Source organism: Streptomyces sp. F63 (genome assembly GCF_018070345.1).
Taxonomy (GTDB): domain Bacteria; phylum Actinomycetota; class Actinomycetes; order Streptomycetales; family Streptomycetaceae; genus Streptomyces.
Map to the genome: position 1 here is coordinate 346,030 of NZ_JAGPXX010000002.1, position 112,632 is coordinate 458,661.

The 112,632-nt window shown below is 72.9% G+C and carries 97 protein-coding genes, 3 tRNA genes and 6 pseudogenes (2 of these 106 cut by a window edge); 56 read left to right on the forward strand and 50 right to left on the reverse strand.

Features of this window, described 5'->3' with window-relative positions:
- Both KBZ10_RS03505 and KBZ10_RS03510 read left to right on the forward strand, forming a co-directional pair.
- A protein-coding gene (locus KBZ10_RS03505) for a carbohydrate ABC transporter permease (protein WP_210985967.1) crosses the window boundary here: on the forward strand, positions 1-842 show its 3' portion. 130 nt of this gene lie to the left of the window's left edge; the window shows 842 of its 972 coding nt (coding positions 131-972); its start codon lies beyond the left edge, outside the window; its stop codon occupies positions 840-842.
- Positions 843-969: 127 nt separating this feature from the next.
- The gene (locus tag KBZ10_RS03510) at positions 970-2,493 is read left to right on the forward strand and encodes a GH1 family beta-glucosidase (protein WP_210985968.1); all 1,524 of its coding nucleotides are present in this window, start codon (positions 970-972) and stop codon (positions 2,491-2,493) included.
- A gap of 745 nt (positions 2,494-3,238) precedes the next feature.
- Here KBZ10_RS03510 and KBZ10_RS03515 read toward each other — a convergent pair.
- Together KBZ10_RS03515 and KBZ10_RS03520 are read right to left on the reverse strand one after the other, a co-directional pair.
- Positions 3,239-4,777, reverse strand: coding sequence for a HAMP domain-containing sensor histidine kinase (locus KBZ10_RS03515; protein ID WP_210985969.1), 1,539 nt, complete (start codon positions 4,775-4,777; stop codon positions 3,239-3,241).
- A gap of 119 nt (positions 4,778-4,896) precedes the next feature.
- The gene (locus KBZ10_RS03520) at positions 4,897-5,583 is read right to left on the reverse strand and encodes a response regulator transcription factor (protein ID WP_210985970.1); all 687 of its coding nucleotides are present in this window, start codon (positions 5,581-5,583) and stop codon (positions 4,897-4,899) included.
- A gap of 87 nt (positions 5,584-5,670) precedes the next feature.
- On the opposite strand from KBZ10_RS03520, the gene KBZ10_RS03525 reads away from it, so the two are divergent.
- Positions 5,671-6,261, forward strand: coding sequence for a hypothetical protein (locus KBZ10_RS03525; RefSeq protein ID WP_374223296.1), 591 nt, complete (start codon positions 5,671-5,673; stop codon positions 6,259-6,261).
- 25 nt (positions 6,262-6,286) lie between these two features.
- On the opposite strand, the gene KBZ10_RS03530 is transcribed toward KBZ10_RS03525, so the two are convergent.
- Positions 6,287-7,180, reverse strand: a complete 894-nt coding sequence (locus KBZ10_RS03530; protein ID WP_210985972.1) for a spermidine synthase — start codon at positions 7,178-7,180, stop codon at positions 6,287-6,289.
- A gap of 86 nt (positions 7,181-7,266) precedes the next feature.
- On the opposite strand from KBZ10_RS03530, the gene KBZ10_RS03535 reads away from it, so the two are divergent.
- Positions 7,267-8,172, forward strand: a complete 906-nt coding sequence (locus KBZ10_RS03535) for a transposase (protein ID WP_307847171.1) — start codon at positions 7,267-7,269, stop codon at positions 8,170-8,172.
- On the opposite strand, the gene KBZ10_RS03540 is transcribed toward KBZ10_RS03535, so the two are convergent.
- Entirely contained in the window at positions 8,096-8,605 is a 510-nt protein-coding gene (locus KBZ10_RS03540; RefSeq protein WP_374223299.1) for a hypothetical protein, read from the reverse strand. The two genes, KBZ10_RS03535 and KBZ10_RS03540, sit on opposite strands and share 77 nt — an antisense overlap.
- A gap of 281 nt (positions 8,606-8,886) precedes the next feature.
- Between KBZ10_RS03540 and KBZ10_RS03545 the strand changes: the two genes are divergently transcribed.
- The 9 genes from KBZ10_RS03545 to KBZ10_RS03585 all read left to right on the forward strand — a co-directional run bounded on the left by KBZ10_RS03545 (position 8,887) and on the right by KBZ10_RS03585 (position 20,505).
- Positions 8,887-10,344 (forward strand): hypothetical protein, encoded by a 1,458-nt coding sequence (locus KBZ10_RS03545; protein WP_210985973.1) that lies wholly within the window; start codon positions 8,887-8,889, stop codon positions 10,342-10,344.
- Between the two features lie 850 nt (positions 10,345-11,194).
- Entirely contained in the window at positions 11,195-12,403 is a 1,209-nt protein-coding gene (locus KBZ10_RS03550; RefSeq protein WP_210985974.1) for a hypothetical protein, read from the forward strand.
- 239 nt (positions 12,404-12,642) lie between these two features.
- Complete coding sequence (locus KBZ10_RS03555) at positions 12,643-13,683, forward strand: phosphatase PAP2 family protein (protein WP_210985975.1); 1,041 nt, start codon at positions 12,643-12,645, stop codon at positions 13,681-13,683.
- 312 nt (positions 13,684-13,995) lie between these two features.
- Positions 13,996-15,351 (forward strand): hypothetical protein, encoded by a 1,356-nt coding sequence (locus KBZ10_RS03560; protein WP_210986082.1) that lies wholly within the window; start codon positions 13,996-13,998, stop codon positions 15,349-15,351.
- Positions 15,342-17,048, forward strand: coding sequence for a hypothetical protein (locus KBZ10_RS03565; RefSeq protein WP_247701726.1), 1,707 nt, complete (start codon positions 15,342-15,344; stop codon positions 17,046-17,048). Before KBZ10_RS03560 ends, KBZ10_RS03565 begins: the two co-directional genes overlap by 10 nt.
- A 328-nt stretch (positions 17,049-17,376) precedes the next feature.
- The gene (locus KBZ10_RS03570) at positions 17,377-18,657 is read left to right on the forward strand and encodes an AAA domain-containing protein (protein WP_307847180.1); all 1,281 of its coding nucleotides are present in this window, start codon (positions 17,377-17,379) and stop codon (positions 18,655-18,657) included.
- Positions 18,658-18,761: 104 nt separating this feature from the next.
- Positions 18,762-19,136, forward strand: a complete 375-nt coding sequence (locus KBZ10_RS03575) for a hypothetical protein (protein ID WP_210985977.1) — start codon at positions 18,762-18,764, stop codon at positions 19,134-19,136.
- 465 nt (positions 19,137-19,601) lie between these two features.
- Positions 19,602-20,366 (forward strand): bifunctional DNA primase/polymerase, encoded by a 765-nt coding sequence (locus KBZ10_RS29110; RefSeq protein WP_247701727.1) that lies wholly within the window; start codon positions 19,602-19,604, stop codon positions 20,364-20,366.
- Positions 20,367-20,431: 65 nt separating this feature from the next.
- A tRNA-Lys gene (locus tag KBZ10_RS03585) sits at positions 20,432-20,505 on the forward strand.
- Between the two features lie 170 nt (positions 20,506-20,675).
- On the opposite strand, the gene KBZ10_RS03590 is transcribed toward KBZ10_RS03585, so the two are convergent.
- Positions 20,676-21,986, reverse strand: coding sequence for a M6 family metalloprotease domain-containing protein (locus KBZ10_RS03590; protein WP_374223297.1), 1,311 nt, complete (start codon positions 21,984-21,986; stop codon positions 20,676-20,678).
- Positions 21,987-22,825: 839 nt separating this feature from the next.
- On the opposite strand from KBZ10_RS03590, the pseudogene KBZ10_RS03595 reads away from it, so the two are divergent.
- A pseudogene (locus KBZ10_RS03595) lies at positions 22,826-24,541 on the forward strand (putative bifunctional diguanylate cyclase/phosphodiesterase); the annotation flags it as partial.
- 124 nt (positions 24,542-24,665) lie between these two features.
- On the opposite strand, the gene KBZ10_RS03600 reads toward KBZ10_RS03595, so the two are convergent.
- On the reverse strand, positions 24,666-26,000 hold the full coding sequence (locus KBZ10_RS03600) for a PLP-dependent aminotransferase family protein (protein WP_210985978.1): 1,335 nt from the start codon (positions 25,998-26,000) through the stop codon (positions 24,666-24,668).
- A 142-nt stretch (positions 26,001-26,142) separates the two neighbouring features.
- On the opposite strand from KBZ10_RS03600, the gene KBZ10_RS03605 reads away from it, so the two are divergent.
- Together KBZ10_RS03605 and KBZ10_RS03610 are read left to right on the forward strand one after the other, a co-directional pair.
- Positions 26,143-26,919, forward strand: coding sequence for a crotonase/enoyl-CoA hydratase family protein (locus tag KBZ10_RS03605; protein WP_210985979.1), 777 nt, complete (start codon positions 26,143-26,145; stop codon positions 26,917-26,919).
- 190 nt (positions 26,920-27,109) lie between these two features.
- Entirely contained in the window at positions 27,110-27,820 is a 711-nt protein-coding gene (locus KBZ10_RS03610) for a DUF6629 family protein (RefSeq protein WP_210985980.1), read from the forward strand.
- A gap of 31 nt (positions 27,821-27,851) precedes the next feature.
- Here KBZ10_RS03610 and KBZ10_RS03615 read toward each other — a convergent pair whose 3' ends face one another.
- The 5 genes from KBZ10_RS03615 to KBZ10_RS03635 all read right to left on the reverse strand — a co-directional run bounded on the left by KBZ10_RS03615 (position 27,852) and on the right by KBZ10_RS03635 (position 35,753).
- Complete coding sequence (locus KBZ10_RS03615; protein WP_210985981.1) at positions 27,852-30,038, reverse strand: alpha-galactosidase; 2,187 nt, start codon at positions 30,036-30,038, stop codon at positions 27,852-27,854.
- Between the two features lie 265 nt (positions 30,039-30,303).
- Positions 30,304-32,355, reverse strand: a complete 2,052-nt coding sequence (locus KBZ10_RS03620) for a beta-galactosidase (RefSeq protein ID WP_210985982.1) — start codon at positions 32,353-32,355, stop codon at positions 30,304-30,306.
- On the reverse strand, positions 32,352-33,266 hold the full coding sequence (locus KBZ10_RS03625) for a carbohydrate ABC transporter permease (RefSeq protein WP_210985983.1): 915 nt from the start codon (positions 33,264-33,266) through the stop codon (positions 32,352-32,354). Before KBZ10_RS03625 ends, KBZ10_RS03620 begins: the two co-directional genes overlap by 4 nt.
- Complete coding sequence (locus KBZ10_RS03630; protein ID WP_247701729.1) at positions 33,263-34,216, reverse strand: carbohydrate ABC transporter permease; 954 nt, start codon at positions 34,214-34,216, stop codon at positions 33,263-33,265. The genes KBZ10_RS03625 and KBZ10_RS03630 overlap by 4 nt, the downstream gene beginning before the upstream one ends.
- A gap of 169 nt (positions 34,217-34,385) precedes the next feature.
- Positions 34,386-35,753, reverse strand: a complete 1,368-nt coding sequence (locus KBZ10_RS03635; RefSeq protein WP_247701730.1) for an ABC transporter substrate-binding protein — start codon at positions 35,751-35,753, stop codon at positions 34,386-34,388.
- Positions 35,754-36,547: 794 nt separating this feature from the next.
- On the opposite strand from KBZ10_RS03635, the pseudogene KBZ10_RS03640 reads away from it, so the two are divergent.
- Positions 36,548-37,074, forward strand: a pseudogene (locus KBZ10_RS03640) (GNAT family N-acetyltransferase).
- A 92-nt stretch (positions 37,075-37,166) separates the two neighbouring features.
- Here the strand turns inward: KBZ10_RS03640 and KBZ10_RS03645 are convergent.
- The 3 genes and pseudogenes from KBZ10_RS03645 to KBZ10_RS03655 all read right to left on the reverse strand — a co-directional run.
- Positions 37,167-37,322 (reverse strand): annotated as a pseudogene (locus KBZ10_RS03645) (DUF397 domain-containing protein); the annotation flags it as partial.
- A gap of 117 nt (positions 37,323-37,439) precedes the next feature.
- Positions 37,440-37,634: a DUF397 domain-containing protein gene (locus tag KBZ10_RS29115; RefSeq protein WP_210985984.1), complete on the reverse strand. Its 195-nt coding sequence runs from the start codon at positions 37,632-37,634 to the stop codon at positions 37,440-37,442.
- A gap of 11 nt (positions 37,635-37,645) precedes the next feature.
- On the reverse strand, positions 37,646-38,497 hold the full coding sequence (locus KBZ10_RS03655) for a helix-turn-helix transcriptional regulator (protein ID WP_210985985.1): 852 nt from the start codon (positions 38,495-38,497) through the stop codon (positions 37,646-37,648).
- 237 nt (positions 38,498-38,734) lie between these two features.
- Between KBZ10_RS03655 and KBZ10_RS03660 the strand changes: the two genes are divergently transcribed.
- Positions 38,735-39,268 carry an ATP-binding protein gene (locus KBZ10_RS03660; RefSeq protein WP_247701731.1) on the forward strand — a complete coding sequence of 178 codons (534 nt, stop codon included), beginning with the start codon at positions 38,735-38,737 and terminating at the stop codon, positions 39,266-39,268.
- A gap of 95 nt (positions 39,269-39,363) precedes the next feature.
- A complete protein-coding gene (locus KBZ10_RS03665; RefSeq protein WP_210985986.1) occupies positions 39,364-39,906 on the forward strand; it encodes a DUF1707 domain-containing protein in 543 nt (180 codons plus the stop codon).
- A gap of 74 nt (positions 39,907-39,980) precedes the next feature.
- Here KBZ10_RS03665 and KBZ10_RS03670 read toward each other — a convergent pair whose 3' ends face one another.
- On the reverse strand, positions 39,981-40,568 hold the full coding sequence (locus KBZ10_RS03670; protein ID WP_210985987.1) for a hypothetical protein: 588 nt from the start codon (positions 40,566-40,568) through the stop codon (positions 39,981-39,983).
- Between the two features lie 111 nt (positions 40,569-40,679).
- The gene (locus KBZ10_RS03675; RefSeq protein WP_247701801.1) at positions 40,680-40,922 is read right to left on the reverse strand and encodes a hypothetical protein; all 243 of its coding nucleotides are present in this window, start codon (positions 40,920-40,922) and stop codon (positions 40,680-40,682) included.
- A gap of 5 nt (positions 40,923-40,927) precedes the next feature.
- Here KBZ10_RS03675 and KBZ10_RS03680 point away from each other — a divergent pair.
- Positions 40,928-41,404 (forward strand): annotated as a pseudogene (locus KBZ10_RS03680) (dihydrofolate reductase family protein); the annotation flags it as partial.
- Positions 41,405-41,509: 105 nt separating this feature from the next.
- On the opposite strand, the gene KBZ10_RS03685 reads toward KBZ10_RS03680, so the two are convergent.
- The 5 genes from KBZ10_RS03685 to KBZ10_RS03705 form a co-directional block, all read right to left on the reverse strand.
- Positions 41,510-41,797 carry a hypothetical protein gene (locus tag KBZ10_RS03685; protein WP_210985989.1) on the reverse strand — a complete coding sequence of 96 codons (288 nt, stop codon included), beginning with the start codon at positions 41,795-41,797 and terminating at the stop codon, positions 41,510-41,512.
- Between the two features lie 16 nt (positions 41,798-41,813).
- Positions 41,814-46,790, reverse strand: a complete 4,977-nt coding sequence (locus tag KBZ10_RS03690) for a putative T7SS-secreted protein (protein WP_210985990.1) — start codon at positions 46,788-46,790, stop codon at positions 41,814-41,816.
- Positions 46,790-47,476: a hypothetical protein gene (locus KBZ10_RS03695; RefSeq protein WP_210985991.1), complete on the reverse strand. Its 687-nt coding sequence runs from the start codon at positions 47,474-47,476 to the stop codon at positions 46,790-46,792. The genes KBZ10_RS03690 and KBZ10_RS03695 overlap by 1 nt, the downstream gene beginning before the upstream one ends.
- Positions 47,473-47,958 carry a hypothetical protein gene (locus KBZ10_RS03700; RefSeq protein WP_247701732.1) on the reverse strand — a complete coding sequence of 162 codons (486 nt, stop codon included), beginning with the start codon at positions 47,956-47,958 and terminating at the stop codon, positions 47,473-47,475. The genes KBZ10_RS03695 and KBZ10_RS03700 overlap by 4 nt, the downstream gene beginning before the upstream one ends.
- 177 nt (positions 47,959-48,135) lie before the next feature.
- A complete protein-coding gene (locus KBZ10_RS03705; RefSeq protein ID WP_210985992.1) occupies positions 48,136-49,242 on the reverse strand; it encodes an LLM class flavin-dependent oxidoreductase in 1,107 nt (368 codons plus the stop codon).
- A 307-nt stretch (positions 49,243-49,549) separates the two neighbouring features.
- On the opposite strand from KBZ10_RS03705, the gene KBZ10_RS03710 reads away from it, so the two are divergent.
- Both KBZ10_RS03710 and KBZ10_RS03715 read left to right on the forward strand, forming a co-directional pair.
- Positions 49,550-50,305: a hypothetical protein gene (locus tag KBZ10_RS03710; RefSeq protein WP_210985993.1), complete on the forward strand. Its 756-nt coding sequence runs from the start codon at positions 49,550-49,552 to the stop codon at positions 50,303-50,305.
- Between the two features lie 2 nt (positions 50,306-50,307).
- Positions 50,308-50,892 carry a hypothetical protein gene (locus KBZ10_RS03715; RefSeq protein WP_210985994.1) on the forward strand — a complete coding sequence of 195 codons (585 nt, stop codon included), beginning with the start codon at positions 50,308-50,310 and terminating at the stop codon, positions 50,890-50,892.
- A 148-nt stretch (positions 50,893-51,040) separates the two neighbouring features.
- On the opposite strand, the gene KBZ10_RS03720 is transcribed toward KBZ10_RS03715, so the two are convergent.
- Both KBZ10_RS03720 and KBZ10_RS03725 read right to left on the reverse strand, forming a co-directional pair.
- Positions 51,041-51,856, reverse strand: coding sequence for a decarboxylase (locus KBZ10_RS03720; RefSeq protein ID WP_210986088.1), 816 nt, complete (start codon positions 51,854-51,856; stop codon positions 51,041-51,043).
- A gap of 297 nt (positions 51,857-52,153) precedes the next feature.
- Positions 52,154-53,245, reverse strand: a complete 1,092-nt coding sequence (locus tag KBZ10_RS03725; protein ID WP_210985995.1) for an aspartate/glutamate racemase family protein — start codon at positions 53,243-53,245, stop codon at positions 52,154-52,156.
- 244 nt (positions 53,246-53,489) lie between these two features.
- On the opposite strand from KBZ10_RS03725, the gene KBZ10_RS03730 reads away from it, so the two are divergent.
- On the forward strand, positions 53,490-54,458 hold the full coding sequence (locus KBZ10_RS03730; protein WP_210985996.1) for a D-2-hydroxyacid dehydrogenase: 969 nt from the start codon (positions 53,490-53,492) through the stop codon (positions 54,456-54,458).
- A 28-nt stretch (positions 54,459-54,486) separates the two neighbouring features.
- Positions 54,487-55,911, forward strand: a complete 1,425-nt coding sequence (locus KBZ10_RS03735) for an amidase (RefSeq protein WP_210985997.1) — start codon at positions 54,487-54,489, stop codon at positions 55,909-55,911.
- A gap of 132 nt (positions 55,912-56,043) precedes the next feature.
- On the opposite strand, the gene KBZ10_RS03740 is transcribed toward KBZ10_RS03735, so the two are convergent.
- Positions 56,044-56,568 carry a DUF3830 family protein gene (locus tag KBZ10_RS03740; RefSeq protein ID WP_210985998.1) on the reverse strand — a complete coding sequence of 175 codons (525 nt, stop codon included), beginning with the start codon at positions 56,566-56,568 and terminating at the stop codon, positions 56,044-56,046.
- A gap of 166 nt (positions 56,569-56,734) precedes the next feature.
- On the opposite strand from KBZ10_RS03740, the gene ehuB reads away from it, so the two are divergent.
- The 6 genes from ehuB (at position 56,735) to KBZ10_RS03770 (ending at position 61,105) form a co-directional block, all read left to right on the forward strand.
- Positions 56,735-57,634, forward strand: a complete 900-nt coding sequence (gene ehuB, locus KBZ10_RS03745) for an ectoine/hydroxyectoine ABC transporter substrate-binding protein EhuB (RefSeq protein ID WP_210985999.1) — start codon at positions 56,735-56,737, stop codon at positions 57,632-57,634.
- Positions 57,631-58,377: an ectoine/hydroxyectoine ABC transporter permease subunit EhuC gene (gene ehuC / locus KBZ10_RS03750; RefSeq protein WP_210986000.1), complete on the forward strand. Its 747-nt coding sequence runs from the start codon at positions 57,631-57,633 to the stop codon at positions 58,375-58,377. Before ehuB ends, ehuC begins: the two co-directional genes overlap by 4 nt.
- Positions 58,377-59,027: an ectoine/hydroxyectoine ABC transporter permease subunit EhuD gene (gene ehuD / locus KBZ10_RS03755; RefSeq protein ID WP_210986001.1), complete on the forward strand. Its 651-nt coding sequence runs from the start codon at positions 58,377-58,379 to the stop codon at positions 59,025-59,027. The genes ehuC and ehuD overlap by 1 nt, the downstream gene beginning before the upstream one ends.
- A complete protein-coding gene (ehuA, locus tag KBZ10_RS03760) occupies positions 59,017-59,829 on the forward strand; it encodes an ectoine/hydroxyectoine ABC transporter ATP-binding protein EhuA (RefSeq protein ID WP_210986002.1) in 813 nt (270 codons plus the stop codon). Before ehuD ends, ehuA begins: the two co-directional genes overlap by 11 nt.
- Positions 59,830-60,147: 318 nt before the next feature.
- A complete protein-coding gene (locus KBZ10_RS03765; RefSeq protein ID WP_210986003.1) occupies positions 60,148-60,903 on the forward strand; it encodes an IclR family transcriptional regulator in 756 nt (251 codons plus the stop codon).
- A gap of 128 nt (positions 60,904-61,031) precedes the next feature.
- Positions 61,032-61,105 (forward strand) — tRNA-Lys (locus KBZ10_RS03770).
- A 119-nt stretch (positions 61,106-61,224) separates the two neighbouring features.
- Here the strand turns inward: KBZ10_RS03770 and KBZ10_RS03775 are convergent.
- The 3 genes from KBZ10_RS03775 to KBZ10_RS03785 form a co-directional block, all read right to left on the reverse strand.
- Positions 61,225-61,818, reverse strand: coding sequence for a lytic polysaccharide monooxygenase (locus KBZ10_RS03775; protein WP_210986004.1), 594 nt, complete (start codon positions 61,816-61,818; stop codon positions 61,225-61,227).
- A gap of 310 nt (positions 61,819-62,128) precedes the next feature.
- A complete protein-coding gene (locus KBZ10_RS03780) occupies positions 62,129-62,779 on the reverse strand; it encodes a nucleoside/nucleotide kinase family protein (RefSeq protein ID WP_210986005.1) in 651 nt (216 codons plus the stop codon).
- Between the two features lie 556 nt (positions 62,780-63,335).
- Positions 63,336-64,460, reverse strand: a complete 1,125-nt coding sequence (locus KBZ10_RS03785; RefSeq protein ID WP_210986006.1) for a winged helix DNA-binding domain-containing protein — start codon at positions 64,458-64,460, stop codon at positions 63,336-63,338.
- 560 nt (positions 64,461-65,020) lie between these two features.
- Between KBZ10_RS03785 and KBZ10_RS03790 the strand changes: the two genes are divergently transcribed.
- Positions 65,021-65,094, forward strand: a tRNA-Lys gene (locus tag KBZ10_RS03790).
- 327 nt (positions 65,095-65,421) lie between these two features.
- Here the strand turns inward: KBZ10_RS03790 and KBZ10_RS03795 are convergent.
- The 4 genes from KBZ10_RS03795 to KBZ10_RS03810 all read right to left on the reverse strand — a co-directional run bounded on the left by KBZ10_RS03795 (position 65,422) and on the right by KBZ10_RS03810 (position 69,558).
- Entirely contained in the window at positions 65,422-66,456 is a 1,035-nt protein-coding gene (locus tag KBZ10_RS03795; RefSeq protein ID WP_210986007.1) for a glycoside hydrolase family 6 protein, read from the reverse strand.
- Between the two features lie 194 nt (positions 66,457-66,650).
- Positions 66,651-67,190, reverse strand: coding sequence for a hypothetical protein (locus KBZ10_RS03800; protein ID WP_210986008.1), 540 nt, complete (start codon positions 67,188-67,190; stop codon positions 66,651-66,653).
- Positions 67,191-67,291: 101 nt separating this feature from the next.
- Complete coding sequence (locus KBZ10_RS03805; RefSeq protein ID WP_210986009.1) at positions 67,292-68,071, reverse strand: HAD-IIA family hydrolase; 780 nt, start codon at positions 68,069-68,071, stop codon at positions 67,292-67,294.
- Between the two features lie 467 nt (positions 68,072-68,538).
- The gene (locus KBZ10_RS03810; protein ID WP_210986010.1) at positions 68,539-69,558 is read right to left on the reverse strand and encodes a hypothetical protein; all 1,020 of its coding nucleotides are present in this window, start codon (positions 69,556-69,558) and stop codon (positions 68,539-68,541) included.
- A 520-nt stretch (positions 69,559-70,078) separates the two neighbouring features.
- Between KBZ10_RS03810 and KBZ10_RS03815 the strand changes: the two genes are divergently transcribed.
- From KBZ10_RS03815 to KBZ10_RS03850, 8 genes are all read left to right on the forward strand, one after another.
- Positions 70,079-70,462 carry a YciI family protein gene (locus KBZ10_RS03815; protein ID WP_247701793.1) on the forward strand — a complete coding sequence of 128 codons (384 nt, stop codon included), beginning with the start codon at positions 70,079-70,081 and terminating at the stop codon, positions 70,460-70,462.
- Positions 70,463-70,605: 143 nt separating this feature from the next.
- Positions 70,606-71,841, forward strand: coding sequence for a Gfo/Idh/MocA family oxidoreductase (locus tag KBZ10_RS03820; RefSeq protein ID WP_210986011.1), 1,236 nt, complete (start codon positions 70,606-70,608; stop codon positions 71,839-71,841).
- 17 nt (positions 71,842-71,858) lie between these two features.
- On the forward strand, positions 71,859-72,446 hold the full coding sequence (locus KBZ10_RS03825; protein WP_210986012.1) for a heme-degrading domain-containing protein: 588 nt from the start codon (positions 71,859-71,861) through the stop codon (positions 72,444-72,446).
- A 125-nt stretch (positions 72,447-72,571) separates the two neighbouring features.
- Positions 72,572-73,333, forward strand: a complete 762-nt coding sequence (locus KBZ10_RS03830; RefSeq protein WP_210986013.1) for a GNAT family N-acetyltransferase — start codon at positions 72,572-72,574, stop codon at positions 73,331-73,333.
- Positions 73,334-73,545: 212 nt separating this feature from the next.
- Entirely contained in the window at positions 73,546-74,799 is a 1,254-nt protein-coding gene (locus KBZ10_RS03835) for a YncE family protein (protein ID WP_210986014.1), read from the forward strand.
- 275 nt (positions 74,800-75,074) lie between these two features.
- The gene (locus KBZ10_RS03840; protein WP_247701733.1) at positions 75,075-75,716 is read left to right on the forward strand and encodes a hypothetical protein; all 642 of its coding nucleotides are present in this window, start codon (positions 75,075-75,077) and stop codon (positions 75,714-75,716) included.
- A 316-nt stretch (positions 75,717-76,032) separates the two neighbouring features.
- Positions 76,033-76,557, forward strand: coding sequence for a SigE family RNA polymerase sigma factor (locus KBZ10_RS03845; RefSeq protein ID WP_210986015.1), 525 nt, complete (start codon positions 76,033-76,035; stop codon positions 76,555-76,557).
- A complete protein-coding gene (locus tag KBZ10_RS03850) occupies positions 76,554-77,384 on the forward strand; it encodes a hypothetical protein (protein WP_210986016.1) in 831 nt (276 codons plus the stop codon). Before KBZ10_RS03845 ends, KBZ10_RS03850 begins: the two co-directional genes overlap by 4 nt.
- Positions 77,385-77,561: 177 nt before the next feature.
- Here the strand turns inward: KBZ10_RS03850 and KBZ10_RS03855 are convergent, their stop codons facing one another.
- The 6 genes from KBZ10_RS03855 to KBZ10_RS03880 all read right to left on the reverse strand — a co-directional run bounded on the left by KBZ10_RS03855 (position 77,562) and on the right by KBZ10_RS03880 (position 82,943).
- A complete protein-coding gene (locus KBZ10_RS03855; protein WP_210986017.1) occupies positions 77,562-78,119 on the reverse strand; it encodes a GNAT family N-acetyltransferase in 558 nt (185 codons plus the stop codon).
- Positions 78,120-78,137: 18 nt separating this feature from the next.
- Positions 78,138-78,821 (reverse strand): hypothetical protein, encoded by a 684-nt coding sequence (locus tag KBZ10_RS03860; RefSeq protein ID WP_210986018.1) that lies wholly within the window; start codon positions 78,819-78,821, stop codon positions 78,138-78,140.
- Positions 78,812-81,094 carry a DUF6571 family protein gene (locus KBZ10_RS03865; RefSeq protein WP_210986019.1) on the reverse strand — a complete coding sequence of 761 codons (2,283 nt, stop codon included), beginning with the start codon at positions 81,092-81,094 and terminating at the stop codon, positions 78,812-78,814. The genes KBZ10_RS03860 and KBZ10_RS03865 overlap by 10 nt, the downstream gene beginning before the upstream one ends.
- A gap of 12 nt (positions 81,095-81,106) precedes the next feature.
- Positions 81,107-81,556, reverse strand: a complete 450-nt coding sequence (locus KBZ10_RS03870; protein WP_210986020.1) for a hypothetical protein — start codon at positions 81,554-81,556, stop codon at positions 81,107-81,109.
- A 138-nt stretch (positions 81,557-81,694) separates the two neighbouring features.
- Positions 81,695-82,492, reverse strand: a complete 798-nt coding sequence (locus tag KBZ10_RS03875; protein WP_210986021.1) for a membrane protein insertase YidC — start codon at positions 82,490-82,492, stop codon at positions 81,695-81,697.
- Positions 82,493-82,616: 124 nt separating this feature from the next.
- A complete protein-coding gene (locus KBZ10_RS03880; protein WP_210986022.1) occupies positions 82,617-82,943 on the reverse strand; it encodes a DUF6412 domain-containing protein in 327 nt (108 codons plus the stop codon).
- A gap of 423 nt (positions 82,944-83,366) precedes the next feature.
- On the opposite strand from KBZ10_RS03880, the gene KBZ10_RS03885 reads away from it, so the two are divergent.
- The gene (locus KBZ10_RS03885) at positions 83,367-83,660 is read left to right on the forward strand and encodes a hypothetical protein (RefSeq protein WP_210986023.1); all 294 of its coding nucleotides are present in this window, start codon (positions 83,367-83,369) and stop codon (positions 83,658-83,660) included.
- Positions 83,661-84,055: 395 nt separating this feature from the next.
- On the opposite strand, the gene KBZ10_RS03890 is transcribed toward KBZ10_RS03885, so the two are convergent.
- The 4 genes and pseudogenes from KBZ10_RS03890 to KBZ10_RS29120 all read right to left on the reverse strand — a co-directional run.
- Entirely contained in the window at positions 84,056-84,814 is a 759-nt protein-coding gene (locus tag KBZ10_RS03890) for a 5-formyltetrahydrofolate cyclo-ligase (protein ID WP_210986024.1), read from the reverse strand.
- 32 nt (positions 84,815-84,846) lie between these two features.
- A complete protein-coding gene (locus tag KBZ10_RS03895) occupies positions 84,847-85,284 on the reverse strand; it encodes a hypothetical protein (RefSeq protein ID WP_210986025.1) in 438 nt (145 codons plus the stop codon).
- A gap of 83 nt (positions 85,285-85,367) precedes the next feature.
- Entirely contained in the window at positions 85,368-85,853 is a 486-nt protein-coding gene (locus KBZ10_RS03900; RefSeq protein WP_247701802.1) for a hypothetical protein, read from the reverse strand.
- A 42-nt stretch (positions 85,854-85,895) separates the two neighbouring features.
- A pseudogene (locus KBZ10_RS29120) lies at positions 85,896-86,030 on the reverse strand (helix-turn-helix transcriptional regulator); the annotation flags it as partial.
- Between the two features lie 202 nt (positions 86,031-86,232).
- Here KBZ10_RS29120 and KBZ10_RS03905 point away from each other — a divergent pair.
- The 3 genes from KBZ10_RS03905 to KBZ10_RS03915 all read left to right on the forward strand — a co-directional run bounded on the left by KBZ10_RS03905 (position 86,233) and on the right by KBZ10_RS03915 (position 90,311).
- Positions 86,233-86,766 (forward strand): ATP-binding protein, encoded by a 534-nt coding sequence (locus tag KBZ10_RS03905; RefSeq protein ID WP_247701734.1) that lies wholly within the window; start codon positions 86,233-86,235, stop codon positions 86,764-86,766.
- A 69-nt stretch (positions 86,767-86,835) separates the two neighbouring features.
- Positions 86,836-89,976 (forward strand): DUF3427 domain-containing protein, encoded by a 3,141-nt coding sequence (locus KBZ10_RS03910; RefSeq protein ID WP_307847175.1) that lies wholly within the window; start codon positions 86,836-86,838, stop codon positions 89,974-89,976.
- Positions 89,977-90,071: 95 nt separating this feature from the next.
- Positions 90,072-90,311: a hypothetical protein gene (locus KBZ10_RS03915; RefSeq protein WP_210986028.1), complete on the forward strand. Its 240-nt coding sequence runs from the start codon at positions 90,072-90,074 to the stop codon at positions 90,309-90,311.
- A 126-nt stretch (positions 90,312-90,437) separates the two neighbouring features.
- Here KBZ10_RS03915 and KBZ10_RS03920 read toward each other — a convergent pair whose 3' ends face one another.
- Positions 90,438-91,175, reverse strand: a complete 738-nt coding sequence (locus KBZ10_RS03920; protein WP_210986029.1) for an ATP-binding protein — start codon at positions 91,173-91,175, stop codon at positions 90,438-90,440.
- Between the two features lie 261 nt (positions 91,176-91,436).
- Here KBZ10_RS03920 and KBZ10_RS03925 point away from each other — a divergent pair, with 261 nt between their 5' ends.
- The 3 genes from KBZ10_RS03925 to KBZ10_RS03935 all read left to right on the forward strand — a co-directional run bounded on the left by KBZ10_RS03925 (position 91,437) and on the right by KBZ10_RS03935 (position 92,747).
- Entirely contained in the window at positions 91,437-92,240 is an 804-nt protein-coding gene (locus tag KBZ10_RS03925; RefSeq protein WP_374223300.1) for a helix-turn-helix domain-containing protein, read from the forward strand.
- Complete coding sequence (locus tag KBZ10_RS03930) at positions 92,240-92,452, forward strand: DUF397 domain-containing protein (protein ID WP_210986031.1); 213 nt, start codon at positions 92,240-92,242, stop codon at positions 92,450-92,452. The genes KBZ10_RS03925 and KBZ10_RS03930 overlap by 1 nt, the downstream gene beginning before the upstream one ends.
- Before the next feature lie 94 nt (positions 92,453-92,546).
- Complete coding sequence (locus tag KBZ10_RS03935; RefSeq protein ID WP_210986032.1) at positions 92,547-92,747, forward strand: DUF397 domain-containing protein; 201 nt, start codon at positions 92,547-92,549, stop codon at positions 92,745-92,747.
- Between the two features lie 54 nt (positions 92,748-92,801).
- Here KBZ10_RS03935 and KBZ10_RS03940 read toward each other — a convergent pair whose 3' ends face one another.
- Complete coding sequence (locus KBZ10_RS03940) at positions 92,802-93,293, reverse strand: hypothetical protein (protein ID WP_210986033.1); 492 nt, start codon at positions 93,291-93,293, stop codon at positions 92,802-92,804.
- Between the two features lie 243 nt (positions 93,294-93,536).
- Between KBZ10_RS03940 and KBZ10_RS03945 the strand changes: the two genes are divergently transcribed.
- The 5 genes from KBZ10_RS03945 to KBZ10_RS03965 all read left to right on the forward strand — a co-directional run bounded on the left by KBZ10_RS03945 (position 93,537) and on the right by KBZ10_RS03965 (position 96,161).
- Positions 93,537-93,731 carry a hypothetical protein gene (locus KBZ10_RS03945; protein WP_210986092.1) on the forward strand — a complete coding sequence of 65 codons (195 nt, stop codon included), beginning with the start codon at positions 93,537-93,539 and terminating at the stop codon, positions 93,729-93,731.
- On the forward strand, positions 93,712-94,236 hold the full coding sequence (locus KBZ10_RS03950; RefSeq protein ID WP_210986034.1) for a DUF6879 family protein: 525 nt from the start codon (positions 93,712-93,714) through the stop codon (positions 94,234-94,236). Before KBZ10_RS03945 ends, KBZ10_RS03950 begins: the two co-directional genes overlap by 20 nt.
- The gene (locus KBZ10_RS03955; RefSeq protein ID WP_210986035.1) at positions 94,233-95,063 is read left to right on the forward strand and encodes a helix-turn-helix transcriptional regulator; all 831 of its coding nucleotides are present in this window, start codon (positions 94,233-94,235) and stop codon (positions 95,061-95,063) included. Before KBZ10_RS03950 ends, KBZ10_RS03955 begins: the two co-directional genes overlap by 4 nt.
- Before the next feature lie 114 nt (positions 95,064-95,177).
- Positions 95,178-95,426 carry a DUF397 domain-containing protein gene (locus KBZ10_RS03960; RefSeq protein ID WP_210986093.1) on the forward strand — a complete coding sequence of 83 codons (249 nt, stop codon included), beginning with the start codon at positions 95,178-95,180 and terminating at the stop codon, positions 95,424-95,426.
- A 171-nt stretch (positions 95,427-95,597) separates the two neighbouring features.
- Positions 95,598-96,161: a hypothetical protein gene (locus KBZ10_RS03965; RefSeq protein WP_307847176.1), complete on the forward strand. Its 564-nt coding sequence runs from the start codon at positions 95,598-95,600 to the stop codon at positions 96,159-96,161.
- Between the two features lie 45 nt (positions 96,162-96,206).
- Here KBZ10_RS03965 and KBZ10_RS03970 read toward each other — a convergent pair whose 3' ends face one another.
- From KBZ10_RS03970 to KBZ10_RS03990, 5 genes and pseudogenes are all read right to left on the reverse strand, one after another.
- The gene (locus KBZ10_RS03970; protein ID WP_247701735.1) at positions 96,207-96,995 is read right to left on the reverse strand and encodes a hypothetical protein; all 789 of its coding nucleotides are present in this window, start codon (positions 96,993-96,995) and stop codon (positions 96,207-96,209) included.
- A gap of 480 nt (positions 96,996-97,475) precedes the next feature.
- Positions 97,476-98,486 (reverse strand): annotated as a pseudogene (locus tag KBZ10_RS03975) (endo-1,4-beta-xylanase); the annotation flags it as partial.
- A 135-nt stretch (positions 98,487-98,621) separates the two neighbouring features.
- Positions 98,622-100,253: a glycoside hydrolase 43 family protein gene (locus KBZ10_RS03980; protein ID WP_210986037.1), complete on the reverse strand. Its 1,632-nt coding sequence runs from the start codon at positions 100,251-100,253 to the stop codon at positions 98,622-98,624.
- 1,266 nt (positions 100,254-101,519) lie between these two features.
- Positions 101,520-102,101, reverse strand: coding sequence for a hypothetical protein (locus KBZ10_RS03985; RefSeq protein ID WP_247701736.1), 582 nt, complete (start codon positions 102,099-102,101; stop codon positions 101,520-101,522).
- Between the two features lie 334 nt (positions 102,102-102,435).
- Positions 102,436-103,023, reverse strand: a complete 588-nt coding sequence (locus tag KBZ10_RS03990) for a TIGR03086 family metal-binding protein (protein ID WP_210986038.1) — start codon at positions 103,021-103,023, stop codon at positions 102,436-102,438.
- 77 nt (positions 103,024-103,100) lie between these two features.
- Between KBZ10_RS03990 and KBZ10_RS03995 the strand changes: the two genes are divergently transcribed.
- The 3 genes from KBZ10_RS03995 to KBZ10_RS04005 all read left to right on the forward strand — a co-directional run bounded on the left by KBZ10_RS03995 (position 103,101) and on the right by KBZ10_RS04005 (position 105,098).
- A complete protein-coding gene (locus tag KBZ10_RS03995; RefSeq protein ID WP_210986039.1) occupies positions 103,101-104,057 on the forward strand; it encodes a helix-turn-helix domain-containing protein in 957 nt (318 codons plus the stop codon).
- 330 nt (positions 104,058-104,387) lie between these two features.
- Entirely contained in the window at positions 104,388-104,660 is a 273-nt protein-coding gene (locus tag KBZ10_RS04000) for a hypothetical protein (RefSeq protein WP_210986040.1), read from the forward strand.
- A gap of 135 nt (positions 104,661-104,795) precedes the next feature.
- Positions 104,796-105,098, forward strand: coding sequence for a hypothetical protein (locus KBZ10_RS04005; RefSeq protein WP_210986041.1), 303 nt, complete (start codon positions 104,796-104,798; stop codon positions 105,096-105,098).
- 65 nt (positions 105,099-105,163) lie between these two features.
- Here the strand turns inward: KBZ10_RS04005 and KBZ10_RS04010 are convergent, their stop codons facing one another.
- Positions 105,164-105,991 carry a pentapeptide repeat-containing protein gene (locus tag KBZ10_RS04010; RefSeq protein WP_247701798.1) on the reverse strand — a complete coding sequence of 276 codons (828 nt, stop codon included), beginning with the start codon at positions 105,989-105,991 and terminating at the stop codon, positions 105,164-105,166.
- Between the two features lie 541 nt (positions 105,992-106,532).
- Here KBZ10_RS04010 and KBZ10_RS04015 point away from each other — a divergent pair.
- The gene (locus KBZ10_RS04015) at positions 106,533-109,436 is read left to right on the forward strand and encodes a TIR domain-containing protein (protein WP_247701737.1); all 2,904 of its coding nucleotides are present in this window, start codon (positions 106,533-106,535) and stop codon (positions 109,434-109,436) included.
- Positions 109,437-109,457: 21 nt separating this feature from the next.
- Here the strand turns inward: KBZ10_RS04015 and KBZ10_RS04020 are convergent, their stop codons facing one another.
- The gene (locus KBZ10_RS04020; RefSeq protein ID WP_247701738.1) at positions 109,458-111,026 is read right to left on the reverse strand and encodes a DUF445 family protein; all 1,569 of its coding nucleotides are present in this window, start codon (positions 111,024-111,026) and stop codon (positions 109,458-109,460) included.
- A 468-nt stretch (positions 111,027-111,494) separates the two neighbouring features.
- Between KBZ10_RS04020 and KBZ10_RS04025 the strand changes: the two genes are divergently transcribed.
- Positions 111,495-112,632 carry the 5' portion of a PA14 domain-containing protein gene (locus KBZ10_RS04025; protein ID WP_210986043.1) on the forward strand. 938 nt of this gene lie beyond the right edge of the window, so only the first 1,138 of its 2,076 coding nucleotides appear in the window; its start codon is at positions 111,495-111,497; the stop codon falls past the right edge of the window.

Consider the following 112,632-nt stretch of genomic DNA (forward strand, 5'->3'; position numbering starts at 1 on the left):
CCGGGAGGGCCGGCCGGGCCGGCGGCCAGTCCTACGGCGGCCGGATCAGCTACGCCGTGCTGATCCTCTTCACCGCGGGCTCGCTCTTCCCGCTGGTGTGGACGGCCGTCGCCGCCTCCCGCGACAACACCCGGCTCTCGCAGACCCCGCCGCCCTTCTGGTTCGGCTCCGATCTGCTGCCCAATCTGCAGACCGCCTGGACCGACGCCCACATGGGGCTGGCGCTGCTCAACACGGCCGTGGTGGCCGGGACCATCACGGTGGGGACCGTCCTCTTCTGCACCATCGCCGGCTTCGCCTTCGCCAAGCTGCGGTTCCGCTTCCGCGAGGTGCTGCTGATGCTGGTGATCGGCACGATGATGATCCCGCCGCAGCTCAGTGTGGTGCCGCTGTTCATGACCATCGCCGAGCTGGAGTGGACCAACCAGCTCCAGTCCGTCATCCTGCCGACGCTGGTGAGCGCCTTCGGGGTGTTCTTCATGCGCCAGTACCTCGTCGAGGCGCTGCCGAGCGAGATCATCGAGGCGGCGCGGGTGGACGGCGCGAGCAGCCTGCGGGTGGTGTGGCACGTGGTGTTCCCGGCGGCCCGGCCGGCGATGGCCGTCCTCGCCATGCTGACCTTCGTCCAGGCGTGGAACGACTTCTTCTGGCCGATCATCGCGCTCACCCAGGACAACCCCACGGTGCAGGTCGCCCTGACCGGCCTCGGCCGCGGCTACATCCCCGACCAGTCGGTGATCATGGCGGGCGCGCTGCTGGGGACACTGCCCCTGCTGCTGGCGTTCACCTTCTTCGGCAAGCAGATAGTCGGTGGCATCATGCAGGGCGCCGTCAAGGGCTGATGCCCTCTCCCGGCGCCGCCCGGCCGGCCCGGCCCGGCAGGGCCGCCGCGTGCCTCGCCGCCCAACTCGCCCTTTCCTCCGCCCTCTTCCACTGCTCCGCCCGAACGGCCCTGATGGGAGCGATTCCATGACCGATGTGCCCGACGTCCACGACATCTCCGAGACCCCGCGCGTACCGCCCTCCGGGGAGCTCCGCTTTCCGCCCGGCTTCCTCTGGGGCACCGCCACCGCCGCCTATCAGATCGAGGGCGCCGTCCGGGAGGACGGCCGCACCCCCTCCATCTGGGACACCTTCTCCCACACCCCCGGCCGGACCGCCGCCGGGGACACGGGGGACACCGCCACCGACCACTACCACCGGTGGCGCGAGGACGTGGCCCTGATGAAGGACCTCGGCTACCGCGCCTACCGCTTCTCCGTCGCCTGGCCGCGGGTCCAGCCCACCGGCCGCGGCCCCGCCGTACAGCGCGGTTTGGACTTCTACCGCGCCCTCGTGGACGAGCTGCTGGCGGCCGGCATCCAGCCAATGGCGACCCTCTACCACTGGGACCTGCCGCAGGAGCTGGAGGACGCGGGCGGCTGGCCCGCGCGCGACACCGCGTACCGCTACGCCGAGTACGCGCGGCTCGTCGGCGAGGCACTCGGCGACCGCGTGCAGCTCTGGGCCACCCTCAACGAGCCCTGGTGCAGCGCCTTCCTCGGCTACGGCTCCGGGGTGCACGCCCCGGGGCGGACCGAGCCGGCCGCCGCGCTGCGCGCCGCCCACCACCTCAACCTCGCCCACGGCCTGGGCGCCACGGCCCTGCGCTCCGTCCTGCCCGGCCAGGGGAAGATCACCGTCAGCCTCAACGCGGGCGTGGTGCGGCCGCTGACCGGCTCCCCCGCCGACGAGGACGCCCAGCGACGGATCGACGCCCTCGCCACCCGCGTCTTCAGCGACCCCATGCTGCACGGCTCCTACCCGGAGAGCCTGCTCGCGGACACGGCGGGGATCACCGACTGGTCCTTCGTACGCGACGGCGACCTGGCCACCGCCAAGCACCCCCTCGACGCGCTGGGCCTGAACTACTACGCGCCCACCGTGGTATCGGCCGCCGACGGCACGGACGGCCCGCGCCGGGACGGCCACGGAAGGAGCGACCACTCCCCCTGGACCGGCGCCGAGGACGTGGCCTTCCACCAGCCGCCCGGCGAACTCACCGCCATGGACTGGTCCGTGGACCCGACCGGGCTCCACGAGCTGCTGATGCGCTTCACCCGCGAGGCGCCCGGGCTACCGCTGCTGATCACCGAGAACGGCGCCGCGTTCGAGGACCGGCCCGGCCCCGGCGGCCGGGTGCACGACCCGGAGCGGATCGCCTATCTGCACGGCCATCTCACCGCCGTGCACCGGGCGATGACCGACGGCGCCGATGTGCGCGGCTACTTCCTCTGGTCGCTGCTGGACAACTTCGAATGGTCCTTCGGCTACGCCAAGCGCTTCGGCCTGATCCGCGTCGACTACGACACCCTGGCCCGTATCCCGAAGACCAGCGCGCACTGGTACTCCCGGCTGGCCCGGACGAACGTCCTGCCGGATCCGGCGGCGGGCGCGAACCCCGATCCGGATCCGGTGGCGGGCGCGGGCGGCGGACCGGTTCCGGCCGCCTGAGGGTTGTCCCGTAATCCCCGGCGGGCGCGTCGACGCCGGCTACGGCACTCCCCCAGCCTCCGGCCGGGGGTGTGCCCCCACGCCGCGTGGTCGGAACGTCCGCAGCCATCCAGTATGCGGCCCCCTCCGTCTTGCGATGCACCGCATCCGACGCCGCGCGCTGCTCCACCGCGGATTACGGGACAACCCTCGGCCGGACCGGCGGACCGGCCCTTCCCGGGGAAAGCGGGAAGGGCCGGACGCGGTCGCGCCCCGGCCGGGCTGGGGGCTGCCGGCCGGGGCGCACCTGTGGGGGGGGCGGCGAACGGGCGGCGGGTTCCGGACCCCGGCTCGTCCTGCCGTCAGGCCCCACACCGCCGCGCGCTGCACGTCCCGTCCCTGCCACCGCTGCCACGCGGAGGCGGGTACGCGGAGTACGGCAGCCAACCGGAATCCGGCGAACCCCCTTATTTCTTCAGGCAGTTCGGCATTCATCGCTGCCTTGAGACGGGAATCGACCGCGCTTGACCCGCGGCCCCGGAGAACCGTGCCGCGTCCTCCGGCGCGCCCCGCCGTTTCCCCCGCACCCCGGCCGGGCCGTCCGTGCCCCCGGCCCGGCGCGCCCCGCCGTGCCACGGGCCCCGTCCGCCTCCGGAGCCCACCGCACTCACTGGCCCCGCGCCCTGGTCCCCGGCGCCGACGGCGCGGGGCCGGCACGCCCGGCGCCCGCCGCGGCCGCCTCACACGGCCGCCTCACACGGCTGCCTCACACGGGCGTACCCGGCTCCCCGTTCGGCTCCCCCGTCGTCCGCCCCTGCCGCTCCCGCCGCTCCCGCCGCCCCCACCGTCCGCGCCGCATCAGCCGGTCCACGCGGCGGCCTCCGGAGCGCCGCCGCCCGCCGTCCAGGACGAGCCACATCCGTACCTCCGCGCCGCCGAGCACGGAGCGGCCGACACGCACGTCGCCGCCCGTGGACTCCGCGACCCGGCGCACGATGTCCAGTCCCAGCCCGGTCGAGCCGCGCCTCCCGTCGCCGTGCCCCCGGCGCAGTGCCGTCCCGGGGTCGGCGATGCCCGGCCCGGCGTCCGAGACCAGCACGATCACCGCGCCGTCGGCATGGTGGACGTCCACCGCGAAGTCCGTGCCCTCGGGGGTGTGCCGGAAGACGTTGCCGAGCAGGGCGTCGAGGGCCGCGGCCAGTTCGGGGCGGGCCACGGGCACCCGCGCGGCCCGCTCGACGCCGGCGAGCCCCGCGGTGCGGCCCTCGTCCTCGGCGAGCGCCGACCAGAAGGCCATCCGGTCCCGGATCACCTCGGACGCGTCGCAGCCGCCGCCCCCGTCCGCCGCCGCGGGGCTCTCCGGGGCGGCCGGCGGGGGCCGCTGTTCGCGGGCGGTCCGGATGATCTGGTCGACCTCGGACTCCAGTTGGGCGACGGCCGCCCGGGTCTGGTCGGCGGCGGGACCGTCGCCGAGCGAGGCGGCGTTGAGGCGCAGCACGGTGAGGGGAGTGCGCAGCCGGTGCGAGAGGTCGGCGGCCAGCTCCCGCTCGTTGGCGAGCAGCCGGACGACCTGGTCCGCCATGGAGTTGAACGCGGCGGCGGCGGACCGGAGTTCGGCCGGCCCCGCGACGGGGACGCGGGTGCCGAGCCGTCCGGCGCCGAGATCCTGCGCGGCTCCCGCGAGTTGTCCGGCCGGACGGACCATCCGGGTGCCGAGCCGGTCCGCGACGGCCACCGAGCCCAGCACGAGCGCCAGCCCTACCCCGCCGAGCACCAGCCAGGCGGTGTGCACCCCGGCCGTGACCTCCTCGTCGGGGACGAACACCTCGACGACGGCGGTCTTCCCGGCTCCGACGGCGGTGGGCTGGAGCAGGGCGAAACCGCCCGGCACGGCGGTGACGGAGCCCCGGCCGCGCCGCACCGCGGCGGCCAGGTCCCGGCCGGACGCGCGGCTCCGCCCGATCTCCGCGGCCTCGGACCCGGCCCCGTGGCCCTGCCCCGCCGCGCTCCGCGCCTCGCTTCCCGCCTCGGCTCCCGTCTCGGCTCCCGCGTCGTTCCCGGCGGGCGGCACATGGACGGCGATCCGGCCGTCCGCCCCGGAATCCGTGCTGGCAACGGCCCGTTCGAGCTCCGCGCGGTCGGTGGTGATGGCCAGGGCGGGCCCGATGGCGGCGGCCTGCCGCTCGGCGTTGGCGAAGGCCCGGTCCCGCGCCATCTCCCCCACCACGAGGCCGAGCGGTACCGCGAACGCGACGACGACCATGGCGGTGACCGCCAGGCTGACCTTGACCAGCGCCCATCTCATGCCGGCCGCCCGGCCGCCGCCACCGCCGCCACCGCCGCCACCGCGGCCCGCCGTCCCCGCCGTCCCCGCCGTCCCCGCCGTCCGGGCCACCGCCGTTCCCGGCGCTTCGCCGGCCGGGCTCACCGGGGCGGCTCCAGCTTGACGCCGACCCCGCGCAGCGTGTGCAGATAGCGGGGCGCGGCCGCGGTCTCCCCCAGCTTCCGGCGCAGCCAGGAGAGGTGGACGTCGATGGTCTGGTCGTCGCCGTAGGACTGCTGCCACACCTCGGCCAGCAGCTCCCGCCGGGACACCACCACCCCGGGCCGCCCGGCGAGGAAGGCCAGCAGATCGAACTCGCGGCGAGTCAGATCGAGGACTGCGCCGTCCAGTTCGGCCCGGCGGCGCAGCGGATCGACGCACAGCCCGCCGACGCGCAGCACGCGCGCGTGCGGCTCGCCTCCGGCCGCCCGCGAGCGGCGCAGCACGGCCGCCATCCGGGCGGACAGGTGCTCGACGGAGAACGGCTTGGTCAGATAGTCGTCGGCGCCGTCGTTGAGCAGCCGGACGATCTCCGCCTCGTCGTCCCGCGCGGTGGCGATGATCACGGGAACGTCGGTGATGCCGCGCAGCATCTTCAGGGCCTCCGCCCCGTCGAGGTCCGGCAGCCCCAGATCGAGGATGACGACGTCGAACCCGATCTGGGCCACCTCGCGGAGCGCCTCCAGGGCCGTGCCGACGCTGCGTACGCTGTGCGAGGCGTCGGACAGGTGCCGGATGAGGGCGGAGCGTACGAACTGGTCGTCCTCGACCACGAGCACACGTGCCATGGGCGGCACCGTACGCCATGCGGGGCGGTCCGTCCCCCGGTGGCGGGCGGTCGCCAACGTCCGCCCGGCTGAGGGAGGATGGGCTCGATGGTACGAGGACTGGCGCAGTGCGCGGCCTGGCTCCTGGCGACGGGGGCCGCCGCCACCCTGTCGTGGTGGGGTGTCCACACCGCGCTCACCGGCACGGTCTACGACCGACCGCGGGCCCTGCCGGTCGGCGCCGGCGCGGCGGCGGACGGGGAGGCCGGTGCGGAGGGCGGCGCGAGAGGCCGCGCGGAGGACGGCGCCTCCGCGTCCCGCGGTCCCGGGCCGCCGGCCGCGCCGGATGCGGCCTCGTCCGCTCCCCCGGAACGGTCGCCGGAGCCGTCCGGCAGCGGGCGGAAGCCGGGCGGCGGAACGCCCGGGACGCCGGCGGAGCCGCCCGGGAACCCCTCCTCGCCCTCCGGAGGCGATGGCGGCGAGGTGAAGAGCTACCCGGTGGCGGGCGGGCGGGTCGTCCTCGACCTCGGTGAGCGTTCGGCGAGCCTGGTGTCCGCCACCCCGGACGCGGGCTGGGAGATGCAGGTGTGGGAGCAGACCGAGTGGATCCGGGTGAACTTCACCTCGGGCGCGCGGACGACCTCCGTGTTCTGTACCTGGAACGGCCATCCGCCGAAGGTGCAGGTCGTCGACGGCTGACGGCCGCCCGCGGCCCGGCCGGCCGTCAGCCGAACGTACCCGGCGGCGGGGCCGGTGAGGGCTGGGCCGCGGTGTCGGGGACGGGGGCCGCGCCCCCGGTGAAATCGTCCAGGGCACGCCCGTGTTCGACCCGGCCCGGATGCGGGTCGCCGGCCACCCGGCGGGTCAACTCCGCTGCGGGCAGCGGGCCGTCGGCGGCCAGCAGCACGGCGTTCCCGAACCGCCTGCCGCGCAGCACGGCCGGGTCGGCGGCGAGACACAGCTCGGGGAAGACCGCGCGGACGGTGGCGATCCGCGCCCGCAGGTGCGCGAGCGGCGGGCCGTCGGTGACGTTCACGGCGTACCAGCCGCCGGGGCACAGCGCGCGCCGCACCTCGGCGGTGAACTCGGTGCTGGTCAGGTGCGCGGGGGTCCTGGCGCCGCCGAACACGTCGGCGATGACGAGGTCGGCCCAGCCGTCGGGGATTCTCGCCAGCCCGGCACGGGCGTCGCCGGTGCGCACCCGGATCCGCCACCCGCTGTCCAGCGGCAGCACGCGCCGCACGAACGCGATGAGGCCGGCGTCGAGTTCGACGATCTGCTGGGTGGAGCGGGGCCGGGTCGCCGCCACATAGCGGGCGAGGGTGAAGGCGCCGCCGCCGAGGTGCAGGACGCGCAGGGGACGGCCGGGCGGCGCGGCCAGATCGGCGATGTGGCCGAGGCGGCGCTGGTAGGCGAAGTCGAGATGCGCCGGGTCGTCCAGGTCCACATGGGACTGCGGCGCTCCGTCGACGGTGAGGGTCCAGGCCCGGGGACGTTCGCGGTCCGGGACGAGTTCGGCGAGGCCGCCGTCCACGCGTTCGACGGTGGGCCCGGACGGCCGCGGCCGCCCGCGGCCGCCGTCGCCGCCCGTACGGCCCTTGGCCCTGCTTTTCGCCATCAGACCTTCTTTCGAGGGGACCACCGGCTTCAGCCGGTGCCTGTGACGAGGTGCCCGCCGAGCCGCTGCCGCCCACGGGCAGCAGGGTGGGTATCGACCTGGGCACGGTCCACTTCCTCACCGACTCCAGCGGCCGCCATGTCGGGAACCCCGGGTTCCTGCACGTCTCGGCCGGGGAGATGGCCGCAGCGCAGCGGCACTTGGCGACGTTTCCCAAGCGCGCGCGGCGTCGTACGAAGAAGCATTGTGCCGCGGCCCGCAAGGTCGCCGGGCTGCACGCGAAGATCCGGCGCCGGCGTCTGGATCATCACCACAAAGCCGCACTCGCTCTCGTGCGCGAGCATGATGTGATCGGGCACGAGCGGCTGAACACCGCGGGCATGACGAGGGCGCCCGCACCCCGGCCCGACCCCGACCGCGATGCTGCGTTCCCGGCGAACGGCGCCGCGGCGAAGGCCGGGCTGAACCGCAGCATTCTCGACGCGGGTTGGGGGCAGTTCCTGCGGATCCTGGCGGACAAGGCTGAAAGCGCCGGCCGCCGTGTGATCCCGGTGGACGCCCGCAACACTCCCCCTGGCTTCGCCGGGGGTACCCCCACCCGCACCTGCCCACCCGGCATCGGCGGGTGCGGGCACGGGGCGAAGGAGAACCGCGTCACCCAGGCGAAGTTCACGTGCGTCAACTGCGGCCTGGCCGCGAACGCCGACCACGTCGGCGCGCTCAACGTCAAACACAGGGCCGGGCTGGTCCTCTGCGCCGGTGCCTGGCCACCGACACAGGAAGCCCGCGACATCAGTCGTGGGTGGAGTCACGGGAGCAGTATCCGTCGGCGGGTTCACCGGCGCCGCCACCGGGGTCCCCGGCCACCGGGGCGGGCGCCGCGGCGGAGGGCGCACCGGGGTGCGCCCCGCCGTCTCAACGGCAGCGGTCGACGGCCGCGATCACCCGGCCGGCCTCGCCGAGCGCCGCCCGCAGCGCGGCCGGGTCGGTGACGTCGGCGGCCGCCTCCGGCGGCACCAGCCAGCCCGTACCGGCCACGGGCGGGGCGTCGGCACCCGTGGCCGGCCGGGGGTCGGGGGCGGGGGTGCGGGTACAGGAGCTGCCCGGGAGGTCCCAGCGGTCGGCGGTGCCCGCCGGGACCAGGAAACCGATGGTGTCGCAGCCCCCGTCGTGCAGGACGGGCCCGACACCGCCGTCCCCGGCGGCGCCACCGCCCGCCGGCCGGCCCGCGCCGCCGCGGCGCAGGATGTCCACCGCCTCCAGCCCTTCCCGGGCCGGCACGGTGACGAGATCGCAGCGGCCGAACCCGCGTGCGGAAGCGTTTCCGTGGCCGTACTGTCCGCGCTCCTTGGCCGCACCCCGGTCCGCTCCGCGGCCGCGACCGGCCGCCGTCCGTGAGCCCTTGGTGTCCACGCCGGACTTCAACAAGAGAAACCCTCCTCCGAAGGGAGCCGAACGCTCCGTGTCCACCGGGGACAACGACCGGGGGATGTCAATGGCTACGGCGGCACACCGCCGGAAAGGATGGCGGTTCATGGCGGATCGCGGGCGGGATATCCGTTTTGTCATCAAACAGTGTGTAACAAGTCCGCTACAAGGAGTACGGTCTGCTGCCATCAGCGGCGGTACCGGTATCCGGCCACCGCCGGCAGGAGCCCGCCCCGACCGGGGCACAGCACCGCGCACCGCCGGGGAGAGTGCTCGCCATGGCGTCACCGTCACCGTCCTCCGGGAACCGTCCCGCGCCGGAGCCGAACACCGCGTTCCGCGCCCTGCGCGGTGCGCGCTCCCCGGGCGAGTTCGCCGCGGCGGTGCGCCGCGCGGCGCGCGAGATCGGCGAGCAGGTCTCGTGTGACGCGCGCTACATCGGAAGGGTCGAATCCGGTGAGATCCGCTGCCCCAACTACGCGTATGAACGGGTGTTCCGGCACATGTTCCCGGGGCACTCGCTCCAGGACATGGGATTCCAGCCCCGGGAATCGGTGCGCGGCCGCAGAACCCGCTCCCTTCCCGGCCGGGCCGCGGACGCTCCGCGGGGCGCGTTCCCGGCCCCGGGTCCGCTCCCCGTTCCGCCCGCGTGTTCCCTTCCGGAGCGGTCCGCGGACCCGTTCGCGGGCCGGCCGCCGGGACTGCTCGCGGACGCGGCAGGAATCCTCCGTCCACCAGCCGACACCCCCGAGGAGAGCGACGTGTTGCGTCGCGCGTTCATGACCGGTGGCACCGCCGCCGTGGCGACCGCCGCCCTGGGACCGGCAGCCGCCGCCTCCCCCCGCCGCCGCGCCGGTGCCTCCGACGCCGAGGCGGTCGAGGAATCCGTCCGCCACATCCGCCTGCTGGACGACCGGCACGGCGGAGACGACCTCTACCGGCGCGCCACCCGGCCCCTGCAGGACGCCTACGCCCTGCTCGACGCCGGGGCGCCGCGCCAGTCGGTCCGCGACCGGCTGCACGTGGGCGCCGGTGAACTCGCCATCTCCGTGGGCTGGCTGGCCCACGACTCCGGACGGCTCGACGACGCCCGTTCCCACTACGCCGAGGCGCTCGCCACCGCCCGGGTCTCCGGCGACCCCGGGCTGGAGGCGCACGCCTTCTGCAACACCGCGTTCCTCGCCCGCGACGCGGGCCGGCCGCGGGAAGCCGTACGGGCCGCCCAGGCCGCGCAGCAGGCGGCCCGCCATCTCCCGTCCCACCGGCTGCTGTCGCTGCTCGCCCTCCGCGAGGCGGGCGGCTGGGCCGGGCTCCGCGACCGCACCGCCTGCGAACAGGCCCTGCTGCGCGCCCGGCTGCTCTTCGCCCGCGGCCCCTCGGACGCCGACCCGGAGTGGATGTCCTTCTTCGGTGAGGCCGAGCTGGAGGGGCTGGAGTCGCAGTGCTGGTCGGCCCTGGGCGACTGGCCGCGCGCCGCCCGGCACGCACGGCGCGCGGTCCGGCTCCAGCAGTCCCATTTCGTCCGGAACCGGGCGCTGTTCACCGCCCAGCTCGCCGGCGATCTGGCACGCGGCGGGGAGATCGAGGAGGCGGCCGGGGCCGGCCGGGAGGTGATCACCCTGCTGCGGCAGGTGCGGTCCGCGCGGATCCGGTCGATGCTCGACCGGACGGCGCGGGAGCTGGCGCCGTACCGGCGGTCGGCGCCGGTGGCCGACTTCCTGGTCCTCCACGGCTAGTGCCGCAAAGGGCGGTGTTCGCCCCGTCGCGCCCGGCACTCCCCCAAGCTCTCCGAGCAGGGGGGACCCCACGCGCCGCACCGGCCGGAGAGCCCCGTACGGTCCGGTGCGAGGACTTCCCTCCGCCCGAGCGGACCGAGCCTGCCGTGCGGGACCTCGGCCGGATCGGTCGTCCGTGTGACCGGGGCCTCTTTCGGGTGCCGGGGCGGCCGTTCGCGCTCCGGGGTGGCGGGCCTCCGCGTTCCGCGCCACCACGGCAACCCCTGTTGACGCCGCCCCGTCCTTCCGGCCCGTCCGGCGCGAAACGGCGCCGCGGCGGGGGAGTTCAGAGCCCGGGGAGGGAGGGCGAGCGCCGCGCGGCCGGCTCGGGGGCCCGGGGCGCACGCCCGTGGAGAACGTCCGGCGCGAACGGCGCGGTGCGCTCGGCGGAGCGCGCCTTGCCCGAGCAGTGCGCTGCTCACGCCGCTGTTGAACGCCCGCCGCGGGCCTTACGGTCGATGACCTCAACCGGTGCTCCCGGGACGCGGCCGGCGCGGACGACGAGGACCGGGCAGCACCCTCCGGAGCGGTGAGGCGGAGGCCGCTCCCGCCGATCGCCGGTGACCGGGCCCGCCGCCTCCGGCCGGAGGACCGCGGGCCGGGAGTCCACCGGGCGGCCGGAAGCCCACGCGGCCTCCCCCGCCCGCCGGTCCGCCGGCGCCGGCCGGACCCGCCGCCCGGCGGGCTTGGCCGCTCCACCCCGCGAGCGGCGACCCCATCGCAGCCCGCCGGCCTTCCGCGCCGCCCCCGCCCCGTGCTCCGCGGCCCGCGCCCGGCCGCCGTCCGCCCCTCTTCCCCAGCCGGAGGCCCCATGCCCGTCCCCGTCCCCACCGCCGAGGAGTTCTCCCGGCTCTCCGCCCGCGTGACCGCCGTCGAGCGGCCGTGGGAACTCGTCGTCACCGAAGGCTTCAACAGCGACGCGGTGGACGCCGCCATGGCCAGGGCGCTGAGCGACCGCCGCGGCTCCGCGGCGCAGTACGCGGTCGTCCTGCCGCCGGGCGAGTACCACCTCACCCGGCCGGTGATTCCCGCTTCCACCACCGGCCGGCTGGAGGGCCTCTCCCTCCGCGGCTACGGCAGGCGGACCACGTTCGTCAACTGGGAGGCGAGCGGCCGGACGCTGATCTCGGCCGTGAAGCTGCTGCGCTTCTTCACCGTCTCCGGCATGACGGTCCGCTCGGCGAACGCGGCCAACGGTTTCGCCGACCTCTGGTCGACCTCGCCGGGCTCGTTCAACGAGGGCTGGACCGTCTCCGACATGGAGTTCCAGGGCCCCTGGACCCGGGTCTTCGGCCTGGACGGCGACAGCACCGCGAACCTCAACTCCGAGATGCTCTTCGACGGCGTCTTCACCTCCACCGATTCCGCCTTCAGCGACGCGTTCCTCCGCTCCGGGGGCATCAGCGGCACCCACAACCAGCAGAACCAGTTCGTCAATTACTGGGTGCGGGACTGCTGCCTCACGCTCTCCAGCGGCACCGTCTTCCGCTTCGACCGGGGCGGCAGCATCCGCGTCGCGCGGGGCTCGTGGTCGGCGGCGTCCGCCGCCTCCGGTCCGATCACCTGGTTCTCGATGCCGCTCACCAACCCGAACAACCGGGCGGCGACCCAGCTCAGTGTGCGGGACGTCCGATTCGAGCCGAAGGCCGCCAACCACCTGGTCATCGACTGCCGCTGGGCCGGCGGCTCCGTCACGTTCGAGGACTGCTCGGACCTCGCCTCGGCCCAGAACAACGCCGCCCGCTCGTGGAACCTCCACCGTTACCACGGCACGGACTTCTGGGGCTCGGGGGGCTCGATGCCGACCGTCCGCTACCGGCAGCACCAGGCCGTCGGCCACCACCTCTACAGCGGCCCGGCGGTCACCCGCGGCAACGTCGTCTACGACGGGTGCTACTTCTGGCGGGGCACGGGCGGGCAGACCACCACCGCGACGGAGGCGCTCCGCTGGACCGGGGGCGCCCCTCGCTACCGGTTCACCGACTGCGACAACGTCCCCAACGCCACCAACATCCCGTGAACGCCGGCCTCGCGCGACGCCTCGGCGTGCGCGGCCGTGAGCGCGGGCGGAGCACGGGCAACCCGAAGATCCGCCGCCGCGTCCTCCCGCTCGCCCAGGCCGTGACGCGGGGCCGTACCGCCGGTGAACCCCGGGCGACCGCGCGTCTCCGGGCGCCGGGCCGGTGCGCGGACCGACCGCCGCGCGCTGTACGGCCGCGGGCTCGCGGCCCGCCGGAACACACGGGGGGATCTGTCCGGATGCCAGCAACCGTCTCGACCGCCGGAGCACCGATACCGACACCGCACCACGAGCACGGACGGCTGCGCTGGTGGGCGGAGCTGCCCCTGATCGTGCTGGTGTATCTGGCGTATTCGGCCGGCCGGCTGCTGGTCCGCGGGGACGTCGGCACGGCCGTCGGCCACGGGCTGGCCATCCTCCGGTTCGAGCAGGCGTTCCACCTCGACGCGGAGCGTCCGCTGAACCGCTGGTTCACCGGGTTCCCGGCGCTCGGCGTGCCGGCCGCCTTCTTCTACGCCTCACTGCACTACCTCGTCACCCCGGCCGTCCTGGTGTGGCTCTGGATCCGCCGGCCCGCGCGGTACCGGGCGGCGCGCACCTGGCTGCTGCTGTCCACGGTGATCGGCCTGGCCGGCTTCAGCCTGTACCCCACCTGCCCGCCACGGCTGCTGGAGGCCGGGCACGGCTTCGTGGACGGCATGGCCCGGTACGCGTCGTACGGCTGGTGGGGCGGCGAGGCCAGCGCACCGCGCGGCCTGGGCGGGCTGACCAACCAGTACGCGGCCATGCCGAGCCTGCACGTCGGCTGGGCCCTGTGGTGCGGAGTGGTCCTCTGGCGGTACCGCCGGACCCTGTGGACGAGAGTCCTCGCCGTCGGCTATCCGCTGCTGACGACGGTCGTCGTCATGGGCACCGCCAACCACTACTTCCTGGACGCCGCCGCCGGCGCCGGGGTGATGGGCCTCGGGCTGACGGCCGTCCGCCCGGCCCTGCGCCTGGCGGACCGGGCACGCGAGCGGATCCGTGCCCGGCACGCGGCGAGCCCCGCGCCGGGCACGGTGGCGCAGGCCGTACCGGACGCGCCGGCGGCCGGGCGGTCCCCGGGAGCGGCGACCGATGCCGGCACGGCCGCCGTGGAAACGGCCGCCGAGGGCACGGCCGCCCAGGGCACTCCGGCCGGGCCGCCCGCCCGGCCCGGTCCCGCAGCCGCGGCACCCGGCGCCGCAGGCGCACCCCGCTCCGTCCCGGCCGCCCCTCCCGCCTTCCACCGGAGCCCGTGACTCCGCACCGGCGGCCCCCGGGAACGGCCGTGGTGAGCGTGGTGTGCGACCGGGGACACCGACCGGGCGCCGGGGACGGACCGGTCACGGTAACGGGCCGGGCACGGGACGCCGGACGGGTGCCGGACCCGCGCCGGGCGAGGGCACGGCGCGGGCGCGCGGCACAGGGGGCCACCGCGGTTGTCGGTGGGGGATGCGAGACTTCGGCGGGTGAACGGTTCCTTCCACCGCCACGACGCGACGGCCGCCCCGGCGGCGCCGCCGGGGCCCGCGCCGCCGCCGGCCGCGGCACTCCGGCAGCGGCTCGCCGAGCTGCGCGGACCGGACGCCGCGCCCCGTCCGCTGGACGCCCGCGCCCTGGCCGCGCTGGCCGCCAATCCGGGCTGCCGCCGCCGGGCGCTGCTCGACGGGGCCGGAGTCGACAAGTCGGCCCTCGCCAGGGCCCTCGGGTCCCCGGCCGGCTTCGGCCGCTCGGAGTTCGCCTTCGTCCGGGGCAACGTCTTCGAGGCGCGGGTCCGGGCCGACGACGGCGCGGAGCTGATCCGGCTTCTGCGCGAACGCTTCGGTGGTGTGGGGCCCGCTCCGGAGCCGGGTGAGGTGCGGGTGCCCGATCTCTCCGCGCCCGGCCCGGCGGGCCGTACGGCCCGCACCCGGCTGGCGCTGGCCGAAGCCTTCGCCACCGGGGGCTGGACCCTGCTGTTCCATCCGATGGTGCGGCTCGACGTCGCCGGTTCCCCGGCCACGCTGGAACCCGATGCGGTGGCCGTGCATCCGGACGGGAGCTGCACGGTCGTGGAAATCAAGTCCTTCCCCGTCGTGGACGGTTCGGCGGACCCGGCGAAGGTCGGCGCGGCGGCCCGGCAAGCGGCGGTGTACGTCCTGGCGCTGCGCGAGCTGGCGGAGGAGGCCGACCGGGAGCCGGGCCCCGGCGAGGCGGCCGCGCTCCCGGCACCGGCCCGCGCGGCGGATACGGCGCACCCGGCGGATACGGCGCACCCGGCGGATACGGCGGATACGGCGGACGCGCCGCACGCGGCGGACCAGCGCCGGCCCGGGGGCCCCGCCGGAGACTCCGGGCCCGGGGAGCCGCCGGGCCCGGCGCGGCACGGGGCCGGGCGGGTGCGGTCCACGGTCCTGCTGGTCTGCCCCAGGGACTTCTCCAACCTCCCCACGGCCGAGCCCGTCGACGTGCGCAAGCAACTGGCCGTCACCCGGCGGCAGCTGGACCGGCTGACCCGCGTCGAGGACATCGCGGCGGCACTCCCCGAGGGCACGACCTTCGATCTGCGGCTCGCGGACGACGGCAGGACGCCGACCAGGCCGGCGGCGGAGCTGACGGCCGCCGTCGAGGCGGTGCCCGCCGCTTACGCCCCGGAGTGCCTGGCCGCCTGCGAACTGGCCTTCCACTGCCGGGCCCGGTCCCGTGAGACCGGGGCCGTGGAGGCGCTGGGGCGCGGCGTGCGGGGCGAGTTGGGCGGACTCACCACGGTGGAGAGCGTGCTGGAGGCGGCTTCCGGCGAGCACGGGGACCCGGCGGATCCGGCCGTGGCCGCGCTCCGCCGGGCGGCGGCCCTGCGCGCGGAAGCCCTGGCCGCCGCGGGAAGCGCCGCGCCGGGTACGGAACTCCCCGCCCCCGGCCGCGGGAAGGGAGACTCCGCATGTCGCTGATCACCACCCTCGCGCGGATGGAGGCCGTGGCCGCCGGGCGGGCCCGGCCCGGTGCCACAGTGCGGCACCGGCACCTCTCCGACCGGCCGATGGCCTTCGTCCCGCTGACGACGGCCGGTGAGGCGGGCGCCCCGCTCGGGGCCCTGGCGGGCACCGACCGCTCCGCGCCGCGGCTGCTGGTGGTGCCGCAGCCGCGCGACCGCGATCTGCGGTCCGCCTTCCTGGCGGACCTCGCCGAGGTGCTGCTGCCGTACATCGACGCCTACGCGGACGGCGTCGAACTGGAGGAGCGCAAGGAGACCGACCCGGAGTCCGGCAGAAAGGTGCCGGTACAGGTCGAACTCTGCGCGGACGCACCGCAGTTGCTGGTGCCCAGCACGGCCGGTGTCTCGTTCGTCCGGCTGCTGGGGCGTTCCATGCGCTTCCGGCGCACCGCCGAGCAGGATCCGGAGGCGCCTCACCCGGCGCCGCCCCGGGTCCCCCTGCTCGGACGCTGGCTGACGCACTACGGCGAACGGGCCCGGGTGCCGGGCTCGTCCCTCCTGCTGCCGATGACGGGGCTGCTGTCGCGGCACTGGACCACCGGCCAGAGCGGCGCCGAGGACCAGCATCTGGGCGCGCTGCTCGGCTGGATCGACCCGCCGGAGGGCCTGACCGGCGCCGAGGCGGCGCTCCGCGCGGAGGTGGAGCGCGACGGGGACGGGCTGCTGCTGTGCCCGCCCGCCGGCCCGGCGACCGACCCGGCGTTCGACAACAAGCGGCTGGCACCGGCGATGGGCCGCTACGACCGGGCGCGCTCGGAGGCGGCGGCCGCGGCGGAGGCGGCGGAGGCGGGGGCGCCCGGGCGGCTGCGCGACGCGCGCCGGGACGTGACGGCGGCGGAGGCGGAGATCCGCGCCCTGGTCGAGAGCCAGCTGCGGCCCACCTGGGACGCCCTGTGGCGCGGGGTCGACCTGCTGCGGGCGCTGCCGCCCGGCGGCCGTGTGGCCGACCGGTGGAAGCGGGACCGCTGGTCGTACACGGCGCACCGGGACCGGGTCCGGGCCGGCGAGCCGCCGCAGCCCAAGCGGGACGACGCGGTGACGGCCGCCCAGAAGCTCGCCACGCGGGAGACGGCGCAGGCCCGGCTCGACGCCCAGGAGGCGCTGGACGATCCGCTGGTGATGGCGGCCCGGCGGCTGGCCGGCGAGGCGTTCGCGGGTGAGGTCGCGGCCGTGGAGATGGCCCACTCGGAGGGGCGGCGGCCGATGCCGCGCCCCCTGCTCACGGTCCGGACGGAGGACCTGCCGCATCTGACGGAGCGCACGAAGGTGTACCGGGCCCTGGCCGACGGCGGGAGCCAGCCCGGGGAGTTCGTGGAGCACCGGCAGGAGGGCGTCGTCGTCCGGCTGACCGGCGGCATGGGCCGCGGCAAGGTGCCGGCCGAGGGTTCGGTGCCGGAGCCGGGCGACCGCGTGTGCTGGACGCTGTTCGAGCACGCTCCCCGGGGCGGGCCCGACCTGCCCGACCCGGAGCGGACCCCGTGGACCCACGGCGGCCCGCCGGTCGCCGCGGGCCCGGGCGGGGACGGCGGCGGCGGAGCGGCCGGTACCGCCGGCGCGGACGGTGCCGCCGAACCCGGCCGCGCCGCCCCCGCCGGACGGCCCGTCGTGCTCGACACCAGCCCGGATCCGACGACCCCGGAGGACTTCCTGTGATCCGCGTGTCCCCACCGGCCGCCCCCGGCGGCGCCGGAAGCCGGAGCCCGGCGGCGGAGCGTGACGGCGCACCGGCCCCGGGCGGAGCGCCCGTCCTCGCCGCCGCGCCCGCCGGGAACCCGCACGCCCCGGCAGCGAACCGGCCCGTTCGCCCCGCGCTGGTGCCGGTCCCGGCGCCCCGGAAGGAAGCCCCGTGACCGGCACCGGCCTCCCCTCACCGTCCCGGCCCCCGGCGGAGAGCGGCGGCGGCCCCGGGCCGCGGGATCCCCGGGCGCCGGGCCGCGCCGCGTCCGGCCCCGGCGCGGAGGCGGCCCGCGCGACCGCGGCGATCCTCCACGACACCCTGCACAGCCCGTACCGCGGTGTGGTCGTGGACTCCCCGCCCGGCGCGGGCAAGTCCACCCTGGTCGTCCGGGCCGCGCGCGAACTGGCCGCGGCCGGGCACCGCCTGATGGTGGTGGCACAGACGAACGCGCAGGTGGACGATCTCGTCGACCGGCTGGCGACCGCCGACCCGGATCTCCCCGTCGGCCGGCTGCACAGCAGCGACCCCGACGCGTACGACAAGATCCTCGACGGGCATCCCTCGGTCCGCACCTCCGCCAAGGCGGCCGACCTCGCGGGCATGGAGGTCGTGGTCTCCACGGCTGCCAAGTGGGCCCATGTCAGGGACACCGAGCCCTGGCGGCACGCCATCGTCGACGAGGCCTACCAGATGCGCTCGGACGCCCTGCTGGCCGTCGCGGGCCTTTTCGAGCGTGCGCTGTTCGTCGGCGATCCGGGGCAGCTGGATCCGTTCAGCGTGGTCGGCGCCGAGCAGTGGGCGGGGCTGTCGTACGACCCCTCGGCCAGCGCCGTGTCGACCCTGCTGGCACACAACCCGGCGCTGCCGCAGCACCGGCTGCCGGTCTCGTGGCGGCTGCCCGCGTCGGCGGCGCCGCTGGTGTCCGGCGCCTTCTATCCGTACACGCCGTTCCGCAGCGGCACGGGGCCGGGCGACCGGCGGCTGGCCTTCGGCGCGGCCGCGGACGGTTCGCCGGTGGACCGGGTGCTGGACGAGGCCGCCGCGTCCGGCTGGGGGCTGCTGGAGCTGCCCGCGGGGCACACGCCCCGCACCGATCCGGAGGCGGTGGGCGCCGTCGCCCGGGTGGTGCGGCGGCTGCTGGACCGGCGCGGGGTGACGTCGGACGAGCGCCGGGAGGCGGCGCCGCTGGCGGCCGACCGGATCGCGGTCGGCACGGCCCACCGGGACCAGGCGGCGGCCGTCCGGGAGGCGCTCGCCGCGCTGGGCGCGGGCGAGGTCACCGTGGACACGGCCAACCGGCTGCAGGGCCGGGAGTTCGATGTGACGGTCGTCCTGCACCCGCTCTCCGGCCGCCCCGACGCCACGGCCTTCCACCTGGAGACCGGCCGGCTGTGCGTGCTGACCTCGCGGCACCGCCACGCGTGCGTCGTGGTGTGCCGGGAGGGCGTGACGGAGCTGCTGGACGGGCACCCGTCCACGGAACCGGTGCAGCTGGGGGTGACCGTGAAGTTCCCCGACGGCTGGGAGGCCAACCACGCCGTGATGACGCGGCTGCGGGAGCACCGGGTGCGCTGGCAGCCGTGACGCCCCGGCGCCCTCTTGCGCGTCCCTGGACAATGGACGGGGTGCGCGGACGCGGGAGGCCCGTCCGGACACCCGAGCGAACCGAACAGCCGGGAGGCACGTAGATGACCGAGCCGCATTCGGCTCCCGATCACCGCGACCGCGGCGGGATGCCGCGCCACCGCAAGCCGGCGGCGCTGCTCTTCGAGCCGCCCGAGGCGGTCGCGGACCCCGAGCACTTCTTCGATCTGGAGTCGATCGAGGACCCGCGGCAGCTCCTGTCCCGTTCGACGGAGCTGACGCTGGCGTTCCGCGCGGCCGCCGACCGGGCGACGGAGTTCCAGGCGATCGCGGCGGCGCAGCTGGCCGACCCCAAGCGGTTCGACCGGCTGCCGGAGGCGGCCATCGCCGAGCGCGCGGAGTGGTCGGAGGACTACACCCGCCGCATGATCGACTTCGGTCGCGAACTGCTCCGCGACAGCGACCCCTCCGCGGACTGAGCACGGCTGCCCACGCCGGCGACGGCGCCCGCGACGGACGACGGCGACGGCGCCCGTCGGTCCGGCGCGGTGCGATCGCGTCGCGCACGGGACCCGTGGACCGCATCGCGCGCGGCGCCGCCCATCCGGGCGGGGAGGGACACCGGGAGGGGGACACCCGAACCGTCCCCCCGGACCGTCCCCGAGCCGCCCCGCGAACCACTTCCGCACCGCGCCCCGGGGGGGCCGGCGCCCGGAACGGCCCTCCACCACCGGTGGAACGATGTACCCGGACGGAGGCCCCGCCGTCCCCGGGGCCGCCCGCGGACGGCGGGAGCCACCGGGGGTCGCCGGGCGTCCCAGGGGCCACCGGGGCCTCTTCTCCCCCGGCAACGGCGGAGCGGGAGCGCACCCATCCCGCCACGCCCCGCCGAATTCCGGCAAGCACCGGGTACGCGGGGGCTCCGACCGATAGACATGGACGCCATGAGCGACTGGCAGCCGCGACCGTGGCAGCACCCCGACGGATCCACCCGCTTCGCCCTCTTCCGGGCTCCCGCGCCGGACGACGGCTCCCTCGTCCCGGCCCGGGTCACCGCCGCCGGGGCGGCCTGGCTCGCGTCGGCCGCCCCGGCCCCGCAGCGGATCCTGGCGCGCTGGGCGGCCCGCCCGGAGGTCCCGGCCGTCCTGCCCTGCGGCACGGCGTTCGACGTGATCAGCGCCCCGGGCATGTTCGGGCGGCGGCTGCTGGACCGGCTGTGGTCGGAAGGTCCCGGCTCCGGGCCGGTGGCCGTGCACCGCGGACGGCTGCTGCTGTTCGCCGAGCCCGGCACGGCCCGGCGGCTGCCCGCCCTGCTCGCCGCGGCGGAGTGGGGCGGGTCCGTGCCGCCGCTGCTCTGCCATGGCACGGGGGACACGGTGACCGTGCCGCCGCTGCGCCTTCCCGCGTCCGCCCTCGCCGCCCCGGGGAAGCCTCCGGTGCCCGTGGCGGGCGGCTCCGGCGGCCTCGGCGGCCTGGTCACCGGCGTTCCCGCGACCGCTGCCCCGGGCCGCGGTACCGGTACCGGTGCCGGTGCCGGTACGGCCCGTCAGCCGCTGTCGCGCTGGCTGGCGGCGCCCGACGTCCGGCATCCGTGGCTGCCCGGCGGTGAGGTGCTGCGGTGGGGCTGCGCCCGGGCGGTTCCGGGCGGTGCGGCGGCCCGCCGGCCGCTTCCCGTCCCGGCTCTCACCGCTCCCACCGGCGCGCGGTGAGGCAGCCGCCCCGGCTCATCGATTTTCGCGGACCCGGATACGGATGCTAGTGTCTTCCTCGTCAGGCGCCGCTAGCTCAGTTGGTTAGAGCAGCTGACTCTTAATCAGCGGGTCCGGGGTTCGAGTCCCTGGCGGCGCACTTACGGTTCCACCGTTGACCAGGGCTTTTCCGCTTCGGCGGGGAAGCCCTTCGTCATGTACGGGCTCATACCGGCGGGCTCGCTCGCAGGCCCCCACGGGCGCCCGCGAGCGGGCGGGGCCGCTCCCGCACGGTCCGGCCCGGGCCCGCCCGATCTGCCTGTGCCGGGTTCACAGTTCCCCGGACGGCTCCTCGGGCCGGTCCACCCGCACCGTCCAGCGTCCCCGCGTGTCCGTGCCGAGCACCTCCACGGAGACGCCGCTCTCCTCGTCCGTCAACCGCTCCCCCACCCGCAGCGGGGCGTCCGCCAGCGCCGGATGGACGGAGCGGTCCCAGCAGGCTTCCGTTCCGGGATGCCCGTCCAGGACCTCGACGGGGCCCTCGGCGGAGTCCGTCTCGCTGTGCACCCGGTAGACGAGCACCCCCTCGGCGCACGTGGTCAGGTCGTTGCCCACGGCGGCACGGGCCTCGACGGCGAGGACCGTCGAGGGGCCGGTACGGATCACCAGGAGCCGGGGGCCGGGGACCGCGCCGCGCCCGGCCCGCGCCGCGACGGGCACGAGCAGGTGCGCGCTCCCGCCCGCGCCCCGCACGCAGTTGACGTCCCCCCGGTCCAGCCAGCCCAGCTTCCACTTGTGCCAGCCGAAGAAGTCCGGCGCCAGACCGAACTGGCTGCCCATGAGGTCCCAGTCGCCCACATGGGTGTCCCAGTCCCCCTTGCCGTTCTTCGGCCGGTGGTAGAGATCCGGCAGGTCGAACACGTGGCCGGTCTCATGGGCGAGCACGTTGCGGTCCGGCGGCCGCTGCTCGAAGACGGTGACGATTCTCTGGACCTCCGCCCCGTCGACGCGCATCGGCTCCTCGAAGTTGACGACCTTGGTGGCGTCCGAGTCGACACCCGGGGCGTCCGGGTCCGCGACCAGGTAGACGATGTCGTAGTCCGAGAAGTCCACCACCCGGTCGGCCAGGCCCATCGCGTCACCCAGGTAGGCCGCCCGCAGTTCGGTGTCCCAGTCCCGCCCTATGCCGTAGGTGGTGGAGGCGGCGGGCATCTCCAGCCAGGTGCGCACGGCGTCGACGCGGAGCCGGAACTTTCCGTACGAGGCGCGCTCGAAGAACCGTGCGGTCTCCGGGAAGTAGTCGGAGACGAGCGCGTCCGGCGTGACGGCCGGCTCGGCGTCCGGGAAGGAGAGGAAGGCCATGACCGCGCGGAGTTCGTCGCGGGGTTTCGGATAGGCCGTGTTCCAGGTGTCGAGCCCTTCCGAGTGGTGGACCGCGCTGCGGGTCAGGGTGCAGGCCTCGTCGAGCACCGCCGCCGTGGCGGGACCGGCGACCAGGGAGGTGGCCAGCATCGCCGTGAAGGACATCGCCCCCGAGGCCGCCCGGCGGAGCCGCGGCCGGGACCGGACCGGCCGGTCCTCCGCTCCCCCGGACGTCAGCGAGTGCGACACGTCGGCCTCCCCGGACGTGGGACAGGACACGCGTCCACTGTGCGGGGGTATTTACATACTTGCCCTGTTTCCTTGACCCGGTCGGGTGAGGCGAACCGGCGCGCCAGAACGTAACTCAACGTCACGCACGCTCGTTGGTCATCGCACGTTCGGGCGGCTTCCTGCAGAAACGATCGGACAGCCGCTCTGCCGTACGCCCCTCCGTGGGCCGTTCGATGGAACGAGACGGCATCAACCTCTATGATCGGCACATTTCCAGCGCGGATCCCTCCCCCCGGAGGCCCTCACGGGACCGGAGCGGCCGGTTCCGCCATCCGTACGAGTCGAGTCCTCAGCGGGAGTGAACGGTGAGCGGATCACCCAGCAGGCCAGGTGCGGGACCGGAAATCACCCTGCCGACCTTCACGGAGAGTAGCCAGGTCTTCCGCCGGTCCCCGGCGTCCCGGACAGCTCCTCCACCGCACCCGCCCGAGCCCTCCCCGCACGCGCCGACGGCCGCCGGCCACCCCTCCCCGGGCCCCGCGCCCACCGGCGCCCCGGCCGCCGGCCCCTCGCCCGCGCGCACCGCGACCGCGTGGCGCCGCACCCCCTCGGGCAGCCCGGCCACGGCGCGTCCGGCCACGCCCGCGGCACCACCGGCACCACCGGCACCGGCGTCCCCGGCATCCGGCCACCGGCCGGCCCCCCGGCCGGTCCCGCCCACCACGGCGCGGCCCGGGGCGGCGGCGCCACCCCCGCGCGGCACGGCACCGGGCACCGCCCCCACCCCGGGCCCGGCAACACCGGCACCCCCCGCGCCGCCCACCGGTCTCACCCCCGTACCGGCCGCCGGGCCCGGCACCACGCCGGCCACCCGCTCCGCGCCCTCGGCCGAGACGCGCGACTACCGAGCCGCCTTCAACGCCGCCCGGCTCGCCATGGCCGTCCTCGACCGCGACGGCAGAGTCGTCACCGCCAACCACGCCCTCGGCACCCTGCTCGGCGCCGACCCCGCCCGGCTCGCCGCCGAACCCGCCGCGGAACTCCTCGACCTCGGTCACGACGCCGGCACCCGCGCCGCGTACCGCGAGGTGCTGCGCGGCCACCGCGAACGGATGCGCTGCACCCGCCGGCTGAAGAACCCCGAAGGCGGGCCCCTCTGGGCCGAGGTCACCGTCGCACCGCTCCCGGAGGACGATCCCGGCACCGCCCGTTCCCGCGCGCTGCTGTCGGTCGCGAACATCAGCGACCGGCGCGACCTCCAGGCCCGGCTGCACCATCTGCGCCTGCACGACCCCGTGACACGGCTGCCCAACCGCGCCCTGTTCTTCGAACGGCTCGCCGCCGCGCTCGACGCCGCCGGACAGGACGGCGGCGGCAGCGGCCGCATCGGCATCTGCTATCTGGACCTGGACGGCTTCAAGGCCGTCAACGACACCCTCGGGCACCGCATCGGCGACCGGCTGCTGCACGCCGTCGGCCAGCGCCTGGTGTACTGCGCCGACCGGGCCGGATACGGCAGGCGCGGCGCCCATCTGGTCGCCCGTCTCGGCGGGGACGAGTTCGCCGTCCTGGTCGAGGAGTCCACCGGCACCGAACAGCTCTCCGAACTCGCCGACGCCGTCCTCCACGCCCTGCTGCAGCCCTTCGACCTGGCCGGTCAGCGGCTGTCGCTGTCGGCGAGCATCGGCGTCGTGGAGCGCGCGGCCGCCGGGACCACCGCGACCGCCCTCATGCAGGCCGCCGACACCACGCTCTACTGGGCCAAGGCCGACGGCAAGGCCCGCTGGACCCTCTTCGACCCGGAGCGCAACGCCCACCGGGTCAACCGGCAGGCGCTGGCCAGCACGCTGCGGCCCGCCATCGAGCGGGGCGAGTTCACCCTCGAGTACCAGCCGCTGGTGAGCCTGGACGGCGGCGCCCTGCAGGGGGTGGAGGCGCTCGTCCGGTGGCGGCACCCGGAGTTCGGCACCCTGGGGCCGAATCGGTTCATCGGGCTGGCCGAGGAGGAGGGCGCCATCGTCCAGCTCGGGCGCTGGGTGCTCCGCAACGCCTGCCGGCAGGCCCGGCTCTGGCAATTGCAGCGTCCGGAGAAACCGATCTTCGTCAGCGTCAATGTGGCCGTCCGGCAGGTGTGGGACTCCGATCTCGTCGCCGACGTGGCGGCGATCCTCGCCGAGACGGGCCTGCCGCCGCACCTGCTCCAGCTGGAGCTGACCGAGTCGGCCGTGATGGGCTCCGCCGGGCGCCCCCTGCAGGCGCTGCGGGCGCTGAGCGACATGGGCGTCAGCATCGCCATCGACGACTTCGGCACCGGCTACTCCAACCTCGCCTATCTGAGCCGGCTCCCCGCCTCCGTCCTGAAGCTGGACGGGGCGTTCGTGCGCGGGTTCCGGGAGACGGCGCACGCCAATCCGGCGGACGAGACCATCGTCGAGGCGCTGGTCGGCCTGGCCCACCGGCTGGGCCTGACCGTCACCGCCGAATGCGTCGAGAACGCGGACCAGGCCGACCGCCTGCGCCGGCTCGGCTGCGACACGGGGCAGGGCTGGTACTACGCCCGGCCGCTGCACCCGGAGCGGGTGTCGTCACTGCTGGACGGCTGAGCCGGGGGGACGCGTCCGGCCGACGGGCGCGTCCGGGGCGGGGGCCGGCCCGCCGGTCCCGGTCGCGGACACCGCCCGGGGTCGCGCGGACGCGGTACACGGGCGCGGTACGCGAGGCGCCGACTCATGGCGGGATCGCCTCGATCGTGTCTCTCAGGTGGTGCAACACGGCCCCGAGCTCACCCATGGCCAAGGTGGCCAGGGCCAGCCGGAGAGCCTGCGGGCGATACGGGCCGGTGACGAAAGCGTCCGCCGTGGACACGAGAATGCCTTCCTCCGCGAGCACGGCCGCGACGTGATCAGGGCGCTGGTGCGGTTCCAGGCCGAGCCACACCGTGTACGAGGTCGGGTGCGCCGTGACGTTCATTCCGGCGAGCGCGGCGCGGGCGATGTCCTGCCGGGCCGCGGCGTCCTCGCGGCGGTCCTTCTCCAGGCGCGTCACCGTACCGTCCGAGAGCCAGCCGGTCGCCAGCGCGGTGACGAGACCAGGGGCGCCCCAGGCCGCCGCCCGAAGACTCCTGGTGGCACTCTCCACATGGCCGCCGGGCAGTACGGCGAAGCCGAAGCGCAGACCGGGTGCCATGTTCTTGGACAGGCCGGCGACGTAACAGGTGCGTTCGGGCGCGAGGGCCTGCAACGGTGGTGGGGGAGATGGTTCGAGGAACGCGTAGGTGCCGTCCTCGATGATCAGGCAGTCGTGTGCACGGGCGATGGCGGCCAGCCGGTCGCGCTGCTCCCGTTCCAGCACCCATCCGAGCGGATTGTGCACGGTGGGGATCGTGTAGACCGCGCGAACGGACCGGGCGCGGCACAGCTGATCGAGCGCGTCGAGGTCCGGACCCGTGGCTGTGACCGGGATCGGAGCCAGGTCAAGGCTGTGTGCCGAGGCGAGGAGCTTGATGCCCGGGTAGCTGAGCGCGTCGACGGCGAGGCCGTCGCCGGGCCGGGTCAGAGCGCGCAGCACGATGTCGAGCGCCTGCTGGGTCCCGTTCGTCAGCAGGACGTCGTGCGGCACCGTGTCGATCCCCCGCCCCAGCAGATAGGTGGCCACGACCTCCCGGTCGTGGCGGTGTCCGCCCGGCGGGTGCTGACGCAGCAGCGCCTCGACGTCCCCCGACACCGCCATCGTGCGCAGGGCCCGCCGCAGCAGGCCGGCCTGCCCGGGGGCCAGGGGCTGGTTGAACGACAGGTCGGCCACCCGCGGCACCGGCAGGGCTCGCGACGGTTCGAGCCCGTCGTAGCCGGACCGCACCCGCACGAACGTTCCCCGGCCGGGCTCTCCCACGACCAGGCCCAGGGCCGCGAGTTCGGCGTAGACCCGGGTGGCCGTGGCCAGCGCGATCCCCCGTTCGCGCGCGAGAGCGCGGTGTGTCGGGAGCCGGGTGCCGGCCGGGATCGCGCCGGCGCGGATGGCCGCGGCGAACTCGTGGACGACGGCCTTGTAGGAAGAGGATCGCATGCGGCACCTGCTGTCCGTCGCGGAGGAGTGTTGAAGCCGAGCGGCGGGCTCCAATGTATCCAGGACAATGATTGGATCGTCCTGGATCGCGGCTCATAGCCTTTGCGGGTCCGAAAAACCCAGGCGAAACGGAGTACCCGTCATGAGCGTGCGCGTCGAGCGGGACGGCCAGGTGGTCGTGCTCACCATTGACCGGGAGCAGAAGCTCAATGCCCTGGACTACCCGACGATCGACGCGCTGCTCGCCCAGCTCGACCGCATCGACTCCGACGACCGGGTCCGGGCGGTCGTCCTGACCGGTGCCGGGCGCAGGGCCTTCAGCGCGGGCGCGGACATCCCCTCGCTGGCGGAGAGTATCGCCGGCGGGCCGGAGCGTGCGCTGCGCGAGATCGTCCGCCGGGGCCACGCGCTGACCCGGCGGATCGAGGAGTTTCCCAAGCCCGTGATCGTCGCGGTCAACGGCCTCGCCTACGGCGGTGGCTGCGAGATCACCGAGGCCGCGCCACTCGCGATCGCCGCCGAGCACGCGGCCTTCGCCAAGCCCGAGATCTCCCTCGGCTTTCCGCCGCCCTTCGGCGGCTCCCAGCGGCTGCCGCGCCACGTCGGCCGCAAACGCGGCCTGGAGATGATCCTGACCGGCGAACCGATCCCGGCCGCCCGAGCCGCCGAGATCGGCCTCGTCAACACCGTCGTACCGGCCGACGAACTCCTCGACGCGAGCCGGGACCTGGCCGCACGGATCATCCGGCACACACCGACGGCCGTAGCGGCCTGCCTGCGCGCGGTCACACGAGGCATCAACCTGCCCATTGACGAAGGACTCGCGGTCGAGGCGGCCTGCTTCGCCGCCACCGCCCCCACGGACGGTGTACAGACCGGCCTGCGACGGTTCCTCGACCGCGAAGCCGTAACCGGCTGAACCCAACGCGCCCGACCGGGGCCACGCCGGGGCACGGCTACCCGAGCCGGGCGGGGCTCCCCGCTGCCCGGGGTCCGGTGGCCGGCGACCTGGTGGCCGCCTCCGGTGGCCGGCTCCGTCATGATCACTTAGCGTGGGACGGCGGTGTCCCGGCTTCCGGTTCGCGGGCTCTCGTTCCCCGGGTGGTGCCATGTGCTGGAGTGCGACGGCCGACCTCGTGGCGGGCTCGGGCGTCTCCGCGGTGGGCACGGCCGCGCTGGCCGGGGTGCGCCGCCGCGGCGATCTCGTCCTCGCCGCGCTGCCGCTGCTCCTCGGCGCCCACCAGATCATCGAGTCCTTCCTCTGGCGCGACGGCGGGGGCTCCGGCCCGCTCGTCCTCGCCTGGGCGGTGATCGCGCTCCCCCTGCTGCCGCTGTGGGTCCCGCTGGGTGTGCTGCTCGCCCGGCGGCGGCCGGGTACCGGCCCCGGGTACGGGCCGGCGGGCGGCCGGACCGCCACCGGTCCGGCCGTTCGGGCACGGATCGCTGCCGTCCCGGTCGCGGCGGTCCCGGTCGCGGCCGGCTGCGCCACCGCGGCCGTCCTCGCGTACTCCCTGGGCACCGGGACCGTCACGGCGGAGGTCCGCGGCCGCACCATCGGCTATGCCGTCGACGTGCCGCTGATGCCGCTGGTTCTGGCCGGGTACCTGCTGGCCACGCTCGGTGCCCTGCTGCTGTCCGCCGATTCCCTGCTGCGGCTGCTCGGTGCCGTCCTCGCGGCCGGCGCGGTGGCCTGCGGAACGCTGTGGCGGACCGAGTTCGTCTCCACCTGGTGCGCGTTCGCGGCGGTGGCGTCCGTGCTGCTGCTGGTCTGGGTGTGGCGGCGGGCGGGCACCGGCCGCGGCGCACCGCCGCCCCCCTGAGCCGCGCCGCGCCGTCCCCGGCGCACCACGGTCAGGGAGCGAGCCGCCGGGCCTCGATCAGCACCAGGCTCTCCGGATGCAGGGTGGGAGCCCGGACGCCCAGGACCGCGAGAGCGCGGCCCGACAGCCGGACCCCGTCCGCCGTCCACCACGGCAGTCCGCTCACGGCCGGCCCCCGGAGCTCGTCTCCCGGCGGGAGCGGAGTGAGCGCGTAGTGCGCGTCCGCGGCCAGGCCGGGGAGACGTACCGGGCCCGCCGGCGCCTGGACGCTGGTCGCGGTCTGGACCACGGCGTAGACCGCGCGGGACCGGTCGGGCGCGACGACGCCGTGCACGAGCAGCGCCGGATCGGGATGGTCGGCGCGGACAACGGTTCCGCCGTGCAGCAGCGGGCGCAGCCGCTTGTGGGCCGCGATCCACTCGGCGAGCCGCCGGCGTTCACCGGCCGTTGCCCGGGTGAGGTCCCACTCGATCCCCAGGTGGCCGAAGAACGCGGTGCCGGCGCGGAAGTCGAGGGTGTGGGTACGGCCCGTGGTGTGGGAGGAGGGTGCTCCGACATGGGCGCCGATCAGCTCGGGGGGCAGCAGCAGACCGGTCCAGCGCTGGATCTCCTGGCGCTCCAGGGCGTCGATGCAGTCGCTCGCCCAGATCCGGTCGGCGCGTTCGAGGATCCCGAGGTCCACCCGGGCGCCGCCCGAGGAGCAGGACTCGATCTCCAGCCCGGGGTGCCGCCGGCGCAGCTCGTCCATCAGCGCGTACACGGCGGTCGTCTGGGCGTGCACCCCGCCGGTGCCGTACGGGCCGCTGCCCGCGTCGATCAGATCGCGGTTGTGGTCCCACTTCAGATAGTCGATCGCGTACTCGGCGACCAGGGCGTCCAGCCGCTCCAGCACATACGCGGACGCCTCGGGCCGCCCGAGGTCCAGGACCTGCTGGTGGCGTGCCTCGGGAGGCATCCGCCCGGCCGCCGACAGCACCCACTCCGGGTGGGTCCGGGCCAGGTCCGAGTCGGGGTTGACCATCTCCGGTTCCACCCAGAGGCCGAACTGCAGTCCCAGGGAACGGACATGGGCCACCAGCGGGTGCAGCCCCTCCGGCCACACCTCCGGGTCCACATACCAGTCGCCCAGCCCGGCCCGGTCGTCGCGGCGCCCGCGGAACCAGCCGTCGTCCAGGACGAAGCGCTCCGCGCCGACCTCCGCCGCCGCGTCCGCCAGCGCGGTGAGCCTGCCGAGGTCCTGCTGGAAGTAGACCGCCTCCCAGGTGTTGAGGGTGACGGGGCGGGGCCCGGCCGGATGGTGCGGACGCTCCCGGAGATGGGTGTGGAAGCGGCCCGCCACGGCGTCGAGGCCCCGGCCGTACGAGCCGAGGATCCAGGGGCTGTCGTAGGTGGCCCCGGTCTCCAGGCGCACCTCGCCCGGCAGCAGGAGCTCCCCGCCGCCGAGGAGGGAGACCCCGGAGTTGGTCCGCTCGGCGAACGAGCGGTGATTTCCGCTCCACGCCACATGCAGGCCCCACACCTCGCCGTCGCGGAACCCGAACCCCCGCTCCCCCGCCGCGTGGACGAGCGTCGCGTCGGCGCCGGTGCGGCCGCGGCGGTTCTCCCGCAGATGGGTACCCAGGGTGAACGCGTGCCGTTGCGGCGACCGTTCGCGGAGGTGGCGGCCGGTGAGGTCGAGGAGTTCGGTGGCGTGGGCGGGCACCGGCAGGGTGAGCTGAAGGGCGTCCAGGGTGTACGGGCGGTCGCCCTCGTTGGTGAGGGAGGCCCGGTGCCGTACGAGACCGGAGGACGTCAGCTCCAGCTCCAGCCGCAGGGAGAGCCCGGCCTGTTCGTCGCCGGCCGCCACGACCAGCGACCGGGGGCCCGGGGTGCGCAGGTCCCGGACCGTGAACGCGCAGGAGAAGGCGGTGCCCTCGCGGTGGCCGGAGAGCCCCGGTGTGCCGAGCCAGCCGGCGGACTGCTCGGGCAGCACGCTCACGGGCACGGGGGCATCGGGGACGCTGGTGACCAGCTGGGCGAGGCTCGCGGTGGCGAGACCGGCCAGGCCGGTTCCGTCACCGTCCCCGTGCCCGGTTCCGTCGCGGCCGCCGGACGGCCGCTCGCCGAGGTCCGCTCCCCAGTGCAGGATCCGGGGGAGGCGGTCGCCCGTGCAGTCCAGGACGAGGCTGGTGCCGGCGGCGCGGAAGTGCAGCAGGCGGGGGGAACGGTCGGTGTTCATGGCGGGGCACCCTCGGTCAGTGGGCGGACGGTCAGTGGGCGGACGGGCAGTGGGCTGGACGGCCGGTTGGACGGGACGGACAGCCGGTTGGGCGGGACGGTAGCCGGGCGGGACGGGGCCGGGTGCGGCGACGCCCGGACATCCGGCGGCCCGGCGGTGAGCGGCGGCGCGGCGCCGGCCCGTCCGCCACCCGTCCGCCACCCGTCGACGGCCCGGCCGCGGCCCGGCGAGCGCCGCCGGCCGGCCCGGCGGGGCGAGGGCCGCGTCACCCGGCGGCGGTGCTCCCTCCTGGCCGGTGTTCCCGGATCACCATCACATCCCCCGCAGGCACCGCGGCCCTGCCGTCCACGGCCGCGCCGCTCAGGAGATCGACGCCCGACGCGGGGACGGACGCGTCCCGCGCGGTGTGGTTGATCAGGAACAGATACGTGGCCTCCGGCCCGTGCCGACGCACCGCCTCGACCCCGGCCGGGACCTCGGCGGCGGCGGCGACCCCGGCCACCCGGCAGACGCGGCCCAGCAGTCTCCGCAGGCCGTCCGCGTCCGGGCGGGTCGCCACGTACCAGGCCGTGCCCTCGCCGAAGGCGTGTCGGGTGACGGCGGGATGCCCGGCCACGGGACCGCCCGACGCGGGGTCCGCGGCGAAGGAGAGGACGGTCTCCGCTCCGCGCGGCTCGACCCGTTCGGTCCACACCGTGGCCGGCGAGCCGTCGGAGAGCCGGACGGTCTCCGCCTCGCGCAGCGGGAAGAACTCGTCCGTCCGCACCCCGAGCAGCTCCCGGTAGGCGCCGGGATATCCGCCGAGCCGGACCTGGTCGTTCTCGTCCGCCACGCCGCTGAAGAAGCCGACGGCGGCATGCCCGCCGTCCCGCACGAAGGCGGCCAGCGACGCCGCGTCCGCGTCCGTCGTCAGGCAGAGGCCGGGGGGGACCAGTACCAGCCGGCGCCCGCTCAGGTCGCTCCCGGGGTGGACGAGGTCGCAGGTGATCCCGAGCGACCACAGCGCCTCGTACCAGCCGCGGACCAGGTCGAGATAGCGCACGTCGCGCGACGGGGTGGCGTCCATCTCCAGCGCCCACCAGGCGTTCCAGTCGAAGAGGAGCGCCACGTCCGCCGCGACGCGGCTGCCGCGCACCTCGGCCAGCGCCGCGAGGTCCCGGCCGAGACCGGTGACCTCGCGCCACGTCTTGGTGTCCGTGCCGCCGTGCGGCAGCATCGCCGAGTGCCACTTCTCCGCGCCGGCCTTCGACTGGCGCCACTGGAAGAACAGGACGCCGTCGGCGCCGCGCGCCACGTGCGCGAGGCTGTTGCGCCGCATCTGCCCCGGCGTCTTGGCGACGTTGCGGGGCTGCCAGTTCACGGCCGAGGTGGAGTGTTCCATCAGCAGCCACGGCGCGCCCCCGCCCAGGCCGCGGGCCAGGTCGGCGTCGAGGGAGAGGCCGATGTGCGCCTCCGGGTCCGCGGCGGTGAGGTACTGGTCCACGGAGACGAAGTCGCACTCGCGGGCGAAGGAGAATCCGTCCACCTTCTTCTCCAGCGTCACCAGCAGATTCGTGGTGAGCGGGACACCGGGCGACAGCCGGCGCAGGATCGCGGCCTCCCGCCGGTGGAGTGCGAGGAGGGCGTCCGAGGAGAACCGCCAGTGGTCGAGCCGCTGGGTCGGGTTGGCGACGGCGGCGGTGGCGCGCGGGGGCAGGACCTCCGCCCAGTCGCCGTAGCGCTGGCTCCAGAATGCCGTGCCCCAGGCCTCGTTGAGGCCGTCGAGGTCTCCGTACCGTGCGCGGAGCCAGTCCCGGAACGCCTGGGCGCTGGTGTCGCAGAAGCAGTGCGCGTTGTGGTTGCCCCACTCGTTGTGGACGTGCCACAGGGCGAGGGCGGGGTGGTCGCCGTAGCGCTCGGCGAGCCGTTCGACGAGCCGGCCCGCGGCCTCCGCGTACGCGGGGCTGCTGGGGCAGAAGGTCTGCCGGGAGCCGTGCCGGAGCCGGGTGCCGTCGGCGGTCACCGGCAGCGCCTCCGGGTACCGCAGCGAGAACCACGGCGGGGGCGAGGCCGTGGCGGTGGCCAGGTCGACGGCGATGCCGCCCGCGTGGAGCAGGTCCATGATCTCGTCGAGGAGGCCGAACTCGTACTCCCCCGGGCGGGGTTCGAGGAACGCCCAGGAGAAGACGTTGACGGTGACGAGGTTGACGCCGGCCTCCCGCATGAGGCGGACGTCCTCGTCCCACACCTCACGCGGCCACTGCTCGGGGTTGTAGTCGCCGCCGTACGCGATGCCGCCGAGCCGGCCGGACAGCCGCCGGAGCGCGTCGCCGCTCATGCCTTCACCGCCCCCGCGGCCAGGCCGGCCTTCCAGTAGCGCTGGAGGACCAGGAAGGTGATGACGATCGGCACGACCGAGACGAGCGAGCCGGTGAGGCTGAGGATCTGCAGCGACGGGTCGCGGCTGACCTGGGACTGCCAGGTGAACAGGCCGAGGGTCACGGGGTAGAGGCGGTCGTCCTGGAGCATGACCAGCGGCAGCAGGAAGTTGTTCCAGACGACGACGAACTGGAAGAGGAAGATCGTCACCATGGCGGGCGACATCAGCCGGAGCGCCAGGGTGAAGAAGGTCCGCAGTTCGCCGGAGCCGTCGATCCGGGCGGCCTCCAGCAGTTCGTCCGGCACGGAGGCGGCGGCGAAGATCCGCGAGAGGTACACGCCGAAGGGGCTGACGATGCTGGGCAGGAAGACCGCCCAGAAGGTGTTGGTGGCGCCCACCTCGGCGAACAGCAGGAACAGCGGCAGCGCGAGGGCCGTCGCCGGGACGAGGACCCCGCCGAGCACGACGGAGAACAGCAGCTCCCGCCCCCGGAAGCGGTACTTGGCCAGCGCGTAGCCGGCCATGGCCGACAGCAGGGTGCCGACGGCCGCGCCCGCCCCCGCGTAGAGCAGGCTGTTGAGCAGCCAGGGCAGGAACACGCCGTCCTGCTTCGCGAACAGCGCCGAGAGATTGTCGGCGAGGTGGAACTCGGAGAACCACAGGCCGAAGGAGTCCACCAGATCGCCCTGGCTCTTGGTGGCCGAGACCACCAGCCAGAACACGGGCAGCAGCATGTAGACGGCGATCAGGGCCAGGAAGCCGGTGGCGACGATCACCGAGAGGCGGCTGTCGCGGGGGCCGCGCGGTTTCGCCGCCGCGGCGGCCGGCCGGGGCGTGTGGGCGCCGGCGGTGTCGGTGAGGATACTCATGAGTCCGCCTTTCGCCCCGTGAGCTTGAGGAATCCGAACGACAGGACGAACGTGGCCAGCGCCAGCGTCACCGACATGGCGGCCGCCTCGCTGTAGTTGTCCGCCGAGGCGAGCGAGTAGGCGGCCAGGTTCGGGGTGTAGGTGCTGGTGATGCTGGTGGAGATGGAGCGCAGCACCTGCGGTTCGGTGAACAGCTGCAGCGTCCCGATGATCGAGAAAACGCCGGTCAGGATGAGCGCGGGGCGGAGGATCGGCACCTTGATCCGCCAGGCGATCTTCGCCTCGCTCGCGCCGTCCATCCGCGCGGCCTCGTAGATGTCGGAGGGCACGGCCTGCAGGGCGGCGTAGATGATCAGCATGTTGTAGCCGGTGTACGTCCAGGTGACGATGTTGCCGATGGACCAGAGCATCATCCCCGAGCCGAGGAAGTCCGGCTCCGCACCGGCGTCCTTCAGCAGATCCACGATGGGTGACAGCCGCGGGTCGTAGAGGAAGGCCCACATGATCGCGGCGATCACGCCCGGGACGCCGTACGGGACGAAGTAGGCGATCCGGAAGAACCGCTTGAGGCGCGCCACCGTCGAGTCCAGCAGCAGCGCCAGCACCAGGGCGAGCAGCAGCATGACCGGGATCTGCACCAGCCCGAAGACCAGCACCCGCGCCACGCCGGCGAGGAACTCGGGATCACCGAGCACTTCCGCGTACTGGTCGAATCCGGCGAACACGGTCGTGCGGCGGCCGAAGGTGCCGCCGGTCCGCTCGGTGCGCAGCAGGCTCTGGGAGAAGGCGTAGCCGACGGGCACCAGGGTGAACAGCACGAACGGCACGAAGAACGGCAGGAGGAAGAGGGCGGGGGCCCAGTTCCGCCGCCTGCGCCGGGGAACGGGTGCGGGAGGTGGCGGTCCGGCGGGCGGCACCGCTCCCGCCTCTGCTGTCTGGACGGCGGTCATGTCGGGGCTACTTCCTGGGCTTCCTGGTCGCTGGACTGGGCGGGGCCGGGCGGGACCCGGCGGCTTCTCCGGCCGGTGTCCCCCGGGCTCTCCCGGGCTGCCCCCGAGCAGGGGGGACGGAGAGAGCGCGGGGCGGAGCCGGCACGCCGCCGGCTCCGCCCGGCCGCTCCTACTCGCTCACGTCGAGGGACTGCTTCTCCAGGGACTCCACCGTCTTGGCGTCGGCCTGCTTCAACGCGTCCTTCAGCGTGCCCTTGCCGCTCAGCGCGCCCGCGATGCCGTCGCCCATGAAGCGGTAGGTGTCGGTCATCGTCGGCCCGAAGGTCCAGTCGGTGTTGACGTCGCCCGCGGCCCCGGCGAAGGTGTCGAAGATCTTCTGGCCGCCGTAGAACTCCACGGGCTGCTGCAGGGCGTCGAGCTTGAGGCCCTCCGTGGCCGCCGGGTAGAGGCCGCCCTTGCTGTTGAGGATCTCCAGGGCCTTCGGGTCCGTGTTCAGCCACAGCGCGAACTTCGCCGCCTCGTAGGGGTGCTCGCTCTTGGCCAGCACCGCCGTGGTGGAACCGCCCCAGTTGCCGGCCTTCTTCTCACCCGCGGACCACTGCGGCATGGGCGCCACGCCCCACTTTCCGGCGGTGGCCTTGGCGTTGTCGCGGATGGTGCTGTAGCCCCAGGCGGCGCTGACCCAGGTGGCGACCTCGCCCTTGTTCCACGCCTTGTAGAGCGCGGGGGAGAAGCCCTGGAGGTTGGTGGCGACCAGCTTCTCGTCGATCATCTTCTGCCAGTAGTCGGCCACTTCACCGGCGGCCGGGCTGTCGATGCCGACCTTCCAGGTGTCGCCGTCCTGCGCGAACATGGTCGCGCCCTTCTGCCAGAGGAGGCCGGTGAACCAGTTCGGGTCGGTCTGGGAGAAGTGCGTCATGTACGCCTTCGGGTCGGCCTTCTTCAGCTTCTTGGCCGCCTCGTAGTACTCCTGCCAGGTCTCCGGCACGGCTATGTCGTGCTTCTCGAACAGGTCCTTGCGGTAGAACAGCGCCATCGGGCCGGTGTCCTGCGGTACGGCCCAGACGCCGTCCCCGCCGCCGGCCCCGAAGGTCACCTGGGACCAGGTCCAGTCGGCGAAGTCCGCCTCCGCCTCCTTGACACCGGCGCACGCGGCGATGTCGGTCAGGCCCTCCTGGAGACGGAAGCTGGCCAGGGAGTCGTACTCGATCTGGCCGAGGTCGGGGGCGTTGCCCGCCTTCAGCGCGTTGGACATGTTCTGGTAGGTGCCCGCGTTGCCCGCCGGGGTGGACTTGACGGTGACCTGGATGTCGGGGTTCTGCCGGTTCCACTCCGCCACGGCCTTGTCCACACCCGGGATCCAGGACCAGTACGACAACTCGACCTTGCCCTCGCTCTTCTCGCACGCGGCCGGCTCCCCGGCGGCACTGCCGCCGGTGTCGTCTCCGCCGCCGCAGGCCGCGGTGGCGAGTACGGGCAGTACGGCGAGAGCCGCCAGGGCTCGGCGCAGCAGGGGGCGTCGCGTACGCGGTGACATGGGCACTCCTCGGGTGCGTGCCGCTCTGCCTGACCCTCAGAGCGGCGGATGGCCACACCTTGACCGTTAACTGGCGGTAAAGTCAACAGAGGCGATCGGAAAGACACGGAACCAAACATGAACCGTTATCGCCCCTCGCCGACCGGCGACCGCCGGGCGATGACCTGGGACAGAGGGCCCTGCCGACCACGGGACGGGATTGCCGAACGGCGCCGGAAAGGACTTTCTTTCGTACGCTTTTGCAAACCCCACTGGCTCCCGGCTCCCTGACGGCGACGCCCGCGAAGCACTCGGGACGGACCCACCGGCCGACCGGGGCGCCCCGATCCCGGCGAACGGAAGGCCCGTTCGCCTGGTCGAACAAGCGCAGCGCACCGCACGAGGCGGAATCTCGCGGGCGTCGACCGCCCCGCCGCCGCGCGGGACCCCAACCAAGACGGAATACGCGTGTGCACACAGCGGGTGGGCGGTCTACGCCACTACCTCCGGAAATGGGACCGTTACCAGCGCACCGGCCGCGGGCCGTGCCAAGGACACGCTCAAACGCGGTACGGGACCGCCGCCCCCGGATCCGGCCACTCGCGGGCGGCACGCGGCTCGCCGGCCGACGCGCCCCCGGTCGCTGGACGCCGCGCAGCCCGGCCGACGCGTCGCGCCCATGCCCGGCGGGCCACCCGACCCGGGCCCGACCCGGGCCCGGCCCTGACCCGGCCCTGCCTCGGCCCCGGCGGCAACCGGCGTTCCGAACCGGGAACCGCCCACAGCACCACGACCGAGCCGCCTACCCTCGCCTCATGCCGCAGCTCCAGTCCCTCCGCCCCGACCACATCCCGGCCCTCCTGGAGTTCGAACAAGAGAACCGGCCTTCTTCGCCGCTTCCGTCCCGGACCGCGGCGACGACTACTTCGCGCACTTCGACGCCCGGCTCCGCGCGCTGCTGGAGGAGCAAGCAGCGGGTGTCTGTTTCTTCCACGTGCTGGTGGACGAGGACGGTGAGGTACTCGGCCGCGTCAACCTGATCGACGCTGCGGCGGCGGACGGCTCGGCGGAACTCGGCTACCGCATCGCCGAGCGGGCCACCGGCCAGGGCCTGGCCACGGCCGCCGTCCGCGAGATCTGCGCCCGCGCCGCCACGGAGTACGGCCTGACGACGCTGCACGCCGCCACCACCCTCGACAACGCGGGCTCCAGGACCGTACTCGCCCGCACGGGCTTCGCCGTCACCGGCGAAACGGAACTGGACGGCCGCCCGGGCCTGCGCTTCAGGCGTGACCTGCGCGACCTGCGGGCCCCGCACGCCCTGGCCGACGTGCGGCAGTGATCAAGCGAGCGCGTCCCAGCCCGCCGTAGCAGAGAGCGGCCGGACCACCGGAGTCGGACCAGGTCGTCCCACTCCCCCGCCTTGACCCCGCGTATGAGGTCCCGGAGCACGTCCCGGCTGACGGCGAGGACGATGCCGGGCTCGTCACTCTCCCTCAACTGCACGGTGTTGTCCGCAGCGGCGGCGACATTGAGGCAGTTGGCTGCCTCAGCGCTGAAGGACGACTTTTGCCAGTTGCAGTCGGGCACTGGGAGTCCCTTCCTGTCTCGTCTGCGACGCGAACGTTCGCATAAGCCGGTATGGCGGGCGCGTTACCGTGAAGCCGAGAGTGGGGAGCGGACATGTCCGTAGTGGTCGTCCAGGTATCAGATCAAGTCGTCGCACTCCCCTGCCTTGACCGCGCATATCAGCGCCCGGAGGGCGTCCCGGCTCGCTCCGATCGTGATACCGGGCTCGTCACTCTCCTTGATACGGACCGTCCCGTCCGGGACGGCTGCGACATAGAGGCAGTTCGCGCCTTCTCCGCTGTGGGAGGACTTCTGCCAGTCAAGGGGGAACACGTCGACTCCTTCTAGGCTTCCTGCTTGATCCTGTGGACAAGCTCCCGGGATTCACCCGGCGACAGAGCACAGGCTTCCATCCGGTCCAACACAGAGCGGTACTTCACCAGGTGCGCCTCGGCATCGAGAAACTCCACACCGTGTTCGGTGTCGAGTTGCACGGTGTCCAGTTGGGCAACCGGCCCCGCCGCGTAGACGATGGGCTGTCCCGATCCGGGAAAGGCTCCCTTCCCGAAGGGAACGACGGCAAGGGTGAGATTCGGCTGCTCGCTCATGTCGACGAGGTGCTGTAGCTGTGCCCCGGCCGTTTCCGGCCCTCCGAATCCCATACGGAGTGCGGCTTCGTGCAGGATCGCGGTCATCGGCGTGGGACTCTCACCGTGGAGAGACACCTGCCGTTTGATCCGGTAGGAGACCCGATGCTCAACCTCGTACGGAAGCAGCGGGGGTACTACTTCACGGAACACCGCCCGGGCGTGCTCAGGGGTTTGCAGCAGTCCCGGGATGTGGACCACTGAAACGACGCGAAGCGCCGTCGCGTGGTGTTCCAGCTCGGCGAGATCGTGGAGCCCGGCCGGGAGGATGTCTCGGTACTCGTCCCACCAGCCCCTGGTACGCCCGCCGGTCATCCCGGCAAGCGACTCGACCAACCGTTCGTCTCCACAGGAGTAGTTGCGGGCCAACGTGCGGACCCGCTCCGCACTCACGGCGTACCGGCCGGCTTCGATGCTGCTGACGCGGGCCTGGTTCATTCCGTGCAGGGCGGCGGCCGCGGTGGAGGACAGACCTGCGCGTTCGCGGAGCTTGCGCAGTTCGGCTCCCAGGCGGCGCTGGCGAAGCGTTGGGGTGTTGGCGGGCGGCATGGTTCTCCTTCGGCCGGGCTGCGAGCCGGGCGTTCCCTCACACGAGTGGCTCTAAGCGCTATACCGCGGATTCACTGGTAGACCTATCAACACAGTCCCTAGTGTGTGGCGCGCACCACTCCTCCGGGTCACGGTCCGGAAGCTCACCGCCCGGCCGCCCCATGCGTCTGTGCGGCACCGACACCGGCCGCCAGAGATCCGCTGCGGAACCAACTTCGCCCTCCATCGGGAGATCTCATGGACACCGTATCGATGCAGGCCCCGCTCCCGTGGCCGTCCGGAGAACATCACCCCACCGCACCGTGGTCCTACGGCCTCCGCCTGCCCCACGACGCCCGCGCCGCCGGAATCGCGAGGTCGACGCTGCGGTCCGTACTGGCCCGGCACGGCCTCGCCCACCACGCCGACACGGCCGAGCTTCTCGCAGGCGAGATGGTGGCCAATGCCTACCGCCACACCGACGGTCCGTGTGAACTCCGTCTGTCCGAACGGACGTCGGGTCGTCTGCGGATCAGCGTCTGGGACACCAGCCCGGTCGTCCCCGCCCCCTTCGACAAGCCACCGGCCGCGCACGACCACGCAGCCGCGATCACCACGACGCACGACGCGGCCGTCGCCTGCGCCGAGGACGGGCGCGGGCTCCTCCTCGTCCGCCTCTGCGCGGACAACTGGGGCGGCTACCCGATCCGCACCACCGGCGGCAAACTCCTCTGGTGCGAACTCGCCCCACCGGGCTGCCCCGACCCCGACCGCTTCACGATCGCGGCCTGAACGGCCGACCCGCCAACCACGCCCCCTCCTCGTTCAGTTGGCACTCGGGGTCCCGCTCGACCCGACCGCCCGGGGCGGGTCAGTAGAGTGAAACGGTGACCCTCCAGCCGAAAGACCCACCGTTACCGCTCAGCGACGAGGACCGCGACGCCGCCGTGCGGCGCCTGCAGGAGGCGTACGTCGAAGGACACATTTCCCACGAGGAGATGGACGAACGCCTCCACCAGGCACTCACCGCCACGACGCCCGGGGACCTCACGCCGGCGCTGGCGTCTCTCCCTCAGGGCAAAGCGGACACCGCCTCCACCGTCGCCGCTCTCACCGGACGGATCCGGCGGCGCGGCGCCTGGCGGGTACCCCGGCGCCTCAAGGTGGAATCCGCCTTCGGAAAGGTGCACCTGGACCTGTCCCGCGCCGTCATCGAGCACCCGGTGGTGGACATCGAACTGCAACTCGGCACGGGCAGAGCCAAGATCAAGGTGCCGCGCGACGCGGTCGTCGACACCGAGGGTCTCCAGACCGTATGGAAGGTCTCGTCCTACAAGCCCTCACGGCGCTCCCGCCCCGGCGGACCGAAGATCCGTATCACCGGGGCCATGGGCTTCGGGCGGCTGAAGATCCGCCACGCGCGACGCTGACGCCCGGTCCGGTCTCCCGGGATCACCTGGCCCGCGCTTCCACTCCCCGCCCCCGTTCCGGTCCTCCGGTGGACTCACGGCCGGTATACGGACTGCAGCCTGGCCACCCGGCCCTCTCCGTCGAAGCTCAGGTCGTACCCGACGCCCGCGGCGACCACGGAGTCCAGTCGCTTCAGCAGGGTGACGAACTCGCTCTGGGAGAACGGCAGAGGCTCGGCCCGGCTGCCACCGGACGCGACGGCGTCCCGGACCGGGACCGTCAGCAGGACCCGGGCGTCCTTGGCCATGGTCACCGTGGTGAAGGCCCCGGTGCCGGGGGTGATCTCCCAGGTGTCGAACTGGGTGTTGACTTTCTTCTGGGCGGGCCGCACCGACAGACGGGTCAGTCCGCCCTCGGTCCAGCCCTTGTCGATCGTCACGAACTGCTTGGTTCCCGCCCACGGGGTCTTACCGGCCGGCGTGCGCGTGTCCTTCGATGCCTCGCCGTCGTCCGACGGGGTGGCCGTCCGGTCACCGCCGGCCTGCGCGATGTCCGCCGGCGAGGCCGCGGCGGTGGGACCCGCGGGCTCCTCGCCGTTCTCCCCGCATCCGGTCAGGAGAAGGGCGCCGGAGGCGACAAGGGCGAGCAGGCACTTGGTGGCCCTGCGGCATGAGGCAGACATGATCAACGTTCTCCTGGAAACCGGTGTGGTTGGGGTTGCATGGTCTCTACGCCGAGCCCCCATCACCGGGTTGCATCCCGGCAGGCTTTTCTTCCGGGCCTCTGCCGAAGCTCACCCGGCGGTCAGCCAGGACGCCTCCCGCAGCGACTGGACCCGGCCCTCGCCGTCGTAGTCGAGGACGAACACCCAGCGCGGCCCGCCCCGCAGCCGGTCCACCAGTTCCTCCAGCCGCATGTCCCCCGGCTTCCCCCCGGCGGCCTGCTCCACCTCGACCGGGGTCTGTGGCAGCAGGGTCACCTCGTGCACCACCCCGGTGGGTACGGCCGCTCCCCGCTCGGTACGAAGCTGCTTCACCCGACGAGGAGGGCTTCCGCTTCTGGATCGACGAGATCCGAGAGGTCGGCGTCCACCTGCTGGGACGTCGGCTGTACGAGACGATGCTGTACTGGGAGACCGCCGACCAGGACCCCTCGCTCGACGACGCCATGCGCGAGTGGACCGCGCTGTGGAAGCCGCTGCCGAAGGTGGTGTTCTCCACCACGCTGTCGGCGGTGCGGGGCCAAGCCCGCCTGGCCTCCGGCGGCCTGGCGGAGGAGATCGAGCGGTTGCGGGCCGAGCCGGGCGAGGGCGACATCGCGATCGGCGGCGCGACGCTCGCCGCCGAAGCGGCCGCGCTGGGGCTGATCGATGAGTACCGGACCGTGGTCTACCCGGTGCTGGTGGGCGGCGGCATCCCCTTCTTTCCGCAGCACGAGCGCCGAGTGGATCTCGAACTCGTCGAGACCCGCACCTTCAGCTCGAAAGTCGTCCACCTCCGCTACCGCGTGGCGCGTTAGCCGGCTCGTCCGCCGCCTTGCCCATCAGCCCGCGGGAAAGCGTGTCCCGCTGTTTGTCGATACGTGCGTAGCGGGTCGGCGTCCAATTCTCTGACCGGCAGGTATTCACGAAGCGACGGTCCAGCAGGGCGAGTCGGCCGGTGGAGGCTCGCGAAGTTTCCACTGTGAACGGTCAACATCCGGATCCCAGTAAGGAACCGTCCCGTAACAGATTCGATATGCCCAGAATTCAGGCAACTCGTGTTCGATCAGTTCGGGTGATTCATCGAGATCTTGCCCACGCCACTGTTGATTGATGCGCGCCACCGCCTCGGCACGAGAAACTCCGCAGCCCTCAATCATCACCTCAACGATCTCCTCCAAGTATTCAACGACCTCTTCGTTCGTCCGCATCAGAAAATCTCCCACGTCACACAATCCCCTTCATCGCACCTGATAGGATCTCTGCAGCTCGGTCACCGAATATCGCGATTTGATGGCCGCCGACCACAGCGTCAGAACCGCGCATAAATTTGCGCAAGTTCAGCAGCATGGGCCCCTCCACGTAATCATATCCATGCATCGGCCCTCCACTTCTATTATGCCTGAAGAAGGATGAGAGCTCATCACTCGGACCGTCGAACACCTTGCCATTCAGCCCTCCGAAACCTCCTTCCGGAAGCTGGAAATGCAAGACCGCCGCACCGTCCTCACCACCAAGACGCAAAGCCCATTTCTGCGCTTGAGCAAGGTTGTCCGTCACATAGAACCCTCCCTGCCCGAAATCCATGGAACGAGTACTGAAATTCGGGTCAATTCCGCCTCTGAATATGGAGTCGGCTGCTTCTCGTGTAGTTCCGTGGTAGAGGTCACGGCATGGCGCTAGCCCGAGAGGGTCTACCGATACATGCGGATTGTCGACGTACGTTGCCGGGTTCGGGGCCGGGTAGAGACCCAGGGGGTCCTGGCTGGTGTAGCGGGCCGTTTCGGGGTCGTAGTAGCGGAAGTGGTTGTGGTGGAGGCCCGTTTCGGGGTCGAAGTACTGGCCCGGGAAGCGGAGGGGGGTGTAGGCCGTGCTGTCGGCGGCCCAGGTGGTGGTGCCCCAGAGGGTGGCGCGGGTGTGCCAGGTGATGGTTCCCGAGTCGTCGACCAGTTCGGTGGGGGTGCCGACCAGGTCGGTGACGATGGCGAAGAAGCGGGCGTCGATGACGTGTTGCGGGGCGCCGGCCGCCGTGATGCGTTCGGTCTGCGCGATCGGGCGGAGGCCGTCGTGGTCCCAGGTGAGCGTGACCGAGTTCGGCAGGTCCGGGGAGGTCGTGGTCTGTTCCGCGAGGGTCGTGCCGTCCCAGGTGAACGTCACTTCCTCGGCGACCATGCCGTCGGCGGTCAGGCGTTGCTTGGCCGTGCGCCGGCCCAACGGGTCGTACCGGTAACGCCAGTGGGTGCCGTCCGGGGTCACCACCGACGTCAGGCGATCCTCCGCGTCCCACGCGTAGCGCCAGATGTCCGGCTTGCGCGAGGGGCGCTTCTTCTGGCGGAGGGTGATGCGGCCCTGCGCGTCGTGTTCGTAACGGATGGCACCGGCGTGGGTGATGCGGGTGCCGGTGTAGGTGCGGGGACCCGTCGCTTCGGTTGAGGCGTGGGCCGCGGGCCAGGCTGCCTCGGTCTGGTTGCCCGCCGCGTCGTAGGCGTAGCGCTCCGTCCAGTTCGCGGCGTGGACCGCCGTCACCCGGCCCGCGGCATCGAGGTCGAAGCGGCGTTCCCCGCCACCCAGTTGGTCGTGCACGGCGGTGAGGTGGCCGTCCGGGCGGTAGGTGTACGCCCGGTGCTGACGGATCTCGGCGGCACCGGTCGTTCCGGCCGCCCCCGCCGACCCGGAGCCGGTCGTCCCGGCGTCCGGTATGGCCGCACCCGCGGCCCCGGCGCCCGGTAGGGGTGCGCTTCCCGCACCTGCGCCCGGCATCACGCCCGGTACGGCCGCATCCGCCGCCCCCGGCCCCCAGGGCGCCGCGTCCGGATCCGCCGTCCCGGAGCCCCGCAGCCGCGCCGGCTGGGCCAGGAGGGACTGGGTGGTGAGGCGGCCCGCCGGATCCCAGGTCTGGGTGAGGGCGACCCGCTCGCCGAAGTGGCGGGTCAGTTCGCGGCCCGCCGGGTCGTGGACGTAGGTGAAGGCGTGGCCCGAGGTGGTCAGGGAGGCGGTGCGGCCCGCCGCGTCGTAGGCGCGGGTGGCCTGCGCGCCCATGGGGGTCACGCGGCTCACGCGGCGGCCCAGGGCGTCGTAGCGATACGACGTCGTGCGGCCGTTGACGGTCTCCGACTTGATGCGGCCGAGGCGGTCGCGGTGCAGGAGGATCGTCGCGTCCGGGTTCGACGCTTCCGTGAGGCGGCCGGCGCGGTCGTAGGTGTAGTGGGTGACCGTGCCCGCCGCGTCCTTGGTTGTGATGCGGCCGAGAGCGTCGTGCTCGAAGCGGATGGTCTCGCCGAGGGCGTTGGTGCGGGAGGCCAGTTCGCGGCCCGCCGGGTCGTAGGCGTAGGTGAGGGTGCGGCCGTCGAAGTCCGTCTCGGAGGCGAGGCGGCCCGCTGCGTCGTAGGAGTAGTCCCAGGTCAGGCCCTGGGGGTTGGTGACCGTGCGGAGGAGCAGGTCCGGGCCGTGCTCGAACTCGTAGCGGACGCCGTCCGGGCCGGTCTGGGCCGCCAGCAGGTCGAAGTGGGTGTACTCGTAGCATGTGACGGCCCCGATGGCGTCCGTGTACGTCGTGCAGTTGCCCTCGCCGTCGTACGTCCAGGACTCCTCCGCACCGTCCGGGCCCGTGCGGCGCAGCAGTTTGCCCTCCACCGACCAGGCCAGCAGGGTCCGGCCGCCCGTCGGGTCGGTGACGGCGGTGATCCGGCCCAGGGCGTCGCGCTCGTACGCCGTCTCGCCGCCGAGCGGGTCGGTGACGGAGAGCAGGCGGCCGGCCGCGTCGCAGCGGATGGCCGTGGTGTGGCCGAGGGCGTCGGTGATCGTGGCCGGGTGACCCCGGTCGTCGTAGGTGTAGTGGGTTGTGGCGCCGGACGGGTCGGTGAGGGTGAGGCGGTTGCCCGCCTCGTCGTAGGTCTGCTGCCAGGCGGCGCCGCCGGGGTGGGTGACGGCGGTCGGCAGGCCCAAGTCGTTGTGGGTGGCGGACGATTCGCTGCCGTCCGGGTGGACGACGGAGGTGAGGCGGCCGGCCTCGTCGTAGCGGAAGGCGGTGGTGTGGCCGAGCGGGTCGGTGCGGGAGATCACCCGGTCGTGGGCGTCGTACGCGGTGCGGGTGACGGCACCGGTGGGGTCGGTCTCCGCGATGACGTTGGAGCGGCGGTCGATCAGATAGCGGCTGGTGTGCCCCTGGGCGGTGGTGACCGTCGTGGTGCGGTGGCCGCTCTGCGGGTCCGCGGCGCTGTAGTCGATGCGCAGGGCGAGATGGCCGTCCGTGCCGCCTTCGGCGATGCAGCGGTCCCGGTCGTCGTAGACGTAGTCGTAGCGGCGGTCGTTGGTGTCGGTCCAGGCGATGACGCGGCGTTCGTCGTCGTACGTGAAGCGGAGCGGCAGGCCGGAGGAGCCGGTGACCTCGGTGAGGTTGCCGTCGGTGTAGCCGTAGCGGACCAGCTCCAGGTCCGAGCCGTCGTCGGCGGCACCGGCGAGGCGCAGGGCCGTGATCCGGCCGTCCTCGGTGGTGAACCGCACGTGGTGGCCCGCGTCGTGGACGATGCCGAGGGGCGTGCCGTCCGTGGCGTACTCGAAGGTGAGGCGGTGGCCGTTGCGGTCGGTGATCTCGGCGAGACGGGCTTCGCCGTCGCCGCCGGGCTCCGCGCCCTCCGGGCCGGTGAAGTAGCGGACGTGGCCGGTGTCCGGGTCGGTGAGGGTGTAGTCGCCCTCGGGCGTGCGGTCGAGGGGGTGGCGCGGGCCCATCGCGGGGAGCGTCGGCTGTCCGGGCGCCGGGTGCGGGTAGGCGAGCAGCAGGCCGTCCTCGGTGACGAGGACGACGCCCTCGGCGTCGATCTCCAGCCGCTGGTCGGCGGTGGACGACCAGGAGGGGCCGAACCAGCGGCCGCTGCGGTAGCCGGACTCCACGCGGCGGGTGAAGACCAGCGGGAGCGCGCCGGGGACGACCGCGTCGGTCTGCGGGAGGTACATCCGGCCGGTGGCCAGGTCGACGGGGTCCGTGCCCTTGCACGTCCGGTCGCAGTCCTTCGTCTTGTGGGTCTCGGGACCGTCCTTGCCGAGGTTGCCGCGGGCCGGGGTCTTGCCGCCCGCGGCGCGGCGGCCCGCGCCGGCGATCTTCTTCGCCGCGCCCGCGCCGCGGGTGCCGAGGAGTTCCGGCAGGAGACGGCCCTGCCCCTCCGCCGGGTCCTTCTGGTACTGGTCGTACAGGGTCTTGGCCGCCGCACCGGGGTCGTTGACCGTCTGGACCAGACCGGCCGTGGTCGCGTTGAGGTTGGTGGCGTACTCGGCGGGGTGGGTGAGGTTGTACGGGTGCAGCGGGTTGACGGCGTGGATGTAGTTCAGGACGCCCGCGCTGCCGCGCAGGATGCCGCCCACCCGGTGGGAGCCCTCCAGATGCATCCCCAGCAGGCCGTCCTTGGCCTGCTCGGCATAGGACGGTGCCGCCGGGGCCTTGTCGCGGGCCGCGCCCACCGATGCGGTGGCCGTGCGCAGCGCCGCGTCCCGCTGGCGGCGCGCCTCCTCCAGCAGGTCCCGGGCGGCCGCCATGTCGGCCTTGCCGGCGTCGCCCGGGTCGCCCGGCCTTCGGGGGCGATCGGCCGCGTCCCGCTGCTCCGCCGGGAGGGCGTTGTACGTCTCGACCGCCGCCCCGTACGCCGCGAGCTGCTCGACGTGGGCGGCCCGCGCCTCGGCGGAGGCCCGCTTGCCCCGCTGGTACAGGTCGATCGCCTGCCGGGCCCGGCCCTGGGCCCACTCCACGGTGTCGGCGAAGTCGTTGAGCGCCTTGGCGGCCTTCTCGCAGGCATCGGCCGCCGCGAACCACCGCTTCGGTTCCCCGGCCACCTTCTCCTCGAAGGCGCGGGCCGCCTCCCCCTTGAGCGCGCCGGCGTCCACCTTCTTGAGGCCGTTGCCGACGTTCTCGAACGCCGCCCGGAAGTCGGCGAGATGGCCGGCGGTGGAGCGCAGCTTGCCCGGACTGCCGTGGACCAGCTTCTTCGGATCCTCGCTCTGCCCGAGGTCCAGCTCGGCCACATCCGCGCCCATGGCGTTGGCCACCGAACCGGACTTCTCGCGGACCCAGTCGGCGCCGCCCTGCCAGCCGACGCCCTCCAGCGCGTCCGCCGTCCCGTCGCCCACGCTCTCGACGAACTCACCGGCCTCCGCGACGCGGTCCTCGGCCCACTCCTCGACCGGGTCCGGGATGAAATCCCCGATGCCCGCCATCAGCGCTCGCCCCCGGGCGGCTCCTGGCCCGGCTCACCGTGCGGCTCCCGGCCGGGCCCGGCCCCTTGCTGGGCGGCGCGCTCGTCGGGGGAGGGGCCGAAGACCTCGTCGACGCCCTGCGCGTAGGTGTCGCCGTCCGTGCCGATCAGATCGCGCAGGCCGGAGGCCGCCTGGCCGCCCTGCCCCTCGGTGACCACGCTGCGGCCGGTGTCGAGCCAGGTCTGCCGCATGTCCTCACCGGCCTGCCGGAAGGACTCCGCGCTGTAGTCGGGGGCGTCCGGCGTGACGATCTCCCGGTAGCTCTGCTGGGCGATCTCCTCCTCGGTGGCGTGCGGATTGCCGGTCGCCACCACGGCGTTGGTGGTTACCTTGAACGTGCTCGCCCAGTAGCGGTCCTCCTCGTGGAGCAGGCCGGCGGCGAGGCCGAGACGGGCCGCGAGCTCGTTGGCGTCCTGGACCAGGGCCCGGACGCCCCACTCCCAGCGGTCGCAGAAGCCCTCGAAGGCGTCGGCCAGTTCGGCGCCGCCGGCCTCCATCGCGGTGATCTCCAGATTCCGCATACCGCTGCCCATGACGGCGTCGGTCGCGCTGCCGATCTCCTTCAGCTCACCGATCGCCGCGTTCAGCCCCTTGGTGATCAGGTGAACGGACTCCCGGCCGAACCGGAGGTCCTCCTCCCCGCTCACCGGGCCCGCCCCCTCGCCCGCTGGCGCGGTACGGCGGTGCCGGCGCCCGCGGGGACACCGGCACCCGCCGACGCTGCCGCCGCTGCCACCGCCGCCGCGTCGCCCTCGACGCCCTCGACGGCCTCGTCCGGCACGATGCCGCGCACCGGCGGCAGCAGCATCGAGCCCTCCTCGTCCGCCACGTCCACAACGACCCCGGCGGGAGCGGGCAGCTCCGGGACAAGCACGTCGAGCACCCGCGCCCCGAGCACCGCCGCGTACTCCCATCCCTCGCCCGGCGCCGCCCCGCGCGCCCGCGCGAACCGTGCGAGCTGCGGCTCGCCGCTGAAGGCGTAGATCCAGCGGACCCCGCCCTCATGGCCGGTCATGAAGCGGCCCCCGGACAGCGGCAGCAGCACCATCGTGCGCCGGAACTCCCCCACCATCGCAGCCGGTTCACCGGCTCCCGCACGCACCGCGGCGATCCGCTCCCGCAGGTCCATCACAGCCCCCGTACCCCGCACTCCCCGTGGCTCCCCGTCACGCTCCGCACCGTACCGGGCGCGACCGACAGGGGGCACCCCGCCCCGGGGGCCGCGGGGTGACGGCGTCGCGGCGTCAACGCCCACGCGACGTCTGGCTGTTCACAAAGGCGCGGGCCTCCCTTGCCGCCTCCGGGCTCACCCCGTGCCGGGGCCGCCCGGCATGCCGTAGGCGTCGGCGATCAGTTCGTAGGAGCGGAGGCGGGCGTCCGCGCCGTGCACGTTGGAGGTGAGGATCATCTCGTCGGCACCCGTGCGCTTCGCCAGCGCGTTGAGGCCCTCGCGGACCGCGTCCGGCGTGCCGTGGACGATGTTGCCGATCCAGCTGTCGGCGAAGTCGCGCTCTCGCGCGCTCCACGGATAGTCCTCGGCCTCCTCCGGGGTCGGGACGAGGCCGGGCCGGCCGGTGCGCAGGCGGAGCATGGAGAGGGCGCCGGTCATGATCTGGCGGCGGGCCTCCTTCTCGTCCTCCGCCGCGAGTACCGCGACGCCGATGGCGGCGTACGGCTCGTCGAGGACGGCGGAGGGGCGGAAGGACTCCCGGTACAGCTCCAGCGCCGGCAGGGTGTTGGCCGCCGAGAAGTGGTGGGCAAAGGAGAACGGCAGTCCCAGGGAGCCCGCCAGTTGCGCGCTGAACCCGCTGGAGCCGAGCAGCCAGATCTCCGGCCGTCCGGTGGACTGCACGCCGCCCGGCGAGGTGGCCTGGACGGGGCCGGGGACGGCGTGGATGCGGCTGTACGGATGGCCGTCCGGGAAGGCGTCGTCCAGGAAGCGGGTCAGTTCGAGCAGTTGCTGCGGGAAGTCGTCCGCGCCCTCGTGGAGGCGGTCGGTGCGGCGGAGGGCGGCGGCCGTGGCGCCGTCGGTGCCCGGGGCGCGGCCGAGGCCGAGGTCGATCCGGCCGGGTGCGAGGGCTTCCAGGGTGCCGAACTGCTCGGCGATCACCAGCGGGGCGTGGTTGGGGAGCATGACGCCGCCGGAGCCCAGCCGGATGCGCTCGGTGTGCGCCGCGAGGTGAGCGAGGATCACGGCCGGGGAGGAGCTGGCGATACCGGGCATGGAGTGGTGCTCGGCCACCCAGAAGCGGTGGTAGCCGCGGCGCTCGGCGGTGCGGGCGAGTGCGGCGCTCGTGCGCAGGGCGTCGCCGGCGGTGCTTCCGCTGCCGACGGTGGCGAGGTCCAGTACGGACAGCGGGACCGGGGCGGTGCCCCGCGCCGTGCCGCGGATGGTGTCGTGCTCGGTGGCCATGCGGCCTGCCTCCCTGGTGGTTCTCCGTCCGGATGCGGACGCGGTGCGTGTGCCGTGTTCGGGGCGCGCGGGTCACCGCGCGCCGGCCGGACAACCGGAGAGTTACTCCGGTTATTCCCGGCCCACGTCCCGCCACCGCACCCCGCTCATCACATAAATTGGCGAACCAGACACTCCGGGTTGAATATTGCCAATCACCACCGAACTCCCCCAATCACCCCTCCCCTTCTCCTAGATTGATCCCGCGCGCCGCCGCCCCGGAGGCAGGGTGCCCTCGGCGACTTCGCGGCGGCACGGGGGAGTTCACATGCTCAAGACGGTGAAGAACACCACGGTGATCAGCGCGGTGGCGCTCGCCCTCGCGGCGCCCGCCACCGGAACCGCACAGGCGGCACCGGCGAAGCCCATGCCGGGAAGCACCGGGCAGTCGGCCTCCGCCGCGGCCCCTGTCCACCCGGATGCCGCCGGAGACGCCCCGGCTGGGCGGCGGACCTTCACGTCGACCTCCATCCGGGGCAGCGGAAGGTCCACCCTCCGCATCACGCTGGACGCCCGACGGGACGGCTCCGCACCGGCGCTGACCTCGTCCGAACGGAAACAGCTGGATTTCGTCCTCGGCAAGCCGTGGGCCGTCCCCGCCTCCGCGGCGCCGGCCGGAGCCCGGGTCCCGGCCGCGGCGCCGGACGCCCGGCGCCGAGGGCCGGCCATCCTGCGCTGCGGCAGGAATCCGCGCTGGAGCGACACCAACGGCACCCTCCACGCCCGCTTCAACTGCCTGTATTCCACGATCAACTGGGGCTTCCGGATCTCCCGCCGGGTGCAGTCCGTCATCACCGGCCCGGTCCGGGAGAGGGGCGTTTCGTGGTGGAGGAACGGCAGGGCGATGCCGAGGAACGCCGGTCACGTGGTGGGGAAGAACTACCTGTTCCACGGCACGCTCAAGCCCGTCCGGCATGATGACCTCGTGCAGTTCCAGGACTACATGACCTTCCCGGTGCGGATCGGAGGGCGGCCCGGAGTGGGCTCGCTCAGCTGGGCCGCAAGCGTCAAGGCGAAGAGGTAGCGATGCGTCCGGGCACCACCGCCGTACGGAGCTGGGCGGAGGCGATCCTGCGCCAGCTCGGGGTCCCCACCGGTCACACCCTGGAGGTGACCGCGGGCGCCCCGGACGGGCCCGGGGCCCCGGAGCCCGGCCCGGCCCACACCTCCACGCTGCGGCTGCGCCCGGGCGGGAAGCGGGCGGAGGACGCGGAAGACGGAGGCGCGGGCGGGCGCATGGCCGGGCAGGGCGCCGCGCGGCACGGCGGTTCCGTCTCCGTCACGCTGGCCTTCGGTGACGGCTCCGCCGTGAGCGTGCTCCTGGCGGAGGGTCCGGGCGAGGCCGAGGCGGTGGCCCATCTCGCCGGGCAGCTCCAGGAGGCCGTCCTGGAGACGGCCGGCGGCACACCGGTCCCCCCGTGCCCGGGCGGCCGCGGGCACGGCCATCCGCCGACGGCCGATGTGGTCGCCGGCACCGCCTGCTGGGTGTGCCCGGCAGGCGGCGGAACGCGTCCCATCCTTTCCGGGGCTTCCGGGACCGGTCCCGGACCCGGAAGCCCCGGGAGCCGAAGCGGGCCCGGGGCCGGAGCAGGAACCGGCGCCCGGGCGTAGCGGTCCGGCGCGCGGGGCCCTCCTCCACTACTCCGCGCCGCTCCCGGCCGCGCGGGACGGCCCACCCGAGCGGTGCACCGGCGGGCCCTCTCCGTGTGCGGCAGCCCCTCTTCCCGTGCTCCTCGCCTTCAGGCCGCCTCAAGCCGCCTCAGGCCGCGGAGAAGAGCGCTCCGAGCCGCGGCCGGTGCGGCACCGGGTGCGCCAGCAGCCGCAGCCCTTCGCGGACGGTCACCTGGTTGGCGGTGAGCACGGGCTTGCCGAGCTCCGCCTCCAGCCGGGCGATGTACGCGGCGGTGTGCAGGGCGGTGTCCGGCAGCAGCACGGCCTGTGCCGCGGGGTGGTCGCCCGCGCGGGCGAGGGCCCGTACCTCCTCCCAGCCCCAGGTGCCGACCTCGGCGGCCGTGATGATGCCGCTGCCGCGCATCGCCACGACCTCCGTGCCGAAGGACTTCAGGAAGGCGGTGAACAGCTCGGCGACGTCCTCCGGATAGGTGGCGGCGACCGCCACCCGTTCCAGGCCCAGGTCGCCGAGGGCGTGGGCGAAGGCGAAGGAGGTGCTGGAGGCCGGCAGTCCGGCCACCTGCGCCAGCTCCCGCGCCTGTTCCTGTGCGCCGTCACGGCCGAAGACGAAGCTGGCACTGGTGCACGCCCAGACGACGGCCTGTGCGCCCCGCGCCCGCAGATCGGCGACCCGGGCCGCGAGCCGGGCGGCCGAGCCCATCTCCAGCAGGGCGTCGACACGGTGGGCGTCCTCTCCGATGTCGGTGTGGACGAGCGGCAGCCGGACCGCGGGGGAGGCACCGGTGACGGCTCCGGCCAGACCGAGGACACCGTCCTGCGCCTCCGCCCCGTCCGCGGTGGGGGCGGTCTCCGGTGCCGTGCCGCGGCCGTCGCCCGGATCCGCGCCGGCCAGCATGGCTTCCAGGCGCGGGTAGTCGTCCTCCGCGGAGTACCCCGGGTACAGGAAGCCGACGGTCGCCGCGCCGGCGCCCGTCCCGTCCGCCCCGTGCTCCGCCGCCCCGTGCTCAGCCGCCCCGTGCGCGGAGCGGGCCGCGGCCGTCTCCGGCGTCGTGCCCGCCGCCGTGCCGGGCGCCGTACCGGGGGTGGCGCCGGGGGTCGTCAGCTCTGCCATGCGTCTCGCTCTCCTGCCTGTTCGGTCTCGCTGTTGCCTGTCGCCCCCGTCGTCTCCGCCGCCCCTCCCTCCCGCCGTACGTGCCACACGCGGCCCCCGTGCCGTACGGGCCGAACGCGCCGCACGGGGTCAGAGGGGCGCCGGGCCCGCCGGATCGTCCGGGTACAGGGGTGCGTCCAGGGCGTCCGCCGCCTCCGTCTCGGCCCCCACCCCGCCCGGCGCCCCCGCGAACGCCGCCTCCGGCTCCCCCCGCACGTCCCCGAACGGCAGCACGGCGCCGAGCCCTTCCGGGCCGGTCACTCCCGGGCCTGCCGCTCCGGGGCCTGCCGCTCCCGGTCCGAACACGGCCGGGCCGATCACGGCCGGGCCGCCGAGGGTGGCCGCCGCTCCCGGGGTCTCCTCCTCAGCGGCGGACGGAGCGGGGGGCACGGCCCGCGGCGGCGCCGGCGGTGGGGCCGTGGCCGTCATCGACGCCGGGCCCCGTCTGGCCACCGGGTCGAGCAGCGCCTGGTAGGGCCCCACCGCCCGCTCCCCGATCCGTCGCAACGCCGACCACATGGTCACCTGATTGGCCGACAGGACGGGCATCCGCAGCTCCGCCTCCAGCTGCGGGATGGCGTCGTACGTCGGCAGGTTCGTGCAGCTGATGAAGAGGGCGTCCGCTCCATGGGTGACGGCCCGCCGGGCCATCTCCACCACGGACCGGTAGGAGACCTTCCAGATGTGGCAGGTCAGCCCGAGGAACTCGCGGTCGGTGACGGTGACCCCGCCCTCCGCCAGATAGTCCTCCAGGGCCTGGGTGACGGAGGCGGTGTACGGCGTGACCAGCGCGATCCGCCGGGCCCCGATCTCCGCCAGCGCCTCCAGCAGGGCTCCGGAGGTGGTGAGGGCCGGGATCTCACCCGCCTGGGCCATCGCGGCGCACATGGCGCGCTCGCCGGCCAGGCCGCCGACGAAGCTGCCGGAGGTGCAGGCGTAGGCCACGACCTCGGGGCTGACCGCGCGCAGCGTGTGTGTGGCCTCCCGGAGGGTCTCGTGCTCACTGACCAGCCGGGCCAGGTCGAGGCTGACCTCGACCGGCACGAACGGCGTACGGGTCAGGTGCAGCGACACCTGGTCGGGGGCCCAGCGCCACAGCTCCCGGTCCAGCGCGAAATCGAACGGTGCGACGACACCCACGCCGCGTTGCGGGCGCGGGCCCCCCAGAAAAGAGATGTCCATTCCGAAGCCCCAATACGAACGGAGGGCAGGGCCGAAGCCGAGGAAAGAGGGCGGTACCACAGAACAGAAAGCCGTGCACGCCGAGGCGCCGGGACAGAGGCCGGCACGGGCTTACCCGGGTCGGCAATACCCGTATTGACGAAGGTAGTTTCCGGTCCCTAGCGTGGTCAATCCCAGTTCTCCCGCCGTTTTTCCGGCTCCTCTCCAGCGAAGCGGAGAGACGTTTCGAAATGGTTTCCCATCCATGACCGACAGCACCCTGCTCGTCCTCGGCGGCGAGCCCGCCCCCCGGCTCGACCGGCTCTCCGGCCGCGCCCGCGTCGTGCACGCCCGCGACGCGGAGTCGCTGGCGGCGCTCCTGCCGGCGGCCGACGCCCTGCTGGTGTGGGACTTCACCAGCGACGCTCTGCGCGATGCCTGGCCCGGAGCGGGCCGCAGGCCGCGCTGGGTGCACACCGCCAGCGCGGGCGTGGACCGGCTGCTCTTCCCGGAGCTGACGGCCTCGGACACCGTGGTGACCAACGCCCGGGGGATCTTCGAGCAGCCCATCGCGGAGTACGTCGCCGGACTCGTCCTCGCCTTGGCCAAGGATTTTCCGGGCAGTTGGGAACTCCAGCAACAGCGGCGATGGCGGCACCGGGAAACCATGCGGCTCGCGGGAAGCCGCGCGGTCGTATCCGGCTCGGGCCCGATCGGCCGGGCCATCGGCCGCACGCTCGCGGCACTGGGTGTCGCCGTGGAACTCGTCGGGCGCACCCCGCGGGAAAACGACGCGGAATTCTCTCGGGTGCACGGCGGCGGCGCGCTGAAAGATCTTCTCCCTTCCGCCGACTGGGTGATTGCCGCGGCTCCGCTGACGGAGGAGACCCACGGAATGTTCGACGCGGAAGCTTTTTCGCTCATGCGTCCGACGGCCCGGTTCGTCAATGTGGGGCGCGGGCAACTCGTGGTCGAGCGTGATCTGACGGAGGCCCTGGCCAAGGGCTCGCTCGCGGGTGCCGCACTGGACGTCTTCGAGGAGGAGCCGCTCCCGCCGGACAGCCCGCTGTGGGACGCCCCGGGGCTGCTGGTGTCCCCGCACATGAGCGGGGACACGGTGGGCTGGCGCGACGCCCTGGCCGATCAGTTCATGGACAACTTCGACCGGTGGGTGGCGGGGAAGCCGCTGCTCAACGTGGTCGACAAGCGGCTCGGTTACGTACCGGTGCCCTGAGCTCTCCCCCGCATCCCTGGAGGCCCCGATGACCGAGCTGTGCGACCTCACGGCCACCCGACTGCTCGCGGGCTACGCCACCCGCGCCTTCTCCCCCGTCGAGGCCGTCCGCGCCGTGCTGGAGCGGATCGAGCGGACGGAACCCGTGGTGGGCGCCCATGTGCGGGTGAACGCCGAGAGTGCCCTGGCGCAGGCCGCCGAGTCCGAGCGGCGCTGGCTGCGCGGCGAGCCGGCCGGGCTGGTCGACGGCGTGCCGGTGTCCGTGAAGGACCTGCTGCTGCTGCGCGGCGCGCCCACCCTGCGGGGTTCGCGCACCGTGGACGCCGGCGACCCGGCGGCCTGGCGGGAGGACGCCCCGGCGGTGGCCCGGCTGCGGGAGCACGGCGCGGTGTTCACCGGCAAGACGACGACCCCGGAGTTCGGCTGGAAGGGGGTCACCGACAGCCCGCGGCACGGAGTGACCGTCAATCCGTACGATCCGCGCCGCACGGCGGGCGGGTCGAGCGGCGGCAGCGCGGCGGCGGTCGCGCTCGGCGCGGGGCCGCTGAGCCTGGGCACGGACGGCGGCGGCTCGGTCCGCATCCCCGGCTCCTTCTGCGGGATCTTCGCGCTGAAGCCGACCTACGGCCGGGTGCCGCTCTACCCGGCGAGCCCCTTCGGCACCCTGGCCCATGTGGGCCCGATGACGCGGGACGCCCGGGACGCGGCGCTGATGATGGACGTGATCACGGGCCCGGACTGGCGCGACTGGTCGCAGTCAGACCGGGTGCCGGCCGACTTCGCGGCGGGTCTGGCCCGCGGTACGGAGGCGGTGTCCGGGCTGCGCGTGGCGTACAGCGCCTCGTTCGGGGGGCGGGTGCCCGTCGAGCCGCGGGTGGCGGCCGCGGTACGCCGGGTGGTGGACCTGCTGTCCGCGCTGGGGGCCCGGGTGGAGGAGGCCGAACCGCCGCTCGCGGAGGACCCGGTGGAGGCGTTCCACACCCTGTGGTTCAGCGGGGTCGCGCGGGTGGTGCAGCCGCTCGGCCCCGAGCGGCTGGAACTGCTGGAGCCGGCGCTGCGCGAGGTCGTGGAGCGGGGCGCGGCGTACAGCGCGCTGGACTATCTGACGGCGGTGGACGTCCGGATGGCGCTGGGCCGCGAGATGGGCCGCTTCCACGACACCTACGACCTGCTGGTGACGCCGACGATGCCGGGCACCGCGTTCGAGGCGGGCGCCGAGGTGCCCAAGGGCTCCGGGCACACGCGGTGGACGGGCTGGACGCCGTTCACGTATCCGTTCAACCTCACGCAGCAGCCCGCCGCGACCGTGCCCTGCGGGCTGGACGGCGAGGGGCTGCCGATCGGGGTGCAGCTGGTGGGGGCGCGGCACGCGGACGGCCTGGTGCTGCGCGCGGCGCACGCGCTGTACGAGGCGGGGGTCGCGGACGAGGTGCCGCCGCCCGCCGCGGGCTGAACCGGGCCGGTGGCGCGGGCCGGCCGGACGGACGGCGCACGGGCCGGGCGGACGGCGGGCGGACGGCGCACGGGCCGGCCGGGCGCGCGTCCTCGCGGGACGGCGCCGGGCCGGGCCGCGGGGGCCTTGCGCTCAGGCCCGCCGGAAGGTGAGGCTCTCCCCCAGCGCTCCGGCCCGCCACAGGTCCTGGCAGGCGTCGGCCATCCGGTCGAGGCCGTCGACGACCGCGCCCCAGACGATGCCGGGGACCCAGCCGGCGTCCCCGTTGATCAGCAGATTGTTCCGCTCGTAGAACAGCGCGAGGTCGATGACCTGCCGCTGCCCGCGGTGCCCGGCCTGCTCCTCGTAGCCGTAGGACTTCGTGCCGAGCTGGGTGTCGGTGAAGGTGAAGTAGCAGAGGTCGCCGGGGATCGGGGTGATCGTCGGGTTCTCCAGCGGGGGTTCGGCCGGGGCGAACGGGGACAGCAGGGTGTAGATCTCGTTCCGCGCGTACTTGGCGTGGTAGACGTCGCCGCTGAGCGGCAGCGCGTTCCAGACGGCTTCGCAGGTGATCGGGGCTCGGTCGTCGAGGAGGCGCGCGGTGCAGGTCACACCGCGTTTGGCCAGGGACACCTCGATGTGCCGGGCGGAGCGGTCACGGGGTGCGGAGTCGGTCATTCGGATGCTCCTGTCAGTCGTCCCGGACGGGTCCCGGCCGGTGCGGATCCGGGGCTCTTATGGTGACGCAAGTGGATCAATGACAACAGAACCGGCGGCGGTCTCAGCTCGGTTAAGGCTGGAAAAGAGCGGCATGAATTCTTGCTCTCCGGGTAGCGAGCCGCCCATGGCTCGACCACGCGGGAACGATACGTACCGGATCGGCCGCCGCTCCCTGCTCGCAGGAGTGGCGGCTTTGAGCGCGTTGGGGGCGGTCGGTTGCAGCCGGGTGTCCACCGCGGACGTCAAGGACGGGGGAGATCTTCTGGAGCGCCTACGGGCGCAGGGTGTTGTGAAACTGGGGCTGGCCGGCGAGCAGCCGTACAGCTACATCGGCAAGGACGGCGAGATGACCGGCTACGCGCCGGAGGTGGCCGCCCGCATCTTCGAACGGCTCGGGGTGCCGAAGGTCCAGCCGTTCCCGACGGAGTTCGGTTCGCTGATCTCCGGTCTGAACTCGCAGCAGTTCGATGTGGTCGCCGCCGGGATGTACATCAATCCCGAACGCTGCCAGCAGGTGCTCTTCGCGGACCCCGAGTACCAGATGCTCGACGCCTTCATCGTCCGCAAGGGCAACCCCAAAAACCTCAACAACTACCAGGACGTCGCCGAGGCCGGCGCGACCCTCGCGACGGGCGTCGGTTATGCCGAGATCGGCTACGCCCAGGACGCCGGGGTCGAGAAGATCATGACCCTGCCGGATCAGCTGGCCGGGCTTCTCGCCGTCGAGCAGGGCCGCGCCGACGTCTTCGCGGGCACGGCCGTGACCGTGCGCAACGTCATCAAGGAGACGAAGTCGAAGCGCGTGGAGGCGACGGAGGAGATCCAGCCGGTCGTCGACGGCGAGCCCGTCGTGGACGCCGGCGCCTTCGCCTTCCGTAAAGCGGAAACGAATCTTCGGGATGCCTTCAACCGCGAACTCCACAAGATGAAGGACAGCGGTGAGCTTCTGCGGATCATGCGGCCCTTCGGTTTCACGGAGGAGCAGATGACGGATCTGACCGCAGAGGAGAAGTGCGCGCCATGAGTGAGATCACCTGGGGTTTGTGGGAACTCCTCCTCAAGGGCCTCTGGGTCACCGTCCAGCTGACGGTCTACAGCGCGGCCCTCGGCGCCGTCGTCGCCTTCACGGTCGGCATCGCCCGGACGCACCGGCTGTGGATCGTCCGTTTCCTCTCCGGCCTCTACATGGAGATCTTCCGGGGCACCTCCGCCCTGGTGCTGATGTTCTGGCTGTTCTTCGTCCTGCCGGTCGCCTTCGGCTGGCAGCTGCTGCCGCTGTGGGCGGCCACGCTGGCGCTGGGCCTGTCCTACGGCGCGTACGGCTCGGAGGTCGTGCGCGGCGCCGTGCAGGCGGTGTCGCCGGCGCAGCGCGAGGCGGGGATCGCGCTCAGCTTCACCCCGATGCAGCGGATGCGGCGGATCATCCTGCCGCAGGCCTGGCCGGAGATGCTGCCGCCCTTCAACAACCTGCTGATCGAGCTGCTCAAGGGCACCGCCCTGGTGTCGATCATGGGTGTCGGCGACATGGCCTTCGGCGCCTCGCTGATCCGCAACGCGACCGGGGAGAGCGCGCCCGTCTACACGATCATCCTGGTGATGTACTTCGTGCTCGCCTTCGTCCTGACCCGCGGGATGCGGGTGGTCGAGCGCGGCGCGAAGGCCCGGGTCGGGCAGCGGCCCGCGAAGGGCGGCGGGCTGCTGAGCAGGCTCAATCTCCGTGAGCGCACCGACATCTCGGCCGACGCGGCCGGCGCTGGGGGTATCTGATGCAGTGGGACTGGTCGGCCGTCGCCGACTTCATGCCGGACTTCTGGCGGGGTCTCCTCGTCACCCTCCAGGCGCTGGTGCTGGGCTCGCTCATCGCCTTCACCCTCGGCCTCTTCTGGGCGCTGGCGCAGCGTTCGCCGCTGCGGGCGGTGCGCTGGCCGGTGCAGATGTTCACGGAGTTCATCCGGAACACACCGCTGCTGGTGCAGCTCTTCTTCCTCTACTACGTGCTGCCCGAGTGGGGTCTCACCTTCTCCGCACTGACCACCGGTGTCATCGGCCTCGGTCTGCACTACTCGACGTACACCGCCGAGGTGTACCGGGCCGGCATCGAGGGTGTGCCCGTGGGTCAGTGGGAGGCCGCCACCGCGCTGAGCCTGCCGCGGACGCGCACCTGGTCCGCGGTGATCCTGCCGCAGGCGATCCGGCGCGTCGTGCCCGCACTCGGCAACTACGTCATCGCGATGCTGAAGGACTCGCCGATGATCGCCACGATCGGTGTGCTGGAGATGCTCGGCGAGGCCCGCCAGTTCGGGTCCGAGACCTTCGTCATGACCGAGCCGATCACGGTCGTCGGCATCGCCTTCATCCTCATCGCCTACCCGGCTTCCCTCCTCATGCGAGCCCTGGAGCGTCGTCTTGTCCGCTGAAAGCAGTTCCCCGAACGCGACCCCGGCCCCGGCGGCCGGCAGTGAGCTGATCCGTTTCGACGGGGTGACCAAGCGGTTCGGCAGCAACACGGTGCTGAACCACCTGGACTTCACCGTGGACGCAGGCAAGCACGTCACGCTGATCGGCCCCTCGGGCTCCGGCAAGACGACGATCCTGCGGCTGCTGATGACGCTGCTGAAGCCGGACGAGGGCACCATCTCCGTCGACGGCGAACACCTCACCCACGAGGAGAAGAACGGCAAGCTCGTCCCGGCGGGCGAGCGGCACACCCGCGAGGTGCGCAAGAAGATCGGCATGGTCTTCCAGCAGTTCAATCTCTTCCCCAATATGAAGGTGCTCCGCAACATCACCGAGGCCCCGGTCCACGTGCTGGGGATGAGCAAGGACGAGGCCGCCGAGCGCGGCCGCGAACTGCTGGACCTGGTGGGCCTGTCGGACAAGGCCGACGCCTACCCGACCCACCTGTCCGGCGGCCAGCAGCAGCGGGTGGCCATCGCGCGGGCGCTGGCCATGCGGCCGAAGGTGCTGCTGCTCGACGAGGTGACCTCGGCGCTGGACCCGGAGCTGGTGGCCGGTGTGCTGGACGTGCTGCGGGACATCGCGCACACCACGGACATCACCATGCTCGTCGTCACCCACGAGATGAACTTCGCGCGGGACATCTCCGACGACGTGCTGATGTTCGACGCGGGGCGGGTCATCGAGTCCGGGCCGCCGGAGAAGATCTTCTCCGAGCCGGAGCACGAGCGGACCCGGGAGTTCCTGAGCGCCGTGCTGTGATTCCGCGGCGCCGCCGGGCGCGGGCCGGGGGCGTTCCCCCGGCCCCGGAGGCACCGCCGTACCGCTCCCGCGGACGGCTGTCCGGGCCTCCCGCGCCCGGCCCGTGACCACGGCATATGCCAGAGCGGCGCACTTCCGCGATACCGCGGGAAGTGCGCCGCTCTTGTGCACAACTCGGCCCCGCGAGCAGGCCCTTGGCCGCTATCGTGGAGTACAGCCCAGCCGTGGCGGCGGTGGACAACGGCCCGGGAAGGCCGGAACCCCCCGCGACCAGAAGCGCGGCGACGATGCAAACGGTCACACCTGTAGGGGGACACCGTGGCGCAGCAGCCCGAGCCGACCGCGCCCTTCGCCTCGGTCCAGCACGCCCTGCGCGTGCTGGAGAGCATCGCCCGCCACCACGGCGGCGTCACCGGGGAACAGCTGGCGCGCGAGACCGACCTGCCGGCGGAGCGGCTCTTCCCCATGCTGCGGATGCTGCGCCGCGAGGGCTATGTGGAGGAGCCCGCGGACGATGTGTACGCCGTCGGCCGGACTTTGCTGCTGCTGGGCTCGGCCGCCCGCGAGAAGGCCCTCGCCGACAGGCTCCAGCGCCATCTGGAGGAGCTGCGCGACACCCTCGGCGCCGCGGTGTATCTGAGCCGCTACGTGGACGGCGAGGTGCGGATCACCCAGTGCGCCCACGGGCCGGACACCCCGAAGGTCAACGAGTGGGTGGACTTCCGCTCCGCGGCGCACGCCAGCGCGGTCGGCAAGTGCCTGCTGACCCAGCTCGACCACAACGGCCGCCAGGACCATCTCGCCCGGCACAAGACGGCCCGCTTCACCTCACGGACGATCACCGACGAGAAGGTCCTCTTCAGCAAGCTGGACCACCAGCCGTCCACCGTCCCCGTGCTCGACCTCCAGGAGTACGCCGTGGGCACGGTGTGCGCTGCGGTGCCCATCGCCGCCGGCAAGGCCGTCGGCTGCCTGGCGCTCTCGCTGCCGATCGAGCGGGCCCACCGGCTGCGCCAGGCGGCCGAGACGCTCAACCGCAGAGCGGCGCCACTGGCGCTGTCCCTCACCATCTGAGCCCGGCGGCGGCCCGGCGGCGGCCCGGCGGCGGCCCGGAACGGCAGCGAGGCGGTCACGGTGGCGCCGCGGAAAACCGGTCGGGAGCAACCCGGCGGACCGGGTAGTATTGCCCCGCACGTCAGCACGCGCCGCTAGCTCAGTTGGTTAGAGCAGCTGACTCTTAATCAGCGGGTCCGGGGTTCGAGTCCCTGGCGGCGCACGCACGATACGAGAGGCCCCTCCGTTCCGGCGGAGGGGCCTCTCGCGTTCCGGTGTTCACCGGCTGCCCGCGTACTGCTCCGCGGCCGGGCGCCGGACCGGGCGGTTGGAGCCGGCAGGCTAGAACCGCACGTCGGAGCAGGCGTAGAAGGCGTTTCCGGTGTCGGCGACGTCCCAGACACCGACGATCACGTGCCGGCCCGACTTGCCGCTCGGCATGGTGCCCCGGTGCGTGACGGTGGCATCGGGCTGACGGCCCCCGTAGGGGACGGTCAGGAACGGCTGGGACTCCAGCGCGGCCCGGGTGATCGGCTGGGAGGGGTTCCAGCCGTTCCGGGTGATGAAGTACCGGAAGTTCGAGGTGGCGTGCCGGGCGGTGAGCCGCCAGGTGAAGGTGTGGCTCTGCCCGGACCTGACGTCGGTGGCCGGCCAGTTGCCGCCGCGCGGGTCGTCCAGCGCGGCGAACCGGCCGTTGCCGCCGGAGCAGATGGCGCCGTCGGCGGGACCGGCGGCCGGGAAGCCCTTGGGGCCCTCGACGCTCTGCGGCTCCCACTGGATGCCGCCGCAGTTCTGCACGGTGCCGTTGGCGCAGAGCGCCTGCCGGCTGATCGGGGAATCGGTGTAGCCGTGGCTCTGGGCGCTGCCCGTGGTGGCGAAGAGGGAGACACCGGCGATGCCCAGGCCGAGCAGGGCCGTGGAGATCTTTCTGCGCATGAGTCACTCCAGAGGATGTGGGGGTGGTCCGGGCCCGCGGGGTCGGTGCGGGCCCGGCTCTTCGGCTCGGGTGAGGGTGGGGAGTGGGTGTGGAGCAGCCCCGGCGATGCGGTCTAGACCAACTCGGAGAGTAGCGGCGGCCGTTGGGGATGTCTAGACCAATAACAGGGGTTGTCGCGGCCCGGCCCGCCGTGCGCGACCTCTGGGGACCGGACGTCGATTGCCGAGGGCTTCGCCTCCGGGAGACCGTCAGTCCCGGCCGGTCCAGCCGGTGCCGGTATCAGGCCGGTGCGGGTCCAGCCGGTGCGGGTCAGGCCGTGCCGGTCAGGCCGGGCTCGGGAAGGATCCGGTCGCAGCGGGACCGCGACGCCTTGACCCACTCGCCGTTGGGGTGGTCGTTGCCGTCCACCCAGGCGCGGGCACCGGCCGCGTCCCGGCCGCCCGCGAGTTGCCGCTCGATGAGGCGCGCGTCCCGTACGGCGTCGGGCGTCTCGACGTACCAGACCTCCGCCATCAGCCGGCGCGCCTCCGACCAGCCGGGTGCGGCGCAGGCGAGGTAGTTCCCCTCGGTGACGACCAGGCGCGTGTCCGGACGCAGCAGATGGCGGGCGGCGACGGGCTCGTGGAGGGTGCGGTCGTAGTCCGGCACGTAGATGTCCCGGCCGGTGTCCTCATGGACGCGGCGGAGCAGGGCCTCGTAACCCCAGACGTCGAAGCTGGGTGCGGAGCCCTTGCGGTCGGTGAGTCCCAGGTGTTCGAGCCGGCGGTTGGAGAGGTGGAAGCCGTCCAGCGGCAGATAACCGGCCGCCCCCTCGCCGTGCCGCCGTTCGATCCGGGCGACGAGGGCCGTGGCGAGGGTGGACTTGCCGGCTCCGGGCGGCCCCGCGATCCCGAGCACGGTCCGGGTGCGCCCGCCTGCGGTCAGGGCCCACGCCTCGTCCGCCAGCCGCGCGATGTCCATACCGGCAGGCTAAGGGTTGTCCCGCCCCCGCGGGGCGCGGGTCGCGTCCCGTACTTCCCCTTCGCGTGATCGGAGGCCCCGGTCCCCGGATGCGGCGGTGAAGGCCGGGCCGCTCCGCGGGTTTGCGGGATCCGGGCCGCCGGGAGCCCGTCGCGTACCGCCGGGGCGGTGAGGGGAGAATGCCGGATCCGCCATGTCTACACCGGGCGAACGGGGGCACCCGGTGAGCAGGGTGAGGTGCCCGGTCCGGCGCCGCTGGGGGCGGCGGGCCGGGCGAATCCGTGTTCCCGTGTTCCCGTGTACCGGCGTGGCGCCGCACCGCCGGACCTCTCGCCTCTCGCCTCGCGCCTCCCGCCCCTCGCCTCTCGCCTCTCGCCTCTCGCCTCTCGCCGGCCCCTCCGCTCTCGGCCGGCCCGGTGGCTTCGCGCTCCGCCCGGCACCGTCCGTGTGATGTCCCGCGCATCACCGCGTACGCGGCTCGCCGGCCGGGCCGGGAGCGGGCCCGGGGCTGCCGGCGAGCGGGTTCGTGGCATTCCCCCTCGGAACACGTCGGGATCTACGCGCTGCCGCGCGGCTCGGCGAAGCGGATCAGCCGCTCGCCGGCGGTCTCCGCGCCGAAGGCCAGCAACCGCTCGCCCTCTTCCGCCAGTTCGTCGCGCTGCCGGGCGGTCAGCGGGGTGAAGGGCTGGACGGTCAGGGTCGCGGTGCCGCGCTGTTCGTCGATCCGCCAGGCTCCCCGGACGAAGCCGTCGAGGAGGACGGTCCCGGGGATCACGGCGTTCTTGGTCGCTATGGCCCGGCGCCCCGCGTCGTCGATGATCCGGGTGCGGTCGGCGTAGGACAGGATCGCATTGTCGTACGGGGCGAGGTAGCGCACCGGGGCGGGCGTGTCCGGCTCCGGCCGCGGGGCCTCGGGGAGGTCGAACAGCTCGCGGCCCGCGGTGTCGCGGAAGACGGTGAGCCGGGGCCGCAGCCGGGCCACGGTGGCCCGCAGCCGGGTCAGCCCCGACCATGCCTGGATGTCCTGCACCGTCGCCGGGCCGTAGGCCGCCAGGTAGCGGACGACGAGTTCCTCGGCGGGCGGCTCGGGGAGCAGGGGCCGGCCGAGCCAGGACTCGGCGGTGGCGTAGGTGGTCCGGGCGCTCTGCCCCCACAGGCCGCGCGGTGGCACCTGGACGAGCGGCAGCAGTGCCCGGGCCGCGTTGACGAGCTGCGCGGGGCTGTGGTCCGGCCACCGCTCGCGGAGCAGCCCTCCGAGTTCGGTGGTGGACAGGTGCCGGGCGTCGAGGAGTTCCCGGGCCGCTGCGGCCAGTGCGGGCAGCTCGACCCCCGCCAGGTCCTTGCCCCAGGCGCTCCTCATGCCCCGGTCGAGGCAGGGCTGCACCCAGGGCCGGAGTGCCAGGGCGTCATCGGCGGTGACGAGGTGGACGGTGCCGCGCATCACGACGATGCGGGTGACGGCCCGCTCGCTGATGAGCCGCGAGAGTTCCTCCGGGCGGAAGTCCACCAGCCGTGTCCACAGCCCGTAGTAGGGCGGAACGGGCTGCTGCGACTGGAGCCCGACCAGGCTCCCGACCGCGTCCCGCACGGACATCCGGTGCCGGCTCAGCAGCATCTGCCGGGCCAGGAAGGCGCGGTTGAGGGCCCTGCGGTCCAGCACGGCGGAGGTGGTCGTGGTCATCGGACGGAAATCTCCCTCGGAGAGCTGCGGCTGCCGGTGACGGCGGAACCGCCGGTGCGGCTGCGGACGGGACGCGGCCCGGTCCCCGACGGGTCCCGCCGGGGACCGGTGAGCCCGGGGGGCCCGGCCGGACCGGGTGGGACACGGCCGGACCGGGTGGAGGCCCCGGTGGGCCGGACGCTCCCCGAGTCTGCCGTGCGGGCCCGCGCACCGCGCGCTGATTGACCCACAACGCACGGTCGTACGGCGCCCGTTGGGTCCGCGCCGCACCCCTTGGCCGCCGGAGACGGCGGACGGAACCGGAACCGCCGTATCCGCCTCGGCCACCGGCTCCGCCTCGCCCCGCAGGTCGTCGGCGGACGGTCCGGACCGCGACGCCGGGGCACGGCGCCGCCGCGGGGCCGCGGGGCCGTGGAGCCGCGCCCCCGCAGCGTCCAGGGATGCTCCGGGCGGCTCCGGGAAACCATGACCCTCATCACATTTCCCGCCGGAGGGCCCGGGAGCGGCCCCGGGCGTACGGACCACCGGGTCCCGTCCGGTACGATTAACCAGGTCAGCAGGCGCCGCTAGCTCAGTTGGTTAGAGCAGCTGACTCTTAATCAGCGGGTCCGGGGTTCGAGTCCCTGGCGGCGCACATGACACTCGGGGCCTTTCCGCCACGGCGGGAGGGCCCTGAGCCGTGTCCGGGCCGTGCACGACGACGCGTCGACACCGGTGCCCGGGCCGGGAGCCAGGGGCCGGGGGACGAGATGCACCGGTGCCCCGGCCCCGGTCGGCACGGGGCCCTCGGGGAACACGGCAACGCGGGGAACACGGCAACGCGGGGAACACGGCAACGCGGGGAACACGGGGACAGGCGCGCCCGGCCGCACGCGCCCGCGCTCCACCCCGGCATCGCTCCGCCCGAACGCCGGTCCGCCCGAGCACCGGTCCGGGCGGCGCCGACCCGCACGCCGTTCCGCTACCAGTCCGCGTCGCGGGCCAGGCCGAGGGCGTACTCCGTCCACCACCGGCCGGCCGGGGGCCCGCCCTTGCAGGTGCCGTCGGACTCCCCCGGCCGCTTGATCCACAGGTAGGCGTCGACCAGCTCGTCCCCGGTGCGGGTGGTGGGCGGCTCGCCCAGGGCGCGTCCCGGCGGGTTGCACCAGCTCATGGCCTGGTGGCCGGAGGCGGGCAGCGGACCGTTGCCGTTGCGGCTGGTGTCGATCACGAAGGTCTTGCCGCCGAGGAGCCGGGACAGGGTCCTGCCGTAGGCGCGGTTCTCGGCGGTCGTCCGGTAGTTGGCGGTGTTGAGGGCGAAGCCGTCGGCCCGGCCGATGCCCGCGCGCCGCAGCGGAGCGGTGAGCCGGCCCGGGTCGGTGATCCAGCGCGGATTGCCCGCGTCCAGGTAGACCCGGGTGCGCGGGAGGGCCTTCAGTCTCTGCACGGCCTCCGCCAGCAGCCGGTAGCGCTCCCGGTGGTACACGGGCGGGGTGCAGCCGTCCACGATGTGCGGCACCGCGTCCGGTTCCAGGACCACTGTGGCCGCGCGGTCCCCGATACCCGCCGCGACCTCGGCGACCCAGCGGCGGTACGCGGCGCCGTCCGGGGCGCCGCCCTTGGAGTACTGGCCGCAGTCACGGTGCGGGATGTTGTAGAGCACCAGCAGGGCGTGCCGGTTCTCCCGCGCCGCGGCCCGGGTGAGGCGGGCGGTCTCCGCCCGGGGGGCCTTCGTCCCGATCCACTCGGCGACCGGCTGGGCGGCGATCTTCTTCTCGATCAGCTCGGCCTCGCCGGTACGCCCCCGGGCGCGCAGGGCGGCGGCCTGCCGGGCCGCGGTGCTGTGCGGGTTGACCCAGAAGGGAGTCGAGGACGACCGGGGGGCCGTGTGCGCCGGGACCCGGTCGTCCCCCGGGCCCGGCGCGGACGCGGGACCGGGCGGGCGGAAGCAGCCAGCGGCGAGCAGTACCGCTCCGGCCGCCACTCTCGCCGCCAGCCGGCCCATGTGGCCGTACATCCGCTCCCCCTGGGGCCTCGGTCCGCGGTGTGCCCCGGGACCGCGTTCGGGACACTTCAGGTCGGACGCATCCTGGCACGCGGTTCGCGCGGGACCCGGCACCGACCGTGGCCGGGGAAGCCCCGTTACGGCGTTTGCCGTAGCGGGAGCGGTGAGCCAAGTGGGGCGGGCTGCACGCCGCCGGGCCGCCGTCGTCAGCCGTCCGCCCCCGGTGGGCCGGGGCGGCCCGCCGGGCTGCGCGAGGGCTCGCGGAGCCCGGCCGCGTCCCCCCGTTCGTGCGGCGGCGCGGGCGGCCTCGTGCTACGGCGGTGCAGGGCGAGGCCCGCCATGCCCAGGACCGCGCCGCCCGCGAGGCACACGCCGACGACGATCTGGCGGGTGTTGGGACCGTCCTCCGGTTCGGCGGCCGCCGGCCGGCCGTCCGCGGCCACCGGTACGGGACGCGGACCGGGGCCGGCCTGTCCCGGGAGGGCAGCCGGTGCGGAAGCGGGGACCGCCGGGACGGCCGGGGCGGGGACAGCCGTCACCGGAACGGCCGGGGCGGCGGCCATGGCGGGAGCGTCCGCCCCGGGAGCATCCGGAGCGGAGACGGCGGGGCCGGCGGGGCCGGCGGAGACGGCGGGGCCGGCGGGGCCGGAGCGGGCCGGAGCGGAAAGAGCCGGGACGGGGAGCGCCGCGATGGCGCAGAGCAGGCCGGTCGCCGCGATCGCGCCGGCCAGGCGGACAGAGTCCATCGTGCACCTCCTCTCGCCTCAGAAGGTTCGCGCGCCCGGCGGCCCACCGCACACCCGGCGTGCCGGGCGCTGCTCCGTTCGGCCCGGGGGCCGCGGCCCGGTCAGACCAGGTCGACGAGGTCGGCGATCGATTCGGCGACCCGCGACGGCCCGTAGGGGAAGCGCCCGATCTCGTCCGGCCGCGTCACCCCGGACAGGACGAGGAACGTCTCCATCCCGGCCTCCAGTCCGGCGAGGACGTCGGTGTCCATCCGGTCGCCGATCATGGCGCTGGTCTCCGAGTGCGCCCCGATGGCGTTGAGCCCGGCGCGCATCATGAGCGGATTGGGCTTGCCGACGAAGTACGGCTCCCGGCCGGTGGCCTTGGTGATCAGCGCGGAGACCGCGCCCGTGGCGGGCAGGGCGCCCTCCGTGGACGGGCCGGTCGCGTCGGGGTTGGTGGCGATGAAGCGGGCCCCGTCGTTGATCAGGCGGATGGCCTTGGTGAGGGATTCGAAGCTGTACGTCCGGGTCTCGCCCAGCACGACGTAGTCCGGCTCGGCGTCGGTGAGGATGTATCCGACGTCGTGCAGGGCGGTGGTCAGCCCGGCCTCGCCGATGACGTAGGCCGTGCCGCCGGGGCGCTGGTCCTCCAGGAACTGGGCGGTGGCGAGCGCGGAGGTCCAGATGTTCTCGACGGGGACGTCCAGGCCCATCCGGCTCAGCCGGGCGTGCAGGTCGCGCGGGGTGAACATGGAGTTGTTGGTGAGCACCAGGAAGGGGCGCTCCAACTCGCGCAACCGCTTGATGAAGGAGTCCGCGCCGGGGATGGGGGTGCCCTCGTGGATCAGTACCCCGTCCATGTCGGTGAGCCACGACTCGATCGGCTTGCGCTCTGCCACGGAACGGCTCCTGTCCTCGGTGCGGATGGGCGGTGGCCGGCCGGCGCGGTGACCCGGCCCGCCGCTCGGTCCAGCCTAACGGCGCCGGACCCGGCCGCCCCTGCCCGTTGGTGACCGGTTTCCGTCGCTTCGGTGAGCGGTTCCGGTCGTTCCGGTGCCCGGCGGGCGTCGATCGCCGTGGGCACCGCGCGCGTTCCGCCGGGGGCGGGCGCCGCGCTCCCCGGAAAGGGTCCGCGGGATGGGGCTCGCGGAACGGGGTCCGGGGGCCGGGTCCGCGGGACGGGGCTCGCGGAACAGGTTCCGTCTCTCCACCGGCGGCGGTTCCGTGCCACCGCGTCCCGCGTCCCGCGTCCCGCTCCCGCGCCCGCCCTCCGCCCGAGCGCCCGGGGTGCGTGGAACGCGGGGGCGGCGACGGCCGGAGCACCGGCGCCCGGGCCCCGACGACAGCCGGTGCGCGCGCCCGCGGCTCAGCGGCGCACGCGGCGCGAGGCGGCGACCAGGACCGCGCCGAGCGCGGCGGCCGCCCCGGCGGCCGCGCCGACCCGGGCCATGGCTCCGCGCGTACCGGTCGCGGTGCCGCCCGGAACGCTGCCGGTGCCGGTGCGGGCCAGTTCGCCGGACGGGCCGGAACCGCCGGGCTCACCGGGGCCCCCGGGGCGGCCGGGCCTGCCGTGCTCCCCGTGCTCCCCCGGTCCTCCCGGTCCTCCCGGTCCCTCCGCCTCCCGGGGACCGCCGGACCTGTGGTGCCCTTCACCACCGCTTTCCCGCGGCTCAACGCCGCCGGCGGAGCGGTCACGCTCCCGCTCCCGCTCCCTCCGGGACCGGGTGTCCTCCCGCCCTTCGGTGTGCGTTCCGCCGCCGCCCCGGATGGTGAACTCGTAGTCGTTGGAGGAACCGATCCAGTCGCCGTCGTCGTCGCGCCGCTGCACGGCCGCCACGGTGAGCCGGACCGAGTTGCCGGCCGTGCCCTCGGCGAAGCGCATCCGTACGCCGACGGTGACGGTCCCGCCCGCCGGGACGGCGAAGCCCGGGAAGCCGTCGAAGACGGCGATGTGCTCGTGCCGGTCGGTGGTCTCCAGCGTCACGGGGCGCCAGGAGCGGCTGTACGCGTCGTAGAACTCGAGGAAGATCCGTTCGCCGGCCAGCTTCCGGGTGCTGTCGACGAGCACGGCCACGGGGTGTACGGCCCGGCAGGCCCGTTCCGTCGTGTTGCGCAGGCCGATGGACCAGCGCCGCCAGCCGTCTCCGGCCGTGTACTCCCGGGGGCCGCCGCGGATGCGGGCCCGCAGCGGGAAGTCGGGGCTGTCGCGGTCTCCGCAGTACGGCTCGACGGCCCGGGGCAGCGGCCGGGGCACCGCACCCGGCGCCACCACCGCCGCCGGAGCGCCCTGGGCCTGCGGCAGGAACACCAGGACGGGGGCGGCCACCGCCACCAGCGCGGCCGCTGCGGCCGCTGCCCCGGCGGCGAGGTGTCTGCGCTGGCGCATGGCAGCCCTTCGGTGAAATCCGCCTGCGGGCCCGGGTGCGGCGCGCTTGTTCGCCGTCCGCCCGGTGGGTGCCGCCCGGGCCCGCCCGTACGTGGGGTTCCTTCCCCGCCCGGAGAGCCGGCGCGCCCCCGGCCCCGCCCGTTCGCCCGAAGCGGCCGGGCATCGGGGCCGAACGGTCCGGAGCGGTTGCCGGCGCGGCGGCCGGCGTGCATGGTCCGCGGTGCTCCGGTGCCCCCGTGTCCCCGTGTCCCCGTGCCCCGTGTCCCCGTGCCCCGTGTCCCCGTGCCTCCGTGCCCCGGTTCCCCGGATGCCCGGCGGTGCCCGCCGGCCGGGACCGCGGAGGGAGGCCGGGGCGCCGGAGCCCCGGGGCATCGCCGGGCGATTCAGCCGACCGGGCCGTTCGTACCGCCGAGTCCGCCGGGAAGGGCTGCCGGGCGGACGGCCGGATCCGTTCGCTCCGGTGCCCCGCCCTCGCAGCGGCACCGGCCCGCGACCGAAAGGAGCGAACGGCGTGAAATACATGGTGCAGATCTTCGGCGGGCGTGACACCTGGGACGAGGAGATGGCCGCCTACGCGGCGGCCGGCTGGGGTCCCCTCGTCACCTTCATGGAAGAGGTCAACAAGGAGCTGGCCGACCGGGGCGAGTGGGTCGAGGCCCAGGGCCTGGGCGGCCCGGGTCCCGTCAGGACGGTGCGGGCCCGGCCGGACGGCACACCCGAGGTGACGGACGGCCCGCACTTCCCGGCCGAGAAGATCCTGGCGGGCTACTGGATCATCGATGTGGCGACACCCGAACGGGCGGTCGAGATCGCCGCACGCATCTCCACCGCACCGAGGCCGGACGGCGGCCCGGGCAGCGACCCGGTCGAACTCCACCCGGTCATGGAGGGCCCTCCGGAATAGGCGGCCGTCGCCCGGGCCGTCCGGGGGTTCTGCCGAGGACCCCGGACGGCCCCGTCCGGCGGACGCGACCGCCCGGCGGGCCGTTTCCGGGCCGCACCGGCCCCGCGGGAGCCCCCTGAGGCGCGCGTGGTTGAGTGAGGGGCATGTCCACGCGCACGTCCGCCGGTACCGGCTCCCGTCCCCCGCTCCGTGTCGGCCTCGTCGGCTACGGTCTGGCGGGCTCCGTCTTCCACGCCCCGCTGATCGCCGCCACCGGGGACCTGGTCCTCGACACGATCGTCACGACGAGCCCCGGGCGCCGCGAGCAGGCCCGCGCCGAGCACCCCGGGGTGCGGTTCGCGGACAGCCACCGCGAGCTGCTGTCCCGTACGGAGGGCCGGGACGCGCTCGACCTGGTGGTCGTCGCCTCCCCCAACCGGACCCATGTGCCGATCGCCACCGACGCCCTCCGCGCCGGCCTGCCGGTCGTCGTCGACAAGCCGCTCTCCGCGACCGCCGCCGAGGCCCGCGCCCTGGCCGCCCTCGCCGAGGAGCGCGGGCTGCTGCTCTCCGTCTTCCAGAACCGCCGCTGGGACAACGACTTCCGCACCGTCCAACAGCTTCTCGCGGAGGGCGAGTTGGGCGATGTCCAGCGGTTCGAATCCCGCTTCGAGCGCTGGCGGCCCAAGCCCAAGGGCGGCTGGCGCGAGTCGGGCGACCCGGAGGAGATCGGCGGTCTCCTCTACGACCTGGGCAGCCACCTCGTCGACCAGGCGCTGGTGCTCTTCGGCCCGGCCGTCCGCGTCTACGCCGAGTCGGCGGTCCGCCGCCCCGGGGCCGAGGCGGACGACGACACCTTCATCGCCGTCACGCACGCGAACGGCGTCAACTCCCACCTGTGGATGAGCGCCACGACCGCCCAACTCGGGCCGCGTTTCCGTGTCCTGGGCAGCTCCGCCGGGTATGTGAAGTACGGACTCGACCCGCAGGAGCAGGCCCTGCGCGACGGGCTCCGCCCTCCCGGCACCGCCGGAACGCCCGGCACCGCCGGCGCACCCGGCACGGACACCGGCACCGGCACCGGCACCGGCACGGCGGACACCGTCACGCCGGACATCGGCACCGGCGCCTCGGGCACCAGCCCGGTGGACGCCAGCGCCTGGGGCGTGGAACCGGAGTCCCTGTGGGGCCGGCTCGGCTCCGGTGAGTCGCCGGTGACCGGCGGCGGCCGCGCCGTCCCCACCCTGCCCGGTGACTACCCGGCGTACTACGCGGCCGTGGCGGCGGCCCTCCGCGACGGCACCCCGCCGCCGGTGACGGCCCCGGAGGCCGCCGCGGCGCTCGACGTCCTGGAAGCCGCACGGCGTTCGGCCCAGGAGGGCCGGGCGATCACCCCGTAACCCCGGGAGCTGAGCTGATGACGGACCCCGCCTTCGATCCCGCCGCCCTCGTCTCCGTGCTGCGCGCCCAGGAGGAGCGCCTGGTGCTGCGCCGGTTCACGCACGAGGACGCCTGGCGCCTGGGCTGCCTGCTGGCCGACACGGCCCGGCAGCGGTCGGCGCCGGTGACCATCGACATACGCCGCGGTCATCAGCAGGTGTTCCACTGCGCGCTGCCCGGCACGTCACCGGACAACGACGACTGGATCGACCGCAAGCGGCGGGTGGTCGAGCGCTTCTCGGAGAGCTCGTACCTGGTGGGCACGCGGTTCCGCGCGAAGGGGACGACGTTCGAGGCCTCGTCCCCGCTCGATCCGTGCCTGTACGCGGCGCACGGCGGCTCGTTTCCGATCCGGGTGGAGGGGGCCGGGGTCATCGGCACGGTGACCGTCTCGGGGTCGGCGCAGGCGGAGGACCACGCGATGGTGGTCGAGGCCCTGGAAACCTTCCTCGCCCCGGCCGTGCCGCCGACGCCGGCACCTGCACCTGCCCCGCAAGAGCCGGGCGCCCCCACCGCGCCACCGGCCGTGCCGCCGCAGGGCACACCGCCGCCGCCGGCCCCGTAGCCGGCGGGCTCCGGCCCGGCCCCGGCAAGCGCGTCTCTCCGGCCGCGGCTCACTGCCGTGCCCGTCGCCACCGGGGCGGGCGCGCGGCCGCTGCCGCCGTGGTCACGGCTGCCTAGACTCCGTCCATGCCGAGCTCTGAACTCCCGCGGATCAACGCCTTCTTATCCGCCTTCGCCCGCCGCCAGGCCGCGCGCATCGTCGAACTCCCCGGCGGGTTCGCCGTGTACGACGACGCCTTCGCCCATTCCCGCGCCGACAACCAAGTCGTCATCGAAACGGCCGTCGATCCCGAGGCGCTGCCCGCCGTCGCGGAGGAAGCACTGGGCCATCTGCCGCACCGGATGATCTCCGTCCTGGACGACGAAGCCGGAACGGCGTGCGCGGAGCGGCTGGTCCGGGCCGGATACACCCACTCCGTCCATCTGGTCATGCTGCACACGGGCCCGGTGCCGGCCGGCGGACCCGCGGACGAGGTGGACCTCGACACGCTGCGTGCTCCGCTCACCCGGCGATGGCGGGGCATGCTTCCGGACGTCGGCAGCGAGGTCATACGCCACCTTGTCGACCGACGGGAGGCCCGCTCGCGCGGGGCCGGCGTCGTCCGCTTCATCGGTGCCCGCACGGACGAAGGCGAAGTCGCCTCATGGGCCGATCTCTACGTGGACGCGGCGACCGGCACGGCCCAGATCGAGGACCTGGTCACCTCGGAGGCCCATCTCGGACGCGGTTACGGCAATGCCGTCCTGACCACCGCCCTGCGCCTGGCCGTCGAGGAGGGCTGCGGTACCCGGTTCCTGATCGCCGACGCGATGGACTGGCCGCGCCGGTGGTACGAGCGTCGCGGCTTCTCCCCGATCGGCCGCTCGCACTGCTTCGAACGCGGCTGACCGCGGGACGGCAGGTGCCGGCTGTGGGCCATGTGCTCCGCCCTCTGGAGCCTGCGGCGCCGGTTCGGTCGGGCCGCGCGGGGCTCTTGCCGTCCGGCGGTCCATTCATTACCGTCGCGTAACACAGCGACTTACCCTTGGTAACCCTTGTGCCGGCACCCACCCGCACTCCCACCCCACTCACGCTCCCGGCCGACCTTCGGAGGACGACCATGCCCCCAGCCACGCCCCGGCGCCCCCGCCGCCCGCTGTTCCTGAGCGCCGCCGTCCTGACCGCCCTCGCCCTGACCGGCGGCGCCACGACCGCGGGCGCGGCCGAACAGACGGATGCCGCACGGCAGTCGGAGCACGCCGCCGCACCGCGCGACGTCATGCTCATCGGCAACGGCCAGGGCGGCACCGTCAGCTTCATCGACCCGAAGACGTTCGAGAACCTGGGCTCGTTCGACACCGTCCCCGATCTCGAGCAGCGCATCCGCGAGATGGACCCGATCGAGCGGATCGGCTACGAGACCGTCAACAGCATCCAGGGCTACCGCAAGCTCGTGGATGACATGGCCATGTCTCCGGACGGCCGGACGCTCTACGTCTCGCGCGGCGCCCTCTCCGACGCCGTCGCCTTCGACATCGCCAGCGGCACCATGCTCTGGCGCTACGAGACCGAGGGCTTCAAGGCCGACCACGCCGCCCTCTCCGAGGACGGCAGCAAGTTCATCGTCTCGGCCACCACCGCCGAGAAGGCCGAAGTCATCAACACCGCCACCGGCAAGCTGCACACCGAGTTCGCCACCGGCACGTACCCGCACGCCAACGACTACTCGCCGGACGGCTCGATCCTCTACAACTCCAGCATCGGCGTCACCTCGATGCCCAAGGCCCTCAACGGCCTCAAGGGCAAGCGCCAGGTCACGGCCGTGGACGCCGACACCTTCACGCCGCTGCGCACCTACGACTTCGAGTACGGCATCCGCCCGGCCGTCTTCACCGCCGACAACAAGACCATGTACGCGCAGCTCTCCTACCTCAACGGCTTCGTCGAGTACGACCTGGCCAAGGGCGAGATCAAGCGCACGGTCGAAATGCCGTTCAGCGACAAGGCCGCGAACATGGGCAGCGAGGACTACCCGCAGAACTCCGCCCACCACGGCATGGCCATGAACACCGCCGAGAGCAAGCTCTGCATGGCCGGCACCATCGACGACTACGTCGCGATCGTCTCCCGCCCCGGCCTGGAGACCGACGGCTACGTCCACTACGACACCGACGCCCTGCCGTACTGGACGGCCACCAGCCCGGACGGCAAGCACTGCTTCGTCTCGCTCTCCAACAAGAACGAGGTGTCGGTCGTCGACTACGCCACCGCCAAGGAGGTCGCCCGCATCCCCACCGGCCACTTCCCGCAGCGGGAACGCCCCGGGAAGGTGACGGCGGAGGCGCTGGAGGCCCTGGACCCGTCGAACGGCTGATGCCGCCGGCCGGCAACTCAACCGGTTCGGCAGCCGCTTGAGCAGCCGGATCGGCGGTGCGGACGCGGGTGTCCGGAGGTGAAGACCGCCTCCGGACACCCGCGCCGGCGTTTCCGCTGCCGTTTCCGCCGCCGTTTCGGCCACCGCTTCGGCCACCGCCTCCGGGAGAAATCTCCGGGACGTGTCCTCCGGATCCGGAACGGACGGGGTTTCAGAGGGTGGAGAGGCGCCCTCCCCCGATCCGTACACACCCGATCCGCAAGGAGACCCAGCCCATGGCACGGATGAGCAAGTACGTGACGGCCGCGTCGGTCGTCGCCGCCCTGGCGGTGGCACCCTCCCTCGCCCACGCCCTGGCGCCGGCGGGGTCCCCCGCCCCGGCCGCCGCCGAGTCCGCGGGGACGGACGCGTCGAAGGCGTCCGGAAAGGACCGGACCGCCGCGGCCTCCGACCTGCGCGTGGTGGCCCCCGGCGAGCGGGTCCAGGCCGCCCCCGGGGTGGAACTGTGGCTGACGGCGGACGGCAAGCACTGGTCCACGCCGGACCAGGAGAACCAGTTCCGCAGCGTCACCGACGGCAACCTCGACCTGAGCCGGCCCGGCGTCACCCTGCAGTCCGAACCGGTCGGCGACCGCTACTTCCACTCCGGCATCTACCACAGCGAGGGCACGCCCGCCCGCGTCGAGATCGTCACCGCGGACGGCCGGACCGGCGGCACGCTGGTGACCCTGGCCGGAGAGCCCGGCTGGGGCGCCTGGTACACCACCACCGCCCTGCCGGGCGCGGGCGCGGGCGCGGGGGCGAAGACGGAGCGGCAGCGGGGCGCGGCGGCGGGCTCGTCGCCGGGGAGCTTCGTCCGCTCCGTGACCGTGTACGACACCGAGGGCGGCGTCCTGGCCGAACTGCCGGTCCGTTAGCGGCGGGGCTGCCGTAGAGCGGGCCCGCCGCACGAAGCCGGCGGGCCCGGTGTCTCCGCGCCGGTGGCCGTCGAGGCCGACGGGCCGGGCGCGGAGCCCGGGCCCGCCGGCCGGTCACCGGCCGCACCCGCCCACCCCGCCGCCACCAGCCCTGCCCGGTCGCGCCGCCGCGCCGGTCATCCGCAGCCCGGGCCGCCCGTACCACCGCCGCACAGCCGCACCGGCCAACGCGTGTTACCCGTAACGCCCCACCACGCCCCCACACCTCCACACCCCCACATCCCCACACCTCCACAGCCGAAGGAACCGCTTGCCCGTGACGGAGGAGAGCCATGGCGAGTTCGCCGAGTTCGCCACCCGTGCCTGGCCCCGCCTGGTGCGTACCGCTCATATGCTCACCGGGGACTTCCACGAGGCCGAGGACCTGGTCCAGACGACGCTGGCCAAGGTCTACTCCCGCTGGCGGCGGATACCGCGCGACGACGTCAACGCCTACGTGCGCCGGGCCCTCGTCAACAACAACCTGAGCCGCCTCCGCAAGAGACGCGTCACCCATCTGCTGATGCCGTTCCTCCCCGAGTCCGCGCACCGCCCGCACGGCGGCCACGCCGAGACGGTCGAGCACCGCACGGCGGTCGACGAGGCGCTGGCGACGCTGCCGCCCCGCCAGCGCGCGGTCATGGTGCTCCGCTACTGGGAGGACCTGAACGAGCAGGAGATCGCCGCGGTGCTGGGCTGCTCGGTCGGCACGGTCAAGACCCATGCCCGGCGCGGGCTCCAGAAGCTGCGCGCCCACCCCCTCTTCGCCCGGAACCCCTCCGACTCCGGAGTTCGCCGATGACGTCCCGGCCCGACACGGAACGGCTGCGTGAGGTCTTCACCGAAGCCGCCCGCGACATCACCCCGTCCCCCGTCCCGCTGACCGAGATCACCAGGGCGGGCACCGCACGGCACCGCCGCCGCGTGGCCGCCCTGGCGGCCGGCTGCCTGCTGCTGCTCCCCGCGAGCGCGGCAGCAGTCCACTACGCCGCGTTCCCCGGCGCCTCGACCGTGCGGCCCGCCGCGCCCCCGCCGTCCTCGCCCGCCGTGGAGCCGACGCAGGAACCACCGGAGTCCGGCAGCCCCCGAGTGGTGCGGCCGGAGGAGCGGGTACGGGCCGCGCCCGGTGTGGAACTGTGGCTCACCGCGGACGGGCTGCACTGGTCCTCCCCGGAGCAGCCCGGCCAGTTCCGCAGCGTCACCGACGGCAATCTCGACCTGAGCCGGCCCGGCGTCAGCGTGCACTCCGAGCCGGCCGGCGACGACCGCTACTTCCACTCCGGCGTCTACCACGGCCGGGGCACGGCCGCCCGGGTGGAGATCGCCACCGGCCGGGGCACGGTCAGCGGCCACCTGCTGCGGCTGCCCGGCGACCCGGGCTGGGGGGTCTGGTACGCCACCACACCTCTGCCGGGACGGGACCGGGCCGCGACGGAAGGCACCGAGTCCGCGCGGGACTCGGACGGCATGAAGGGCCCGGGGCTCGCGGACGGCACGGATGGCCCGGACACCCCGGGCGCGTCCGCACCCGCCCGCAGGGTGACCGTCTACGACACCCGGGGCACGGTGCTCGCCGAGCTGGTCACGGGACGGGGCGGGGCCACCACGGCCGACCCGCACGGCGGCTGACAACCCGTGGAACGCGAACCGGTCGGGGCAACACCGAGGCCGCGCACAGCCCGAGACCCACGCCGACCGGGGGCTGACACCGGCCGAGGCGCGGACCGGCCGAGGCGGACACCGGCCGAAACGGCGGGCCGGACCCCGCCGCTCGGCGCTGTCTCCGCGCCCGAGCCCCCCAGGCGGTTACCGGGCCTCCCACTCCGCACGGCTCAGCTCGTACCGGACCTCGCCGTGCTCGGCGCCCTCGATGTACTCCGGCCACTCCTCGTGGAACGTGCGGACGTACACGAGCCCGGCCTTCTCCATCACCCGCCGCGAGCCCCGGTTGACGGCCATGGTCTCCGCGAAGAGCCGCTCGACGCCGAGCTCGGTGAACGCCGCGCGGACCAGGGCGCGGGCGCCCTCGGTGGCATAGCCGCGCCCCCAGGCGTCCTGGCGCAGCCGGTAGCCGAGCTCGCACTCGCGCCCGTCGCCGTCCACGGGCCGCAGCTCGAACCAGCCCACGAACCGCCGCCCGGCGGCCTTCTCCTCGGCGGCCCAGTACCCGAGACGGCCGCCGTGCTCGGCGTCGAGGCGCAGCATGCGCGGCAGCGTCTCCTTGCGGATGACGTGACGGGGCGTCGGGATGCCACCGGTGAGGAAGCGCATGACGCCGGGATCGGCGTCGAGAGCGACGAGATGCTCCTCGTCACCCTCGGTGAACCGCCGCAGAACAAGCCGCTCGGTCTCCAGAAACACCATGCGCCAGGTCCTACTTCCCTACTTCACGGACGCCGGGGGCTCGGACGGAATGACGGGGTCGTTCTCGCAGTCGAGAGTGCGGGCCACCACCTGGGCGGAGTGCAGGAGGTGTTTCATCCGCGTGCGGGCGCCGGACTCACCGGTCAGGGTGTCGACCATCTCTCCCATGATGGGAACGCCGTCTTTCTGCTCCGCCGGCGCACCAGGAATCTGACATCTGAAATAGACGTTGTAACTGGGCGGATTCCCGAGTGACCACCGCCCGTAGACAAGCGCGACATCCGAATTCACGGGAACCTTGGCAAGCTTTCCGTCATCGTCAGATATATCCCCGAAGGAATGAACTGAGCGTGTATATCTGATATCGAACGCCTCGCCTGGAGGTTTTCCCGCCACACTGGCTCCGCAGACGTGAGCGTCTGCGAACGAAAAATAGCCGTCGGTATCGTCCGGGTCCCAGGTTCGCAACTGTTTGTAGAACAGCGAGCGAACCGTATCGAGATCGTCAGTTCCCCCCAAATGCAGGTCCCCCTCCACACTGGCTTCCAGCCATGACATGCCGGCATCGCCCAGAATCTTGCGACAGTGGGGACGTTCCCCGACTCCCTCGCCGTTCTCGTGGGACTCTCCCGCACCGCAAGAACTCAACACGAGCACAGCCATCAGCGACGACACAGCCACCGCCTTCCTCATCAGCTCCACCCTCGCGCATCATCGGTATCGGAAAATCGAACACCGTTGTTGTAGCTTGTCTCAGCAGCCCTGGTGAATTTCTCCACCTCATGGACATCCATTCCGCGCGCTTCCGCGTAATTCAACAAGGGCACCATCATATTTTTGCGACCCTCTGCTTGAGCACGCTGAATTCCTTCGACCGCCTGGGCGTCGTTGCTGTACGCGCGCTCGTCCAGCCAGTCAATGGTCTCCGTGGCGAACCGGGTGTCGGCAGCGCTTTGGGTCGTGTCGAAAGCCAAGGGGACGGCCACCATGGCGACGGCCCCTACGGGTGGGGCGACGAGTGCCGCGCCGACGCCGACCGTGGTGGCGACCGCCGTCGAGACACCAAACTTGCGCCACTCCGCCTGCTTCTCCAGGGCCTTGTTCTTGGCGGCTTCGTCGTCAGCGAACTCCTTGCCGATGGCTTCGGAACGGGCCGCGTCCAACAGACCGTGCATCTTGGCGCTGTGCAGGCCGGCACTTTCCGCATTCTCTTGATCGGCGCCTTGAGCGGCCATGGCACTGGAGCCGTATACCTGCTGTGCCGTGGAGAGGGTGTCGTAGGAGTCCTTGTCCGAGGCCAGCGCCCGCAGGAAGCCGGCGCTCGTCTTCTCACCGAAGTCCCGGAGGTGGTTCTTCTCCAGCCCGTACCGCTCGTTCCTGCCGTTGAGTTCCCCGCTGTCTCCATAATTGTCCATTGAGTAGTTCAGGCTGTCGATGTGGCCGCTCGCCATCCGCGTGAGGCTCTCCCGCACGCCGGGCTGAGCATCGACCGCCTCCGGCCCCTTGTAGTGGTGCACCACCCGCTCCATCAGCGCCGTCCGCGCATCACGGGCCTCGATGTCCGCCTCCGTCTTCAGTGGCGGAACAGCCGGGTCCCGGTCGTCGTACGGGTGACCGAGGGTCGCGGACTCCAGGGCGCGCCCGAGGGTCTCGTATCCGGCCGGCTCGCCGTCGTCGTTCACCGGCCATTCCCGGGCACCCTCGCCTCCCCCGACGAGATACTCCCAGTTGCCGAGGCGGTCAGGGCTTTTCTCTCCCGATCCCCCACCCGTGGTTTCCCCGAAAAACTCCAGAGACGCCTGCGGGTTGTGGCCGAGGGATTCCAGAAATCCGGCGACGGGGTCGACAGCGGGGTTCTTGTCGTCCGGCGGGTAGCTCAGTTGCGTCATGCGCCCCGCGCTGTCCCAGAGCGACTCCGGCTTCAGGAAGTGGCCACGCTCGAACTCCAGCAAGGTCTTGCCGTAGTCATCCAGAAATCCGGAGTCGAACTTCCCCTTGGCCATCAAGCTGCTCATCACCTGGAAGCCGTAGGGAGCGCTCACGACACCGGGATAACCGAACGGCTTCTCCCCGGCGGCGATGATGCCGCTCTTCCAGTCCTGCACGGCCCGGCTGTCGCCGTGGGAAGCGGTCGCCAGGGTGAGGCTCAGGTTGTCCTGCACCCGGGCGAGGAGCTCCGCCCGTTCCCCGGTGGGAGTGCGCGGAGGGCCGGCGAGGTCGCGCCAGAACTGGAGGGTGCCCTCGGGGCCCAGCTTGGTGACGAAGCGTTCGGCGAAGGCCGGGTTGTCACGCTGCCGCGCTGCGGTCTCGTTGAAGAACTTCAGCTCGTCGAGGGTCATCCCGTCGCGCTTCGCGGCGAGTTTCAAGAGCGTGTCGGCGTCCGCCCTGCCCTGGCTGCGTTCGGCGTCGTCCAGGCCCTTGTAGCCGCTCTCGTCGAAGTCGTAGGCGCTCGACGCGTGCCGCCGGAGGGCCCGCGCGGCGATCCGGTCGACCTCCTTCGCCGCGGTCATGATCCGCCGGATCTCCGCGGCCGCGCTCCGGAGTTCCCCCTCGGTCGGTGGCTCCGCCTTCGCCTTGCCGGGTGACTGGTGCGGGATGGTCGGGACCGGAAGGGCGCGGCCCTTGCCGTCGATGTAGATGTCCTGCTTGCCCCACCGTGCGATGGCCTCCGCCATGTCGGCCTTGTGCCGCTTCAGCTCCGTATGCGCGTCCCGCAGGATCCGCTGCACGCTGCGCGCCTCGGTGAGGATGTCGTCGAACTGCCGCGCCGTCACCGCGACGAACTTCCTGGTGACCGTGGCGTTGTCGCCCTTCCAGTCCGCCGACTCGGCCTTGCGCTTCAGGTCGGCGGCGCTGATCCCGCCGTCTCCGCCTCCGGCCAGCTTCTCCAGCTTGCCGACCATCACCTTCCACTCCGAGGCCGCCGTGCCGAGTGTGCCCAGATGCAGGTCGCTGAGCTGCTGGGGGGTCATCATGCGTCGGGCGCCCTACTTGATGTAGTCGTAGATGCGGGACACGGTCATCTTCCGGCCGTCGGCGTTCCGCATGTCCGTGGCGATCTTCTTTTCGTCCTCGGCGTGGACGCCGCGCGAGTAGTCGAGGTGGTTGGAGATGTGCGCGCACGCCTCCTTGAGCGTGGTCAGCTTGGTGTTCCAGGCGTCGTGCTCCTCCAGGAGGGCCGACCCCAGGTCCAGGTCGTCGCCGATGAGTTCGATGGCCGCGTCGTAGGTGGCGGGGCGCGCGTAGTCGCCGTCGGTCGACAGCCGCTGGCGCAGATCACGCGCCATGTCACCGAGCTTCCCCAGCTCGTCGCTGCGGACGACGAGATCCGACGACCCACCGCCGCCGCCCGCGGGCGGCGCGTTGTTCACGCGCACGCCCACCCCGTCTCCGCCGGCGGCCTCTGTCTTGAGCCGCTCCCACTCTTCCCAGGTCATCGCTCTCCCCGTATCGGCCCGTGGTCGTCACTACAAGACCGTTCGCACACACGGTACTTGTGGTGCGACTGTCGGCCATGACGGCGCTCACCGGAACGGCGGGCGAGTCGCCGTCCCCCGGACGCCGCTGCCGTCGGCTCAGCTCCCCGGGCGCCGGGGTCCGCCCTTGCCGGCCGCCGCCGAGGGCGCCGCCGTGCCGCCGCCCCTGAGCAGCCAGGCGCGTTCGGCGGCCGACCACGTGGTCGTCGTGACGAGATACAGCCCGGCGGCCAGGGGCACCACGGCCGCCGTGATCAGCGTGCCGAAGGAGAGCAGCGGCAGCACCTTCGCCACCCCGGCCATAGCGGGGAGGCCGGGCATCCCGGCCCCGGCTCCGGCCTCCGCCGCGGCCGCGTCCGGCGCGCCCGCCGCCATGGCACGGCGGGCACGGAGGTACGTCCAGGTGGCCACGGCCGCGATCAGCGCGAAGAGGACGGCGTAGACGAGGCCCTGCGCGCCGAACGGTCCGCCGTCGCGGAGGGCGTCGGCCCAGTGGCCGCCGAGGGGGGCGGCGAACAGCCGGGCATCCAGCAGCTCGTTGGCCCGCCCGCCAACCTCGGAGGCGGAGAAGAGCCGGTACATCACGAAGAAGACCGGGGCCTGAACGAGCATCGGCAGACACCCGGCCAGCGGCGAGGAGCCCTCGCGGGCGTAGAGCTCGGCCGTCGCGCGCCGCAGCCGCTCGGGGTCGCGCCGGTGCTTCCGGTGCAGTTCGGCGACGCGCGGCGCCAGCCGGGCCCGTGCCTTCTCACCACGGACGGCGGAGCGGGTCAGGGGGTGCAGGGCGAGGCGCACGCCCAGGGTGAAAAGGACGATCGCGACGGCGGTGGCCGATGCCGCGAAGAGGGGTTCGAGGGAGCTCGCGAGCAGCGAGACGAGGTGCGCGAATACGGACATGGATGAGCCCTCCCGGGTCTCGTCGTGCCGAGGAAAGGGGGTGTCGGCGTGACGAGCCGTGCAGGCGTGCCCCCCCGCGCACGCACCGCCCTGTGGAGGGGGGCGTGGCGGCAGTTGGGGGCGCCTAGCCGGCCGTCGGGAGGAGACGGCCGGGCGCCCGGGGCCGCGGACGGCCGGAGGCGTCGGGATCGCGCTGCGGGAGGAAGGCCGTACGGCGTTCGCGGTCGCGGAGCGCGGTCCGTACCCGGGTGGGCGGTACGGGACGGGCGCAGCGGGCGGCGAGGACGGCACAGACGAGCAGGGCCGCCCCGGCCGCGGCGGTCGCCCCGGCGGCGAAGGTGACGGCGCCGGCGAGGGCACCCTCGGCGAGGCCGCCCTGAGCGAGCAGCAGCCCGGAGAGGAGGACGAGCAGCAGGCTGAGGTGCGTCCGCGTCACGCCCCTGAGGCCCATACCGCCGCTCCCCCCTTTCACTGCCCGGCACCACCGGGGCAACCGCCCCGGCGTTCCGATGCTAACCCGGCGGCGGCACCGCCAGCGTCCGCCGTGGGGCGCCGGTTGCCCAACGGCGGGGCGGAGGGCGGCACTTGTCGCGACGGCAGGCCGGGAGGCGGGGACGGACACCGGCACGGCACCGGCGTCGGCGTCGGCACCGGCGTCGGCGTCGGACGCACAGCCCCGGTCCGTTACGGCCTCACAGCCCGGCCCGGACCGCACAGCACCACCCGCAGCCACCGCCACATGCCCACGATCACAGCCCCACCCTGGCTTGTGACGCAGGTCACACAACAGCGGGTCATATGGACCGCCCCGCTCCCCCGTATCCCCAACGCAAGACCAAACAGCACAACACTGACGAACAGTAGGAGTCGTGACATGAACCCCACCAGCACACGATCCGCCCTGGCCGGCATCGTCGCCACCACGACCGCCGTCGCCGCCCTGACCCTCGGCGCCGTCCAGGCCACGGCGGCCCCGGCGTCGGAGTCCCGGGTCAGCGCCTCCCAGGAGGCGGGAACGGCCCAGGTCCCCGGCTGGGTCCTGCGCGGCAAGTACTGGCAGTACGGCAACTGCGTCCTCGCGGGCAGGGAGGGCGTCCAGCGGCGCCACTGGGACCGGTTCCAGTGCGCCAACGGCACCCTCCAGTGGGTCCTCTGGACCAACCGCTGAGCGCTGCGGCCGACCGCCGCCGCAGCATCGTCCGGCTGATCGCTGCCCAGCACGCAGCGCGGGGGGCCGCGTGACGGAACCCGCGATCAGCCGGACAACTCCCCTCTCCCACGAAGACCGAGGACCCCGGGCCCGCGGGCGCGCCGAACGACACCGCCATGACGCACCGGAGGCACCGGAGGCACCAGACCCAACGGGCGGGCACCCGTCGCACCCTTCACACCGGACGCCCTCCCGAGCCGGCCCGCAGCCGGGCGCCCACCGCCACCAGGGCCCCGGCCGCGGGCCTCGGCCTGTGGCCGGTGCAGCGCGGGGTGACGCGAGGCGACGCGAGGCCGGGCAGGGACGGGACGGGCCGTCAGGATCCGGACAGGCGATCGACCAGGCCCCGCACCTCACCCCCGGCCCGCTGACCCGAGTCCCGTACCGTCCCGGACTGCCCGCCGCGCGGCCAGCGCCGGAATGGCCGCGATCTTCTCCGGCGGCAGCCGGTCCCAGAGCAGACCCGCGGGGCGATGCGGTGCGGAGCAGGCGATGACGTCATCGGGCGTCACGATGAGATCCACACCGGCGTCGTGGTCGCCAGCCGGGATCGGGCCGTCGACGACCTGGAGCGGATGCACGGTGGTCACGACGACCGTCTCCGCGGTGACGAGCCCGGCCTCGGCCAGCAGGGCGAACTCCAAGTCCGAATAGCCCGCCCCCTTCCCGATCCGCACACCTTCCCGGTTCACCGCGACGCTGCCGAGAACCACGAGATCGATGGGCCGCATCTCGTCCACCTCCACGGTGGGCGCCACGGCCGCCGCCGTGCGACTGGCCGCCGCCTCGATCGGCGCGACGGCCAGCCGCGCCGGGTCGAGCAGATAGAAGGGCCGGGGCGTGGCCAGCTTCGGTACGGCCATGAAGACCGTCTTGCCGTCGGCGAGCGCCATGGCCCGCACCGCCAACTGGGCCTTGTCCGGCACGGCCTTCACCACGCGGGCGGCACGCCACTGCGGCAGCGAGGCCAGCCGGGCGGCGGCCTGCTCGGCCCCCTTGAAGTTCGGGATGCGGCCGTACACGGAGGTATCGTGCACGGCGTTCGCCTTGGTGAGGGCGTCCCACACCTGCCGCCGTATCCGCTGCTTCGCCTGATCTTGTTCACCGGGCACTTGATCACTCCACTCCAAGTCGCGTGCCTGCGTCAGCGCGACGTCATCAGGGCGAACAGTCGGTCCTGTACCTCCTGAACCTCTGGCTTCCGGTGCCACGGTCGCAGTTCGCGGACGGCTCCGAAAACGATGTTGAGCCCACCCCCGCCCCGGGTTCGTTCCAGTTCCTCGATCGCTGTGCCGAGCGTGGCGGTCGCCGCGCTGACCTCGCCTTGCCGGATGAGGGCGAGCGTAAGGTTTCCCAGCACGATCGAGCGCGACTTTCTGCCATCCCGCAGAGCCTCAGCTGTCTCCGTGAGCTGCTGCTCCGCACGACGGTATTGGCCAAGAGATAGGTAGCAAGAGCCGGCGAGACGGCTGAATTGGGCGGCGGACACCAGCTCCGCGCACGGGTCACAGTCGTCCACCCGGCTCAGCTGGGCCTCGGTGAGAGCCAGCTCTCGTTGACACTGCGCAGCCTGCCCGAGCATGGCCAGTCCTTCCGCCGCGTGAAGCCGGGCCAGCCCGGTCAGGGCGTGGCTGACCCGCTCGGCTAACTCAGCGACGCGATGAGTCAGTTGAACTCCGATCTGCCCTCGCCAGAACCGTAGAGAGCAACGTGGGCAGTTCGGAGCAGGGCCAGACCTTCGAGAACGGGGTCTCGCAGCAAGCGAGCAACTGCCGCGCTCTGGCCGTAGAAGGACCTGGCCGTCTGGTGATCCCGCCGCTGAGAGGCGTCCCACACGAGCTGCCCCATAAGCGCGGCGAAATCAGCCTGGAGACTGCGTAGTTCGCGTCGGACTCTGCCACGCCGCGCTTCCTCGGCGAGAAGCGTCACGCGCCCGAGCTGCTGCCCGGCTTCCGCGATGAGTCCGGCCGACGGAAACCGATCGTACCGATCAGCCAGGTCCTCGCAGTCCGCACGCAAGACAGCGCAGGTGCCGAGGTCCACGCGGTCGGGATGCCTCATGGCGTGCGCACATCGCTCTGCGTCCTCGTCAACGGGACCGGCGGCGTCGAACGCGTTGGTCGGCGCCGTCAGAAGCCGCTGCAGTTCCATGGCCGTCAGACCGAGAGCGCGACCCAGCCGAGGCCTTATCCATGGTTGTGGATCACACTTCCCGCTTTCCCAGCGGAAGACGGTTGATCGATCCACTCGGAGCAGGTGGGCGAGAGCTTCCTGTGTCAGCCCACGAGTTTCGCGTCGCTCGGCGAGACGCCGCCTCTTGGCCGCCATGCCCGCTCACTCCCCCAACCGACTCTGCGCAACGGGCCTGTTCAGCCATGGGAATGCCACACCGATGCGTCACAGGCGCCCCAATCCTGCCCTGGTTCCGGCTGCTTTCAAGCGATCTTCTTGATGTCTCACCCCTTTTGCGGACGAGCCCAGAACCGCTGCTGAAAGGAACTTCGCCATGCACCGCCCCACACCGCTCCCCATGCCCTACGGGTTCCGCGTAGCGCCCCAACGTGACGCTGTCTCCGCGGCTCGGCGGCGCCTCGTGACCGTCCTCCACAGGTGGCGCGTCCCACTGTCCGAGGAGACCCTGCGCGACGTCGAGCTGATGTCGAGCGAGGTCATCACCAATGCGGTGGTGCACACGGAGGCCACCTGTGCCGTTGCCGTCCGCTGGACGGGGCGGCGTGTACGCGTCGAAGTGACCGATGACGGTCCGGGCCGGCCGGTGGTGAACTCCGACGGGTCGGAGGGAGAACACGGACGGGGGCTCGTCTTGGTGGAGTCCTTGTCCGCGGCCTGGGGCACCCGGCGCGTCCCCGCAGGCAAGGTGATCTGGTTCGAGGTCGAGCCGGAAGCGTGCAAGACCGGCATGGAAAGGCTCTCTACCTTGGTCCGCGCCACGGTCTCTCGTGCACACCCCGGGGCAGGCCAGCCGGCCCGCATTCGGCCCCGGATCGTCGTTCTCACCCATGACCACGATCAGCTTCCCCGGCACCTCCTGAGCTCGGGCTGATCAAGACCCTGCGCTCTGTCGGCGGCTGATGCTAGAACGGTGGCCGGACTTCGCGACACGGGGAGAGACGTGACCGACCAGGCAGCTCACGACATCCCGCCCATCGCCGGGCTCTACGAGAAGCTCATCACCACCCGGCTGGAACGGCGCATCGGCGAGCTGGCCTCGCAGGGCTGGCAACCGGTGGCGGGCACGGTCGGTGAAGCCTCGTCCCCGCACGTCCTCTCCCGGCACATCGGAGAGACGGTCAGGCGGATTCTTCAAGGGCTCACCCCAGCCGAGCAGGTGGCGGCGGCCAATCACGTCCTGAAATCCCTCAACACGATCGAAGGCGCCCAGGAGTGGGTGCAGCTTGTCGCCGACGGGCCCCGTCAACTCCTGGCACTCTCCGAGAAAGAGTCGTCCGACGCCTACGCACTCCGCCCGGCCACGCCCCTATCCGAAACGGCCCTGATCACCAATGCCCCGGAGGACCCGAGTGTCGGCTTCGAGTTGCGGGCCGAGCTCGCCACCGCGGACCGCGTGGACCTGCTGTGCGCCTTCGTGAAGTGGCACGGCCTCCGCGTCCTCGAAGAGTCACTTCAGGCCGCACGGCGCCGGGGGGTCCCGATACGCGTGATCACTACGACCTACCTCGGCGCGACCGAGCGCCGTGCCCTCGACCGGCTGGTGCGGGATTTCGGCGCCGAGGTCAAGGTCAACTACGAGCTGCGCTCGACCCGCCTGCACGCCAAGGCGTGGCTGTTCCGCCGCAACAGCGGCTACGACACCGCCTATGTGGGCAGCTCCAACCTCTCCAGGGCAGCTCTCCTCGATGGCCTGGAGTGGAACGTACGGCTCTCGTCCGTCGCCACCCCAGCCGTGCTCCAGAAGTTCGAGGCCACCTTCGACTCGTACTGGAACGAGACGTCCTTCGAGCACTACGACCCGGACGAGGACAGCGACCGGCTGGATACCGCCTTGCAGCAAGCAGGCGGCAGTACGAGCGCCACTCCACGCGGTCGGATCACTCTTTCTGGCCTTGAGGTGCGCCCGTACCCCCACCAGCGGGACATGCTGGAGCGCCTGGAGGTCGAGCGCGAGATCCACGACCGGCACCGCAATCTCCTGGTGGCGGCCACCGGCACCGGTAAGACGGTGATGGCCGCTCTGGACTACAAGCATCTGCGGCTGAAGCACGGCAGAGACCTGCGACTGCTGTTCGTAGCGCATCGCAGGGAGATCCTGCAGCAGTCGCTCCGCACCTACCAGGATGTGCTCGTCGACGCCAACTTCGGCGAGTCCCTGCACAGCGGAGAGATCCCGGAGAAGTGGGAACACGTCTTCGCCAGCGTGCAGTCGCTCAACGCCCGCTCCCTCGAACGGCTGCCACCCGGCCATTTCGATGTGGTGGTCATCGACGAGTTTCACCACGGCACTTCGCCGACCTACCGAAAGATCCTCGACCACTTCCGGCCCATGGAACTGCTCGGACTAACGGCGACCCCCGAGCGCATGGACGGCCGTAACATCCAGGACGAATTCTTCGACGGCCGCATCGCTGCCGAGATGCGCTTGTGGGAGGCGCTGGAGAACGATCTCCTCAGCCCCTTCCACTACTTCGGCATCACAGACAGCACGGACCTCCGCGCCGTGGCCTGGAAGCGCGGCTCCTACGACCCGGCGGCCCTGGACCGTGTCCTCACCGGCAGCACCGCACGCGCCCGGCTGGTTCTCAAGGCGGTCAGGGACAAGATCGCGGAACCTCACACCATGCGGGCTCTCGGCTTCTGCGTGTCCGTGGCCCACGCCCACTTCATGGCGGAAACATTCCGCGGACAGGGCCTGCGTGCAGTCGCCCTGTCCGCGGAGACACCCGCAGATCAGCGGAAGGCGGCCCTGGACGACCTCAGGTCCGGAGAGCTCCAGGTCATCTTCTCCGTCGACCTCTTCAACGAAGGACTCGACGTCCCGGATGTCGACACTCTGCTTCTCCTGCGTCCGACCTCGAGCGCCACACTGTTCCTCCAGCAACTCGGCCGAGGGCTACGCCGGAGTGAGGGGAAGGCCGTGCTGACCGTTCTCGACTTCATCGGCCAGCACCGCAAGGAGTACCGCTTCGAGAACCAGTTCCGCGCACTGACCAATCTCACCCGAAACCGGCTACTCGACCACATTGAGCACGATTTCCCGCAGCTCCCCTCCGGCTGCCAGATCGTCCTTGAACGCAAGGCCAAGAAGGAGATCATCCAGAACATCAGCAGCCAGTTGGGAGTCAACGTCACACAACTCGCGCGCGAGGTTGCGGACTACGCCAGACCACAACTCCGTGACTATCTCGCGGAGAGCGGCCGGGACATCAAGCAGCTCTACAAGGGGAGCAGCAACTCCTGGACCGGGCTGCTCCGCCGAGCACACCTGCTGACTGACCCACCCCCCGACGGCGAAGCAGCCCTCCTGAAGCGCGTACCGGCCTTCTTGCATGTCGACGACCCGATCCGCTCCCGGGCCTACTCCGCCCTACTGGAGGACGACGCACTTCCCTACGACCAACTGGAAGAGCAGACCCAGGCGTATGCCCGCATGCTCTACTTCTCGATCTGGCCCCTCGGCGGACATGACACCTACCAGGCGGGCTTCGACTCCCTCAAGCCTCAGCGCGCCTTCCGCAGCGAAGTGCGGGAGGTTCTGGCCCACGCTCTCGATCAGGCTGACCATGTGCCCATTCCCCTCCTGAGCGAGCAGGCGGGGTTGCCGTTGAGCGTCCACTCCTCGTACAGCCGCGAGGAGATACTGCCCGCGCTGGGCCAGTCCTTCATCGGCGGCACCATGCCGGGGCACTTCCGGGAAGGCGTGCGGTGGTGCGAGAACATCCGGACCGACGCCCTTCTGATCACCCTGGAAAAGGACGAGAAGGATTTCTCCCCGCAGACCCGGTACAAGGACTACGCCATGAGCGAGTCCCTGTTCCACTGGGAGTCGCAGAACACGACCTCCGAAACCTCCCCCACGGGCCTCCGCTATCAGAACCACCAGCGGCAGGGCTCCCAGGTGCTGCTGTTCGTCCGCCGCTACAAGAAGACGGACATCAACGGACCTCAGCCCTGGATGCTGCTGGGCCCCGCCGAGTACGTCGAACACCGGGGAAGCAAGCCCATGGGCGTCGTCTGGAAACTCCGGCACCCCCTGCCCGCCGACGTCTGGTCCTACTCCGCGGTGGCCGTCTCATGAGGCCCGGCACCGACGACCACGGAGGCCAGGGTTCAAGTTGAGCAGGATGCCTCACGGCAGTGCTTCGCCGCGCTCATCGTGGAAACATGTGCCCCATGGCTTTGATCAACGAATTCGAGTCACGGCCCTCTGACGCCCAGAGCGTGCACGGGCCTGTGAGCTGCGGCTACCGGGTGTTCACCATAGAGGGGCAGCGCATCCTGCAGTTGGATACCTACGGATCTCCTGAGCGGAAGATCCAGGGGAAGACCAGCCAGAGCATTCAGCTGGACGCCAAATCGGCCCAAGACTTGATCAACATTCTCAAGGAATCGTTTCCCAACATCAAAGGCTGACGCTCCTGTTGAAGGACAGGTGCGGTGCACAGTCGACAGTGGCCCGAGCACAAGGACGCCACAAGCCGTCTGCGGCTGCAGATCTGCGGACCCATCGGCACGACGCCGGGCACCGAGGCGCACTGATTAGGTATCAGTTCCTTGTGTGGTGACGAGATACGCCACACCGGCCTCATGAGCCGCCGGCCCGTCTCGGACTTCAGTGTGCCCGTGCTTCCCCGACGGCCCGCCCGTCTCGTCCGCTCCGGTCCAGGAGGACGCCAGACGCTCGACGATGCTCACTCTATCGCCGCCTCGTGCTGCGCAGCAGTGCAGGAGATCCGACATGAGGGCGAAGGTGAGTTCCTCCATCAGCGGCAGACTGCGCGGCGGGGAGGAGAAGGAGACACGGACGCCGGCAGCGTCGCAGTAGCTCTGCAACGCTGCCGTGGCGCGGTCAACCCGGCTGCGGTCGTACGCGGGCACGAGTACGAACTCGCACCAGACCACCTTGCCGGCAGAAGTGAGCGCCGCGGCACAGTCGGACGCCATCGCGGCGATCAGATGCAGTCCGCGGCCGCACTCGCTGTCGCAGTCGGCGTCCCTCAGCACTGGCAGTTCGCGACTCTCGTCGTGCACCTCGACGCGTACCCGGTCGGGGAGCTGCTCAAGGATGAGCGTCGCCACCGATCCTGCTCCGACATGTTTGATGACGTTGGCGACCAGCTCGGTGACAGTCAGCTGAACTTCCTCAGCCAGCGCTGGCAGATCCCACTGCGCAAGCTGTTCTTTGACCAGTGATCGCAGTCTTTGCAGCTGAGTCGCCTCAGCCGCAAACACGATGACAGACCGGGTGCGGGTCTCCGCGGCCCCGAGTTCCAGCATGCCTCTCCCTCCCGGGCGCTGCGGCTGTCAACCGACACATCGCCCTGGGTCACGTCCCCGTGCTGACGCAAAGAGAATGACAGTGAGAACTCTCTTCATGTAACTTCTCACGAACTTCCCACCCGCACGAGTGAACGCGGTGGATGCCGGTCGCCGGGCCCCATAGCCTGCTCAGCGTCCACGAGCGATGAAGCAGCCAAGCTCCCCGGGAGACAACCGTTGGCAGCCAAAGCCACCACACGCCGCCGTCAGCTCGGCGCCATGATGCGAAAGCTGCGGGCACGCAACGGCATGACGCTGGAGGAGGCAGGCCGACTGGTCGGGGTGTCCAAGGCGACCATCAGCCGCTACGAGACCCAGCAGGGTCCGGTCAAGTGGCTTGTGGTGGAGGCGCTGTGCCGGGAATACGGCGCCAGTGACGCGGAGCGGCAAGCAGTCGTCGCACTGGCCAAGGAAGCGAAGCAGCAGAACTGGTGGCACTCCTTCGCCAACTACCTTCCGGAAAGCGCCAGTCTTCTCCTGACGCTCGAAGACGAGGCGGTACGCGAGGACCACTTCGCCTGTGTCTACGTTCCCGGGCTGCTCCAGACCCGGAATTACGCCGAGGCCGTACAGCACGCCTCGGAGATGCGACGGCCTCCGGAGGAGATCGAGCAGCTCGTCAACCTCCGTATCAAACGGCAGGCCATTCTGAGCAGACCGCATCCACCGCACCTGTGGATCGTGCTGGACGAGTCGGTCCTGCGTCGCGTGGTCGGTTCCCGGGAGACCATGCGCGCACAGCTCACACGGCTACTGGAAGCCAATGAAGCTCCCGGCATCACCCTCCAGGTGCTGCCGTTCGCCAGGGGCGCGCACTCCGCCGCCAAGGGCAGCTTCGTCATCCTGGGCGGACCGGAACCGTCCCTGGACGTCGTCTACGTGGAGACCCATGTGGGCTCCCTGTTCATGGAGAAGGACGAGGAGCTGGACCACTACCGGCTTGCCTTCGACTACCTGCGCGCACAAGCATTGGACATGGCCGCGTCGTCGGCCTTGATCGACGAAGCCCGCAGGGAGATGTGATGCGCGCAGGACGTCAGCCCGCCATACCTGATAACGCTTGGTTCAAGTCGTCGTACAGCAGCGCGGGCCCCACGGAATGTGTTGAAGCCGCCCTGCTCAGGCGCGGCACAGCGGTCCGTGATTCCAAGTCGCCCGGTCGGCAGGGGCTGTGGTTCGGACCGTCGGCATGGAGCGCGTTCACGAAGGAGTTGCGTCATGGCAATCTCGGCTGAGCCCTCCAGCCCTGGCAGGCCCACAAGGCTTTCTGGAGGCCCGTCGTCCCCTCAGCCGCCAGCCGGATCCAGCGGCGCGGGGACCTTGAGCGTCATGCCTCACCCCGTACCGACGGGCGTCCAGTGGCACAAGAGCAGCTACAGCAACGGTTCCGGGGGCGAGTGCGTGGAGGTCGCCACCATGCCCGCGTCCATGCTGGTGCGCGACTCCAAGAACACGGCCGGGCCCGTGCTCGCCGTGCCCCGCGGAGAGTGGGCCGCCTTCGTCTCCGCGGTGCGCCACGGAACGATGTGAACCGATCCAGTGAGGACCACGTGATGGCGGCCCTCACGGCCGAGAGGTCCTGGCTTACCAGGTGAGTTGGAGGATGCCGCCCACCGGCAGGGCATGCCGGCGGTCCGCGTACTCGTCGAGGCGGGTCACGATGCGGTCGACGACCGGGGGGATCTCCTCGGCCCGTACGTAGGCCGGGAGAGCCTTGGCGTGGCCGCCGCGGCGTACCTCCCAGACCGGTACGGCGATACCGGCCAGTTCCTCCGAGCGCTCCATGTCGGCTCGCGCCCGCGGGGAGGACTTCGCCGGCTTCGTCTTGCGGCGGCGTGCCGCCTTGTTCCGCTCGGCGGGGTCCGCGGGCCAGAACAGGCCGTTGTCACCGGCGGCCGGCCGCCCGTACACCCCGAGCTCGATGCCCGCCTCCGCCTCGGCCAGGAAGTGCACGAGGTCGTGCGGCAGGTACGGATGTCCGCCGGGACCGTTGCGCAGGGCCGGCGCCGCGCCGGTCTCGCGGTGCACCGCGATGTCGTAGCTCGTACCGGGGCCCTTGGTGAAGACGACACGCATGCCCGGCCCGGTAGGCGTCGGACCGGCGGCCCAGCACCCCGTTTTCCACCGCGGTGCGAGGAGGCGTGGGCAGCCTCCTCCGCAGGGCGCGGGCGGCGGGCGGCTGCGGCAGAAATGCCGCCCCCGACGCCCGAGCGCGGTTTCCCGTTCCCGCAAGCCGTCCGGCTTGACTGCGGAGCATCGGCCTCGGGAATATCGACCGGGGCGCGGAGTCGTCCCGGGAATGGGGGGTTGCTCGTGGCCATGCAGGTCACCAAGCTCGTCAGTACGTGCGAATTGAAAGACTGTCCCACGCTCTACGCCACGGATCGTGACACGCTTCTCGTCCAAGGCGAGACCCCGACCGGTCACGGTCTGGAGATTCCGGCGCACGAGACGCTGGTGGAGATTCCCATGGACCTCATCCGGAGGGCTGTCCGTGACAAGCTCATCCAGTGATTTCGGGGAACTCTTCGACGGGTTCCGGAAAGAGGCGTTCCGTCTCGAAACCCTGGCCACCTACAACATCCCCCGCGCTGAGAGAAACCTCAGGGCCTTCCTCGCCGGTGAGGCACAGCCACCGGACTACAACGAGGAATGGCTGTCCGAGGTGCGGCGTCACACCGGTGCCGGAAAGCGGGTCTACCGGGTCCACGTCCTCAGCCGCCCCCTGACGGATTATCTCCGTTACGAACTGGGCTGGGGCTACACCAAGAACATGACGGCCGGCGAGGAGTTCTTCATCCTCGACACCACGGAACGGGAGAATCCTTTGGAGGGTGTCCCGGACTTCTGGTTCTTCGACTCCCGTACGGCCGCCGTCATGCACTACGACGAGGCGGGTACGTTCCTCGGGCCGGAGGTCGTCCCGGAAGACCGTGCGCCGGAGTTCATCCGGTACCGGGAGACGGCCCTCGCTCATGCCGAACCCTTCCCGGACTGGTGGTCCAGGCACCGATCGTGAACAAGGCACAACTGGGCACGGCGCTGCGGGCCTTGCGGAAAGCCTCCGGCCGGGAGGCCAAATCCGTGGCCCGCAGCGCCGTCATGTCCGCCTCCAAGCTGTCGAAGATCGAGAACGGCAGGCTGGCGCCGAGCGTCACCGGCGTGGAGCGCATTCTCAGCGCTCTGGGAGTGTCCGACGAGATACGGCGCGAGTACGTGGACGCGGCCCGCGCCGCCGCCACCGAAGCCACCGCCTGGCGGCACCTCAAACGGATCGGAGCCGACAAGGGCCAGCGGGAGACGCAGGCCCTCGAAGCCCAGATGACCACGCTGCGGCTCTTTCAGCCCGCCCTCGTGCCGGGGCTGCTCCAGACACCCGAGTACATGCGCGCGGTCCTGCTCCGCCACGAGCTGAGCGAGGGCGTGCTCGCGCGGACGATCAACGGCCGGCTCATGCGTCAGCACGTCCTTTACGGAGAGGGAAAAACTCTGCGGTTCGTCATCACGGAGCCGGTGCTCCGCTGGCGCCTCCTTCCACCACGGATGATGGCCGCGCAGATGGACCGGATTCTGTCGGCATCGCGGCTCCCCCATGTCGATATCCGCGTGGTTCCCCAGGACGCGCGGCAGACGGACATCGCCAATCACGCCTTCGTCATTCGCGACGATCGGCTGGTCACCGTCGAGACCGTTCACGCGGAACTCACCGTCACCGATGCGCAGGACGTCGAACTATACGTCCGGAAGTTCGAAGATTTCGCGAACATCGCCCTGCGGGGGCGGGAGATGACGTCTCTGCTCACGGAATGCCGGGACATTTTTTTGAGAGAAGAGGAAACCGGCTAGAAGTACCTCGCACCTTTCCGCACCATGGAACACACGGAGCGCGCACGGCGCACCCAGGAGAGCGGAAACGTCGAGTTTCCCCTCTTCCCCACATCGAGCGGCGAAAGGTTCTTCATGCCCGAGAACGCGACGACCACGACTCCCGAGTTGTACGACCTCCCCCTCACCGGTGCGGTCTTCTCGAAGGCCTGTGGCGGCAATACCCATCCGGACGGCGAGTCCTGTGTGACGCTCGCCAAGGTCGGTGAGAACGTGTGGGCCCTCGGTGACAGCAAGCGGCCGGAGGCCGAGCCGCTGCGGTTCACCACGGACGAGCTCCTGGCGGCCGGTATCGAGCCGGGGCGCTTCGGGCTCTCCGCGTAGCAGATCCTGATCCCGCACGGTCCCCTTGCCGTTCTTCGCTGCCCGCGCCCGTCACGCCCATTCCGGCCGTCGTCGTTGGATCCCCATGGGGCCCGTTCCCACGGCGGCGTCGGTGCGGCGGGGCGGGCGCGGCGGAGGCCGGTGGGAGACCCCTCCGGAAAGCGAACCGCCGTGCACTTTCACGGATATCTGTGGGTCGGCGAGAAAGCCGAATTCGACAAGGAGTCCCGGCGGCGACTGCCCGTGGAGCCGTGGCCCGGCGCCGATCCCGACGCGAGCGCTCAGCGGGTGGCCCTGCACCGCACGTTGACGGAGGAGTTCCTGCGGTCGCCGCTGCCGCCCATCGAGGTGGCGCTCTGGCTGCTCAAGCCGGCCCGGCTGGTGGCCGGTTCCTGGGACGGGGCGGAGAGCGCCGCGGCCTGGCTCGGGGCACGGCTGGAGGAATACGCGCCGCGTTTCGAGCCCCCGGCCGGCGGTGGCGCCGCCCATCTGCGCGGACTGGTCGGCCGGCTGACTGGCACGCTGCTGCGGGGCGGTGATGTCTCCCTCGGCTACTACCTCGGGGCGCCCGCCTTTCTGTCCCTGGCCGTCGTGGCCTGCTCACCCAATCGCGCCGCGCCGGGGCTGCCCTGCCCGGAACGGGCGGAGGGGCGGGCGGACGGGCGGGCGACGGCCCGGGACGAGGGCCCGGGATTCCAACCGGCTCCGGCCTCCGGCGCGCATCCGGCTGCGTAGGCGGTGCGGCGGCGGCCGGGCGGTCCGCAGCGCGATGTCTCGGCGTCAGCCGCCCACGTCCACGTTGTTGTTCGGGGCGCCGTCGCCCTCCGGCGGGAGGTCTCCTCGCTCCGGCTGCTGTCCGCCGCCGCCCGCGCCGCCCGCTCCCTCGCCTCCCGTGCCGTTCCCCGCGTCCGGGAGCGGCGGGAGGAGGGCGTGCAGTTCCGCGTCGTCCGCCGGGTGTACGTCCCCGGCCGCGCTGCGCAGGACCCTGCGGTCGGCGCTCTCCCGGTCGGCGGTGAGCCGCACCACGTGGCCGTCCTCCGGGCGGGCGTACTCGTGTGCGTCGCCCGAGGTGCGGTACCAGGCGTCGCCGTCCCGCTCGCACACCACCTTCCCGCCGTCTCCGCCGCCGCCACCGGAGGCGAGCGGAGTCCGCTCGCAGTTCTCCTCGTCGAGCGTTCCCCGGTCCACCGACAGCTGGACCGTGCCGCCGCCCGGCGCGGCGACGTACATCGCCGAGAAGCCGTCGCCGCCGTAGACGCCGACCGACTGCTGCGCGCGCTCGAAGCCCGGCACCTCGGCCACGTAGATCAGCTCGATCGCCGAGCCCATCCATCGCGCCCGCTCCTCGAGTTCGGCCCTGGGCGGCACGGAGGCTCCGGCCGACCCGGGTGATCCGGGTGATCCGGGTGATCCGGCGGTGGCGGGCGCGCCGGCCGCCGTGGGGGAACCGCCGTCCTCGCCCGCCGGGCGTTCCGTCCCGCAGCCGGTGAGGAGGACTGCGGCAGCGGTGAGAGCGGTGAGGGACGGCGGTAAGAGCGGGGTCCTGACGATGCGTTGACGGGAGGTCATGGCCCGCATTCTTCCGCACGCCCTGGGGCCGGGCAGGCCGTCTCGGTCGGATTACCGGCCAACGCGATCCTGGCTGCCGGCCGGGTCGATCCGACGGCGTTCTCCGCGTTCTCCGACGCCGGCCGGAGCTGGACGCGCATCAATGACGACCTGTACCGGTTCGGTGGCCCGCCCGTATCGCTCACCGGGGATCCGGACCGCTACGGCCGGGTGTACCCGAGCGGCTGCGGCCGCGGCATCTTCTACGGCGACCCGTCCGGTTCCGGGACGGCGGAGCGGTGAGCGGGGTCTCCCGGGCAGCGTCGGCGCCCACGGCCGGAGGCACCACGCGGCCGTGATCACCCGCTCGGCCGGCACCCGGCGGACCGCGGGTTCCCCGCCACCGGCGCGGGACCGCCCGGTCCGTGGCGGCCGGCGGGCACCGGGCCGTCACGCCCCACCCCCGGAAGGGCGTGACGGTCCCGGCCGCGGGGGCTACGCGCCGCCCAGTACGGACATCACCGAGTGGTAAGCGGGTTTCTTGTTGCCCGCGTTGTCGAAGAGCAGCGGATTCTGGCCGGTACGCCAGGAGTCGCTGTCCCGGACGCCCCAGACGGTGATGCCGGTGCAGCGGGCGACGTTCATGCACGCGCGCACGGCGTTCGCGTACGCGGTCTGGGAGGCCTGCGCGATGTCGAGTTCCGTGATCTGCACGTCCACGCCGAGCGCGGCGAAGCTGGAGATGGTGGTCTGGAAGTTGGCCGGCGGGCCGCCCGCCCCGAAGTGCGCCTGGAGGCCGACGCAGTCGATGGGCACGCCCCGGGCCTTGAAGTCGCGCACCATGCGGTAGACGCCCTGGGTCTTGGCGTCGGTCCAGTTCTCGATGTTGTAGTCGTTGTAGCAGAGCTTGGCGTTCGGGTCGGCCTGCCGGGCGGTGCGGAACGCCTCTTCCAGGAAGCCGTCGCCCAGCACGTCCCGGAAGACGGAGCTGCGGAGCCCGCCGCTGCCTCCGTCGGCGAACGCCTCGTTCACCACGTCCCAGGAGTGGATCTTGCCCCGGTAGTGGTTCATCACCGTGGTGATGTGGTTGTTCATGACGCTGCGCAGGGTGTTCGCGTCACGGATGGAGCCGACCCAGCCGGGCAGCTGGGAGTGCCAGACCAGGGTGTGGCCGCGGACCTGCTGCCCGCGGGCCAGGGCGCGGTTCGCGATCTGGTCGCCGGGGCCGAAGTTGAACGAACCACGGGACCGTTCAACGGTGTCCCACTTCATCTCGTTCTCCGCGGTGACGCTGGAGAATTCCCGGTCGACGATCCCCGCGTACGTGGAGTCGCCCAGCCGGCCGGCGGCCACGGCGGTACCGAAGTACCGCCCGGACAGGGCCGCCTGGGCGCCGAGTGTGTCGGCCTGTGCCGTCGCCGGGGCGGCGGTCGCGGCCTGGGGCAGCATGAGGGCCGCGGCCGCCAGCAGGGCCAGGGCCGGGAACCGGCGCCGGCCGAGTCGTAATGTCATCTGTCGCTCCTTCGGGAATGGGGCGCCGCCGGGACGGCGGGACGGGAGGATCCCGCCGCCGGCTCGCCGCTGTGGGGGGGGTGAGCCGGTGCCCGGTGCGGGCACCGGCGTGGGGGTCGTCCGGGTGCCTGCCGGTCAGGGAGTGGTGAGGTCGAACCGGGGCACGCGCACCGAGCCGCCGAGCGCCCGGGTGGCGTAGTTGAAGATCGCGTAGCGGTATCCCATGAAGAACCGCCAGTCGTTGCCCATGGTGAACGCGGGTCCCAGACGGGTGAAGGTGGTGCCGTCGGTGCTGTAGGAGAAGGTGCCCGGGCGGGGCGCGCCGGGCCGGATGTCGGCCTGGGCCCGCAGCCAGACCCGGGTGCCGGAGATCGTGGTGCCCGCCGCTTCGCTGCCGGTGCCGGTGGTGTTCCAGTTGGTGTCCATGGTCAGCCCGTTCACCATCACCACGCGCGCCGTGCCGCCGTCCCGCCGGACGCCGATCCACGCCGAGGAGTCGCGCAGCAGTGCGAGCCCGGCCCGGTCGCCGTCCCGCATCCCCGCGAAGTCGAGTTCGATCGTCGCGGTGGAGGTAGGGCCCTGAATGCGGTGGGTGAGGGTGTTGCGGGCCCAGTAGAGGTCGTTCGTGACGGTGGCGGTGCGCAGGGTGAGGCCGCCGCCGGCGGACCATCTGCTGTTGTCCGGGTTGTGGTTCCACTCCCACTGCGGCTTGAGGCCGGCGCCGTCGAAGGTGTCGGCACCGGTCATGGGGGTGACCGGGCGGGCGGGCAGCGGGCTGTCGTAGGAGGTGCCCCAGGCGCCGCCCGCCAGCTGGATCTGCGGCCAGCCGTCCCCGGTCCAGGAGACCGGCGCCAGAACGGGGACGCGGCCGCCCGGATAGGCGTCCACGAAGGCCATGTAGAACCAGGCGCCGTTCTGTGTCTGCACCAGGCCGCCCTGGTGGGGCACTCCGCCCCCGGGCACCGGCCCGCGGAGGTCGAGGAGGACCTGGCGCAGGGTGTAGGGGCCGAAGGGCCCGCTCGTCGACTGCAGGATGTACTGGCCGTTGGCCGGGCGGGTCAGGAAGATGTAGTACCGGCCGTTGATCTTGTAGAAGCGGGCGCCCTCCAGTGTCCCGATGCTCGACGGCGTGGAGAAGACCTGCTGGTTGCGTATCTGGCTGCGCCCGTCGGCGGACAACTGCGCGACGCTGATGGTGGTGTTGCCGTGGGCCACGTACAGGCTGTCGTCGTCGACGAGCAGGCCCGCGTCGTAGTAGACCTGCGGGAGTTCCGCGTGCCGGCTCCAGGGGCCCTCCACGGAGCGGGCGGTGTAGAGGTACGTCCGCGCGAAGTCGATCTGCCCGAGCCAGTAGAAGGTGCTGTTGCTGCGGCGGTAGGCCAGGGAGGAGGCCCAGACCCCGCGGACGTAGCCCCGGCCGCCGTTCAGGTCGTACTTGGCCCCGAAGTCCAGCGAGGGCAGGGAGTGCCCGGCGAACTCCCAGTTGACCAGGTCGTACGAGCGGAGGATCGGGGCGCCCGGCGAGTAGTGCATCGAGGAGGCCGAGTAGTAGTAGGTGTCCCCGACGCGGATGATGTCGATGTCCGCGAAGTCCTGCCAGAGAACGGGGTTGGTGAAGGCGGCGAGGGGTCCCGCCGACTCCTGCGCGGTGGGGACGGCGGGGGCCGGGGACACGGCTTGCGCGCCGGGGGTGGCCGACGCCACCGCCAGACCCGTGGCGGTGGTGAGCAAACCTCTTCGGCTCAACGGAAGCTGGAGCCAGGACATGGGTGACGTCTCCTTACATGGCGGAGGGGGGTGGGCCCGGGAGAGCGTGGGCGGGCCGCGCCGCGGGGGTGCGTCCGTCAGGCGCCGCGCGCCGAACGGACGGTGGAGCCGGGGAACACGCCGGCGGTCCGGTGGCCGGAGCGGGCGGGGGCGGTCGCGGGCACAGCGGCGCCCGCGGCCCCGCCGGCGCTCGGACGCGGCGAGGTGTGCCGTTCTCCGTGCACGGAGGGCTCCTGTGGGAGTGAGGGAACTGGTGGGTGGAGCGGGGACCCGTTCCGGGCGTACTCGCCGTCGGCGGCTGCCGGGACCGGGGCGACCGGCCCGGGGCCACGCCGCGCCCGGAGGGGGGTGGCCGGCCCGCCGCCGGGACGGCGGGCTGCGCGGACAGCGGATACGGGCATACCGGACTCCAGGCGGCGGTTGGGGCCCGCCACACGGACACCGGGTGCGATCTTGCGACTCCGGCACGGTGACGCGCGTGGGTGGCCTTACCGGAACAGATGGTGCTGTGCGGTCGCACTCGGCCCGGGCGGTACGCGCAGCACGGACCCCGAAACTGGCGCGTTCGTGATTTCGAACACTGGTCGTGACTTCGGACAGTCAGGATGATAGAAGCTTCGGGGAGTTCGTCAATACGTGCGGCGTTGCCCGCCGTTGACCGCCTCCGCCACGGGCGGCCGCCCGGCGCTCCCGGGTCCCGCCCCGGGCCGGGGTCTCACGGCGCTCGGGACCGCGGCGCACCGATCGGCCGCGTGCCGCCCCACGGGCGCCGCGGCAGGCGCCTGCCTCACTGGCAGCGGAGCATGCCGCCGCCCGAGGAGGGGGGTGGCGCAGGAGGGCGACCGGCCCGGCGTCCGAGCCCGAACCACGATCAGCTCGCCATCGCCCGCGACATCTCCACGACAGAGCCAACAGCCCCGAAAGCGCCGTGCGCGCCCACCCGTTGACATCCGCACGCGATGCCGGCGACACCAGCCGCGGTCGGTCACCGCCGAAAGGCGGACGGAGCCCGCCAGGACGGTGACGGCGGTGACGGCAGGCGGTGACGGCGGTGACGGCAGGCTCCGGGGCCCCCGGGAGGCCGCCCCGGTCCCGGCGGGGCGGGACGGCGGAGGCAGGCCGCAGCGGAGCCGCCGTCAGCCGGCCGGCTCCGCCGCGCCCCCCGTCGTTCAGCCGGGGCGCCTCACCGTCCCCCTGTCCCCCGTCGTTCCCCGAGGTCGCCCGGCTCTCTTCCGTCGTCCTGCTGTCGCCCCCTGCTCCCTGCGCTCAGTCGGGGATCAGCTCACCGTCCTCCACATGGAAACGGTGGACCGGTGAGCAGCCGATGGACGGGGTGATCAGCAGGCTGACCTCGATCGGCTCCAACTGGGCGTTGGACGTGGAGAATTCGCAGACCGCGCCATCGCCCGTCAGCGGGTACCAGAACCAGCCGTTCCGCTCCCCGACGGTCGCCCGATCCTCCTCGATCCAGCGGCCGCGCGCCTTGGTGTAGATGGCCAGCCGGACGGTGGCGGCCAGGCGGTCGACGCGTGAGCGCACCGCCGTCAGCGTGATCAGACGGTCGTCACCGAGCCTGGCCGCCGCGATCCGCTCCGTCCGGTGGGGCCAGTGGCGGTTGGCGTCGGCGGCCCCGGCGGCTCCGGCCGCCTCCGTCGCCTGCCCGGCCTCGGTCGCCGTGGCGCCGCTCGCCCCCGGCAGCAGCGCCGCTGCGCACAGAGCCGTCACGGCGAGCAGGGTGGCGATGCGCCTGCGGTCGCCGCGGCGGCCGCGGGCCGGCGCGGCGACGGCCGCGCCCGGCCCCGGCCGTCCCGGCTGCTCCGGGCGCTCCAGGTGGTTTCGGTACCTCATGTGTCTCCTTCTCTCCACGAGGAGCGGGCGCCGCGGTGAACGGACGGAACTTCCGTACCGCTGGATAACGCCCCTTTTCACCCCTCTGGGTTGGCAGACACATAGCCGACGAATGCGGTTGCATCCGGACACCCGAACGGGCTATTCCGGGTGTCTCCGTTCCCTCTCCGGGGGCAGCGCGTGCGCGAAGGCCGGCCCCGGTGCGGTGGGGACCGGGGCCGGGGCCGGCGCCGGGTTCGCGGCCTTCGCCGTCCGTTCCCGCCCGCCCGAGTGCCGCCGGCCGCGTTCCCGGCTCCGGCCCCCGGGCGGCCGCCCGGCCGCGTACGGCCGCCCGTCAGCCCCCGGCGGGCGGGGTCCAGCCGGGGTCGCGGCCGGTCAGGGCCAGCAGTTTCTCGAAGTCCGTCGCGCCGTCCGGCACCGGGGCGGGCTCCCCGAAGGCCCCGTACCGCCGCCCCATCGGCGCCATCTCGGCCACCGGCGCGGCGAGTTCGCGGACGCAGCCCGGGTCCGGGGTGAAGTCCTGACCGGTGGCCCGGGCCAGATCCCAGGGGTGCGTGGTGAGGTCGAGCAGGATCATGTGGCCCACGGTGCGCGCCGGGAGGTCCATCGCCCCGGTCCGGCCCTCTTCCGCGCCCGGCGCCGCCCACGCCTCGGCCAGGCGCGCGGTCTCCTCGGCGAAGGCGTCGCGCCAGCCGTCGCCAATGCGGGCGAGGTGGTCGGGGGTGGTGGTGAAGTCGGCCTCCTTCCGGGCGGCCAGCGCCTGGAAGCCGATGACCACGTGGAGGAGGTGGTTGAGCAGGTCGCGCACGGTGTAGTCGGCGCAGGGCGTGGGCGCGCCGAGCCGGCCGTCGCCGATGTCCCGGACGACCGGCACGGCCTGCCGCGCCGCCGCTTCGAGCAGTTCGCTGATTTTCGTCGTCATGCGCCCGACGCTACGGGCGCCCGGCGCGGGCCGGCTTGAAGAAACGCGCCATAGGATCAGGGCCGTGGCAGGCCGGCATGGCGGGTCCGAGGCGTGATACCCGGGGCATCGTGGACGCCCCGGAGCTCTTCGCGCGCGTACGCTTCCGGCGCCGCCTGCCGTACGCCGAGCCGCTGCGCCGGTACGTGGAGCACTACTGGCTGATCGACTGGGATCTCGACGAGCCGTACGTCACCCATGTCGTGCCGCACCCGAGCGTCAACCTCGTCTTTCAGCGGTACGGGAACGGGACGGAACCCGGGCCCGGGGCCGGGTCCGGATCCGGATTCGGTGAACTCGCCGGGATCGGGCTGGAGTTGTTCACCCGGAAGCTGGCGGGGGCCGGGCGGGTGTGCGGGGTGCAGTTCCGGCCGGGCGGCTTCCGGCCGTTCGCGCCCGGCCGGCCGGTGTCGCACTGGACGGGACGGCGGCTGCCGCACACGGAGGTCTTCCCCGATCCCTCCGGAACCGCCGCAGGCACCGGGACCGCGCCCGGAGCCGCCGGCGGTTGCGGGCTGCTCTCCGTCCCCGGTTCGGCGGGCGCCCCGGCCGCCGTCCTGGAGCCGGCCGAGGAGGACGAACGCATCGCCGCCCTCGACGCCTTCCTCCTCGCGGCCGGCCCGGAGCCGGATCCGCGGGCGGACCTGGCGATGGACCTCGTCCACCGCATCCGTACGGACCGCTCCGTCCGCCGGGTCGCCGAGTTCGCCGCGGCGGAGGGGGTTTCGGTGCGTACGCTGCAGCGGCTGTTCACCGCGTACGTGGGCGTCGGCCCCAAGTGGGTCCTCCTGCGCTACCGCATCCACGAGGCCCTGGAGCGGGCGACCGGAGAGAGGGCCGTGGACTGGCCCAGGCTCGCGGCCGAGCTCGGCTACAGCGATCAGGCCCATCTCGTACGGGACTTCACGGCGACGGTGGGCGTGCCGCCGACCGCTTACGCGAAACCGGACGAGTCCGGGGGCGGTCGGCCGGGGCCCCGCCCCCGGCCCGCATGACGACGTGAGACCGGACCACGGGGCAGGCCGCGTCCGGCGGAACTCCCCATGCCGTGACCAGGGTTCCGGCACGGAGACCGGACACGCCGGACGGGCCGGTCACCGCGAAAAACCCTTGGCCAAATCGCTGGGCGGAGCGGCAGGCTGAGGCACCAACCGCTCCGCGTCCCCGCCGGCTCCGTCCCGGCCCGTGCCGCATCCGGGCGGCCCTCCGCCATGCCCGCCATGCCCGCTCCGCCTGTCCGGGGCAGCCCGCCCCCGCACTGCCCCGCCCCGCGCCCGCGCTCGCGTCCCGTCCGCCACCTGCCAGTCCCCTACGGAGGCCCCCTCATGCACTACGACATCCATTTACGGCTCCACGAGATACGGGCCACCGAGCTCCGCCGTGACGCCGGCACCCTCCTCCCCCTCACCGAACCTCCGCCGGGCCCGCGCCTCCGTTCCGGTGCCGCTTCCGGCCCGGGGGTCCTGGCCGGCCTCCGGACCCCGCTGCCGCTGCGCCTGCGCCTGCGCCTCCACGTGGGCTGGACGCTGGTGGAGGTGGGGCTCCGTCTCGTACAGCAGCCGGGGAAGCGGCTGAGGACGGAATCGCTGCGTGGCTGAATCGCGGTGCGGGCCACGCCCGATGCGTCGGACCGGGGCACGGCCCGCCCGGGCAGCAGCCCTGCCCGGGCGGTTTCATCCGGATCACCGCGGGGGCGAGTGATGGCGGCGGTTCCCCGGTGGCATCCTGGAGCGATGAGACCCCGGAGCGGTACCGCCGGGAACGGCCTGCGGCAGCTGCTCAACGAGTGGGATCCGATCGGCGTCGCCGACGAGGTGCCGGACGAGTACGACTGCCTGCTCGCCCCGCTGCTCCGGCGCCTCCGTGCCGGCGCCGGCCGGGCGGAGATCGGTGAGTTCCTGCGGCACGAGCTGGAGGACCACTTCGGTCTCGACCCCGTGGGGCCGCGGCCGGACGCGATGGCCGCCCGGGTGATCGCCTGGTGGGCGTCGGCCGGTGGCGCCGAAGGCCCCGGCCGCGTTCGGCCACTCCCTTGAGGCCGTCCGATCGTTTGTCCCCGCGTGTCCCCTCGCCAGGCGGCCCGGACACCCGGCGGGCGCCGTCACCAGTGGGGTGGCCTCCGCAGGGCCGGGGGCAGCCGGGTACCGGCGTCTCCGCGAGCCGCGTCGAGCTGTGGCTGGGTGAGGAAGACGGCGCCGGTCAGGTCGGCGCCGCGCAGGTCCGCGTCCCGGAAGTCCGCGCCGATGACGTCCGCCGAACGCAGATCGGCACCGCGCAGATCGGCCGCGATGAGCAGGGCGCCGCGCAGGCTCGCGCCGCGCAGGTCAGCGTTCCGCAGCCGGGCGCCGACGAGGTCCGCTCCGCGGTGGTTGCGCGGGTGGCCGCCGCCGTGTCCCGGGGCCTGGGCCCGTACCAGGTCTCCGGCGCGCAGCAGCAAGGAGTTGATCTCGCGCCGGACGGCCGCCACGTCGGTGGCGAGGAGCGTCTCGGCATCCCGGTGCGTGAGGTCGTCGAGTTCGCGCAGGGCCCGGCGGAGGTCGCCGTGGAGGGTGCGGGTGACTGGCAGGGCGAGCGCCTCGGCCACGTACCGGAGCAGTTCGTGGAGTTGCCGCATCACCGGGAAGACCTCGAACATCCGGCGTGCGTTGCCGGGGTGTTGGCGCCAGTCGCGGCCGCCGAAGGTGATCTGGGAAACCTTCTGTCCGGCGCCGTGGCAGTCGAAGACGGTGCAGCCCGGCCAGCCTCGCTCGCGGAGTTCTGTGTGGATGCCGCAGCGGAAGTCGTCCCGGCGGAGGTTGGCGCAGGGGCGGCCCGCCGGCTTGCCGGCGGCGAAGTCGGCGGAGGCGGCGAAGGGAAGCGCCACGCAGCAGAGCGCGAAGCAGTTCGCGCAGTCCGCGCGGAGAGCGGGGTCGTCCCACCCCGGGGCCAGTGCTCCCCGTGATGCCGTTCTCGGAGAGACTGCGGTGTTGCCGGCGTCCCCGGGCGGCGCTCCCGGGTTCTCCGTGCCCGGGGTGCCCCGGGAGTTCGCGGCTCCGGGCTTGCTGCGGGGCTTGCGGGGCACGGTGGTGGTTCTCCTGGGGAAGGACGGGGCCGCTGCGAGTGGCACACGGGGGACATCTCCCATTGTCCCCCGGAAGGCCCGTGCGCAGAGAACAGATTTTCCCGGCCCCGGGGACCGGGCGGGAATCCTTCTGTTCGCCTTCGGCCGGCCGCCCCTGAGCGCTAAGTTCTCCCCGTCCGGGAGGGCGGCCCCGTCCGGGCGGGTGGTCCGCGCCCGGAGGGCGGACCCGGCAGTGGAGGGGGAGCGGATGAAAGAGGCCGTCACGGGGGCGCCCGGGGGCCCAGCCACGGATCGCCGCGGCGGGCCGGGGGCGGCCGTCACTCCGGCGCTGCCCGGCGGAAGAGACCGGCGAAGCCGGGAATCGGCCAGGCGTGTCCACGTTCACGCCCGCACGCGGATGTGACAGCACATGGGACGACGTATCGGGAGCGGGGACAGCAAGCGGATCGACGTCTTCGTCTCCTACAGCCGGGCAGCCGACTCCCGGCTCGCCCCCTCAATTCAGCGCGGCCTCACCCGCCTGGCCAAGAAGTGGTACCGCATACGTGCGCTGAACGTCTTCCGGGACCAGACGGACCTGTCCGCCTCCCACGCCCTCGGTCCCTCGATCGAGCGGGCGCTCACCGAGGCGCGATTCTTCGTGCTGCTCGCGTCACCGGCCGCCGCGGAGTCGAAGTGGGTGCGCAGGGAGATCGAATTCTGGCAGCGCAACAAGGGAAGCGACACCTTCCTCATCGCGCTGACCGACGGCACGATCACATGGGACGACAAAACCGGAGACTTCGACTGGACGGCAACCGATGCCCTGCCGTGCGGTCTGTCGGGATACTTCGCAACGGAACCGTTGTGGCAGGACCTCACCTGGTCCCGTGACGCCGACCGTCTCTCTCTGCGGCACGGAGGTTTCCGCGACGCGGTGGCAACGCTGGCCGCACCGGTCCACGGCTGCTCGAAACGAGAGCTGGACAACGAAGAAGTCAGAGCACATCGCGTACTGACGCTCATAGGCGTGCTGGCCACAGCAATGATCGTCATGCTGGCCATGTCCTTCGGGGCCCAGTTCTGGCTGGCGACGGCCGCGAAGGACCAGGCGAATGAAAACGCCCGCGACGCCACGGTGCTGAGCGCGGTCCGGCGGGCACAAGCCGAACTGGCCAACGCCGAGACGGGGTACGACGTCAGCGCCTATCAATGGCTGATGGCAGCGCAATCCCTCGCGGTAAAAGCCTCGACAGAGGGTGAGGTCTACGCCGCCGCGCTCGGCGCCGCCTATTCCCGCCCCAACCTGCTGCGCGTCACCGAACCCGAACCGGGGCTCGTCGGCGGACCCGCCGCCATGACCCCCGACGGACGGCGGGTCGCCTTCGGGGGAAAGCACCTGCCGGTGCTCTGGAGTCCTCTCACCGGCCGTCCTTCCGGCCCCGCACTCGCATCCGTGAGAGCCGGGGATTCCCGGATTCTCGCCCTCGCCTTCACCCGCGACGGAAACCGCCTTGCCGCTGCCTACGGCACGGTCATCGTGCTCTGGGACGTGAAGACCGGAAGAAAAATCAACGAATTCGCCAGGGATGACCGTACGACCGGGTCCATGGCGCTCAGCCCCGACGGCAAGACCGTCGCCGTCGCCGGGGGAGGCGTGCGGCTCTGGGACACCGTCAGCGGAAAGCCCGTCGGCGAGCCCATGGATGCGGCGGGCGACCGGGTCGTCTTCAGCCCCGACGGCCGGAAGCTGGCCTTTGACACGCTCGACAAGGGGGGCTCCGAGGTTCTGGTCCGCGATCTCGAACCGGATGGCACCGGTGAGGTCACCATTCCGTATCGGCACAACGCGATCAGCACCCTTGCCTTCGCACCGGACGGACGTGGCCTGGCCATCGGCACCGACGACGGCAGACTGCAACTCCGGGACCCGGACTCCGGAGAACCAGCGGGCCCGGTCATGTCCGGCCACCGGGGCGGCATCCGGGCCGTCGCCTTCGGCGCGGGCGGATCCCGCATCGCCACAGCGGGGGCCGACAAGACGATCCGCCAGTGGGACGCAGCCACAGGCTCCTCGATCGGATTTCCGCTCACCGGCCACGCGGGCCCCGTCGGCTTCCTCGCGTTCCCCCGCAGCGGAAGGGAACTGATCTCACTCGGGGAGGACACGACGTTGCGCCACTGGGACGCGATGAACGGTCTCCCGCGGACGCCCCCCGTCGGCACAAGCGCCCCGGTGGCACTTGCCGTGGATCCCCGCGGCAGGAACGTGGCAGTCGGCCGCCGGGACGGGGTGCGCCTCTGGAACCGGGAAACCGGCGCGCACGTGGCGACACTGCCCCTGCCGCAAGGCGTCCGGAGCCTGTCCTACTCCCCGGACGGCGGGTCCCTGCTGATCGCGAGTGCTGACAAGGTCCGGGTGTGGGACGGAACCACGGTCCGCGCGGTGACCCTCGGCCCCTCCGCGGACCCGGTCAGCAGCGCGGCGTTCATGCCCTACGGCCGGCAGATCGTGGTCGGCTCGTCCACGGGGAAGCTCCTCTTCGAGGACCTCGACACCGACGCCGTGGGCACGCTCGGCGCCTCGATCGACATCGCCTGCCCGGCGCAGCATCTCGCCGTGAGCCGGGACGGGATGCGCGTCGCGTATGCCTGCGACGGCGAAGGGGGCATCGCTGACGCGAAAGCCGGAAAGGTCCGGACCTTCGAGGTGCGGGACAGAACCACGGCCATGGTGCTCAGCCCGGACGGTCGCACGCTGCTCCTCGGATCCCTGGACGGCACGCTCTGGCGGCTGGAGAACGGTACCGACACCTTCGTCGCGGTCGGCGTGCATCGCGGCACCGTGCGTTCGGTCGCCTACAGTCCCGACGGCCGCTGGTTCGCCTCAGCGGGCGGCGACGGCTCCGTCGTCATGTATCCGCACGGAGCCAGACAGGTCTCCGCCCGGATCTCCGCCCACACCGGCCCCGTCGCGGCAGTGGCCTTCAGCCGGGACAACGGCCATCTTCTCTCCCTCGGTGAGGCCGACGGCACGGTCCGCAGCTGGCACGTCTTCCAGGACCCGTTGCGTGACCTCTGCGAACGCATCACGTACAACATGTCCGAATCCGACTGGAAGAAATGGATATCGGAGCCCATCGGCTACCAGGACCAGTGCGCGGGCAAGCCGCGAGCGGCGGACGTCGGCGAGGATGGCGGAGAGCGGGGCGCGGGGCGCGCCGTATCCCGGCCCCGCGCCCCGGCCGGAGCGCCACCCGCAGCCCGCCACCCGCAGCCCGCCGCCCGCCGCCCGCAGCTCAGGACCCGCCGCCCGCAGCTCACGGCCCGGTGACCGCTCGGGCGGCCGCCGGCCCTACGCCCCGAAGGCCCGGCTCACCGTGTAGATCACCAGGCCGGCCAGGGCGCCGACCACCGTGCCGTTGATGCGGATGAACTGGAGGTCGCGGCCGATGTGGGCCTCGATCTTCTTCGTCGTGTGCCGGGCGTCCCAGCTCGCGATGGTCTCCGTGATCAGCGAGGTGATCTCGTCGCGATAGGTCGTGACGACGTGCACCGCCGCGTCCTCCAGCCAGCCGTCGACCTTCTCCCGCATCCGCGCGTCCGAGGAGATCCGCGTGCCCAGGGACAGCAGCCCGGTACGGGCCCGCACCCGCAGTTCGCTGCTCTCGTCCTCGGCGGCGGCGACGACCATGCGGCGCACGGCGTTCCAGGTGGAGGCGATCAGGTCCTGCACCTCGTCCCGGTTGAGGAACTCGTTCTTGAACCGTTCGACGCGGGCGCGGGTGTCCGGCTCGTCGCGCAGATCGGCCGCGAAGTCGGTGAGGAAACGGTCCACGGCGCCGCGGGCCGGGTGGTCGGGCATGTCGCGCATCTCGCGGAAGAAGCGCAGCAGTTCCTTGTAGACGCGCTCGCCGACCTTGCGGTCCACGAAGCGCGGGGTCCAGTTGGGGGCGCCGCCCGCGACGGCCGTCATCACCGACTCGTTGTGCAGCACCAGCCAGTCGTGGGCCCGTACGCACACCAGGTCGACCACACGGTGGTGGCCGCCGTCCGCGACGACCTTGTCCAGCATGACACCCAGGCTCGGCGCGATCTCCCGGGCCTCCGCGCGGCGGGTGATCGCCTCGCCGACCACGGCCTGCACGTCGGAGTCGCGCAGCACGGTCAGCGCGCCGCGCAGGGCGGTGGCGAGTTCGGCGGTGACCCGTTCGGCGTTGGCCGGCTCGGTGAGCCAGCCGCCGAGGCGGCTGCTGATGCCGACGGCGCGCAGCCGGGTCCGTACGACCTCGGAGGAGAGGAAGTTCTCGCCGACGAAGTCGCCGAGACTGCGGCCCAGGACGTCCTTCTTGGTGGGGATGATCGCGGTGTGCGGGATGGGCAGGCCCAGCGGGCGGCGGAAGAGGGCCGTCACCGCGAACCAGTCGGCGAGCGCGCCCACCATGCCGGCCTCCGCGGCCGCCGCCACATAGCCCGCCCAGGGGCCGGCCCCGGCGGAGTGCGCCCACTCGGCGAGGCCGTAGACCACGGCGACGAGGACCAGCAGACCGGTCGCGGTGGTCTTCATCCGGCGGACGCCGCGGCGCTTCTCCTCGTCGGCGGCGCTGTAGGTGAGGCCGGCGCCTCCGCCTCCCCGGGGACGGGCGTCCCCGGGCGCGGCGGCGTCCCCCGGCGCGCCCTTCACACCGGCCACGCCGATTCCGCCGATGCCGCCGGCCCCGGGGGACGTGCCGGCCGGACCGGCCCGGCCGGCCGGACCGGAGGCTCCGGTGCCGCGCGCCGGCCCAGCCGCACCGTCCACACGCCTCGTGCCTCGCACGCCGTGCGCGCGCCGGGCGCCTCGCGCGCTGCCCGCGCCGCCCGCGCCGCCCGCGCCGCCCGCGCCGCCCGCTTCACCGGATTCATCCGACTCGTTCCGTTCCATCCGCTCCACCCGTTCGCGCCTGTCCTCCGTCGCATTGTCCCTGTACCGGTCACGAGTGGAACGCACCACGAGTTCCCCGCGCCTACCCCTGCCCGGCCGATCGAAGCGGCCCCGGCGTGGACGGCGACCGGCCGCCCGGCGACCTGAGCACCGCCACCCGGCCGCGGCGCGACTCCGCCGCCCCGGCCGGGGCGCACGGCAACCCGGTAGCGGCGCACGGCAATCCGCCAGTGCCCGAATGGAGTTGCTTCGGGCGACCAGCCGAAGGCCCTGCCCCGAGCCCCGGGCCGGCTCCGAACCTCCGGGGCGCGGAGCCGGGAGCCACAGAGCCGGAAGCCGGGAACCGGAGCCCGACAGCAGCCTCAGCCCGTGTCCGGAGGCGTACAACCAGGTCACTCCCCCAGGAGTCTTGATCATCGGCGGCCCCCGTCCTCCCGTTCCGCCGCCGACGCATCCTCTGAAGGACACATGACCCCAGCCAGACCCACCACGGCCCCCGGCCGTCCCCGTACCGCAGCGGCGCTGGCCGCCGGTGTCGTGCTCGCCACCACTGGGAGCATGCTCACCGCCCCCACGGCCGAGGCCGCCCTGGGCGCCCCGACCACCGCGACCGCCGCGAGGTGCGCCTCACTCGTCTACAAACGGCAGTTCTACGCCAACACCACGTTCTCCGGCGCCCCCGCCCGGACCGACTGCGACTCGCGGATCAGCCAGGACTGGGGCACCGGCGCCCCCGCCTCCGGTCTGCCGAGCAACTACTTCGGCGTCCGCTGGACGGTGACGCGCGACTTCGGATCCGGCGGCCCCTTCTCCTTCCCCGTCGAGTCGCGCGACGGCATCCGCGTGTACCTCGACGGCGTGCGCAAGGTCGATATCTGGAAGAACGTTTCGACCACGCAGAAGAAGACGGTCAACGTCACCATCCCGTCCGGTGAGCACACCCTGCGGATCGACTTCGTCAACTGGACCGGTACCGCGAACGTCAAGTTCGACTACCTGCCCCGCACGTCGGCCGACGTCGACAAGGTCGCGCCCCTCGCGCCGACGGGCTTCACGGCCGCCTACGACGCCTCCACCGCACGGACGAAGCTGGCGTGGTCGAAGAACAAGGAGATGGATCTCAAGGACTACCGGGTCTACCGCCGCCGCGACTCCACCACCACCTGGAGCTACCTGGCCACCACCACCGCCACCTCCTACACCGACACCCCGCCCGCGACCGGTGAGACGTACCACTACCGGATCCGTGCCATCGACAAGGCCCGCAACCGCTCGGCGCCGACGGCGGGCAAGTCCGTCACCACGGCCGACCGCACCGCGCCCGCCGCGCCCATCGGTGTGGAGGACAACTGGAACATCGGCCTGACCACCACGGTCAAGCTCTCCTGGGACTCCAACAGCGAGGCGGACCTGGCCGGTTACCGGGTGTACCGCTCCACCACCAGGCCCGTGGCCCTCACGGAGGCGAACCTGGTGAGCGGCCCGGAGCCGATCCGCAGCTCCTGGTTCACCGAGACGCCGCCGCCCACCGGCGACTGGGCCTACTACGTCGTCACCGCCGTCGACTCCCACGGCAACGAGTCCCCCGCTTCCGGCACCGCGGAGT

Bases quoted from the DNA above. Each gene is read 5' to 3' on its own strand.
- KBZ10_RS03780 (WP_210986005.1), bottom strand. From the start codon at position 62,779: ATGGACATCGCGCGGCTGGCGGACGAGGCGTGGGCCCTGACCGCAGGC.
- KBZ10_RS03905 (WP_247701734.1), top strand. From the start codon at position 86,233: ATGCCCTACGGGTTCCGCGTAGCGCCCCAACGTGACGCTGTCTCCGCG.
- KBZ10_RS03630 (WP_247701729.1), bottom strand. From the start codon at position 34,216: ATGACCGCCGTCCAGACAGCAGAGGCGGGAGCGGTGCCGCCCGCCGGA.
- KBZ10_RS03550 (WP_210985974.1), top strand. From the start codon at position 11,195: ATGCCCGTCCCCGTCCCCACCGCCGAGGAGTTCTCCCGGCTCTCCGCC.
- KBZ10_RS03885 (WP_210986023.1), top strand. From the start codon at position 83,367: ATGAACCCCACCAGCACACGATCCGCCCTGGCCGGCATCGTCGCCACC.
- KBZ10_RS03915 (WP_210986028.1), top strand. From the start codon at position 90,072: ATGGCTTTGATCAACGAATTCGAGTCACGGCCCTCTGACGCCCAGAGC.
- KBZ10_RS03875 (WP_210986021.1), bottom strand. From the start codon at position 82,492: ATGTCCGTATTCGCGCACCTCGTCTCGCTGCTCGCGAGCTCCCTCGAA.
- KBZ10_RS03735 (WP_210985997.1), top strand. From the start codon at position 54,487: ATGACCGAGCTGTGCGACCTCACGGCCACCCGACTGCTCGCGGGCTAC.
- ehuB (WP_210985999.1), top strand. From the start codon at position 56,735: ATGGCTCGACCACGCGGGAACGATACGTACCGGATCGGCCGCCGCTCC.
- KBZ10_RS03820 (WP_210986011.1), top strand. From the start codon at position 70,606: ATGTCCACGCGCACGTCCGCCGGTACCGGCTCCCGTCCCCCGCTCCGT.
- KBZ10_RS03930 (WP_210986031.1), top strand. From the start codon at position 92,240: ATGCGCGCAGGACGTCAGCCCGCCATACCTGATAACGCTTGGTTCAAG.
- KBZ10_RS03800 (WP_210986008.1), bottom strand. From the start codon at position 67,190: ATGGACTCTGTCCGCCTGGCCGGCGCGATCGCGGCGACCGGCCTGCTC.
- KBZ10_RS03920 (WP_210986029.1), bottom strand. From the start codon at position 91,175: ATGCTGGAACTCGGGGCCGCGGAGACCCGCACCCGGTCTGTCATCGTG.
- KBZ10_RS03685 (WP_210985989.1), bottom strand. From the start codon at position 41,797: ATGCGGACGAACGAAGAGGTCGTTGAATACTTGGAGGAGATCGTTGAG.
- KBZ10_RS03985 (WP_247701736.1), bottom strand. From the start codon at position 102,101: ATGAGGTACCGAAACCACCTGGAGCGCCCGGAGCAGCCGGGACGGCCG.
- KBZ10_RS03710 (WP_210985993.1), top strand. From the start codon at position 49,550: ATGCTCAAGACGGTGAAGAACACCACGGTGATCAGCGCGGTGGCGCTC.
- ehuD (WP_210986001.1), top strand. From the start codon at position 58,377: ATGCAGTGGGACTGGTCGGCCGTCGCCGACTTCATGCCGGACTTCTGG.
- KBZ10_RS03635 (WP_247701730.1), bottom strand. From the start codon at position 35,753: ATGTCACCGCGTACGCGACGCCCCCTGCTGCGCCGAGCCCTGGCGGCT.
- KBZ10_RS03960 (WP_210986093.1), top strand. From the start codon at position 95,178: ATGCCCGAGAACGCGACGACCACGACTCCCGAGTTGTACGACCTCCCC.
- KBZ10_RS03600 (WP_210985978.1), bottom strand. From the start codon at position 26,000: ATGCGATCCTCTTCCTACAAGGCCGTCGTCCACGAGTTCGCCGCGGCC.
- KBZ10_RS03515 (WP_210985969.1), bottom strand. From the start codon at position 4,777: ATGAGATGGGCGCTGGTCAAGGTCAGCCTGGCGGTCACCGCCATGGTC.
- KBZ10_RS03900 (WP_247701802.1), bottom strand. From the start codon at position 85,853: ATGGAACTGCAGCGGCTTCTGACGGCGCCGACCAACGCGTTCGACGCC.
- KBZ10_RS03835 (WP_210986014.1), top strand. From the start codon at position 73,546: ATGCCCCCAGCCACGCCCCGGCGCCCCCGCCGCCCGCTGTTCCTGAGC.
- KBZ10_RS03855 (WP_210986017.1), bottom strand. From the start codon at position 78,119: ATGGTGTTTCTGGAGACCGAGCGGCTTGTTCTGCGGCGGTTCACCGAG.
- KBZ10_RS03815 (WP_247701793.1), top strand. From the start codon at position 70,079: ATGGTGCAGATCTTCGGCGGGCGTGACACCTGGGACGAGGAGATGGCC.
- KBZ10_RS03880 (WP_210986022.1), bottom strand. From the start codon at position 82,943: ATGGGCCTCAGGGGCGTGACGCGGACGCACCTCAGCCTGCTGCTCGTC.
- KBZ10_RS03510 (WP_210985968.1), top strand. From the start codon at position 970: ATGACCGATGTGCCCGACGTCCACGACATCTCCGAGACCCCGCGCGTA.
- KBZ10_RS03940 (WP_210986033.1), bottom strand. From the start codon at position 93,293: ATGCGTGTCGTCTTCACCAAGGGCCCCGGTACGAGCTACGACATCGCG.
- KBZ10_RS03725 (WP_210985995.1), bottom strand. From the start codon at position 53,245: ATGGACATCTCTTTTCTGGGGGGCCCGCGCCCGCAACGCGGCGTGGGT.
- KBZ10_RS03840 (WP_247701733.1), top strand. From the start codon at position 75,075: ATGGCACGGATGAGCAAGTACGTGACGGCCGCGTCGGTCGTCGCCGCC.
- KBZ10_RS04005 (WP_210986041.1), top strand. From the start codon at position 104,796: ATGAGACCCCGGAGCGGTACCGCCGGGAACGGCCTGCGGCAGCTGCTC.
- KBZ10_RS03700 (WP_247701732.1), bottom strand. From the start codon at position 47,958: ATGGACCTGCGGGAGCGGATCGCCGCGGTGCGTGCGGGAGCCGGTGAA.
- KBZ10_RS03575 (WP_210985977.1), top strand. From the start codon at position 18,762: ATGACCGAGCCGCATTCGGCTCCCGATCACCGCGACCGCGGCGGGATG.
- KBZ10_RS04000 (WP_210986040.1), top strand. From the start codon at position 104,388: ATGCACTACGACATCCATTTACGGCTCCACGAGATACGGGCCACCGAG.
- KBZ10_RS04020 (WP_247701738.1), bottom strand. From the start codon at position 111,026: ATGGAACGGAACGAGTCGGATGAATCCGGTGAAGCGGGCGGCGCGGGC.
- KBZ10_RS03565 (WP_247701726.1), top strand. From the start codon at position 15,342: ATGTCGCTGATCACCACCCTCGCGCGGATGGAGGCCGTGGCCGCCGGG.
- KBZ10_RS03670 (WP_210985987.1), bottom strand. From the start codon at position 40,568: ATGTCTGCCTCATGCCGCAGGGCCACCAAGTGCCTGCTCGCCCTTGTC.
- KBZ10_RS03705 (WP_210985992.1), bottom strand. From the start codon at position 49,242: ATGGCCACCGAGCACGACACCATCCGCGGCACGGCGCGGGGCACCGCC.
- KBZ10_RS03520 (WP_210985970.1), bottom strand. From the start codon at position 5,583: ATGGCACGTGTGCTCGTGGTCGAGGACGACCAGTTCGTACGCTCCGCC.
- KBZ10_RS29110 (WP_247701727.1), top strand. From the start codon at position 19,602: ATGAGCGACTGGCAGCCGCGACCGTGGCAGCACCCCGACGGATCCACC.
- KBZ10_RS03620 (WP_210985982.1), bottom strand. From the start codon at position 32,355: ATGAGCGGCGACGCGCTCCGGCGGCTGTCCGGCCGGCTCGGCGGCATC.
- KBZ10_RS03555 (WP_210985975.1), top strand. From the start codon at position 12,643: ATGCCAGCAACCGTCTCGACCGCCGGAGCACCGATACCGACACCGCAC.
- KBZ10_RS04015 (WP_247701737.1), top strand. From the start codon at position 106,533: ATGGGACGACGTATCGGGAGCGGGGACAGCAAGCGGATCGACGTCTTC.
- KBZ10_RS03830 (WP_210986013.1), top strand. From the start codon at position 72,572: ATGCCGAGCTCTGAACTCCCGCGGATCAACGCCTTCTTATCCGCCTTC.
- KBZ10_RS03605 (WP_210985979.1), top strand. From the start codon at position 26,143: ATGAGCGTGCGCGTCGAGCGGGACGGCCAGGTGGTCGTGCTCACCATT.
- KBZ10_RS03740 (WP_210985998.1), bottom strand. From the start codon at position 56,568: ATGACCGACTCCGCACCCCGTGACCGCTCCGCCCGGCACATCGAGGTG.
- KBZ10_RS03625 (WP_210985983.1), bottom strand. From the start codon at position 33,266: ATGAGTATCCTCACCGACACCGCCGGCGCCCACACGCCCCGGCCGGCC.
- ehuC (WP_210986000.1), top strand. From the start codon at position 57,631: ATGAGTGAGATCACCTGGGGTTTGTGGGAACTCCTCCTCAAGGGCCTC.
- KBZ10_RS03690 (WP_210985990.1), bottom strand. From the start codon at position 46,790: ATGGCGGGCATCGGGGATTTCATCCCGGACCCGGTCGAGGAGTGGGCC.
- KBZ10_RS03730 (WP_210985996.1), top strand. From the start codon at position 53,490: ATGACCGACAGCACCCTGCTCGTCCTCGGCGGCGAGCCCGCCCCCCGG.
- KBZ10_RS03795 (WP_210986007.1), bottom strand. From the start codon at position 66,456: ATGTACGGCCACATGGGCCGGCTGGCGGCGAGAGTGGCGGCCGGAGCG.
- KBZ10_RS03870 (WP_210986020.1), bottom strand. From the start codon at position 81,556: ATGACCTGGGAAGAGTGGGAGCGGCTCAAGACAGAGGCCGCCGGCGGA.
- KBZ10_RS03785 (WP_210986006.1), bottom strand. From the start codon at position 64,460: ATGACCACGACCACCTCCGCCGTGCTGGACCGCAGGGCCCTCAACCGC.
- KBZ10_RS03655 (WP_210985985.1), bottom strand. From the start codon at position 38,497: ATGCCGCCCGCCAACACCCCAACGCTTCGCCAGCGCCGCCTGGGAGCC.
- KBZ10_RS03970 (WP_247701735.1), bottom strand. From the start codon at position 96,995: ATGACCTCCCGTCAACGCATCGTCAGGACCCCGCTCTTACCGCCGTCC.
- KBZ10_RS03935 (WP_210986032.1), top strand. From the start codon at position 92,547: ATGCCTCACCCCGTACCGACGGGCGTCCAGTGGCACAAGAGCAGCTAC.
- KBZ10_RS03610 (WP_210985980.1), top strand. From the start codon at position 27,110: ATGTGCTGGAGTGCGACGGCCGACCTCGTGGCGGGCTCGGGCGTCTCC.
- KBZ10_RS03810 (WP_210986010.1), bottom strand. From the start codon at position 69,558: ATGCGCCAGCGCAGACACCTCGCCGCCGGGGCAGCGGCCGCAGCGGCC.
- KBZ10_RS03945 (WP_210986092.1), top strand. From the start codon at position 93,537: ATGCAGGTCACCAAGCTCGTCAGTACGTGCGAATTGAAAGACTGTCCC.
- KBZ10_RS03925 (WP_374223300.1), top strand. From the start codon at position 91,437: ATGATGCGAAAGCTGCGGGCACGCAACGGCATGACGCTGGAGGAGGCA.
- KBZ10_RS03850 (WP_210986016.1), top strand. From the start codon at position 76,554: ATGACGTCCCGGCCCGACACGGAACGGCTGCGTGAGGTCTTCACCGAA.
- KBZ10_RS03825 (WP_210986012.1), top strand. From the start codon at position 71,859: ATGACGGACCCCGCCTTCGATCCCGCCGCCCTCGTCTCCGTGCTGCGC.
- KBZ10_RS03615 (WP_210985981.1), bottom strand. From the start codon at position 30,038: ATGAACACCGACCGTTCCCCCCGCCTGCTGCACTTCCGCGCCGCCGGC.
- KBZ10_RS03525 (WP_374223296.1), top strand. From the start codon at position 5,671: ATGGTACGAGGACTGGCGCAGTGCGCGGCCTGGCTCCTGGCGACGGGG.
- KBZ10_RS03865 (WP_210986019.1), bottom strand. From the start codon at position 81,094: ATGATGACCCCCCAGCAGCTCAGCGACCTGCATCTGGGCACACTCGGC.
- KBZ10_RS03715 (WP_210985994.1), top strand. From the start codon at position 50,308: ATGCGTCCGGGCACCACCGCCGTACGGAGCTGGGCGGAGGCGATCCTG.
- KBZ10_RS03660 (WP_247701731.1), top strand. From the start codon at position 38,735: ATGGACACCGTATCGATGCAGGCCCCGCTCCCGTGGCCGTCCGGAGAA.
- KBZ10_RS03530 (WP_210985972.1), bottom strand. From the start codon at position 7,180: ATGGCGAAAAGCAGGGCCAAGGGCCGTACGGGCGGCGACGGCGGCCGC.
- KBZ10_RS03995 (WP_210986039.1), top strand. From the start codon at position 103,101: ATGGCGGGTCCGAGGCGTGATACCCGGGGCATCGTGGACGCCCCGGAG.
- KBZ10_RS03545 (WP_210985973.1), top strand. From the start codon at position 8,887: ATGGCGTCACCGTCACCGTCCTCCGGGAACCGTCCCGCGCCGGAGCCG.
- KBZ10_RS03775 (WP_210986004.1), bottom strand. From the start codon at position 61,818: ATGCGCAGAAAGATCTCCACGGCCCTGCTCGGCCTGGGCATCGCCGGT.
- KBZ10_RS03895 (WP_210986025.1), bottom strand. From the start codon at position 85,284: ATGCTCGGGCAGGCTGCGCAGTGTCAACGAGAGCTGGCTCTCACCGAG.
- KBZ10_RS03990 (WP_210986038.1), bottom strand. From the start codon at position 103,023: ATGACGACGAAAATCAGCGAACTGCTCGAAGCGGCGGCGCGGCAGGCC.
- KBZ10_RS03980 (WP_210986037.1), bottom strand. From the start codon at position 100,253: ATGTCCTGGCTCCAGCTTCCGTTGAGCCGAAGAGGTTTGCTCACCACC.